114 protein-coding genes and 1 tRNA gene (1 of these 115 running past the window's edge) are annotated in these 115,343 nt (G+C 47.2%); 113 read left to right on the forward strand and 2 right to left on the reverse strand.

The features are described from left to right. Window positions 1–958 (reverse strand): helix-turn-helix domain-containing protein (locus ISALK_RS03460; RefSeq protein WP_160719072.1); only part of this gene is annotated, 958 nt, incomplete at its 3' end. 387 nt (window positions 959–1,345) lie between these two features. On the opposite strand from ISALK_RS03460, the gene rplS reads away from it, so the two are divergent. The 4 genes from rplS to ISALK_RS03480 all read left to right on the forward strand — a co-directional run bounded on the left by rplS (window position 1,346) and on the right by ISALK_RS03480 (window position 3,688). After that, window positions 1,346–1,690: a 50S ribosomal protein L19 gene (gene rplS / locus ISALK_RS03465; RefSeq protein ID WP_160719074.1), complete on the forward strand. Its 345-nt coding sequence runs from the start codon at window positions 1,346–1,348 to the stop codon at window positions 1,688–1,690. Window positions 1,691–1,753: 63 nt separating this feature from the next. Beyond that, complete coding sequence (gene ylqF / locus ISALK_RS03470) at window positions 1,754–2,626, forward strand: ribosome biogenesis GTPase YlqF (RefSeq protein WP_160719076.1); 873 nt, start codon at window positions 1,754–1,756, stop codon at window positions 2,624–2,626. 44 nt (window positions 2,627–2,670) lie between these two features. Then, window positions 2,671–3,318 (forward strand): ribonuclease HII, encoded by a 648-nt coding sequence (gene rnhB, locus ISALK_RS03475; RefSeq protein WP_160719078.1) that lies wholly within the window; start codon window positions 2,671–2,673, stop codon window positions 3,316–3,318. Continuing rightward, window positions 3,308–3,688 carry a YraN family protein gene (locus ISALK_RS03480; protein WP_160719080.1) on the forward strand — a complete coding sequence of 127 codons (381 nt, stop codon included), beginning with the start codon at window positions 3,308–3,310 and terminating at the stop codon, window positions 3,686–3,688. Before rnhB ends, ISALK_RS03480 begins: the two co-directional genes overlap by 11 nt. 81 nt (window positions 3,689–3,769) lie before the next feature. Here the strand turns inward: ISALK_RS03480 and ISALK_RS03485 are convergent, their stop codons facing one another. Then, window positions 3,770–5,311, reverse strand: a complete 1,542-nt coding sequence (locus tag ISALK_RS03485) for a YifB family Mg chelatase-like AAA ATPase (protein ID WP_236660251.1) — start codon at window positions 5,309–5,311, stop codon at window positions 3,770–3,772. Window positions 5,312–5,727: 416 nt separating this feature from the next. Between ISALK_RS03485 and eam the strand changes: the two genes are divergently transcribed. The 109 genes from eam to ISALK_RS04030 form a co-directional block, all read left to right on the forward strand. Then, window positions 5,728–7,002: a glutamate 2,3-aminomutase gene (gene eam / locus ISALK_RS03490; protein ID WP_160719084.1), complete on the forward strand. Its 1,275-nt coding sequence runs from the start codon at window positions 5,728–5,730 to the stop codon at window positions 7,000–7,002. A 115-nt stretch (window positions 7,003–7,117) separates the two neighbouring features. Next, a complete protein-coding gene (gene dprA / locus ISALK_RS03495; protein ID WP_160719086.1) occupies window positions 7,118–8,206 on the forward strand; it encodes a DNA-processing protein DprA in 1,089 nt (362 codons plus the stop codon). 45 nt (window positions 8,207–8,251) lie between these two features. After that, window positions 8,252–10,324: a type I DNA topoisomerase gene (gene topA, locus ISALK_RS03500; RefSeq protein ID WP_160719088.1), complete on the forward strand. Its 2,073-nt coding sequence runs from the start codon at window positions 8,252–8,254 to the stop codon at window positions 10,322–10,324. A gap of 198 nt (window positions 10,325–10,522) precedes the next feature. After that, window positions 10,523–11,305: a GTP-sensing pleiotropic transcriptional regulator CodY gene (gene codY, locus ISALK_RS03505; protein WP_160719090.1), complete on the forward strand. Its 783-nt coding sequence runs from the start codon at window positions 10,523–10,525 to the stop codon at window positions 11,303–11,305. A 390-nt stretch (window positions 11,306–11,695) separates the two neighbouring features. Beyond that, on the forward strand, window positions 11,696–12,091 hold the full coding sequence (gene flgB, locus ISALK_RS03510; RefSeq protein ID WP_160719092.1) for a flagellar basal body rod protein FlgB: 396 nt from the start codon (window positions 11,696–11,698) through the stop codon (window positions 12,089–12,091). A gap of 2 nt (window positions 12,092–12,093) precedes the next feature. Beyond that, window positions 12,094–12,522, forward strand: a complete 429-nt coding sequence (flgC, locus tag ISALK_RS03515) for a flagellar basal body rod protein FlgC (RefSeq protein WP_201756832.1) — start codon at window positions 12,094–12,096, stop codon at window positions 12,520–12,522. An 18-nt stretch (window positions 12,523–12,540) separates the two neighbouring features. After that, window positions 12,541–12,846 (forward strand): flagellar hook-basal body complex protein FliE, encoded by a 306-nt coding sequence (gene fliE, locus ISALK_RS03520; protein WP_160719094.1) that lies wholly within the window; start codon window positions 12,541–12,543, stop codon window positions 12,844–12,846. A gap of 28 nt (window positions 12,847–12,874) precedes the next feature. Next, a complete protein-coding gene (fliF, locus tag ISALK_RS03525; RefSeq protein WP_160719096.1) occupies window positions 12,875–14,419 on the forward strand; it encodes a flagellar basal-body MS-ring/collar protein FliF in 1,545 nt (514 codons plus the stop codon). A 10-nt stretch (window positions 14,420–14,429) separates the two neighbouring features. Next, on the forward strand, window positions 14,430–15,446 hold the full coding sequence (fliG, locus tag ISALK_RS03530; RefSeq protein ID WP_160719098.1) for a flagellar motor switch protein FliG: 1,017 nt from the start codon (window positions 14,430–14,432) through the stop codon (window positions 15,444–15,446). Next, window positions 15,430–16,236, forward strand: coding sequence for a FliH/SctL family protein (locus ISALK_RS03535; RefSeq protein WP_160719100.1), 807 nt, complete (start codon window positions 15,430–15,432; stop codon window positions 16,234–16,236). The genes fliG and ISALK_RS03535 overlap by 17 nt, the downstream gene beginning before the upstream one ends. Then, the gene (gene fliI, locus ISALK_RS03540; protein ID WP_503466079.1) at window positions 16,236–17,549 is read left to right on the forward strand and encodes a flagellar protein export ATPase FliI; all 1,314 of its coding nucleotides are present in this window, start codon (window positions 16,236–16,238) and stop codon (window positions 17,547–17,549) included. The genes ISALK_RS03535 and fliI overlap by 1 nt, the downstream gene beginning before the upstream one ends. 28 nt (window positions 17,550–17,577) lie before the next feature. Further along, window positions 17,578–18,021, forward strand: coding sequence for a flagellar export protein FliJ (gene fliJ / locus ISALK_RS03545; RefSeq protein WP_160719104.1), 444 nt, complete (start codon window positions 17,578–17,580; stop codon window positions 18,019–18,021). 11 nt (window positions 18,022–18,032) lie between these two features. Further along, on the forward strand, window positions 18,033–19,283 hold the full coding sequence (locus tag ISALK_RS03550; RefSeq protein ID WP_160719106.1) for a magnesium transporter: 1,251 nt from the start codon (window positions 18,033–18,035) through the stop codon (window positions 19,281–19,283). 48 nt (window positions 19,284–19,331) lie between these two features. Continuing rightward, window positions 19,332–20,798 (forward strand): flagellar hook-length control protein FliK, encoded by a 1,467-nt coding sequence (locus ISALK_RS03555; protein ID WP_160719108.1) that lies wholly within the window; start codon window positions 19,332–19,334, stop codon window positions 20,796–20,798. A gap of 24 nt (window positions 20,799–20,822) precedes the next feature. Continuing rightward, a complete protein-coding gene (locus ISALK_RS15655) occupies window positions 20,823–21,257 on the forward strand; it encodes a flagellar hook assembly protein FlgD (RefSeq protein ID WP_160719110.1) in 435 nt (144 codons plus the stop codon). A gap of 10 nt (window positions 21,258–21,267) precedes the next feature. Beyond that, on the forward strand, window positions 21,268–21,654 hold the full coding sequence (locus tag ISALK_RS03565) for a TIGR02530 family flagellar biosynthesis protein (protein WP_160719112.1): 387 nt from the start codon (window positions 21,268–21,270) through the stop codon (window positions 21,652–21,654). Between the two features lie 159 nt (window positions 21,655–21,813). Then, window positions 21,814–23,136 carry a flagellar hook protein FlgE gene (locus ISALK_RS03570; protein WP_160719114.1) on the forward strand — a complete coding sequence of 441 codons (1,323 nt, stop codon included), beginning with the start codon at window positions 21,814–21,816 and terminating at the stop codon, window positions 23,134–23,136. Window positions 23,137–23,245: 109 nt separating this feature from the next. Next, complete coding sequence (locus tag ISALK_RS03575) at window positions 23,246–23,443, forward strand: flagellar FlbD family protein (protein ID WP_160719116.1); 198 nt, start codon at window positions 23,246–23,248, stop codon at window positions 23,441–23,443. Between the two features lie 28 nt (window positions 23,444–23,471). After that, window positions 23,472–24,275 (forward strand): flagellar motor protein, encoded by an 804-nt coding sequence (locus ISALK_RS03580; protein WP_160719118.1) that lies wholly within the window; start codon window positions 23,472–23,474, stop codon window positions 24,273–24,275. After that, on the forward strand, window positions 24,275–25,036 hold the full coding sequence (locus ISALK_RS03585; protein ID WP_160719120.1) for an OmpA/MotB family protein: 762 nt from the start codon (window positions 24,275–24,277) through the stop codon (window positions 25,034–25,036). Before ISALK_RS03580 ends, ISALK_RS03585 begins: the two co-directional genes overlap by 1 nt. Window positions 25,037–25,064: 28 nt before the next feature. Continuing rightward, a complete protein-coding gene (locus tag ISALK_RS03590) occupies window positions 25,065–25,478 on the forward strand; it encodes a flagellar basal body-associated FliL family protein (protein ID WP_160719122.1) in 414 nt (137 codons plus the stop codon). A gap of 13 nt (window positions 25,479–25,491) precedes the next feature. Then, the gene (fliM, locus tag ISALK_RS03595) at window positions 25,492–26,490 is read left to right on the forward strand and encodes a flagellar motor switch protein FliM (protein WP_160719124.1); all 999 of its coding nucleotides are present in this window, start codon (window positions 25,492–25,494) and stop codon (window positions 26,488–26,490) included. Next, complete coding sequence (gene fliY, locus ISALK_RS03600) at window positions 26,483–27,652, forward strand: flagellar motor switch phosphatase FliY (RefSeq protein WP_160719126.1); 1,170 nt, start codon at window positions 26,483–26,485, stop codon at window positions 27,650–27,652. The genes fliM and fliY overlap by 8 nt, the downstream gene beginning before the upstream one ends. 141 nt (window positions 27,653–27,793) lie before the next feature. Then, window positions 27,794–28,156, forward strand: a complete 363-nt coding sequence (locus ISALK_RS03605; RefSeq protein ID WP_160719128.1) for a response regulator — start codon at window positions 27,794–27,796, stop codon at window positions 28,154–28,156. Window positions 28,157–28,163: 7 nt separating this feature from the next. Further along, window positions 28,164–28,559: a FliO/MopB family protein gene (locus ISALK_RS03610; protein ID WP_160719130.1), complete on the forward strand. Its 396-nt coding sequence runs from the start codon at window positions 28,164–28,166 to the stop codon at window positions 28,557–28,559. Beyond that, window positions 28,549–29,343 (forward strand): flagellar type III secretion system pore protein FliP, encoded by a 795-nt coding sequence (gene fliP / locus ISALK_RS03615; RefSeq protein WP_236660253.1) that lies wholly within the window; start codon window positions 28,549–28,551, stop codon window positions 29,341–29,343. The genes ISALK_RS03610 and fliP overlap by 11 nt, the downstream gene beginning before the upstream one ends. Window positions 29,344–29,354: 11 nt before the next feature. Continuing rightward, window positions 29,355–29,624 (forward strand): flagellar biosynthesis protein FliQ, encoded by a 270-nt coding sequence (gene fliQ / locus ISALK_RS03620; RefSeq protein WP_160719132.1) that lies wholly within the window; start codon window positions 29,355–29,357, stop codon window positions 29,622–29,624. A gap of 17 nt (window positions 29,625–29,641) precedes the next feature. Beyond that, window positions 29,642–30,433: a flagellar biosynthetic protein FliR gene (fliR, locus tag ISALK_RS03625; protein ID WP_160719134.1), complete on the forward strand. Its 792-nt coding sequence runs from the start codon at window positions 29,642–29,644 to the stop codon at window positions 30,431–30,433. Between the two features lie 7 nt (window positions 30,434–30,440). After that, entirely contained in the window at window positions 30,441–31,538 is a 1,098-nt protein-coding gene (flhB, locus tag ISALK_RS03630; protein ID WP_201756833.1) for a flagellar biosynthesis protein FlhB, read from the forward strand. After that, window positions 31,535–33,571: a flagellar biosynthesis protein FlhA gene (flhA, locus tag ISALK_RS03635; protein WP_160719136.1), complete on the forward strand. Its 2,037-nt coding sequence runs from the start codon at window positions 31,535–31,537 to the stop codon at window positions 33,569–33,571. The genes flhB and flhA overlap by 4 nt, the downstream gene beginning before the upstream one ends. Next, window positions 33,571–34,791 carry a flagellar biosynthesis GTPase FlhF gene (gene flhF, locus ISALK_RS03640; RefSeq protein ID WP_160719138.1) on the forward strand — a complete coding sequence of 407 codons (1,221 nt, stop codon included), beginning with the start codon at window positions 33,571–33,573 and terminating at the stop codon, window positions 34,789–34,791. The genes flhA and flhF overlap by 1 nt, the downstream gene beginning before the upstream one ends. After that, window positions 34,791–35,699: a MinD/ParA family protein gene (locus ISALK_RS03645; protein WP_160719140.1), complete on the forward strand. Its 909-nt coding sequence runs from the start codon at window positions 34,791–34,793 to the stop codon at window positions 35,697–35,699. The genes flhF and ISALK_RS03645 overlap by 1 nt, the downstream gene beginning before the upstream one ends. A gap of 44 nt (window positions 35,700–35,743) precedes the next feature. Further along, complete coding sequence (locus tag ISALK_RS03650; RefSeq protein WP_160719142.1) at window positions 35,744–36,400, forward strand: flagellar brake protein; 657 nt, start codon at window positions 35,744–35,746, stop codon at window positions 36,398–36,400. 1 nt (window position 36,401) lies between these two features. Continuing rightward, complete coding sequence (locus tag ISALK_RS03655) at window positions 36,402–37,508, forward strand: protein-glutamate methylesterase/protein-glutamine glutaminase (protein ID WP_160719144.1); 1,107 nt, start codon at window positions 36,402–36,404, stop codon at window positions 37,506–37,508. Next, window positions 37,508–39,592: a chemotaxis protein CheA gene (locus tag ISALK_RS03660; protein ID WP_160719146.1), complete on the forward strand. Its 2,085-nt coding sequence runs from the start codon at window positions 37,508–37,510 to the stop codon at window positions 39,590–39,592. The genes ISALK_RS03655 and ISALK_RS03660 overlap by 1 nt, the downstream gene beginning before the upstream one ends. After that, window positions 39,592–40,038: a chemotaxis protein CheW gene (locus ISALK_RS03665; RefSeq protein WP_160719148.1), complete on the forward strand. Its 447-nt coding sequence runs from the start codon at window positions 39,592–39,594 to the stop codon at window positions 40,036–40,038. Before ISALK_RS03660 ends, ISALK_RS03665 begins: the two co-directional genes overlap by 1 nt. Window positions 40,039–40,050: 12 nt before the next feature. Next, window positions 40,051–40,668, forward strand: a complete 618-nt coding sequence (locus tag ISALK_RS03670; protein ID WP_245394406.1) for a chemotaxis protein CheC — start codon at window positions 40,051–40,053, stop codon at window positions 40,666–40,668. A gap of 3 nt (window positions 40,669–40,671) precedes the next feature. Then, entirely contained in the window at window positions 40,672–41,160 is a 489-nt protein-coding gene (locus ISALK_RS03675) for a chemotaxis protein CheD (protein ID WP_160719150.1), read from the forward strand. 32 nt (window positions 41,161–41,192) lie between these two features. Further along, window positions 41,193–41,915, forward strand: a complete 723-nt coding sequence (locus ISALK_RS03680; protein WP_160719152.1) for a FliA/WhiG family RNA polymerase sigma factor — start codon at window positions 41,193–41,195, stop codon at window positions 41,913–41,915. Between the two features lie 33 nt (window positions 41,916–41,948). Further along, window positions 41,949–43,778 (forward strand): FapA family protein, encoded by a 1,830-nt coding sequence (locus ISALK_RS03685; protein ID WP_160719154.1) that lies wholly within the window; start codon window positions 41,949–41,951, stop codon window positions 43,776–43,778. 44 nt (window positions 43,779–43,822) lie between these two features. Beyond that, window positions 43,823–44,110 carry a hypothetical protein gene (locus ISALK_RS03690; protein ID WP_160719156.1) on the forward strand — a complete coding sequence of 96 codons (288 nt, stop codon included), beginning with the start codon at window positions 43,823–43,825 and terminating at the stop codon, window positions 44,108–44,110. A 24-nt stretch (window positions 44,111–44,134) separates the two neighbouring features. Further along, window positions 44,135–44,620: a DUF6115 domain-containing protein gene (locus ISALK_RS03695; RefSeq protein ID WP_160719158.1), complete on the forward strand. Its 486-nt coding sequence runs from the start codon at window positions 44,135–44,137 to the stop codon at window positions 44,618–44,620. A gap of 2 nt (window positions 44,621–44,622) precedes the next feature. Then, complete coding sequence (locus tag ISALK_RS03700) at window positions 44,623–45,021, forward strand: hypothetical protein (RefSeq protein ID WP_160719160.1); 399 nt, start codon at window positions 44,623–44,625, stop codon at window positions 45,019–45,021. A gap of 155 nt (window positions 45,022–45,176) precedes the next feature. Next, window positions 45,177–45,875 carry a 30S ribosomal protein S2 gene (gene rpsB / locus ISALK_RS03705; RefSeq protein WP_160719161.1) on the forward strand — a complete coding sequence of 233 codons (699 nt, stop codon included), beginning with the start codon at window positions 45,177–45,179 and terminating at the stop codon, window positions 45,873–45,875. 93 nt (window positions 45,876–45,968) lie between these two features. Next, window positions 45,969–46,616, forward strand: coding sequence for a translation elongation factor Ts (gene tsf / locus ISALK_RS03710; protein WP_160719163.1), 648 nt, complete (start codon window positions 45,969–45,971; stop codon window positions 46,614–46,616). A gap of 153 nt (window positions 46,617–46,769) precedes the next feature. Beyond that, window positions 46,770–47,477 carry a UMP kinase gene (gene pyrH / locus ISALK_RS03715; protein WP_160719165.1) on the forward strand — a complete coding sequence of 236 codons (708 nt, stop codon included), beginning with the start codon at window positions 46,770–46,772 and terminating at the stop codon, window positions 47,475–47,477. A 14-nt stretch (window positions 47,478–47,491) separates the two neighbouring features. Next, a complete protein-coding gene (frr, locus tag ISALK_RS03720) occupies window positions 47,492–48,049 on the forward strand; it encodes a ribosome recycling factor (RefSeq protein WP_160719167.1) in 558 nt (185 codons plus the stop codon). 60 nt (window positions 48,050–48,109) lie between these two features. Next, complete coding sequence (uppS, locus tag ISALK_RS03725) at window positions 48,110–48,811, forward strand: undecaprenyl pyrophosphate synthase (protein ID WP_160719169.1); 702 nt, start codon at window positions 48,110–48,112, stop codon at window positions 48,809–48,811. Between the two features lie 15 nt (window positions 48,812–48,826). Further along, entirely contained in the window at window positions 48,827–49,606 is a 780-nt protein-coding gene (locus ISALK_RS03730) for a phosphatidate cytidylyltransferase (protein WP_160719171.1), read from the forward strand. Window positions 49,607–49,719: 113 nt separating this feature from the next. Then, on the forward strand, window positions 49,720–50,925 hold the full coding sequence (locus ISALK_RS03735) for a 1-deoxy-D-xylulose-5-phosphate reductoisomerase (protein ID WP_160719173.1): 1,206 nt from the start codon (window positions 49,720–49,722) through the stop codon (window positions 50,923–50,925). Between the two features lie 12 nt (window positions 50,926–50,937). Further along, a complete protein-coding gene (gene rseP, locus ISALK_RS03740) occupies window positions 50,938–51,945 on the forward strand; it encodes an RIP metalloprotease RseP (RefSeq protein WP_371723477.1) in 1,008 nt (335 codons plus the stop codon). Window positions 51,946–52,033: 88 nt separating this feature from the next. Further along, window positions 52,034–53,080, forward strand: a complete 1,047-nt coding sequence (gene ispG / locus ISALK_RS03745; protein WP_160719175.1) for a flavodoxin-dependent (E)-4-hydroxy-3-methylbut-2-enyl-diphosphate synthase — start codon at window positions 52,034–52,036, stop codon at window positions 53,078–53,080. Between the two features lie 18 nt (window positions 53,081–53,098). Next, window positions 53,099–57,400, forward strand: coding sequence for a PolC-type DNA polymerase III (locus tag ISALK_RS03750; RefSeq protein WP_160719177.1), 4,302 nt, complete (start codon window positions 53,099–53,101; stop codon window positions 57,398–57,400). A gap of 306 nt (window positions 57,401–57,706) precedes the next feature. Further along, on the forward strand, window positions 57,707–58,168 hold the full coding sequence (gene rimP, locus ISALK_RS03755; RefSeq protein WP_160719179.1) for a ribosome maturation factor RimP: 462 nt from the start codon (window positions 57,707–57,709) through the stop codon (window positions 58,166–58,168). A gap of 12 nt (window positions 58,169–58,180) precedes the next feature. After that, window positions 58,181–59,428 carry a transcription termination factor NusA gene (nusA, locus tag ISALK_RS03760; protein ID WP_160719181.1) on the forward strand — a complete coding sequence of 416 codons (1,248 nt, stop codon included), beginning with the start codon at window positions 58,181–58,183 and terminating at the stop codon, window positions 59,426–59,428. An 11-nt stretch (window positions 59,429–59,439) separates the two neighbouring features. After that, entirely contained in the window at window positions 59,440–59,712 is a 273-nt protein-coding gene (gene rnpM / locus ISALK_RS03765; protein ID WP_160719183.1) for an RNase P modulator RnpM, read from the forward strand. Further along, the gene (locus ISALK_RS03770; protein ID WP_160719185.1) at window positions 59,702–60,016 is read left to right on the forward strand and encodes a L7Ae/L30e/S12e/Gadd45 family ribosomal protein; all 315 of its coding nucleotides are present in this window, start codon (window positions 59,702–59,704) and stop codon (window positions 60,014–60,016) included. The genes rnpM and ISALK_RS03770 overlap by 11 nt, the downstream gene beginning before the upstream one ends. A gap of 24 nt (window positions 60,017–60,040) precedes the next feature. Then, entirely contained in the window at window positions 60,041–62,149 is a 2,109-nt protein-coding gene (gene infB, locus ISALK_RS03775) for a translation initiation factor IF-2 (RefSeq protein WP_160719187.1), read from the forward strand. Between the two features lie 31 nt (window positions 62,150–62,180). After that, window positions 62,181–62,591 (forward strand): 30S ribosome-binding factor RbfA, encoded by a 411-nt coding sequence (gene rbfA / locus ISALK_RS03780; protein WP_160719189.1) that lies wholly within the window; start codon window positions 62,181–62,183, stop codon window positions 62,589–62,591. Continuing rightward, window positions 62,581–63,552: a DHH family phosphoesterase gene (locus ISALK_RS03785; protein WP_160719191.1), complete on the forward strand. Its 972-nt coding sequence runs from the start codon at window positions 62,581–62,583 to the stop codon at window positions 63,550–63,552. Before rbfA ends, ISALK_RS03785 begins: the two co-directional genes overlap by 11 nt. Before the next feature lie 14 nt (window positions 63,553–63,566). Beyond that, window positions 63,567–64,466, forward strand: coding sequence for a tRNA pseudouridine(55) synthase TruB (truB, locus tag ISALK_RS03790; protein WP_160719193.1), 900 nt, complete (start codon window positions 63,567–63,569; stop codon window positions 64,464–64,466). 51 nt (window positions 64,467–64,517) lie between these two features. Then, on the forward strand, window positions 64,518–65,459 hold the full coding sequence (locus tag ISALK_RS03795; RefSeq protein WP_160719195.1) for a bifunctional riboflavin kinase/FAD synthetase: 942 nt from the start codon (window positions 64,518–64,520) through the stop codon (window positions 65,457–65,459). A gap of 87 nt (window positions 65,460–65,546) precedes the next feature. Beyond that, window positions 65,547–65,810 (forward strand): 30S ribosomal protein S15, encoded by a 264-nt coding sequence (rpsO, locus tag ISALK_RS03800; protein WP_160719197.1) that lies wholly within the window; start codon window positions 65,547–65,549, stop codon window positions 65,808–65,810. Between the two features lie 223 nt (window positions 65,811–66,033). Beyond that, the gene (pnp, locus tag ISALK_RS03805) at window positions 66,034–68,127 is read left to right on the forward strand and encodes a polyribonucleotide nucleotidyltransferase (RefSeq protein WP_160719199.1); all 2,094 of its coding nucleotides are present in this window, start codon (window positions 66,034–66,036) and stop codon (window positions 68,125–68,127) included. A 109-nt stretch (window positions 68,128–68,236) separates the two neighbouring features. Next, window positions 68,237–70,798, forward strand: coding sequence for a DNA translocase FtsK (locus ISALK_RS15310; protein ID WP_306770693.1), 2,562 nt, complete (start codon window positions 68,237–68,239; stop codon window positions 70,796–70,798). Between the two features lie 94 nt (window positions 70,799–70,892). Then, complete coding sequence (gene rimO / locus ISALK_RS03815) at window positions 70,893–72,236, forward strand: 30S ribosomal protein S12 methylthiotransferase RimO (protein WP_160719201.1); 1,344 nt, start codon at window positions 70,893–70,895, stop codon at window positions 72,234–72,236. Further along, window positions 72,220–72,756, forward strand: coding sequence for a CDP-diacylglycerol--glycerol-3-phosphate 3-phosphatidyltransferase (gene pgsA, locus ISALK_RS03820; RefSeq protein ID WP_160719487.1), 537 nt, complete (start codon window positions 72,220–72,222; stop codon window positions 72,754–72,756). The genes rimO and pgsA overlap by 17 nt, the downstream gene beginning before the upstream one ends. Window positions 72,757–72,854: 98 nt before the next feature. Further along, the gene (gene recA, locus ISALK_RS03825; RefSeq protein WP_201756837.1) at window positions 72,855–73,949 is read left to right on the forward strand and encodes a recombinase RecA; all 1,095 of its coding nucleotides are present in this window, start codon (window positions 72,855–72,857) and stop codon (window positions 73,947–73,949) included. 236 nt (window positions 73,950–74,185) lie between these two features. Further along, window positions 74,186–75,724: a ribonuclease Y gene (gene rny / locus ISALK_RS03830; protein ID WP_371723516.1), complete on the forward strand. Its 1,539-nt coding sequence runs from the start codon at window positions 74,186–74,188 to the stop codon at window positions 75,722–75,724. Between the two features lie 176 nt (window positions 75,725–75,900). Further along, the gene (locus ISALK_RS03835; protein ID WP_160719205.1) at window positions 75,901–76,350 is read left to right on the forward strand and encodes an RrF2 family transcriptional regulator; all 450 of its coding nucleotides are present in this window, start codon (window positions 75,901–75,903) and stop codon (window positions 76,348–76,350) included. Window positions 76,351–76,366: 16 nt separating this feature from the next. Further along, complete coding sequence (gene nifS, locus ISALK_RS03840) at window positions 76,367–77,551, forward strand: cysteine desulfurase NifS (protein WP_160719207.1); 1,185 nt, start codon at window positions 76,367–76,369, stop codon at window positions 77,549–77,551. Continuing rightward, complete coding sequence (gene nifU / locus ISALK_RS03845) at window positions 77,551–77,979, forward strand: Fe-S cluster assembly scaffold protein NifU (protein ID WP_160719209.1); 429 nt, start codon at window positions 77,551–77,553, stop codon at window positions 77,977–77,979. Before nifS ends, nifU begins: the two co-directional genes overlap by 1 nt. Before the next feature lie 201 nt (window positions 77,980–78,180). Beyond that, a complete protein-coding gene (locus ISALK_RS03850; RefSeq protein ID WP_160719211.1) occupies window positions 78,181–79,419 on the forward strand; it encodes an AI-2E family transporter in 1,239 nt (412 codons plus the stop codon). Window positions 79,420–79,471: 52 nt separating this feature from the next. Then, window positions 79,472–82,102 (forward strand): alanine--tRNA ligase, encoded by a 2,631-nt coding sequence (gene alaS / locus ISALK_RS03855; RefSeq protein WP_160719215.1) that lies wholly within the window; start codon window positions 79,472–79,474, stop codon window positions 82,100–82,102. Window positions 82,103–82,365: 263 nt separating this feature from the next. After that, on the forward strand, window positions 82,366–82,797 hold the full coding sequence (locus ISALK_RS03860; protein ID WP_160719219.1) for a DMT family transporter: 432 nt from the start codon (window positions 82,366–82,368) through the stop codon (window positions 82,795–82,797). A gap of 98 nt (window positions 82,798–82,895) precedes the next feature. Continuing rightward, complete coding sequence (locus ISALK_RS03865; RefSeq protein WP_160719222.1) at window positions 82,896–83,147, forward strand: IreB family regulatory phosphoprotein; 252 nt, start codon at window positions 82,896–82,898, stop codon at window positions 83,145–83,147. 113 nt (window positions 83,148–83,260) lie between these two features. Next, window positions 83,261–84,223: an aldo/keto reductase gene (locus ISALK_RS03870; RefSeq protein WP_160719226.1), complete on the forward strand. Its 963-nt coding sequence runs from the start codon at window positions 83,261–83,263 to the stop codon at window positions 84,221–84,223. A gap of 26 nt (window positions 84,224–84,249) precedes the next feature. Beyond that, window positions 84,250–84,660, forward strand: a complete 411-nt coding sequence (gene ruvX / locus ISALK_RS03875) for a Holliday junction resolvase RuvX (protein ID WP_160719230.1) — start codon at window positions 84,250–84,252, stop codon at window positions 84,658–84,660. Window positions 84,661–84,821: 161 nt separating this feature from the next. Then, complete coding sequence (locus ISALK_RS03880) at window positions 84,822–85,112, forward strand: DUF1292 domain-containing protein (RefSeq protein WP_160719234.1); 291 nt, start codon at window positions 84,822–84,824, stop codon at window positions 85,110–85,112. Window positions 85,113–85,118: 6 nt separating this feature from the next. Then, the gene (sfsA, locus tag ISALK_RS03885; protein ID WP_160719237.1) at window positions 85,119–85,832 is read left to right on the forward strand and encodes a DNA/RNA nuclease SfsA; all 714 of its coding nucleotides are present in this window, start codon (window positions 85,119–85,121) and stop codon (window positions 85,830–85,832) included. Between the two features lie 108 nt (window positions 85,833–85,940). Beyond that, window positions 85,941–86,381 carry a Fur family transcriptional regulator gene (locus ISALK_RS03890; RefSeq protein WP_160719240.1) on the forward strand — a complete coding sequence of 147 codons (441 nt, stop codon included), beginning with the start codon at window positions 85,941–85,943 and terminating at the stop codon, window positions 86,379–86,381. Between the two features lie 17 nt (window positions 86,382–86,398). Further along, a complete protein-coding gene (locus ISALK_RS03895; RefSeq protein ID WP_160719243.1) occupies window positions 86,399–88,063 on the forward strand; it encodes a ribonuclease J in 1,665 nt (554 codons plus the stop codon). A 239-nt stretch (window positions 88,064–88,302) separates the two neighbouring features. After that, a complete protein-coding gene (locus ISALK_RS03900; protein WP_160719246.1) occupies window positions 88,303–88,593 on the forward strand; it encodes a LysO family transporter in 291 nt (96 codons plus the stop codon). Beyond that, the gene (locus tag ISALK_RS03905; protein ID WP_160719249.1) at window positions 88,590–89,186 is read left to right on the forward strand and encodes a LysO family transporter; all 597 of its coding nucleotides are present in this window, start codon (window positions 88,590–88,592) and stop codon (window positions 89,184–89,186) included. Before ISALK_RS03900 ends, ISALK_RS03905 begins: the two co-directional genes overlap by 4 nt. A gap of 223 nt (window positions 89,187–89,409) precedes the next feature. Further along, entirely contained in the window at window positions 89,410–90,090 is a 681-nt protein-coding gene (locus ISALK_RS03910; protein ID WP_160719252.1) for an O-methyltransferase, read from the forward strand. An 11-nt stretch (window positions 90,091–90,101) separates the two neighbouring features. Beyond that, window positions 90,102–91,343 (forward strand): peptidase U32 family protein, encoded by a 1,242-nt coding sequence (locus ISALK_RS03915; protein ID WP_160719254.1) that lies wholly within the window; start codon window positions 90,102–90,104, stop codon window positions 91,341–91,343. Next, entirely contained in the window at window positions 91,333–91,962 is a 630-nt protein-coding gene (udk, locus tag ISALK_RS03920; protein ID WP_236660254.1) for a uridine kinase, read from the forward strand. The genes ISALK_RS03915 and udk overlap by 11 nt, the downstream gene beginning before the upstream one ends. A gap of 79 nt (window positions 91,963–92,041) precedes the next feature. Beyond that, on the forward strand, window positions 92,042–92,488 hold the full coding sequence (locus ISALK_RS03925; RefSeq protein WP_160719258.1) for a CBS domain-containing protein: 447 nt from the start codon (window positions 92,042–92,044) through the stop codon (window positions 92,486–92,488). Between the two features lie 60 nt (window positions 92,489–92,548). Continuing rightward, window positions 92,549–93,592 carry a threonine aldolase family protein gene (locus tag ISALK_RS03930; protein ID WP_160719260.1) on the forward strand — a complete coding sequence of 348 codons (1,044 nt, stop codon included), beginning with the start codon at window positions 92,549–92,551 and terminating at the stop codon, window positions 93,590–93,592. Between the two features lie 60 nt (window positions 93,593–93,652). Continuing rightward, window positions 93,653–94,882 (forward strand): histidine--tRNA ligase, encoded by a 1,230-nt coding sequence (gene hisS, locus ISALK_RS03935; protein ID WP_160719264.1) that lies wholly within the window; start codon window positions 93,653–93,655, stop codon window positions 94,880–94,882. Between the two features lie 74 nt (window positions 94,883–94,956). Beyond that, window positions 94,957–96,132: a DUF418 domain-containing protein gene (locus ISALK_RS03940; protein ID WP_160719267.1), complete on the forward strand. Its 1,176-nt coding sequence runs from the start codon at window positions 94,957–94,959 to the stop codon at window positions 96,130–96,132. 209 nt (window positions 96,133–96,341) lie between these two features. Continuing rightward, complete coding sequence (locus tag ISALK_RS03945; RefSeq protein WP_160719269.1) at window positions 96,342–97,016, forward strand: response regulator transcription factor; 675 nt, start codon at window positions 96,342–96,344, stop codon at window positions 97,014–97,016. Continuing rightward, entirely contained in the window at window positions 97,010–98,314 is a 1,305-nt protein-coding gene (locus ISALK_RS03950; RefSeq protein ID WP_160719270.1) for a HAMP domain-containing sensor histidine kinase, read from the forward strand. The genes ISALK_RS03945 and ISALK_RS03950 overlap by 7 nt, the downstream gene beginning before the upstream one ends. Next, window positions 98,315–98,986, forward strand: coding sequence for a GTP pyrophosphokinase (locus ISALK_RS03955; RefSeq protein WP_160719271.1), 672 nt, complete (start codon window positions 98,315–98,317; stop codon window positions 98,984–98,986). A 195-nt stretch (window positions 98,987–99,181) separates the two neighbouring features. Next, the gene (locus ISALK_RS03960; RefSeq protein WP_160719274.1) at window positions 99,182–100,282 is read left to right on the forward strand and encodes a PIN/TRAM domain-containing protein; all 1,101 of its coding nucleotides are present in this window, start codon (window positions 99,182–99,184) and stop codon (window positions 100,280–100,282) included. A gap of 266 nt (window positions 100,283–100,548) precedes the next feature. Next, window positions 100,549–101,184, forward strand: a complete 636-nt coding sequence (locus tag ISALK_RS03965) for a TetR/AcrR family transcriptional regulator (protein ID WP_160719277.1) — start codon at window positions 100,549–100,551, stop codon at window positions 101,182–101,184. Between the two features lie 64 nt (window positions 101,185–101,248). After that, the gene (locus ISALK_RS03970; RefSeq protein WP_160719280.1) at window positions 101,249–102,109 is read left to right on the forward strand and encodes an ABC transporter ATP-binding protein; all 861 of its coding nucleotides are present in this window, start codon (window positions 101,249–101,251) and stop codon (window positions 102,107–102,109) included. Continuing rightward, entirely contained in the window at window positions 102,096–102,821 is a 726-nt protein-coding gene (locus tag ISALK_RS03975; protein WP_160719283.1) for a fluoroquinolone export ABC transporter permease subunit, read from the forward strand. Before ISALK_RS03970 ends, ISALK_RS03975 begins: the two co-directional genes overlap by 14 nt. Next, on the forward strand, window positions 102,821–103,543 hold the full coding sequence (locus ISALK_RS03980) for an Rv2686c family ABC transporter permease subunit (RefSeq protein WP_160719286.1): 723 nt from the start codon (window positions 102,821–102,823) through the stop codon (window positions 103,541–103,543). The genes ISALK_RS03975 and ISALK_RS03980 overlap by 1 nt, the downstream gene beginning before the upstream one ends. Before the next feature lie 116 nt (window positions 103,544–103,659). Further along, window positions 103,660–104,625, forward strand: coding sequence for a P1 family peptidase (locus ISALK_RS03985; RefSeq protein WP_160719491.1), 966 nt, complete (start codon window positions 103,660–103,662; stop codon window positions 104,623–104,625). Window positions 104,626–104,744: 119 nt separating this feature from the next. Beyond that, the gene (locus ISALK_RS03990) at window positions 104,745–105,593 is read left to right on the forward strand and encodes a DegV family protein (RefSeq protein ID WP_160719289.1); all 849 of its coding nucleotides are present in this window, start codon (window positions 104,745–104,747) and stop codon (window positions 105,591–105,593) included. A 240-nt stretch (window positions 105,594–105,833) separates the two neighbouring features. Continuing rightward, a complete protein-coding gene (locus tag ISALK_RS03995; protein ID WP_160719291.1) occupies window positions 105,834–109,070 on the forward strand; it encodes a GNAT family N-acetyltransferase in 3,237 nt (1,078 codons plus the stop codon). Between the two features lie 195 nt (window positions 109,071–109,265). Next, a complete protein-coding gene (locus ISALK_RS04000) occupies window positions 109,266–109,586 on the forward strand; it encodes a YbjQ family protein (RefSeq protein WP_160719293.1) in 321 nt (106 codons plus the stop codon). Window positions 109,587–109,749: 163 nt separating this feature from the next. Further along, window positions 109,750–110,268 carry a GNAT family N-acetyltransferase gene (locus ISALK_RS04005; protein ID WP_160719295.1) on the forward strand — a complete coding sequence of 173 codons (519 nt, stop codon included), beginning with the start codon at window positions 109,750–109,752 and terminating at the stop codon, window positions 110,266–110,268. Continuing rightward, on the forward strand, window positions 110,255–111,958 hold the full coding sequence (locus ISALK_RS04010; RefSeq protein WP_160719297.1) for an ABC-ATPase domain-containing protein: 1,704 nt from the start codon (window positions 110,255–110,257) through the stop codon (window positions 111,956–111,958). The genes ISALK_RS04005 and ISALK_RS04010 overlap by 14 nt, the downstream gene beginning before the upstream one ends. Window positions 111,959–112,005: 47 nt before the next feature. Beyond that, a complete protein-coding gene (gene hutG / locus ISALK_RS04015; protein ID WP_160719299.1) occupies window positions 112,006–113,025 on the forward strand; it encodes a formimidoylglutamase in 1,020 nt (339 codons plus the stop codon). A gap of 174 nt (window positions 113,026–113,199) precedes the next feature. Beyond that, the gene (locus ISALK_RS04020; RefSeq protein ID WP_160719301.1) at window positions 113,200–113,865 is read left to right on the forward strand and encodes a transporter associated domain-containing protein; all 666 of its coding nucleotides are present in this window, start codon (window positions 113,200–113,202) and stop codon (window positions 113,863–113,865) included. Between the two features lie 81 nt (window positions 113,866–113,946). Continuing rightward, window positions 113,947–114,021, forward strand: a tRNA-Thr gene (locus tag ISALK_RS04025). Window positions 114,022–114,254: 233 nt separating this feature from the next. Next, window positions 114,255–115,343, forward strand: the 5' portion of a protein-coding gene (locus ISALK_RS04030; RefSeq protein ID WP_160719303.1) for a diguanylate cyclase domain-containing protein. It continues 165 nt past the right edge of the window; 1,089 of the gene's 1,254 nt are visible here — the first part of the coding sequence; it begins with the start codon at window positions 114,255–114,257; its stop codon lies beyond the right edge, outside the window.

Raw genomic sequence — 115,343 nt, forward strand, 5'->3', positions numbered from 1 at the left:
AAAACTCGCTGCCATTGTCTGTTAAAATGACCGGGAAGAGCCTTTTATAATATTCAGATCCAGAAGCATCTACGATCATCTGAAAGCATTCCTCAACGCTCTTTGCATCATTAGCATCCCTGAGAAACATAAGCATAAAGGATACGTCCACAAAATGAATGGTAAGCAATACCTTACCGCCTTTATTGCCCTCTACAGAGTCCATTTGAACGACTGAAATATCCTTGTTTTCTTCAATAAAGGCAAGATAATCATCATACCTTCTGCCTTCAAGGCACTTCTTGTCGACCTTATATCCCCGTTGAACTTTTCTTCTAGGTCTGTATCGTACTTTCCTTGGTAAATCTATGTTTTTTACGGATAAAGCGCCGATTTCAATGTATTTATATATTGTTTTCTCACTAACCATAATTTTATCTTTATTATTGACAAGGATATGGTGCACTGATTGACCATTGTTGACCAGTGGTTTGATGAATTCGTCTAATTTCTTAATTTCTTCCGGGGAGCTTTCAATGCCAATTCTAGATTCCACAAGGAGTTCTTCGTAGCTTTTATGGGCAGTAGTAGCATCGTAGATAAACTTGGTTAGCGTACACCTCCTTCTGTCTTCACAGCCGTTGCAAACATATGGAGTCGATTGAAGTTTTTCGCAATGATCCACCCTAAAGTACTCGCAGTAATCATTGCATCTACCACAAAATTTACAATGTTTGTATTTGCGACTGCATTTTTTATCACTGCAAACACGATCCGACTCACAACTATATCTATGGATACAAGCATTATAATTTCGGCCATAACAACCTTTCTTTACTGTCCTAGACCGAATAGTTATTTCTCTAGATATGGTTGATTTATGTCTGTTGAGTTCTCTTGCAATTTCGGACAAAGAATAATTGGATTTTAGATATTTTTCAATATCCAGTCGATCATCGTAAGATAAATGCTTTGCCATCATAGCATCCTCCTAAGCAACTATCCGGGCATACCATAATAATACTACAATGTCCGCTGTTATTGATATAAGAACCTCATATCAATCTTGCCCCATGACAACTAATATTGATTCTATAACTAAGAAATTTCACAAAACAGCTGCTAATAATACTCAAAAGTATGTAAGGTTAAATTAGACCTCTGGATTTGTAAGACTAAATTAGACAGTTTTATAAATAGGGGTCTAATTTACTTTTACAATTAAACGACCGGGAAAACTTCGGGATTTTCGAAAATTATCATTGAAGAGGGCGATGCCCTATGATATAATAGCAGAGTATTAAAGGCGTTCCTCTGGGAACAGTAAAATTCTTTAAGAACGTCTGGTGAGGAAGGAGGTAATACAATGAATATTATCGACATGATTGATAAGGAACAACTAAAGTCTGAGGTACCGGAATTTGCCCCGGGAGATACGGTTCGCGTTGATGTGAAAATCAAAGAGGGAACCCGAGAAAGAATCCAGGCATTCCAGGGACTCGTAATTAAAAGACAAGGTGGAGGCATCCAAGAGACCTTTACCGTTCGAAGAATTGCTTACGGTGTAAGTATGGAAAGAACTTTTCCCGTGCATTCTCCGAAGGTTGCTGAAGTAAAGGTTATCAAACGAGGAAGTGTACGACGGGCGAGACTTTTTTACTTAAAGAACCGAATCGGGAAAGCTGCTTACCGAATCAAAGAAAAAAAATAAGCGCTCAGACAAAGGGACTGGAAACAGTCCCTTATTTTGTTTTAAATAAAAGGATGTGATGGTATGAATATAAACTGGTATCCCGGTCATATGAAAAAGACCAAGGAGTTATTAAGGGAACAATTAAAGCTGGTGGACGTGGTATGGGAGCTGTTGGATGCAAGAATCCCCAGAAGCAGTAAAAATCCGGATATCGATCCCATTGTTCACGGAAAGCCGAAAATTATTATTTTAAATAAAAAAGATTTAGCCGACCCCCGGGTGACCGAGGACTGGATCCGTTATTTTGAGGAACAGGGGATTACGGCGATTCCCATGAACTCCATGGACAGCAGCAGTGCCACCCAGCTCTTGAATGAAAGTAAAAACCTGCTCTCGGATAAACTGGAAGCTCGCCGGGCCAAGGGTATTCGCCGGGAGGTCATACGGGCCATGATCGTGGGCATTCCCAATGTGGGGAAATCCTCGATGATCAATAAATACGCGAAAAAGAAAAGTGCAAAAACCGGAAATAAACCGGGGGTAACCAAGGGCAAACAGTGGGTTCGGATTCAAAAGGATTTGGAGATGCTGGATACTCCGGGAATTCTTTGGCCGAGACTGGATGACGAAAAAGCGGCCCTGAATCTGGCCTTTGTGGGAACCATCAAGGATGAGATTATGGACCGGGAAACCCTGGGTCTGAGACTGGTGGAGAGACTTCTTGAAAATTACCCCAAGGATCTTTTTGCCCGCTACGGTCTGGAGGATATGAAGGAAGAGACCTCCCCGCTGGAGGTAATGGATACCATTGCAAAGAAAAGAGGTTGTATGTTTAAAGGCAACGAAGTGGATTATCTTCGGGTGGCCAATGTGTTGTTGGACGAATTTAGAAACGGTATGATCGGCAAATTTTCTTTAGAAACACCGAAGGATAGTAAAGCCCCCCTAAAATAAATAAAAGCTTCCCCAAAATAAATGGTTTCGAGGAGAGGATAACAGTGGACTTACTGGGTACGGAAAAAGCCCTTCACCAAAAAGGGTATCAAAAGATTGCTTGTATCGACGAAGTGGGAAGGGGTTGCCTTTGCGGACCGGTGACGGCGGCGGCGGTAATTTTGCCCGAGGGAATGCTTTTGGAGGGGGTAAGGGATTCAAAAAAACTTTCCCCGAAAAAGCGGGAGACCCTCTATAAAGTGATCGAAGAGAAAGCGCTGGCCATCGGCATCGGAGAAGTATCCCCGGAGGAAATCGATGAAATCAATATCAAAAATGCGACGAAAAAGGCCATGCTCCTTGCCATAGAGAATCTTCGGACCCCCGCCGGGGAAAAGGTGGTTCCCGATTATCTATTAATCGATGCAGAGACGTTGAACACGCCCCTTCCCCAAGAAGGCATCCTGCAAGGGGATGGAAAAGTTCAGGGAATTGCGGCGGCATCGATCATTGCAAAAGTAAGCCGGGACCGTCTGTTGGTAGAATTAGGGGAGAAATATCCGGAATACGGTCTTGAAAAACACAAGGGCTACGGAACGAAGATACACCGGGAGGCCTTAGAGAAATTCGGTCCCACGGGGATTCACCGAAAAAGCTTCTTAACAAAAATGGTGCTTCCGAAACCCGGGGTCGGTGCAAACCATGGGTCCTGAAAAATCCGCTTCCAATTCCAAAGCCTTGGGGAATCGTGGGGAGGCCTTGGCGGAGGCCTATTTAAAGGACAAAGGGTTTCGGGTTCTGTCAAGAAATTATCGGACGAAAATCGGAGAAATTGATCTGATCCTGAGCCGTGAAAACCTGTTGGTCTTCGTGGAGGTCAAAAGCAGAAAATCCACCAGCTACGGGAAAGGCTTCGAAGCGGTAAACCTCAAAAAACAGCAAACCCTCCGTCGGGTGGCGGAGCAGTATTTAGCCTATGAAAAACAGCGGCTGAAGCCGAATATGTCCATGCGCTTTGACGTGGTGGATGTTTTTGTCCATGGGGAACAAGCGAAGTTTCATCACATAGAAAATGCCTTTTAGCGTGGTTCCCACGCCATCAGGCATTTTTTTATTTCTATCAACTTTTTTGTCCCGGGAGGGGTGGAATACTCCTTGGAGCATTTAAGGGTTCAACAAACTCCCCGAGCGGTACTGCAGAGCTTCGAGAATATGCTGGGGGCTAATGGCTGAGGAGGCATCCAGGTCTGCGATGGTGCGGCTTACTTTTAGCACCTTATGATAGCCCCTTGCGGTGAGTTGAAACTTGTCAAAGGCCTCTTCTAATAAATCCTCGGCCTCCTTTGACAGGGTGAATACTTGGTTTTGCAAGGAAGCGGGCAGCAGGCCGTTGACCTTGAAGGGTTGATCCCGGTAACGGATTTCCTGGACCCTCCGGGCTTTTCCCACTTGTTTTGCCATGGTCTTGGAATCCCGGGAGGGGCCATGACTTTTTAAGTCCTGATACTCGCCCCGGGGAACCTCTATAATCATATCCACCCGGTCTAAAAGCGGACCGGAAATTTTGTGGCGGTACCGGTGGATATCCCGGGGGGAACAGCTACAGTTCTTGACCGGATCCCCGTAATAACCGCAGGGACAGGGATTCATCGCCGCCGCGAAGAGAAAGTTTGAGGGGTAGGTAAAACTTCGATGGGAACGGGAGAGGGTGATTTTTCGGTCCTCTAAGGGCTGACGAAGGATCTCCAGGGCCCCTTTATCAAATTCCGGCAGTTCATCAAGAAAGAGGATGCCGTGGTGGGCCAGGGAGATTTCTCCGGGCATGGGAATCAGGCCGCCTCCGCTTAAGGAGGCCACAGTGCTGGAACTGTGGGGACTGCGAAAAGGACGCTTTTTTATCAGACCGGCCCGGAAATCCAGCTTTCCCGAGATACTGTACAGCTTAGTAACCTCCATGGCCTCATCGTAGTTAAGGGGAGGCAGGATCGAGGGGAGCCTTTTTGCCGCCATGGATTTCCCGGAGCCGGGAGGGCCGATGAATAAAAGGTTATGGTAGCCCCCGGCGGCAATTTCCACGGCCCGTTTAAGGGATTCCTGGCCCTTAAGGTCCCGATAATCCAGGGCCTCCTGGAAAGGGGCCTCCGGGGAGGTCCCGGTTTTCTCAAGGGGCTGAGGAAAACATCGGGCCTTGGGAAGAACGCCGCTTTCCAAATAGGCAATCAGGCTTTGAAGGTCCTCAAAACCTAAGACCTCCATACCCTCTACATAAGCCCCTTCTTCCAGGTTGTCCCCGGGAATGAGAGCCCTTCGGTACCCCTGTTTTCTCATTTCCAAAAGCATGGGCAAAACCCCCCGGACCCCGTTGATTCTACCGTCCAGGGAAAGCTCTCCCAGGCAAAGGGTCTGTTCATTGTCCAGGGGCGGAATTTGACTAGAGACGGCCAGAAGTCCCAGGGCGATGGGAAGGTCGAAATGGGTCCCGTCTTTTCGGGTGTAGCCCGGGGACAGATTGATGGTTATTCTTTTCAGAGGGAAGTCGTAGCCGGTATTTTTCAGGGCGGAACGGACCCGATCTTTGGATTCTTTTACCGCAGCATTGGGAAGACCCGCAATCATTACCACAGGCAGACCGTTTTCCATATCCACTTCCACGTTTATGGGATAAACCTCCAGTCCTTCGATGCAACAACTTTGAATTATTTGCAAGAAAAATCCCTCCTTCACCAATGTTTTCATTTATTACTATATTCGCCAAAAGTAAAGAAAACCCTTTTTTTAGGGAAATAAAAAGCATATCCAAAAGAAAAACCTATGTGTGAAAAGAGAAAATGGAGGTAAAGTAAAAGAGTTCATCCTTAATCTTGCAGTTCCCATGGCTATTTGACATAATCCTGAGGGTATGCTAATATATACTTTTGAAAGAACCATAAGTGAAGATCAGCTTTTCGTAATTTTCTGCAGAGAGAGAACCTCGTTAATATATTTGCAAGAAATACAATCCCCATGCAAAATTCAAATTATTTCAAAGGGTGTTAGGATTAACTGAATAGTCGAAAAAGATAATCTGTAGAGGATTCGCTTATAAATTAATATTTAGAGAGACTAATAAAGGAGGAGTTCAATTGGATTGCAATACTAACTCAAAAAGTAGAGAAATATCCTTAGGAAGAGCAAAGGAACTTCATTCAAGAATTGAAGACTATTTAAAGGTAAAGGATCAGATCATCAAGGGTACCACAAAAAAGCAGATGATCAGTGCCAAGGCAAAAAAAGAGAAGATATTAAAAATGTTCGATGCCACGGAAGAAGACTGGAACAATTGGAAATGGCAGTTGAAAAATCGAATCTCCGACGTGGATGTATTAAAGGAGATTATTTATCTAAGCGATAAGGAATTAGAGGATATCCGACAGGTGGGAAAACAGTTTCGATGGTCTATATCCCCCTATTATGCAAGTCTGATCGATGACGATAATAAGTACTGTCCCGTAAAGCTGATGTCTATTCCCACAGGGGTGGAAATCGAAGATCTGGAAGGGGATACGGATCCCATGGGGGAAGAGTTTACCAATCCTGCAGGTTCCATTACCCGAAGATATCCTGACCGATTGATTATTAATGTGACTAATGAATGCGCCATGTACTGCCGTCATTGTCAAAGAAGAAGAAATATCGGCGGGGTGGACCGCCACCAGCCCAGGGAAGTCCTGCAGGAATCCATCGATTACATTCGGGACAATCCGGAAATTCGGGACGTACTGATCACCGGAGGGGATCCTTTAACCCTGTCCAATGATATGCTGGACTGGCTCCTAAAAGAGATAACCGCCATTGAAACCGTGGACTATGTAAGGTTGGGAAGCCGTACCCTGGTCACCATGCCCCAGCGGGTAGATGATGAGTTTTTGGAAATGATGGAAAAGTACTCTCCGATATTTATCAACACCCATTTTAATCATCCCCAGGAAATTACGCCGGAGACCATTGAAGCCTGCCGTAAACTGGCGAAAGCCGGTGTGCCCCTGGGAAATCAAGCGGTGCTTTTAAACGGTGTGAATAATGATAAGTTTGTTATGCGCTTGTTGAATCATGAATTGCTTAAGAGTAAAGTACGGCCCTATTACATCTTCCATGCCAAGCATGTAATCGGAACGACTCATTTTAATACCTCCATTGATGACGGTATTGAAATTATGGAGTATCTTCGGGGATACACTTCGGGCATGGCCATTCCCACCTATATTGTCAATGCGCCGAAGGGAAGAGGAAAAACTCCGATTCTGCCCCAGTATATGGTTTCCCGGGGCAAAGGTTTCGTGAAAATCCGTACCTGGGAAGGAAAAATGGTGGATTATCCCAATCATGAAACCCGGCCCATTGAAAGCTACTTTGAGTAACCCTGAAAAATAAATCCCGGGAAGAGGACCCTGAAAAAGGGTCTTTTTCTTTGTTTTCGTTTAGGGGAACATTCGATTGGGTATAGGGTGAAAAAATCGATGGGAGGATAATCGCTTGAAAAAAAGGGACGTTTATATATGGCTAAGCAGTATTCAGGGGGTAAGCTACGGGGCGGTCCGCAAGCTGGAAGAGTATTTCGGCGATATCGAAGAGGTTTGGGAAGCCGAGGGAAGGGATATTTACCGAGCCCTGGGAAAACGAAGCAAATCCGCTGTAAAAATTGCAAATCTTCGGTCGAAGGAATACTGGCATAAGACCCGGGAAAAACTTTCCGCCCTGCAGGTGAGTACTGTAACCATTGCAGACGGGAATTATCCCGGGAAGCTGAAAAAAATCTATGACCCTCCCTATGTCCTTTTTTACAAAGGAGAACTCCCGGGAGACCGGCCCACCATCGGTATGGTGGGAGCCCGAAATGCCACCCCCTACGGTAAGTGGGCAGCGAAAAAATTCGCAAAGGAACTGACGGATCGAGGGGTGGGGGTTATTAGCGGCCTGGCTCTGGGGATTGATACGGAAAGTCATAAAGGAGCCGTGGAAAACCGGGGTTATACCCTAGGGGTTCTCGGCTCCGGAGTGGATGTAGCCTATCCCCCGACGAATCATCAGCTGATGGAAAACATTCAGAAACAGGGCTGTATCCTCAGTGAATTTTTTCTCGGGGAAGAACCCTTAAAGCATCACTTCCCCCAGCGCAATCGCATTATCAGCGGCTTATCCGACGGCATTGTGGTGATCGAAGCCGGGGAAAAAAGCGGGTCTCTTATTACGGTGGAATATGCCTTAGAACAAGGGCGAGACGTCTTTGCCCTGCCGGGAAATATCAACTGCGAGAAAAGTCGGGGAACCAACCGCTTGATTCGGGATGGGGCGAAAGTCTTAGTGGAGGTGGAGGACATTCTAGCGGAACTGCCGGAGGGACTTAGTCTTCCCATTAAACAGCAGGAGGAGGATATTCTTCGGGATTTGAGCGACTCCGAAGTCTTGGTTTATCGGTGCCTGGAAAAAAGACCCCTGGACCTTGATGCCTTGTATTACCGAACCAAAATCGATATCCAGTCCCTAAATATTTTGTTGACTTCTTTGGAGTTAAAGGGTTATATTACCCGTATGCCGGGAAAATCATTTACAGTGAATCGATAAATTGGTATAATGTTAAAATTGAGACAGACAGTGGAGGTGTTTGAATTGGCAAAATCCCTAGTAATAGTGGAGTCACCGGCCAAGGCAAAAACGATAAAAAAATTTTTAGGAAGAAACTATACCATCGAGGCTTCAGTGGGTCATGTGATTGATCTTCCCAAAAGCAAACTCGGGGTAAATATAGAAGAGGACTTTGAACCGGAATACATTACCATCCGGGGAAAGGGTCCGGTGTTAAAGGAACTGAGAAAACAGGCAAAGAAAGCCTCAAAGGTCTTTCTCGCCACTGACCCGGATAGGGAAGGAGAGGCGATCTCCTGGCACTTAGCCCGGGCCCTCTCCAGGGAACAGAGCAACATTAAACGAATTGAATTCAACGAAATCACAAAAACCGCCGTAAAAAAGGCGATCAAGGAACCCCGGGAAATCGATGAGAACCTGGTCAATGCCCAACAGGCAAGGCGGGTCTTAGACCGGCTGGTGGGGTATAAAATCAGTCCTCTTTTATGGCAGAAGATTCGTAAAGGCCTCAGTGCCGGACGGGTACAATCCGTTGCGTCAAAAATGATCAAGGAACGGGAAGAGGAAATCAAAGCCTTTACCCCGGAAGAGTACTGGTCCATTGAAGGGGAATTTCAAAATAAGGATAAGAAAAAATTCCCGGCGAAATATGTCAAGGACCCGGAAGGAAATAAAGAATTAAAAAATGAAGCGTCGGTTACTAAAGTGCTGAAGGTTTTGGAAAAGGAGGACTTTTTAGTAAAAAGCGTAAAGAAGGGGCAAAAGCGAAGAAGTCCTCAAAAACCCTTTACCACCAGTTCTTTGCAGCAGGAAGCCTCCAACAAGATGGGCTTTTCCACGAAAAAAACCATGTCTCTGGCCCAGCAGCTTTATGAAGGAATTGACGTAAAGGGTCACGGCACCGTGGGACTGGTAACCTATATCCGTACGGATTCCACCCGGATTTCCCCGGAAGCCCAGGAAAATATTAAAAACTTTGTTCAGCAGGAATATGGAGAAAAATATCTGGAAAAAGGAAAGGCCAAGGATGCACCCCAGAAAAAAGGGGCTCAGGATGCCCATGAAGCCATTCGGCCCACGGATATCACCTTAACCCCGAGCACGGTAAAGCCCTCCCTGAAGCGGGATCAGTTCCGACTGTATAAAATGATTTGGGAGCGGGCGGTGGCAAGCTTAATGGCCAAGGCCGTATTTGATACCATCGCCGTGGAACTGGAGGCCAAGGGCTACATTTTCAAGGGTAGCGGCTCGATTCTGAACTTTGACGGTTTTATGAAGGTGTATTCCTTTTCCAGCACCTCCGAGGATACCTTCCTTCCCATTCTGGAAGAGGGGGAAACCGTGAAACTCCTGGAGCTGGATCCCAAGCAGCACTTCACCCAGCCGCCCCCGAGATATACGGAGGCCACTTTGGTAAAAACCATGGAGGAGTTGGGGATCGGACGACCCAGTACCTATTCCCCGACCATTTCCACCATCCTTGCCAGAGGTTACGTGGATAAGGACGGAAGGTACTTAGTTCCTACGGAACTGGGAGTGTTGGTAACAGAAACCCTGGATGAGTTTTTCTCCGACATCATTGATGTCAACTTTACGGCAGATATGGAACAGAAGCTGGATAAAGTGGAAGAAGGAGATGTTGAATGGAAATCCATCATTAAAGATTTCTACGAATCCTTCGAAAAGATGATGAAGGATGCGGAAGAACATATGAAAGAGATTGAAGTGGTGGAAAAAAGCGGGGAGGTCTGCGAAAAATGCGGGGGAGAAATGCTGATAAAATACGGACGCTACGGTAAGTTCTTAGCCTGTGAAAATTACCCCGATTGCAAAAACACCAAGCCCATTGTAGATAAAATCGGGGTAACCTGTCCAAAATGTAAAGAGGGAGATGTGATCAAACGTAAGTCGAAAAAAGGAAGACTCTTTTACGGCTGTGATCAATATCCTAACTGCGATTTTATCTCCTGGAACCCCCCGGCGAAGGATCCCTGTCCCAAATGCGGTGAAATCATGGTGTATAAAAAAACGAAGAAGGAAGAACGGATTGAGTGCACCAACAAAGAGTGTAAGCATAAAATTGTAACCTCGGAGTAAACAATTCAAAATATTTTCAAATAGATATTGTAAATCCTATTAAGTTGTGGTAATATGCAACCATAGTGCATATTTCCATAATGCACATTTAGGGATAGAATTAATGACTGATGATTTTGAATTTTTTGTACTTAATACAAGAAAAACCAAAAAAAACCATAAGAATATCCCCAAATATAGAATAGAGGAGGAAAATACATGTCAAGTTCATTATTAGCAAAAACCCGGCGGGTCAATAAAATCTTGCAGCAATCCGGAGAGCAAGCGGTATCCTTTAACGAATTAAGCAGAATTTTAAGCGAGGTGCTGGAGGCCAATGTATATGTGGCAAGTTCCAAGGGAAAGGTGTTAGGGGTAAGCTTAACGGACTCTTCCGATTGCCCGATCATTACCGATGAGAAGACGGGACAAAAAAGATTTCCCGAGGAGTATAATGCTCAGCTTCTGAAAATTCAGGAAACCAAGCATAACATCACCAAGGATGAGTTATTGGAAATCTTTAAGTACGACGTACAAAGTTATAACAAATTGGTAACCATTGTGCCGATCAATGGCAGCGGACAGCGAATCGGAACCTTGGTACTGGCGAAACTGGAAGACGAGTTTGAAGATGAAGACCTGGTAATGGCAGAGTACAGTGCCACCGTAGTGGGACTGGAAATTCTACGGGCAAAAACCGAAGAAATTGAAGATGAAGCCCGGAAAAAAGCAGTGGTACAAATGGCCGTGGGAACCCTTTCCTATTCGGAATTGGAAGCCGTGGAGCATATTTTCAATGAACTGGACGGAAAAGAAGGTCTCCTGGTAGCCAGTAAAATTGCGGACCGTGTAGGCATTACCCGTTCTGTAATCGTAAATGCCCTTCGAAAGTTTGAAAGCGCCGGAGTGATTGAGTCCCGTTCTTTAGGAATGAAAGGAACCCATATCAAGATCTTAAATGACTGGCTGTTGGATGAGCTTCGAAACATTCGCAACAAGTAAATAATGGAAAGCAAAGTCTTAAACAATCAGAGGTTATTCAAATGAAGTTTACAGAATGGTAGTTTGCTGCCATTCTGTTTTTTTATTTTATTTTTTTTTGTATTACCGTTCTGTTTATGATATTGAGGCGGAAAAGACCATGGTGCTAAAGGGTGGTCCGGTATAGGAAAGGGGTACTGAATCGAAGATTTGTCGGAAAAACACGAAAAAACTCGTTTTTTCCTGGAAAAACAGAAGGATTTGAGATACAATAACAATAGCTTTTCCCCATTAAATATAGGCCATAAAGACTAGTAACTATTACTAGGAATTGTGATAGAATGTTAAAATGAGATTTAATTGATAATTAAAAGCAATATTTACATAATACGAAGGAAAGGGGCAATTTCGGTGTACAAAAATATAAATCTTTACACCCGGGCCTTAAATGCGTCCTGGAAGCGAAATGAAGTGCTGGCAAACAACATTGCCAACGTAAACACCCCGGGTTACAAACGCTCCGATGTAAAATTTCAGGAAAAACTTAAGGAAAGTTTGCAGGAAACCACGGTACAAGGGGCAAAGACCCATGAAAGCCACCTGGATATCGGGGGCAAAGACTTATCGAATATTACCCATGAAGTCACCACTTCAGAGGGCTACAGTACCAGAAGAGATGAAAACAACGTGGATGTGGATGTGGAGATGGGCGAGGTAACGAAAAATAATATTTACTACGAGGCCGTATCCCGTCAGATGAGCAGCAAATTTAACAGGCTGAGAAGCTCTATTACAGGAGGTAGATAAGAATGTTTAATGCAATTGATGTCAGTGCGTCAGGGCTTACGGCGGAACGCCTTCGAATGGATGTTATTTCGAAAAACATCGCCAATGCCAACACCACAAGGACCGTAAACGGAACCCCTTATCGAAGACAGGTGGTAAACTTCGAAACCCAAGGCGAAGGCCGGAGCTTTCAAAACCATTTGAATGATCAGATGGAAAAGTTCTCCGGAGTGGAGGTTACCGGGATCAAAGAGGACCAATCTCCCTTTAAGAATGAGTATGAACCGGGACACCCCGATGCCAATGAAGAGGGATATGTATTAAAACCCAATGTGGACATCGTTACGGAAATGGCGAACATGATCTCGGCAACAAGGGCCTATGAAGCCAATGTCACGTCCATTGATGCAGCGAAAAACATGGCCCAGCGGGCACTGGAAATCGGAAGATAAAAAAGGGAGGGTAAAACCATGGAAGTACAGGGATTACAACAAATCAACCCCGGACTGGATGAAGGACAGGGACGCTTACATAATGATATTGCCCCCTCGAAGGGGCCTTCCTTTATGGACTATATGAATCATGCCGTGGATCAGGCCAATCAGCTGGACCTGGAGGCGGAAGATCTGTCAATGCAACTTGCCGCGGGAGAACTGGACAACACCCATGAAGCGGTAATCGCCGCTCAAAAAGCAGAAACTTCCTTGCAGTTTATTACGGAAATACGAAATAAGGTACTGGATGCCTACAATGAAGTTATGCGAATGCAAATATAGGGTATTTTGACGGAAAAGAGGTGTGACAATGTTCGAGTCCTTGCAAAAAATCAGAAATCAAAGCAATGAATATTTTCAAAAACTTGATAAGAAACAAAAAATCCAAATAGGAGTGGGAACGGGAATCACACTGGTGATGTTAACCGTTTTAATACTCTTTTTTTTCAGAACGGATTACGTACCGCTGTACAGCAATTTAGAGGCGCGACAATCCGGGGAAATCATGGAGACTTTGAGAGCCAGTAATATCGACGCAAAGTACGGCCGGACCAGCAGCGAAATTTTAGTGGATGAGGAGGATCTTCACGATGCGGAGGTGATCATCGCCACTGAGGGGCTGCCGAAAACCACCAGCGCCTACGACGAGCTCTTTGGAAGCTCCTTTATGATGACCAGTGAAGACCGGAAAAAACAGTACCAGATCAGTCTGCAAAACCATTTAGCACAAACCATTTCCCGTCTGGACGGAGTTCGAGGTGCGGATGTGAACATAAGCTTACCGGAACGTACGGGATACGTGTTTGCTGAAAGAGAGGAAACGGCAAAGGCAACGGTATCTTTACATAGCTTAGATCGTAGTTTAGAGCAGCAAAGTGTAGACGGAATTGCGGTGCTGGTATCCAACGCCGTGGAAGGATTAGACCCAAAAAGCGTATCGATTCACGGACCCGACGGAAGGGTTCTGAATACATCGAATCAGGGAGAAGAACATTACTCCATGGGAGATCAACAGGAGCTCCAACGGATGGTACAGCAGGACCTGGAAAACAGTATTCGGGAATTTTTAGGAACGGTGTACGGGCCGGAGAATTTATCGATTATTACCAGCGTCCAACTGAATTTTGACAGCCGGGTACGGGAAGAAGTGCGTTTTGAACCCCCCATCGAAGGAGAAACCGAAGGGATCCCCCGCAGTCTTCAGGAGTTTGAAAAGAACTCTTATGACGAGATGGTAGGCGGCGTTCCCGGCACCGATGAAAATATTGAAGCCCCTCAATACGTTGAAGGGGAAGAGGGGGCCTCCCGGTATGAGGAAGCCAGTCAAACGATTAATTATGAGATCAATGAAATCAACGAACGGATTGTGGGAGCCCAAGGACAGGTAGAAGACATCAGTGTGGCGGTTTATGTGAACTCCGGGGCCTTAGCCGACGGAGAGCTCTCCGAGGAAGAGCGCTTGGAACTGGAAGACTTGATTTCCGCCGCCGCCGGTCTGCAAACCGAGGTTGTGGAAGTTGCGGTTCGAGATTTTGTGGGAGTGGAAGGAATCGAGACCACCCCGCCGGATGAGCGGCCCTGGTGGCAAAATCCAACGATTCTTATAGGATTTATCGGCTTATTGATTCTAGGAGTGATTATCGGTCTTCTCCTGAGCCGTAAACGACGAAAAGAGGAGCAGGAGATTGAAGAGAACCTTGCCCAGCAGGACCAGGTTTCCCAAAAGGAAAGCTCCATGAACGATATCGACCTGGACATGCAGGGCTCGGAAGTCAAACAGCAAGTTGAAAAACTGGTAGACAAAAAACCCGATGCCGTGGCACAACTCCTGCGGAATTGGATCAGCGAAGAGTAGAGGTGAAATTATGGCAAGCAGAGGCAAAGGAAGCATCAGTGGAAAAGAGAAGGCCGCAGTGCTGTTAATCAGTCTGGGACCGGAATACTCCGCAGAAATATTTAAGCATCTCACCGATGAGGAAATTGAAGAACTTACCCTAAATATTGCCAATATGAACAAGGTGGATCCTGCAAAGAAAGAGGAGATTTTAGATGAGTTTTATCAAATTTGCGTGGCCCAGGAATATATTTCCGAGGGAGGCATCAATTATGCCAAAGATGTATTGGAAAAAGCCCTAGGCTCCCAAAAGGCCATGGATATTATCGGAAAGCTCACCGCCTCCCTCCAGGTAAAACCCTTCGATTTTGCCCGGAAGGCGGAACCCAGTCAGCTCCTTAATTTCATTCAAAATGAGCATCCCCAGACCATCGCTCTGATTTTATCCTATTTATCCTCGGAGCAGTCGGGACAAATCCTTTCCGCTCTGCCCCAGGGAAAGCAATCGGAGGTGGCCCAGCGAATTGCCACCATGGACCGAACCTCTCCGGAGATTATCCGGGAAGTGGAAGGGGTCTTAGAGGGAAAACTTTCCTCTTTGGTAAGTCAGGACTACACCACCGCCGGAGGCATCGAATCCATTGTGGATATTCTAAACTCCGTGGATCGGGGTACGGAAAAGAACATTATGGATACCCTGGAAATCGAAGATGCGGAACTGGCCGAGGAAATCAGAAAGCGTATGTTTGTATTTGAAGACATTATCAACCTGGACAGTACATCGATTCAACGATTTATCCGGGAAATTGATAACAATGAGTTGGCCATAGCCTTAAAAGGCGCCACCGACGAAGTAGCAGAAGTGATCTACGGCAACATGTCGAAACGTATGGCGGAAATGATCAAAGAGGATATGGAGTTTATGGGTCCTGTACGTCTACGGGATGTGGAAGAGGCCCAGCAAAAAATTGTGAATATTATCCGAAAACTGGAGGAAGCCGGGGAGATTATTATCGCCCGTGGTGGAGGAGATGAAATCATTGTATAAAGTCTATAAATCCACATACGTTGATCTCGGGGAGAAAAAGAAACTGACCTTTATTGAAAAAGACTTTAAGAATGCCCGAGAAAAACCCGATAATAGTCAAAAGGAAGAAGAAAAAAGTCCCCAAGAGGAAAAATCCTCCCCCCGGGACATCGAGAAGGACATTGAAGAAAAGCTAAAGGCTGCCGAGGAAAAGAGCCGAAGCATGGTTGAACAGGCGGAGGAAGAAGCGAAAAAGATCCGGGAGGAAGGGGAAAGTAAAAAGGAGGAAATCCTTAAAGAGGCGGAAAACCGGGGTTTTGAAAAAGGCTATCAGGAAGGCTTTCAAGCCGGGGAAGTCAAGGGCTATGAAGAGGAAAAAACCTACATTCAAGAGGCCAAGGACTTAAAGCAGCAGGCCTATCAGGAACGGGAGGACCTGGCCCGGGAGCTGGAGGAATCCCTGATTGATCTCAGCATCAAAGCCATTGAAAAGGTCATCGAGAAGGAACTGGAAAAAGATCACGAGCTGCTCTTGAAATTGATCGAAAACGGTTTGAAAAAATCCACCTACACGGAAACCTTAATCATTCGGGTAGCCCAGGGGGATTACGATCTTCTGGATGTGAACAAGAACAAAATCTATATGATGACCGAGGGGATCGATGATATTAAGATCAAGGTGGACCACTCCTTTGAGAAAAATGAAATCATCATCGAAACCCAATCGGGAATCATCAATGCGGGACTGAAAACCCAAATCGAACAAATCCATAAGGCTTTTACGGATTTACTGCAAAGCGAGGGTGCCTGATTATGAAGATTTCCCTGGATAAATACTATAAACGCTTAGAGGAAGTGGAACTGGCCCGGCAGTTAGGGACGGTATCCCAGATTATCGGACTGACCATCGAGTCCAACGGACCGGCGGTGAAAATCGGCGAGGTCTGCAACATCTATCCCCTTCGGGGAACCAAGGCGGTAAAAGCGGAAGCCGTAGGCTTTAAAGGCCAAAAGGTTTTGTTGATGCCCCTGGGAGAGATGGAGGGCATCGGCCCGGGGAGCAAGGTGGAAGCCCTGGGGGCCCCGCTGAATGTAGGGGTGAGCAATGATTTACTGGGCCGGGTCTTGGACGGCTTAGGCCAGCCCATCGACGGGAAGGGGCCCATATCCACGGAAAAGACCTACTCCGTTACGGCGGCGCCGCCGAATCCCTTAACCCGAAAGAAAATCACCGAGCCTTTGGCCCTGGGGGTCCGCTCCATTGACTCCCTTCTTACCGTGGGAAATGGTCAGCGGATCGGAATTTTCGCCGGAAGCGGGGTGGGTAAGAGTACCCTGTTGGGTATGATTGCCCGGAACACCCAGGCGGATGTGAATGTGATCGGACTCATCGGGGAGCGGGGCCGGGAGGTAAAGGAGTTTATCGAGAATGACCTTCAAAAGGAGGGCTTAGAACGATCCGTGGTGGTGGTAGCAACCTCCGATCAGCCGGCATTGATCCGGATGAAAGGCGCTCTGCTTGCCACCTCCATCGCCGAGTATTTTCGTAACCGGGGAAAAAATGTGATGCTTCTGATGGATTCCATCACCCGTTTTTCCATGGCTCAACGAGAAGTGGGACTGGCCATTGGAGAACCTCCCGTCACCAAAGGGTATACTCCGTCGGTATTTGCCACCCTGCCCAAGCTTTTAGAGCGCTCGGGGACTTCGGATAAAGGCTCCATCACCGGACTCTACACCGTACTTGTGGACGGGGACGATATGAACGAGCCCATCGCCGATGCGGTTAGGGGAATACTGGACGGCCATGTGGTCCTCTCGAGAAAACTGGCGAATAAAGGACATTATCCCGCTGTGGACGTGCTATCCAGCATCAGCCGTGTCATGCCCAATGTGGTGGATAAGGATCATATCAAGGCCGCCAATGAAATTAAAGAGGTGTTGGCGAACTACGACGAAAATGAGGATCTGATTAATATCGGCGCCTATGCCAAGGGCACCAACCCGAAGATCGATTATGCCATGTCGAAAATCACCAAGGTCAACGACTTTTTAACCCAGGATGTCCATGACCGTCTGAATTTTCAGGAGGTCATTAACCACTTAAAGACCTTATTACAATAAACAAGCACAATCATAAGGGGGGATATCGATGGAAAAATCTTTTTCCTATCGATTTGAAAACATACTGGATATTAAAGAAAAGCTGGAAAATGAACGGAAGAGTGAACTGGGAAAAGCGGTTCAGCGTCTGGAGGCGGCGGAAAAAGCCCTAAGGGAATGGATTGAAAGAAAAAAACAGGCGAAGGACGACTGGAATAAGCAGGCGAGGAGCGTTCAGAAAGTGCGATTTTTTCAGCAGTCCGGTCATAACTTTGAGTATTTTGACAAAATGATCCAGCGGGAAACCCGGCAGGTGGAGGAAAGAAAAAAAGAAGTGGCAGAGGCACGGAAAAAACTACTGAATGCGAAAAAAGATACGAAAATCTTTGAAAAACTCAAGGAAAAGGATTATGAAAGTCATCGTCTTACGGAACAACGAAAAGAAAATGAGCTGATTGATCAAATCGTTACCCATAAATCATCCCGGAAGTAGAGGTGAGACCTTTGTCGGAAAAAAAAGAAAAAATACGAGATATAGCCATTGTTCTGGGAGTGTTTTTGGCCCTACCGATTTTCACCGGAATGATCGCTTATAGCCTGAATGATCAAGTATATGATACCACAAATCGAATGCTTTCCAATCTTCCCGGAAGCATCGGCGGATTTTTCGACCGGGAAGGGGAAGAGCGGGAACGGGAAAAAATCAAAGAAGAGTTGGCGGACTATTACATAGAGTTTGACAAGGAACAATTAGCGGATAAACTGATTATGCTTCGGGGAGAGGACCGGGAACTTTACCAAGAGCTTCGGGACAAACTGGGTCGACGGGACCTGGGAAAGATCACGGAGGTGGAAGAAATCATCAACCGAAGGGATCAAAGCGAAGATATGCTGATGGAGTTGCTGATGGAAGCCCAGGAAGAAAAGGAACGACGGTTGAATGAGCTGGTATCCGGTTATTCTTCATTATCAAAATATGAACTGCTCCTGGAAGTGGATGAAAAACTGGGAAACAATGAATTAAGTTCCGAGGAACAGGGTTACATGGTCAACAACCTGGATACCGGGGATGCCGCAGCGGTTTTGAACTATTTGGATCTCAGTCCCGGGGTTCAACAGGAGATTTCCGAAGAACGACGGGAGATTATTCGAAGGTACAACCGTGAACAGGAACGGGAAGAGGAACGGCTAAAATCCCTGGCAGATGCTTATAACAACTCCAACAGCCGAAATCTCTGGAGTCGTTTAGGCCCCGATGGGCTATACGACATGGCAGAGCTGGGAGGAATTTTTTACTACTTAAACACCGATAAAGCGGGAGGCATTCTAGCCAAGATCGATGATCATAATTTCAGCCATCAACTATACCGGGAAATACAAAATTACCAAACCCTACAGCGATTACAAAGCGAATCCCCCCAGGATGCCCTTAGAAACCAGGACTTTAAAACCGCGGAAATCGAGGCGGTTAAAGAAGTGCATACCCGATGGGAACAGCGGGTGGAGGACATCATAGAAAGCTATGGGAATCTGGAAAACCCCTCCTTAGTAAACCAGGTGGATCTCATGCTTCAACGGCAAAATGAAGTGATCAAAAGAGAAGAAATCGAAGGCATCACCGTGGAATTCACCCATGAGGATGTGTTGATGAAACTGATGGAGAGCATGGATCCTCAACGAAAAGCCGTAGTCATCAACGGTCTGGAAGAGGATCAGAGTCAACGGCTGACAAGAATGTTTTTAGACGGAGAGTAAAGGGAGTCCCCTTTATGATAAACGCCATTGAAGGGAGGTGAAAAAAATATGCGAACCGTTAATACCATGTTTCAACCCAAGACCCAAAACCCGGTGAAAAATCCAAATTTTAAGCCGTCAACGGAAAACAGTTTCCGGGAGGTGTTCGGGAGTAAAATTTCTCAAAAAGAACCAAGCACCCTGAGAAATGAAGAAAATGGAAGGAAGGACCGCGACAGAAACGTTCAGTCCCATAATTCTGATGCCCGGGATCAAAAGAAGTCCGAGGAAAAGTCAGAAAAACAGCGGGCGGCGGAGAAGCTGAAAGAACTGAAAACCCTCTTGACTTCAGAAGGCATCAAAGATATGGAAAATTCGGAAGAGCTGGAAGCTTTGGGAGAGCTGGAAGAACTGCTGGAACTGCACGAACTGCTTAAAAGCTTGGCAGAACTCTCGGAAGAAGTCCAGTTGATCCTTGAAGGCCTTATGCAGCAAGAGTTGTTGGGAGAAGCCTTGACGGAAAAAATCGAAGCCTTGATGGATCTTGATATTTCCATGGAGTCCTTATCCGGGGAAGAGGCAAAGACCCTGGAAAATCTTTCGAAACTGCTGCAGGGGTTAGAGGAAATATCGGAAAAAATTGCTGTGAAGGTTCAGGATCCTAAGGAGCTGGAAAAACTTCTGAAAGTGCAAGAGGAAATGAAAGCCTTAGTGGATCAGGCAATGAAGAAAGCAGGGAGGATTGAAGCCGCGGGAGATCAAAAGTCTTCAAAAAATCCTGAAATCTCTTTGCTAAACAACCAGGACTCAGACAAAGAGGAAAAAGCGGAACAAACCTCCGGGGAGAAGGTCAAAAGCCAAGAGGAAAAAGAGGGCCGGGAAAAGGCCGTCTCAAACAGTAACAAGGAAAAAGAGTCTTCCTTAATGAAGAAATCCGCCGGGGAAGAAAAAACTTCCGGTAAGGAAGAAAAAAACCTGAAGGCTTCGGTCACCTTAGATACCAAGGAAGAGCAGCCCCTGGAGAGGAATTTTCTTTTCAGTCAGGACAAAGTGGAGAGCTTTGATAAACTGTCCTCGATAATACCAAAGAACAGCACCGGGCTTGAACAAAATCTCTCTCAAATGATTGAAGAAATGACGGAGAAGATTTCCATCATGAAAAACGGTGAAGCCAGCGAGATTAAAATGCAGTTGGTGCCCAACAATCTAGGGAAACTGGTCATTCAATTATTCACCGACGAAAACATTTTATCCGCAAGGGTGTATGCAGATACCCCTAAGGTAAAAGAGATGATTGAAAACCAATTACAGGACCTAAAAGAAGCTTTGATTGATAAAGGACTGACCGTGGAGAGCCTGGAAGTGTTTGTAGGTCAGGAGAAGGACCGAGCCCTGTATCAAAAGCACGGCCCCATGATGATGGCGGGACGAAACAAAAGCAGTCAAATTTCCTTCGGGGAGATGGAAGCCTTAGAAGAAGCGGCTCTAAACACCAATCCCTATGTGGAGAAGTACCAGTATAACCGATTGGTTTAAAAACCAGGGAAAGGAGGCAAAATAATGAATATCAATGAATTACAGCAACCCTCAAAAGTCCGGGAATTCGGAGTAAATGGAGAAAATCAGCAGAAAAGTACCATGGGAGACCTGGATAAAGACGCATTTTTACAGCTGTTAACCACTCAACTCAGCAATCAGGACCCCTTAAATCCCACGGAAGACCGGGAATTCATTGCTCAAATGGCACAGTTCAGTTCCTTAGAGCAGATGCAAAATCTAAACGACACCTTTAAGTCGGAAATCAAAGGCATCAAAGAGAGCCAGGAGTCCCTAGCGGAGCATTTAACCGCAATGAACAACAACATGGTGGGATCCCAAAGTGACGTGGTAAATCAATTAGGCCGGATCAATACCAGCTTAACAGAGCTGATTGAAGGGCTGAAAAATAACAGCAGCGATGATGAAACCTCGGAGCCGGTAGAGGAGCAGGAATAGGAGGAAGCCGATGAATCATTTTAATATCAATAATAAGGTTCAACCGGTTCAACCTAGAAAAAATCAAAAGTTGAATAATCCCGGGAGTAAGGGAAACCTACAGGGACAAAGCTTTCAAGGGGTCTTGGAAAAAACCCTGGACCAGGAAGTGAAGTTCTCCAAACACGCCAACAAACGAATCCATCAGCGGGACGTAAATGTGTCACCGAAGGATTTAAAGCGAATTGAAAGCGGCATCGACCGAGCCTCTCAAAAAGGGATTAAGGAAACCCTGATTTTAATGGATAACCGGGCCTTTATTGCCAGTGTGGATAACCGAACCATTATTACCGCAAGCGCTAAGGATGAACTGAAAGAAGCGGTGTTTACCAATATCGACGGAGCGGTTATTGTGTAAAAGTGAAATGAAGGGATTTATGAATGCTTGAAACAATAAAAGAAGAGACTAAAAGACAGGCGAGAAAAAACCAAAAGTAAAAGCTGGACCTTAACAGGAAGCTTTCCATTTCTGACTGACAGAGGAAATGGCAACCAAAATAATAGGAGGTCAATGATTATGATGAGATCAATGTTTTCCGGAGTATCCGGCCTAAGCGCCCACCAATTAAAAATGGATACCGTCGGAAATAATATTGCCAATGTCAACACCGTAGGTTACAAGGGAAGCCGAACCACCTTCCAGGAAGTCTTCACTCAAACCATTCAGGGCGCCGGTGCGCCCCAGGACGGACTGGGAGGCACCAATCCGAGGCAAGTGGGCCTAGGCATCGACGTATCCTCCATGGATACCTTTCATATTCAAGGGGCCGTGGAACGGACGGACTACGCAACGGATATGATGATCAACGGCGAAGGATTCTTTATGGTATCCGACGACCCCAACTTTGCGGATAGAAGCTACACCCGGGCGGGGAACTTTTCCCTGGACGGCACGGGAAATCTGGTTACCCCCAACGGAGAACGGGTCCTGGGTTACCTGGCCGACGAAGCAGGAAACCTAGGGAACAATATTGAAGGCATTCAAATTTCCCAGGGAGAGACCTTCCCGCCCCAGGCCACCGAAAACGTGGAGCTTACGGGGACATTGAACAGCCGGGTTGCAATCGCCTCAGCAGAAGGTGATCAACCGGAGGTACAGGATGTTATTGAGAATATCTCGGAAGAACTTACCGATGAACAACGAGCTACTATAGCTGATCGCCAAAATATCCAGGTCTTTGACAGTCTTGGGGGCATGCACAACATCGAGTTGGCTTTTATTAAAACCGGAGAAGATACCTATCAGGTAGAAGCCTTTTATCTAGATGACGATGGAAATCTAAATCATATAGAGGACATTGATGATAACGAATTAACATTTGATGGTAATGGTAGCCTAACTGACGGAGGAGCTATTCAAATAGAATTAGAAGACCTTCCAGGAGGAGCAGAGGACTTGGGATTCAATCTAGACCTTAGCAACCTGAAAATGTTCGACAACCCGTCCAACGTAAAGCTGGAGGAACGGGACGGATATTCCCAGGGAGCCCTGGAGGATTTCTCCGTATCCCAAACGGGAGAGGTGATCGGAAACTTCGATAACGGTCAGCGACGAATCCTCGGACAAATGGCCATTGCCAGCTTTACCAACCCCGGCGGTTTGGAAAAGACCGGAGGAAACAATTACCGGGAGACCGCCAACTCCGGAAACATCAATGTAGGCAATCCGGGAACCCAAGGGTTAGGGGTGATCAACTCCGGCGCTTTAGAGATGTCCAACGTGGACCTTTCTAAAGAGTTTACGGATATGATTACCACTCAACGGGGATTCCAGGCGAACTCCCGGATTATTACCACCAGTGATGAAATGCTCCAGGAAGTAGTGAATATGAAACGGTAATGCCCACTATTCAGTATATATTCAGTAAGTATAAGGAAGCACTAAGAATAAGAAAAAAAATACTTTTCCCGGGCAATGTTGCCCGGGAAAAACCAAATAGGTGATAATGATGATTGAAGTAACCAAAATGGATCGCACCGAAATTGTGTTAAATGCGGATTTAATCGAAACCGTGGAGCGTACCCCGGATACCATTATCAGACTGACCACAGGGAAGAAATTTCTGGTCCTGGAGAGCGTGGAGGAAGTCGTTCAGCGGACCATTGACTATAAAAGAAGCATTTTTACAAGATACATAAAGGAATAAGTACTCTTAAGGGAAATGAGGTGTAGATATGGATTTAGCAACGATTATCGGGATTATTGTAGGGTTTGCCTTTATTATTTTCGGAATTGTATTGGACGGTGCCATCGGGCTGTTTATCAATGTGCCCGGGGCCATGATTGTGGTGGGGGGAACCATAGCGGGTCTTTTTGTAGCCTACCCCATGGCCAGGGTTTTGGCCGCCATGAAGGTGGCTTCGAAGGCCTTCTCCGACAAACAGCTGGCCGCACCGGGGGAGATCATCCAACGGATCATTGAACTGGCCAACACCGCAAGAAAGGAAGGACTGCTGGCCTTAGAAGAGGCCGCCGATGAAATCGACGACAGCTTCCTGCAAAAAGGGGTAATGCTCATTGTGGACGGCACCGACCCGGAACTGGTAAGAAACCTTCTGGAGACGGAACTGTCCTTCATCGAAGAACGCCATAAAAACGGCCAGAGCATCTTTGAAATGCTGGGAACCTTAGCCCCGGCCTTCGGTATGATCGGTACCTTAATCGGACTGATCAGTATGCTGGATCGGCTGGATGATCCGTCGGCGGTGGGTCCGGGAATGGCGGTAGCCCTTCTGACCACCTTTTACGGGGCCTTGATTGCCAACCTGATCTTCATCCCTATGGCCAATAAGCTCAAGCTTAAAAGCCGGGAAGAAATTCTTCGAAAGGAAATTGTGGTGGAAGGACTCCTTTCCATCCAAGCGGGAGAGAACCCGCGAATCATTGAAGAAAAGTTAAAGGCATTCTTACCGCCGAAGGAGCGGGAAGCCTTGGCAGAGGAAGATAATGTAGAAGCAGCGGAAGGTGTTGAGGCGTAATGGCAAGAAGAAGGCAGCAGGAAAATGAAAAAAAAGGCTCCCCCGCATGGATGACCACCTATGCTGATATTGTGACCCTACTCTTGGCCTTCTTCGTCATCCTCTTTGCCATGTCGGAGATTGACGTTCAAAAGTTTGAAGCGGTAATCCGATCCTTTCAGGGCTCTTTAGGAGTGTTGGATGGGGGACAGATCGTGGAGGAAGGGGATTTGAATGCGGAAAACATGAATGATTATTACGAAGAGATTTATCAACACAGTATTTCCGAAGGTGACGGTGTAGACCGGGAGTTTGGGGATTTACAGGAAAGAGTGCAAAGCTTTATAGAGGATGAGGGCCTGGATGCATCGGTTTTAGTCAGTATGGAAAGCCAGGGCCTGATGCTTCGTTTTCAGGATGATGTACTCTTTGACTCCGCAGAAGCGGATTTAAAGGACGAAGCGGAGGAGGTCCTGGGCTTTATTACCGACATTCTTCAGGAGCAGGATTTGGAGGATAAATTCATCCGGGTGGAGGGACATACGGACAACCTTGCCTTGCTACCGGATTCTGACTTTGAAACCAACTGGGAACTGTCGGTGGCCCGGGCGGTAACTGCAGGAAGGCATATGATCGAGGAAGAGAATGTGGACCCTTCCAGGCTTTCCATGGCCGGTTACGGAGAGTATCATCCTATCGCGGACAATAGCACCGCTGAGGGCAGAAGTCAAAACCGGCGGGTGGATATTGTCATCCTCCGAACGGAAATTGAAATAGAATAGAGATCAGACGGGCTAGGAGGATTAAACCATGAACATGAAAAAAATGATTATTTTAGTAACTACGGGTATATTGCTATCCGTAATCTTCTTTGGGGGGATTATCTACTTTACCTTCCTTAGAAGCAGCGATGATAATGGGGAAATTGAAACCTACCAACATACTCTGGGAGAGTTTACCGCGAACCTGGGGGATACCCGGAATTATTTTCAGGGGGATATTATTGTGGAGGTAGAGGATGAAGATTTGATTGAAGCCATCGAGGAAAAAGAAATTATCATTCGGGATGAGATCCTGGGAATCCTGATCGGAAAAGGGCCCGAGGAACTGCTGGAGCCGGAAGGGCAAAAAGAGCTTAAAGGGGAGATTGTCCAGGCCATTTCTTCGATTTTAGATACGGAAGCGGTAAGCGACTTATACTTCAGCAGTTATATTATTCAATAAGGAGGTGGTGTAGTTGTCTGATATCCTTTCACAAAATGAAATTGACTCCCTCCTGAAGGCTTTGGATGATGGAGAAGTGGACGTTGATGAGATTCAAGACAGTGAAGAAGAAAAGAAAATTAAAACCTATGACTTTAAAAGCCCGAAGAAACTGGCGAAGGATCAGCTACGCACCTTGCAAATTATTCATGATAATTTTGCTCGGGTACTCAGTACCTTTTTATCCGGTTACCTGAGAAGTTTTGTTAAGGCCGATGTACTGAATGTGGAAGAACTCTCCTACTATGAGTTTAACAACTCCATTGTGAACCCGGCGGTTCTCAGTATTGTGGATTTTAATCCCTTATCGGGACAAATTGTTACGGATATATCTCCTTCCCTGGCCTATACCCTGATTGATCGGATTCTTGGAGGAAAAGGGAAAAAATACGATGAGGAGCCGAATTTTACAGAGATTGAAATCAGCCTGATTAAAAAGCTGATGAAACAGATCATCGAATTATTCATCGCCCCCTGGGAGAATGTGATTGAACTGGATCCGAAACTGGACAAAATGGAGACCAACTCCCAGTTTGCCCAAATCGTATCCCCTAATGATACCGTGGCGCTGATTACCCTGAGTTTGAAAATCGGAGAAGTGGAGGGAATGTTCAATATCTGTATCCCCCATATTGTCATCGAGCCGATTATCGATAAACTCAGTACCAAGTTCTGGTTTTCCACCGTCAGCAAAACCACTACGAAGAGTGATAAAAAAGCCATTGAAAAGCGGGTAAAGAAAAGCGATGTGGAAATTCTCGCTCAACTGGGCCATACCTACATTACCGTGGGTGATTTTTTAGAGCTGCAGGAGGGGGACGTCATCGGGCTGGACAACTCCACGAAGGATGAGTTGGAGATCTATGTGGGGAACAGTCATAAATACTATGGAATACCGGGAACGACGAAAAATAAAATGAGTGCAAAGATCACCAGGATCGACAAGAAAGGGGAGGATCAAGATGATGAATGATATGTTATCCCAGGAGGAAATCGATGCCCTGTTAAAGGGGGAGGATACTTCCAAGGATAGTAACAAGGAAGAACGAGTTGAATTCAGTGACGAGGAAAAGGATGCCATAGGGGAAATCGGTAACATCAGTATGGGAACCGCGGCCACGACCCTATCCACGCTCCTCGGCCATAAGGTCAGTATCACCACCCCTCGGGTGGAGGCCATGTCTGTGGAAGAGATTACAAAGGAATACCCCCTTCCCTTTATTGCCGTGGATGTAAAGTATAAACAGGGAATTGAAGGAACCAATCTTTTGATCCTGAAACAGCGGGATGTGAAGGTCATTACCAGCTTGATGATGGGCGGTGATGCCGGGGATGTGGAGGAGGACACGGAGCCCTTGTCCGACGTGCATTTAAGCGCTATCGGAGAGGCGATGAACCAAATGATCGGTTCCGCCTCCACTTCCCTGTCGGAGATGTTTAACCGGAAAATCGATATCAATCCTCCCAAAGCCTTTGAGCTGGATTTATCCTCGGACCGGTTTGATGAATACATCTCTGAGGATGTGAACATCTATGCGAAGATTTCCTTTTCCATGAAAATCGGGGATTTTATTGACAGTGAGATTATGCAACTGATCCCCATGAGCTTTGCAAAGGAAATGATCGAGATTTTACTCGGGGGACAGGAAAAGACGGAAGAAGAAGCGCCGAAGGCGGCGGAACCGGAACCGGAACCGAAAAAAACGGAGCCGGAAAGCCCGCAGCCTCAACAAAACCCAAGCAGCACCCGGTCCCAGGCCCAAGCGGCGGCGGCCTACAGCCAGCCGAAAGAGCGGAAACCGGAAGCTTCTCAGGAAAGGGTCAATGTACAGCCGGCCCAGTTCCAATCTTTTGATGAAGGTTCCACAAACCATGAACCGGAAAACATCTCCCTGATTCGGGACGTACCCCTAAAGGTTACCGTGGAATTGGGAAGGACGGTCAAAAAGATTCATGACGTGCTGGACTTCGGTCCCGGAACCATCATCGAACTGGATAAACTGGTGGGAGAGCCCCTGGATATTCTGGTAAACGGTCAATACGTTGCAAAGGGCGAAGTGGTTGTTATCGATGAGAACTACGGAATTCGGGTAACGGACATTGTGAAACCGGAAAAACGCATCGGAAAGCTGTAGAGTTTTTAGAAAAGAGCTTTCCCTTGGAGAAAAATTCTTGTATGATAAAGAAGTCGGATAAAACTGAAATGGAATAAGAAATCATTAAATGAAGCATAAAAGTAAAAAATAAGAAAACAAATGATTAGGAGGAATTATATTATGGCTAAAGGTATATTAGTGGTAGACGATGCGGCATTTATGCGAATGATGATTAAGGATGTACTGACGAAAAACGGATTTGAAGTGGTGGGGGAAGCGGAAAACGGAGCAAAAGCCGTGGATAACTACAAGGAATTGGATCCCGAGCTGGTGATTATGGATATTACCATGCCGGAAATGGACGGCATTCAGGCGGTAAAAGAAGTGAAAAAGTTAAACCCCGATGCGAAAATTATTATGTGTTCCGCCATGGGTCAACAGGCCATGGTTATCGAGGCGATCCAAGCGGGAGCCAAGGACTTCATTGTAAAGCCCTTTCAGGCCGATCGGGTAGTGGAAGCCGTATCAAAAGTCTTAGGATAAATGGAGTGTGGGTTTCGTGAATTTTCAGGGTTTTTTAGATTTTTTTCAGGTGATTTTTATGGTGGTTTTCGTTGTGGCCCTGGCCTATGGAACCACGTGGGTCATCGGTAAAAAATCCAAGGGTTTTATGGGCGGTAAAAACGCCAAGGTACTGCAACAGATTTCACTGAATATGAATTTTCACATTACGGTAATTCAAGTTCAGCAAAAGGTATATATCATCGGGAAAACCAATAAGTCCATCGAACTGTTGGATACCATCCCGCTGGATACCTGGAAAGAAAATGAAGCAATGATGTTGAATCAGGAGCAGGAAAATCGCAAGGAAACTCCATTAGAGCGGTTTTTTAAGATTCAAAATCCCCTGAAGGGAGAGGAAAGGGAAAAAGGTGATGGAAATTAATATGACAAAAAAGTGCTACAACATCAAAAAAATTCTCCCGGTAACCCTGGGTGTGCTGTTTTTCCTTTTTCTTTCCCTGGAAGTGTCCCACGGTCAGCCGAGCTTTCCCATTCCCAATGTGGAAATCGGCGTGGGGGAAGCCCAGTCACCGGACGAGGTGGCAAGCTCGATTCAAATTCTTTTTTTAATTACGATTCTATCCATTGCTCCCGCAATACTGATCACCATGACCAGTTTTACCCGGATCATTATTGTCCTTTCCTTTTTACGAAATGCAATCGCCACTCAGCAAACCCCTCCTAATCAGATTTTAGTGGGGTTAGCCTTGTTTTTAACCTTATTTATTATGACTCCCGTGGTGAACGAAATTAATGAAGAGGCGGTTCAACCTTTTTTGAACGAGGAAATCGGCCAGGAGGTGGCCCTGGACAATGCTCTGGACCCTTTAAGGGACTTTATGTACCGGCAAACCCGGGAGAGTGAACTGGCCCTGTTTATGGATATCGGCGAGGTGAATATGGGCATCGAAGATATCTCCCAAGTGCCGACAACGGTGTTGATTCCCGCCTTTATTATCAGTGAACTGAAAACCGCTTTTATCATGGGTTTTATACTGTTTGTACCCTTTGTGGTAATTGACATGGTTGTGGCCAGTACCCTGATGTCTATGGGAATGATGATGCTTCCCCCGGTAATGATTTCTCTGCCCTTTAAACTGTTACTCTTTATTATGGTGGATGGTTGGAATTTATTGATCGGTCAGGTAGTAACCAGTTTTAATTAGGAGGAAGTAAAATGGATGAAGCAATTGTAGTAGAAATTGCCCAACAGGCAATGATTACCACCTTACTGCTGGCGGCGCCGATGCTGGGCTTTGGACTGCTGGTAGGACTTGCGGTCAGTATTTTTCAAGCCACCACCCAGATCCAGGAGCAGACCCTGGCCATGATTCCGAAGATCGTTGCAGTCCTGGGATCCGTTGTGGTGTTTGGACCCTGGCTCTTATCAGTGATAACGGATTTTACCTTAAGACTATTTACCAATATGAACACCTTTATCCAGTAAACTAAAGTAGGGATGTCATGGATGTACTTATAGAATATTTCATATTTAATGTGGAAATTTTCTTTCTGAGCATTGTTCGAATCACCGGTATGATGGTGTTGGCTCCGGTGTTTTCCAGAAGAGAGATTCCGGTGCTGGTAAGGGTTTGGCTCGGGGTACTGCTTTCCTTTGTGCTCCTGCCCGGGAATATTATCAATCAGGTAACGGAAATTGAAGGCTTTTTATCCCTGGCCCTTTACGGGATCAACGAGTTTTTTATCGGTCTGACCATCGGTTTCATCGCCTTTACCTTCATCAGCGTAATGTACCTGGCGGGGAGAATGATCGATACCCAAATGGGCTTTGGAATGGTCAACGTGTTTGATCCCCAAACCAACCTGCAAATACCGGTGATGGGAAATTTCTACAATATGTTTTTAGTTTTGCTTTTTTTAGTCCTCAACGGTCACCATATGTTGATTAAAGCTATGGAGTTCAGTTTTGATCGGATTCCCATCGGAATGATGATCACCTTTGACGGCGTATTTATTGAACGCTTTGTACAGATTTACAGCCGGTTTTTTGTGCTGGCCTTTCAGTTTTCCGCTCCGGTGATTGCAACGATTTTTTTAGCCAACGTCCTCTTAGGAGTGCTGGCCAGGACCATGCCCCAAATGAATATTTTTGTGGTGGGGCTGCCGTTGAAAATCGGGATCGGGCTGTTAACCGTGATTATCTCTTTGCAGTTCTTTGTTCCTTTTTCCGAAAATTTATTTGATATAATGTTTGACTCAATAAGAGAAATTATTGAAATCCTGTCCAGAGGTTGATGAAATTATGGTAAGAATAGATCTTCAGTTATTCAATGAAGAAAAAACCGAGAAAGCCACCCCGAAAAAGAAACAGGACAGTCGGAAAAAAGGGCAGGTCCATCAAAGCAAAGAGGTGAACTCCGCGTTTTTACTGATCGGTGCCTTTTCGGTACTGGGCTTGTCCTCCGGGTATATCGGCTTTATGACAAGAAATTTCACCATTAATTTTTTTCAGCAGTATCTGAACGGAAGGACAATGATTACCTTTGAAAATGCCCACCGCTTTGTGATTATGGCCATGCTGCAGATGCTGATGCTGGTGGGGCCATTGTTTCTCGCCACGGTAATCATCGGGTTTTCCGCCAGCTATTTTCAGGTGGGTCCCTTATTCACCGTAAAAACCCTGGCCATAAAACTGAGCAAACTCAATCCCCTTGAGGGTTTTAAACGAATTTTCTCCCTGAAATCCCTGGTAGAGCTGTTTAAATCCTTTGTCAAAATCTTTGTGATCGGCTATATCGTCTTTCACTACACCTCCGGGGAGATCGCCCGGGTTTTTTCCACCATCACCATGGAAACCTCGGAAATTGTGGCCACCATCAGCTCCTTGACCATGAATATCGGGATTCGAGCGTCCTTAGCCCTGGTAATCCTTGCAATTATCGACTATTATTATCAGAAATACGATCATGAGAAGCAGATAAAAATGACAAAAAAGGAAGTAAAGGAAGAGCGAAAGCAAATCGACGGAAATCCCATGATCAAATCCAAAATCCGGGAAAAGCAGCGGCAAATGTCCATGCAGCGGATGATGGAGGAAATACCGAAGGCCGATGTGGTTATTACCAATCCCACCCACTTTGCGGTGGCCATTGAGTATAACGCCGAGTCCTTTGAAGCCCCCCGAGTGGTGGCTAAGGGCCAGGACATCATTGCCCAAAACATCAAAAAAAGAGCGAATGAACACAATGTCACCATTGTTGAAAATAAATATCTGGCAAGAACCCTGTATAAAATGGTAAACATCGGTGAGTTTGTACCGCCGGACTTATACCAGGGTGTGGCGGAAGTGCTGGCTTATGTGTATAAGCTGAATAAAAAAACTAAAGGGGGATTATCATGAAGTTTGGAGACATATTTGTAGTACTGGCCGTAATCGGTATCGTCATCATCATTATCATGCCCATCCCCTTAGGACTCTTGGATGTACTGCTGAGTTTTAATATTGCCCTGGGACTTTTAATACTAGTGGTTTCCATGTATATCAAAGAGGCTTTGGAGTTTTCCATTTTCCCCTCCATTCTCCTGATCGCCACCCTGTTCCGTCTGGCCTTGAATATTACCACAACCCGGTATATTCTATCCGAGGCCCAGGCCGGGGATCTGATTGAGAGTTTCGGGGACTTTGTGATCCAGGGAAATGCCATCGTAGGATTTATTGTGTTTTTGATCATCGTCATCATTCAGTTCCTGGTCATCACCAAGGGAGCCGAGCGGGTGGCGGAGGTTGCCGCACGGTTTACCCTGGACGCCATGCCCGGAAAGCAAATGGCCATTGACGCGGACCTGAACGCCGGGTTAATCGATGATTATCAAGCCAAGGAGCGAAGAGAAAAAATTCAGAGGGAAGCGGATTTTTACGGTTCCATGGATGGTGCCAGTAAGTTTGTTAAGGGAGATGCCATTGCCAGTATTGTCATTACCATGATCAATATCGGCGCCGGCTTTATTATCGGAATCGTGATGAACGACTTCACTTTTCAGGAGTCCATCCAAGTTTATACGATTCTTACCGTGGGCGACGGACTGGCCAGTCAAATTCCCGCCTTGCTGATTTCCACTTCCACCGGTATTGTGGTTACACGCTCGGCATCCAAGGGAAATCTCGGCTCCGACATGATTGAGCAGATGTTTGAACAGGCGAAAAGTATGTTGATCATCGGGGGCGTATTGATCTTTCTAGCCATGACCCCCTTGCCCACCATTCCCTTTTTGCTGATTTCCGCCGCCTTTATTACCGCGGGGATTATGAAATATCAGTCCAGGAAAAAAGAAGCGGTACAAGCGGAAGAAAAGGAAGTGGAAGCCACCGAGGAAGAGGCCCAGGAAAAACGGAAACCGGAAAACGTGATGCCCCTCCTCAGTGTGGATCCTATCGAATTGGAATTCGGCTATGGGATTCTCCCCTTAGCGGATCAGGAACAGGGGGGAGACCTGTTTGACCGACTGGTCATGATCCGGCGGCAATGCGCCTTGGAGCTGGGAATGATTGTCCCCATGATCCGGCTTCGGGACAATATTCAGTTAGAGCCCAATCAATACATTATTAAAATCAAAGGGGTGGAAATCACCGCGGGGAATATCATGTTCGACCATTACATGGCCATGAACCCCGGCTCCGTAGACGGAGACATTGAAGGGGTGGAAACCGTGGAGCCCGCCTTCGGCCTGCCGGCAAAATGGATTAAAGAAGAGGTTCGGGAGGATGCGGAAATGCTGGGATACACCGTGGTGGATCCTCCGTCGATTATTGCCACCCACCTGACGGAAGTGATCAAAAAGCACGCCCATGAACTACTGGGACGACAGGACGTCCAAAAGCTGGTGGACAACGTCAAAGAATCCCACCCGGCCTTGGTGGATGAACTGCTACCGAGCCAGATGAGTCTGGGAGAAATTCAAAAAGTGCTGGCCAACCTGTTAAAGGAAGGGGTCTCCATTCGAAACTTTGTTACGATCCTTGAGACCCTGGCGGACCATATTAACATCACCCGGGACACGGATATGTTAACGGAGTATGTGCGACAAGGCCTTGGTAGGGCGATTTCCAAGCAGTTTATCACCAATCAGCCGGCGAAGGTCATTACCTTGGACAAGGGGCTGGAACAGACCATTATGGACTCCCTGCAGCAGACCGAGAGCGGAACCTACATTTCCATGGATCCCAATATTGTCCAATCGGTACTGAATAATTTGGCAAAACAGATTCAGCGGCTGATGTCTTTAGGGGAACAACCCATCGTGGTCACAGCCCCTATTGCCAGGCTCTATTTTAAACGGTTGACAGAACAGCTCAGTCAAGACTTAATAGTGCTTTCCTATAATGAACTGGACCCAAGTCTTGAAATCGAATCCATCGGGGTGGTGAACCAATAATGAAAGTTAAAAAGTTTTACGGAGAGACAACAGAAGAGGCTGTGGAAAAAGTAAAGCAGGAACTGGGGGCCAATGCCATCATCCTTCATGAAAAGGAAGTGCTTCCCCGGGGAATCTGGCGTTTTTTCAAAAGCCCCTCGGTGGAAATCGTTGCCGCCCGGGAAGAGCAGGTAAAAAGTAAGCGGCCGGAACCGATGAAAAGCAAGGGATCGGTGCCGGTAAAAACCAAAGTAGCAAAAGCGATGCAAAACCCTGAAGAGGAAGGGGAGGAAAACCCGGCGGTTTACAAAAGGCCTTCGGCGGCGAGAAAAACCTCCTCAGAAGGGGAGGATTACCAGGAGCTTTCCAAAGAGCTGCAGGATATGAAAAAACTGTTGAACACTCTGGTTCAGGAAAAGCCTGTGGGAAATTTCCCTGCAGTTTTACAGGGGGTGCATCAAAAACCGGTGCTGGATTTATATAAACAGCTGAAACTCCAGGATGTTCAGGAAGAAATCATCATCGATCTGATCCGGCAGCTAAAAGAGGTCATCACCGACGAGGATACTGAGGAAGAGCAAAACCAAAAGATTCGACAGGTGTTAAAGCATAAACTGGAAGAAAAAGTGATTATGAAAAACTTCAAACCCCAAAGCAAAAACGTGGTATTTGTGGGACCCACCGGGGTGGGAAAAACCACAACCATCGCCAAACTGGCCGCCCGTTACGCCCTGGAAGAAGGAAAAAAACTGGGACTGGTTAGTGCGGATACCTACCGGATTGCAGCGGTGGAGCAACTGAAAACCTACAGTGAGATCCTCAATATTCCCATAAAAATTGTCTATGAAGCCAAAGAAATCACCGAAACCCTGGAAGGCTTTTCCGACCGGGACCTGGTGTTGATCGACACGGCGGGACGAAGCCATCGGAATGAAGATCAGATTAAGGAACTGGAGGATTTGCTTTTTGCTATGGAGGATAAGGATATTTATCTGGTGCTCAGTGCCACCTCCAGTACTAAGGATCTAAGGGAGATCACCAAACACTACGAATTTCTTGACAACTATAAAATTATTTTCACAAAAACCGATGAAGCCACAACCTATGGAGGGATTTTAAACTCCTCTATTGAAAATGACAAACCCGTGCTATACTTAACCAACGGGCAAAGTGTTCCCGATGATATTGAAAACGCCAGTGTGGAAAAATTGATTCATCTGTTTACCAGGGAGGTTGACTGATGGGGGATCAAGCACAGAAGCTTCGAGAGATGATTAAGCTTCGGAAAAATTTTCCGAAGGAAGCTAAGGAAAAAGATGAGGAAAAAAGTCCAACACCGGCTCCCGGGATCGATTCCCGCGTGGTTGCGGTAACCAGCGGAAAAGGGGGCGTGGGAAAGACGAATTTCACCATTAACCTGGGCATCACCCTGGCAAAGGCGGGAAAAAAGGTTGTCATATTTGATGCGGACCTGGGACTTGCGAACATTGACGTGATTCTGGGAAGCATACCGAAATATACCTTAGTGGATCTAATGGAGAGGGATCTTCCTATTGAGAAGGTCATGTCCGAAGGTCCCGAAGGCATAGGGATCATTTCGGGAGCATCGGGTATTGAGGGGCTGATGGACATGTCCCCGGAAAAGGTGGAGGGGTTAACCCGACGGTTTTCCGAGATCAGCCGATATGCGGACTTTATTCTAATTGATACCGGGGCGGGGATTTCCAAGTCGGTACTGTCCTTTGTACTGGCTGCCCAGGAGGTTTTAGTCATCAGCACCCCGGAGCCCACATCCATAACCGATGCCTATGCGGTAATTAAAGCCATCGGAAATCAGGACCGGGATAAATCGATTCAGTTATTGATCAATAAGGTAAAGGATTCAAAAGAGGGCCGGGAAGTTTACCACAAGCTTCAAAGAGTGGGCAAAGAATTTTTGCAAATGGAAATCGGACTGTTAGGCTTTGTTCGAGAGGATCCCTCAGTGGTCAAGGCGGTATACAGTCAAAATCCCTTTGCGGTTCAGTTTCCCGCCTGTCATGCAGCCAAGGACATCGAAGCGGCGGCCCGAAAGTTAGTGTCTAAAGAGGCCGATGAAATCAAAGAGGACCAGGGTTTTTTCCAAAAGGTCATCGGACTGTTTAAGTAATGAGCAGGATAAATTTTTAAATTTGGATATAATGAGGTGATGGAATGGCCATATTGGATACCATAGGTATCGGTGATAAACTAGAGGTGGGGAAAATCCGGGGGAACGCCAAGGACCTGGAAGAGAAGTCCACGGGCATCACAAGTCAGGTGATGGATATCCAAGGGGATATTGTACATATTTCCAAACCGATGAAATATGGAAAAAATTACGCGTTAGAAATCAATGAACAAATTCATATTTATTTTTTTACCAAGGATAAAGGAATATTAAAGGTTCGTGGAGAAGTATTATTAAGTAAGGATGAACCGATATTGATCTACGGTATTAAACTCCGGGGAAAAGCGAAGAAAATCCAGCGAAGGTTTTACTTTCGACTGGATATTACCATGGATATCGCAGTGACGGATATTCAAAACAACCGCAAGATCCCCTGCGTTACCAAGGATATCAGCGGCGGCGGTTTGAAATGCATTACCCGGGAGGCATTTCAGTCCCGGGATCCCGTTGAAGTAAATATGGTCATCGATCAAGCCCCCATCAGTGTCCTGGGAGAGATTGTCCGGTGTATCAAAGATCCCGTGGAGAATAACCATGAAGTGGGGATTCAGTTTACCAGTATATCCGACAAAGACCGAAACACCATTGTAAGCTATATTTTTCAAAAACAGCGGGAACTACGAAAAAAAGGATTGATATAACATGGAAAATACAATTAAAGTGTTGATTGTGGATGATTCCGCCTTTATTCGCCAAATTATTCGGGACATATTAAGCCGGGACCCGATTTTCGAAGTGGTGGATTATGCAAGGAACGGAAAGGACGCCATTGAAAAAGTTCAGCGTCACCGTCCGGATGTAGTCACCATGGATGTGGAAATGCCCATACTGAATGGTATCGAAGCCTTGGAAATTATTATGGAAAAGCATCCGGCCCCCGTGGTGATGTTTAGCAGCCTTACCGCCCAGGGAACCGAGGCCACAATGAAAGCCCTGGAATACGGGGCTGTGGACGTTGCCAAAAAACCTTCCCATCAGGATTTAAAGGATCTCTCAGAGCTGAGTCAGGAAATTATCCAAAAACTGAAAACCGCAGCCGGGGTGAAAAACATTCAAAAGCCCCAGCGGGTACAAAGTGAAAAGGATTTAAAAATCATTCGGAAAAGTTTAGTGGATATCAGCCAAAGCCCCAAGGAAAAAGGCTTCTTGGATCCCCGTTCAGAGACACCGAGGATTGTAGCTATAGGAACATCCACCGGTGGCCCCAGAGCCCTTCAACGAGTGATTCCCCTGATCCCGAAAAACACCAAGGCCAGTTTTGTGATTGTACAGCACATGCCTCCGGGTTTCACCAAATCCCTGGCGGAACGACTGAACACCCTATCGGAAATCACCGTGAAGGAAGCCGTCCAGGGGGAAGTTTTGCAACCGGGACATGGATACATCGCCAAAGGTGGGGCCCATCTTCGGCTTAAAAAAAATTCCCGAGGACAGCTGTTTTTAGACCTGGGAGAGGATCCCCCCATAGCAGGCCATCGTCCTTCGGTAAATGCCTTATTTCAGTCCCTTCGTCAGGAAAACATTCAAGACGTGATCTCTGTGATTATGACGGGCATGGGTTCCGACGGGGCCAAAGGAATACAGGAATTGAAAAAGGCCACGAAGAATCATGTAATTGCCCAAAATGAAGAATCCTCTGTGGTTTACGGTATGCCCAAGACCGTGGTGGAACAAGGGGATGCCGACGAAGTGGCGGACCTGGATGAAATTACGAAAAAAGTTTTAAAACACTTGGAGGTGCAAAAGTAATGGACATGAATCAGTATTTAGACATTTTTATTGAAGAGACCAAAGAGCATTTGCAAAGCATGAATGAAATCCTGTTAAAGCTGGAGAGTTTTACATATGATAAGGATTTATTGAATGAGATGTTTCGTATTGCCCATACCATCAAAGGGATGTCCGGGACCATGGGTTATCAAAACATTGCAGGACTCACCCATGAAATGGAGAATGTTCTGGATTTAATCCGAAACGATGAACTGAAAACCACAGAGGAAATCGTGGATATTCTATTTGAATGCTTTGATCAATTAGAGGGCTATATCAACAACATCGAGCAGGAAGGCAGGGAAGGGGAAAATCGGTCCGAGGACCTGATCCGGAGTTTGGAAAACATCAAACTGGGAAAAACAGCAGAAAAAACCCCTCCGGCAGCCCCAGGATCTAAGCAGGAACCGGATTCCTCTTCCCCGGATCCCTTAGGAAATATCGCTTTGCCGGAGCATGTAGCCCAGGCGGCGGAGAAATCCAGGAAAGAAGGTCTTTCTTCTTATTTTATTAAGACCACTCTGGATGAAAAATGCATGCTGAAATCCGCAAGAGCCTATATTTTCATCAACCGTCTGGAGCGGGTGGGTGAGATTGTTTATTCCAACCCTTCCATTGAAGATATTGAAGATGAAAACTTTGATCTGTCCTTTGAAGTCCTGCTGATTTCCAAGGAAGAACAGGATTTCTTAGAAAAAGAAGTGGATGATATTTCGGAAATCAAAAGCATTGATTTCACCGAGTTGCGAGGTCAAAAGGGAGGCGTTGACGCCGAGGAGAAACCGGAGACCGAAGGAGAAGATTTGCCGGTTGCATCTCCAAAAACCCCTGAGAACCCTGCCGTGGAGAAAACCCCTGCTTCCAAGGAGAAACAGGAAAACGGGAATAAAGGTAAAACCGGTAAAACCGTTCGGGTGGATATTGATCGACTGGATAATTTGATGAACTTAGTCAGCGAGCTGATTATTATTAAAACCCGCCTGGAAGATGCCGACGGAAAACAGGATGCGGCAAAGGTCAATGAAACCACGGAATATTTAGAGCGGATCACCACCAGTCTTCACGATGCGGTGATGAAGGTGCGCATGGTTCCCATTGAGCGGGTATTCAACCGTTTTCCCCGAATGGTTCGGGACCTTTCTAAGGATCTGAGTAAAGATATTCAACTGGATATGGCCGGTAAAGAAACGGAAGTGGACCGTACCGTCATCGACGAAATCGGAGATCCCTTAATTCATTTAATTCGAAACTCCATTGACCATGGGATTGAAGGACCGGAGGTTCGCCGGGAAAGCGGGAAGGAAGCTAAGGGTACCGTAAGGCTGGAAGCCTATCCCGACGGCAATACCGTGGTGATTGAGGTGGAAGACGACGGAAAAGGCATCGATGTGGAAAAGGTTAAGGAAAAAGCCTTTAATAAAGGGCTGATTACAACCCAGCAAAAAGAGCAGATGGAAGACAGCGATGCGGTGGATCTTTTATTCACCCCCGGGTTTTCAACGGCAGACCAGGTCTCGGACCTATCCGGAAGAGGGGTCGGCCTAGACGTAGTAAAAACCAAGATCGAATCCTTAGGGGGAGACATTGAGGTCACCTCAAAGCCGGGAATAGGAAGCAAGTCCGTTATTCGCCTACCCCTGACCCTGGCCATTATCCAGGCCTTACTGGTCAAAGTGGAGGCGGAAAAATATGCCATTCCCTTAAACACCATCAAGGAAATCACCACCATCCATAAAGATAAGATTCGGGACATTCAAGGGAACAAAGTAGCCCTTTACCGGGACGCCACCCTGCCGATCTTAAAACTTGCGGAACTCTTAAGGGTGCCGCCGGTGGAAAAGGAATTTGAAGATCCGGAACATACCGTGGTGATTATTCGAAAAGGAGACAAGACCGCAGGAATCATTGTGGACGATTTAATCGGACAGCAGGAGATTGTCATTAAATCCCTCGGGAAGTTCTTAAACAATATCGAGGGCATTGCGGGGGCCACGATTCTCGGCAACGGTACCGTAGCCTTAATTGTGGATACCAACTCGTTTTTCAGAAAGGAGGGTAAATAATGTCACAGACCCAACAATACGTAATTTTCAAACTGGAGGGGGAGAGCTACGGCATCCCTATTGAATATGTAAAAACCATTGAAAAGATGACGGAAATGACCCGGGTACCCAACGCTCCCGACTACCTGGAAGGGGTGATCAACCTCCGGGGGGAAGTGGTTCCCATTATTAATATGCGAAAACGCTTTGATCTTTCCGAGCTTGATGAGGCCGAAGATACCCGAACCATTATTCTGGAACTGGAGGAAATCAGCGTAGGTATGATCGTGGACAGTTCCTCCGAAGTGCTGAGTATTAATAACAGCGCCATCGATCAAACCATCAGCTTAGACGCGGCGGTACAGGACGAACACATCCGGGGCATCGGAAAAATTGACGAGCGGATGATTATTCTTTTAAATCTTTATAAGGTGCTTCAAATCCAAGACAGTGAGACGCTGTCCTAAAGGAGGGGTTTTATGGCTTCCATGTCTATTGAAAGCTTAAACCAACAGCATATTGATGTATTAAAGGAAATCGGAAATATCGGTGCCGGCAATGCGGCCACGGCCCTGGCGGGCATGCTGGGCAAAAAAATCGATATGGACGTGCCCAAGGTGAAAATCCTCGACATCCAGGAGGTAGCCGAGGTCCTGGGCGGGGAAGAGAACATTGTGGCGGGAATTTACTTTAATGTTCATGGAGACATCCAGGGAAACATCATGTTTTTACTGGATCTGGATTCATCCAAATTACTGACGAACATGTTAATGGGAAAGAGCAGTGAAAATGGTGAATTGGACGAGATGGACCGCTCCGCTCTTCGGGAAGTGGGAAACATTTTATCCGGGGCCTATATCGCCTCCTTGGTTTCCTTGACGAATTTCAACATACACCATTCCGTACCTTCCTTAGCCGTGGATATGGCGGGAGCAGTGATGAGTGTGCCGGCGATCCAGTTCAGCCATATCAGCGATAAAGTGCTTTTTATTGAAACGGAATTAAAAGAGGGAAAGGACTTGGTAGAGGCACGATTTTTCTTAATTCCCGATGAGCCTTCCTTTGAAAAGATCTTAAACAGTCTGGGAGTGTATTAGCCTATGGGAAATATTATTAAAGTGGGGATGGCGGATTTGCAGACCACGGATAAGCAAGGAGTACTCACCACCTTAGGCCTGGGATCCTGCGTCGGCATCACCCTGTATGATCCGGTGAAAAAAATCGCCGGGATGGCTCATATCATGCTTCCCGACAGCCGACAGATTAAAAACAATGCCAACAAAGCCAAATTTGCCGACACCGCCATTGATGTCTTAATTGAGGCGATGAGGGAAAGGGGGGGGCAGCCCAAGAATTTCCGGGCGAAGCTCGCCGGAGGGGCCCAGATGTTTACCTTCGGCAACGGGGGCAATGACATTATGAAAATCGGACACCGTAATGCCCTGGCCGCGGAAGAAAAACTGGGGGCTTTAAAAATCCCCGTCATCGCCAAGGATGTAGGGGGAAGTTATGGAAGAACCATCGAGCTCTACGGCGACGACGGCCGGTTGTTTATTAAAACCATCGGCCATGGAAGTCAAACCATTTAAAAAAACAGATTGAGGCTAGGAGGCTTAGATCTATGGAACATAAAGGCCTTTGGAAGGATTACAAGGAAAAAAAAGATCCGAAAGCCCGGGAAAAGCTGATTGAACATCATGTGGACATTGTAAAAATCGTGGCGGGTCGACTGAGTATCCAATACGGCGGTCATGTGGAGTATGATGATTTGGTCAGCTACGGGATTTTCGGGCTCATTGATGCCATTGAAAAATTCGACTTGGAAAAGGAAGTGAAATTTCGAACCTATGCTCAAATTCGGGTAAGGGGAGCGGTGATCGATCAGCTAAGAAATCTGGACTGGATTCCCCGTTCCATTCGACAAAAGGCCAAAAAACTGGAAAGGGCCTATCAGGAACTGGAGGAAAAACACAAAAGACATGCCACGGAGGAGGAAATTTGTCAACACATGGAAATTTCCAAAGCGGAACTCCAGGATCTTTTAACCCAGATTAACAGCTTTAACTTAGTATCCCTGGAAGAAAAACTGGAAGAGGGAACCACTTTTGATCTTCCCAAAAAAGAAGAAGAAGTTCCGGAAAACATCTACATAGAAGGGGAAACCTACGAAATCCTCCGCAATCGCATTGAAGGATTGCCGGAGCGGGAAAAACAGGTGATTTCCCTGTATTATTATGAAGAACTGACCTATAAAGAGATCGGAGAAATCATCGGGATTTCCGAATCCAGGGTTTCTCAAATTCATTCAAAGGCAATCATTCGTTTGAAAAATCAACTGGACTGAGGGATTAGGATTCTTAAATAAAGGAGTGGTGTAATGAAGGCATCGGTAACGATCACAGAAAATCACTACGACATGGCCCTAGAAAAAGCCTTAACAGAGTTACAGGCAAGCAAAGAGGAAGTGGACATTGAACTGCTGGAGGAAAAGAAAGGGCTTTTTACTAAAAAGACGGTCACCATTAAAGTAAGCAAGAAAAACGAACCGATTGAAAAAAACCTGGAACGTTCAAAAGAACTGCAGGAAAAAGGGATGGAAAAAATCAACGGCGGGACACCGGATGAAACCACGGGGTTTGTCCTCTCCTATGAGGAGGATGGGGTATACGCCACCCTGAAAAACCGGGAAACCCTGGGTAGTGATAAAAAAGAGCTGATCACCTATCTTTCCCAAAAGAAGGTACAGGATGTGGATAGTAAGACCCTGTTTGAAATAGACGAAACGACCCTGGGGGAACCGGTGAAAATTGCCCCGGCCCAGGAGGAAGTATTGATTGACAGTGAAGTAGAGATTACCCTCCGGAATGAAGGTCTCGAAGCCAATATCACCCTGACAAAGCCCTATGGAGGAAAAGTTCCAACGGTAGAAGAGGTCATGGATAAGCTGCATCAGGAAAAAATTGTCTACGGCATTGACCGGGAACAAATTGAAAAAATTCTGGCCCACCGGGTATTCGATAAACCTTTTCAAATTGCCGGGGGAGATCGGCCGAAGAAAGGGAAGGACGGAGAAATCCGTTACCTGGTGGACGTGGAGGCCAAAGCGAAACCGAAGATTTCCGACAGCGGAACCATCAACTTCAAGGAGTTAAACATCATCAACAATGTGGAAGTCGGTACGGCCCTAGCGGAGTTGATTCCTCCCGGGGAAGGAAGGCCGGGGAAAAACATCTTCGGGGAAGAAATCCCGCCGGAAAAGGGCCGGGAAGCAAGGCTACCCAAGGGGAAAAACACGGAAATCTCTGAAGACGAAAGGTTTTTACACGCCTCCCAGGCCGGTCAGGTACAATTGATCGACGGAAAAGTGGAAGTGAAAAAGGTCTATGAAGTTCCCGCAAACGTGGATAACTCCACGGGAAACATTGCTTTTAAAGGAAAAGTACTGGTCCGGGGAAATGTGAAAGCGGGCTTCAATATTGATGCGGAGGAGGACATTGAAGTTCAAGGGGTGGTGGAAGGCTCGGAACTAAAGGCCGGGGGAGATATCATCCTCAACCGGGGGGTTCAGGGAAACAATCAGGCGGTGTTAACAGGGGAGAATATCATCGCCAAGTACATTGAAAACGCCACGCTGAAAGCCAAGGGGAACATCGAGGCGGAAGCCATCCTTCACAGTATCGTTCAGGCCAAGGGCTCAATAACCGTAGGGGGAAAAAAGGGCCTGATCGTGGGAGGCAGCATCAAAGCTCAAAAAGAGATCCGGGCAAAGGTTATGGGATCTCATATGGGAACCATTACCAATGTGGAAGTGGGCCTTGATCCCGAGGATAAAGAGTACTTCGATGCCCTGGAAAAAACCCTTGAGGAAATCGATAAAAACATTTTAAATCTGAACAAAACCATTGAACTCCTGAAGAAGTTGGAAGGCATGGGAAAGCTTACCGAGGACAAAGAGACGATGCTGATCAAATCTTTAAAAACCATGGAGTTTTTAAACAATAAAAAAGTGAACAGTGAAAAGGAAATTGAAAGTCTCAGATTCAAAATCGCCAATGCAAATATGGGTAAGGTCAGTGTTTCCTCGACGATTTATCCCGGAGTAAAAGTCCGGATCCTCAACGGTGTACGACACATTTACGAGGAAATGTCCAATGCCACCCTTTACCGAAAAGAGGGGGATGTGGTCATCGGACCCTATGAAAAATAAGCTTCGGAAGCAGGTACCCGGATTGAAGGTCAAGGAGGGATTCTATGTCGGTTAAACCTATTGATAAGCAGCTGATGTATCAAAACTCTATACATGAGGCGAAGAATAAACAGAACCAACAGAACAAGCCCATGAATACCAATCAGATGCTGGAAAATGAAGAGGCTAAAAAGCAGAAGGAAGAGGAAAGCCGGATCCAAAAAGGGGAAGGAACCAAGGGGCAAAAGATCAAGCGGGAGAAGAAAAATCCCCGGGACAGTGAACAAAAAGAATCCCGTAAAAAGGAAGCAAAGAATAAAAAACGGGGTAACAAACTGGATGTACGAATCTAAGGAAGAATGAATGAGGTGTAGGATGTGGGAAACGGAAATGAAAGTATGTTGACGGTGCAAATCCTGATGATGGGTCTAATTCTGATATTAATTGCCCTGGCCCTGATCCTTCTGTTTAAAAAAGGGAAAGAGGACAGGGAGATCAGGTCGGAACGGGGACAGGAAATCCTAAAAACCGAAGAACAGGGAAGGGAAGCCCTGAATGCCAAAAAGATATACCGTATGGCCCGGGAATTGGAAGATATTCAGGAAGAGATGATTCAACTGAAAAAAGAACAAAAACAGCTCCATCACCGGATAGACTCCTATAGGAAACGGCAAGAGCCCGGGAAAGAGCAGCCCTTTGACCAGGTATTAAACCAGAGCCTCTTCCAACAAAAGAATGAAGATGTGCTTCAGCGCTATGAAGAGGGAATGGAGCCCGGAGAAATTGCCCGTAGCCTGGGAAAAAGCCTTCGGGAAGTGGAAATGGTAATAAAACTGGGGAAACAGGAAAATAGAGGTGACTAAATATGGGAAGAAAAGTCTGGTCCGGTCTTCTAATCGGCATGGCCCTGGGGATCTTCATAAGCGGAAGTCTTTGGTCCTTGCTGCTACAGGATGGAGCCTCCCGGGAGACCGGGGAAGTAGTTCAAGACCCCGGTGAAGGGATCGTCGGAGAAGAAGAACCTTCGGAAGGGGAATCCGGTGAGAAAGAAGAAAGGGAAGCTGTGGTGGCCTTCGAGATTTCGGAGGATGCCTCCATTGAGGAATTTCTTTACGACTTAATGGTCGAAGGGGTGATCACCTCGAAACAGCAGAAGCAGGAAATTTACGAGGTGCTTACCTATCAGGGGTTGGATGCCGGGGTTCGGGAAATCCCTCTTTATGCCTCCACGGAAGAGATCCTTGAGGCGATTGGGAACCGGTAATTAATCAAAGAAAATTATTGCTTAAATCCCCGATGTATGATAATATATTTTAGTGATAAAAACACACACTTTAGGATTTTCCAAGGAGTGCTTAAAACCTTTTAAGTCCTTGGAAAAGATGAATAAAGTGGAGGAAAAACTAAGGAGGTGCAGCTATGTCTGTAATATCAATGAAACAATTATTGGAAGCCGGTGTGCATTTTGGACACCAAACCCGAAGATGGAACCCGAAAATGGCGGAGTACATTTTCACGGAAAGAAACGGAATTTACATTATCGACCTGCAAAAAACCGTAAAACTGGTGGAAGAGGCTTATAATGTAGTACGGGACCTTTCTGCCGAGGGAAAGAAGATTCTTTTTGTCGGAACCAAGAAGCAGGCCCAGGAAGCCATCGCCAAGGAAGCCGAGCGATGCGAAATGTTCTATGTGAATCAACGGTGGTTAGGTGGAATGATGACCAACTACAAAACCATCAAAAAGCGAATTGACCGACTTCATGAACTGGAAAAAATGAGTGAAGACGGAACCTTCGACGTACTGCCGAAGAAAGAGGTTACCCAACTTCGAAATGAAATGGAACGATTGGAAAAATTCCTAGGGGGAATTAAGGGCATCAACGGAGTACCGGATGCCATCTTTGTAATCGACCCTCGGAAAGAGCGAAACGCCATTAAGGAAGCCCACAAACTGGGAATCCCTGTAATCGGTGTGGTAGACACCAATTGTGACCCCGATGACATCGATTATGTTATTCCAGGTAACGACGATGCCATCCGAGCCGTAAAACTTCTCACCGCCACCATGGCCAACGCCGTATTGGAAGGTAAGCAGGGAGAACAAATCGAAGAGTAAATCAAATAAAATAGCTTCGAACTCTAAAGGTAAGGGTATAAGGGAACTTCCCTTTGACCCTTACCTTAAATACTATAAGGGAGGTTTTTTATAATGAGTATCAGTGCTAAAATGGTAAAAGAACTGCGGGAAAAAACCGCTGCGGGAATGATGGATTGTAAAAAAGCATTAACGGAAACCAATGGAGATATGGATAAAGCGGTGGAGTACTTACGGGAGAAGGGTCTTTCCAAGGCGGCGAAAAAGTCCGGACGAATCGCTTCGGAAGGTTTAGTGGAATCCTACATCCACGGAGGAAGAATCGGCGTATTAGTGGAAGTAAACTCCGAGACCGACTTCGTTGCGAAAAACGAAGAGTTCCAAACCTTTGTAAAGGATATTGCCATGCATATTGCGGCGGAAAATCCGCTGTATGTTAAAAAGGATGAGGTACCGGAAGAGGTTGTGGAAAAGGAAAAAGACTTCTTGACCAAGCAGGCCCTGGCGGAAGGAAAGCCGGAAAAAATCGTTGAAAAAATGGTTGAGGGAAGAATCAGCAAGTACTACAACGAAATTTGTCTACTGGAGCAGCCCTTTGTCAAGGATCCGGACAAAACCGTGGGAGAACTGCTGAACGAAAAGGTTGCAAAGATCGGTGAGAACCTGAGCATCCGTAGATTTGCACGGTTTGAAGTAGGGGAAGGTTTAGAAAAGAAGGAAGAAAACTTTGCCGAAGAGGTAGCCAACCAGATCAAAAAATAATTCCATAGTGATTAATTTCGAGGGAACACGAAAGTGTTCTCTTGATTTATGTTTGAGACTAAGATATAATTTTTTTGAATTGTTATAGAAAAATATCAGATTTTAAAGGAATTTTCATGGGTGATATCGAAATAAATAGAATGGGGGAGTTTGATGAGTAAGCCAGTGTACAAGCGGGTGTTATTAAAACTGAGTGGTGAGGCCCTGGCCGGGGAAAAGGGTTTCGGAATAGACACCGATACCTTAGAGCGAATTGCCAAGGAGGTCAAAGAAGTTGGAGACATGGGCGTGGAAATCGCCGTAGTCGTGGGCGCCGGAAATTTCTGGAGAGGCCGAAGCGGCAAGGGCATGGACCGGGCCACCGCCGACTATATGGGGATGACCGCCACCGTAATCAATGCCTTGGCCCTGCAGGACGCTCTGGAAAACCTGGGAGCCATATGCCGGGTGCAAACCGCCATTGAAATGCGGCAAATTGCAGAACCCTATATTCGACGAAAGGCCATCCGCCATCTTGAGAAACAGCGGATTGTGATTTTCGCCGCCGGTACGGGAAATCCCTACTTTACCACGGACACCACGGCAGCCCTTCGGGCCGCCGAGATTGAAGCGGAAGTCATTCTGCTGGCGAAAAACGTGGATGCGGTCTACGATAAGGATCCGAATACGGATGCCGATGCTGTGAAATTTGACACCTTAAGTTACTTGGAGATCCTGAATCTTGAACTGAAGGTGATGGACACCACGGCAACATCCCTATGTATGGACAACAGCATTCCCATTAAAGTGTTTGGCCTTGAGGCACCGAACAGTATTAAGCGGGTCATCCTAGGAGAAAAGATCGGTACCTACATTTATTAAGGGAGGAAAGAAAAATGGAACTGAAAGTACACAAGGAAATGAAACAAAGCATGGAAAAGACCTTAAACGTGTTCAAAGAAGACTTAAACACCGTACGGGCAGGGCGGGCGAATCCTTCAATGCTGGACAAAGTGAAAGTGGATTATTACGGAGCCATGACTCCGCTAAACCAACTGGCATCTGTAACCGCACCGGAGCCACGGCTGATCAATGTTCAGCCCTATGATGCCACGGCTCTGCAGGCCATTGAAAAAGCCATCATCAGCGCGGATCTGGGACTGAATCCCAGCAATGACGGAAAAATCATTCGAATCAACATCCCCCAATTAACGGAAGAACGCCGAAAAGATTTGGTGAAAATGGTAAAGAAAATGGCGGAAGAGGCCAAGGTCGCCATTCGAAACGAAAGAAGAAATGCCAATGATGAACTGAAGAAGATGGAAAAAAACAAAGACATCACCGAAGATGATCTAAAAGACGGATTGGAAACCGTTCAGGAAATAACCGACGAGTACATTGAAAAAATTGATGAACTGATCAAACATAAAGAAGCGGAAATTTTAGAAGTATAATATTCGCGGGATAATGATTAAACCCCCTAACGGGGGTTTAAAACAGTAAGGTGGGAAATTATGAAGGAAATGCCAAAACACATTGCCATCATTATGGATGGGAACGGCCGTTGGGCGGAAAAACAAAACAAAATGCGGGCAACCGGACATCGTCAAGGGGTGGAAGCCCTGCGGGCGGTGCTGGAAAAGGCGGATGAAATCGGAATTAAACATTTAACGGTATACGCTTTTTCTACAGAGAACTGGGCTCGACCTAAAGCTGAAATCAAAGCACTGATGTTGCTTTTATTGGAATACATCAAAAGTGAATCCAAGGCGCTTCATAAAAAAAACGTACGGATCACCACCATCGGGAATCTTCAATCCTTTGATGAAAAAATTCAAAAAGAAATCGCAAAGGCCAAGGAGCTCACCGGGAATAACACGGGGTTGAACTTCAATATCGCCTTGAATTACGGCGCCCGGGATGAAATCCGCCGGGCGGTGGAGGAAATTGTTCAACAGGACCGGCGGGGGAACCGGGAAGGCCTTTCGGTTACCGAGGAAGAGATCGAAAAACATCTGGACACCGGGGATATGCCGGACCCGGATCTTTTAATCCGCACCAGCGGAGAAATGCGGCTGAGTAACTATTTATTATGGCAGCTGGCCTATACGGAACTGGTATTTACCGAAACCCTATGGCCGGATTTTACCGGTGAGGATTTAAAAGAAGCTGTGAAGGAATACCAAAATCGGGATCGGCGATTTGGTAAAATATAATTTTGGGGGAACTTTATGATTACTCGGATAATTAGTGCAGTTATTGGAATACCCATACTCATTGGGATAATAACCCTGGGAGGCGCTCCGTTGATGGCGGCCCTGGGCCTGGTGATGATTTTAGGACTTCGGGAGTTTTATCAGGCCCTTTCTAAAAAAGGCTTTCAGCCCGTGGACGGAATCGGTTATGCCTTTACCGTTTTTTTGGTGTTCAGTTTGTTCCTTGGACAGGATTGGGCCACCCAGGGAATTTACGGTGCCTTCCTTCTGACGGCCTTAACATTGCTGTTGAACGAAAAGTATACGGTACAGGACGGGATGTTGACCCTGTACGGCATTCTTTATATTCCAATACTGATGAGCTATATTATTCGGGTGGATCTTTTGGAAAGTCCCGCCCATATCATCTGGCTGGTATTTATTATTGCCTTTGCCACGGACACTTTCGCTTATTTTACCGGCCGATTCCTGGGAAAACATAAACTCTGTCCCCGGGTAAGTCCGAAAAAAACCATTGAGGGCTCCATCGGAGGACTTGTGGGAACCGTGGCGGCCTGCGGGGTATTCGCCTATTTTATTTTCCCTCAGGGGATTTTCTCTTTCATGATCCTGGGCGCCTTGGGATCGGCGGTGGCCCAGATGGGAGACCTCAGCGCTTCTATGGTAAAGCGGTGGACAGGAATAAAGGATTTCGGGAAGATTATGCCCGGCCACGGCGGGGTGCTGGACCGCTTTGACAGTATTATCTTTGCCGCCCCCCTGGTTTATTATTACATAACCATGGTTGTAGGATAGGGCTGCAGCAGTAAAAAAAGTTTTTATATAAATGGTATAATAGAAAGTAAGGGATGGGGACGGAAGGAATAATAATTCAAAAAAATAAGTCCCCTATGGAAAGGATGGAGGAAATGAAAAACCTAGGTATTTTAGGGTCTACAGGATCCATCGGCGAACAAACCCTGGAAGTGGTTCGAAAAAACCCCGGGGATTACCGTGTATCGGCCCTGGCGGTTATGGGAAATATCAGCCGTTTAAAGGAACAGATTCAGGAATTTCAGCCGAAGTTGGTGGCCGTCTTTGACCCGGATAGAGGGAAGTTGTTAAAAGAGGAGATTATTAAGCTGAAGGCCCGGGGGCCGAGAACGAAAACACCGGAGGACAATCCGAATTATCCTCTTTTCCGTGTGAAAGTCTTAGTGGGCCTCGAAGGCCTCGTTGCCATTGCCACCTCGGGAGAAGTGGATTTACTGGTAAACTCTGTGGTGGGCAGTGCAGGTCTGGTACCTACCGTAAAAGCCATCGACGCCGGAAAAAACATTGCCCTGGCCAATAAGGAAACCCTGGTGGTAGCCGGGGAACTGGTGATGCAAAAAGCCAGAGAAAAAGGGATTCAAATCACTCCCATCGACAGTGAGCACTCCGCAGTATTCCAGTGTTTACAGGGAGAGAAAAAAGAAAGTTTGGAAAAGATCATTCTAACCGCTTCCGGAGGCCCCTTTCGCACCTGGAAGAAGGAAGAAATTGAAAAAGCCACCTATCGTCAGGCGCTGAAGCATCCTAACTGGGCTATGGGACGAAAGATTTCCATCGATTCCGCAACCATGATGAATAAAGGCTTGGAAGTCATTGAAGCCCGCTGGCTTTTCGATGTGCCCCAAGAAAAAATCGAAACCTTGGTGCATCCCGAAAGCATTATCCATTCCATGGTGGAATATGTGGACAGTTCCGTGATTGCGGAGCTGGGGGTGCCGGATATGAAGGTGCCGATCCAGTATGCCCTTTCCTACCCGGAAAGAATCAAAGGGGACTATGAAAAACTAAGTCTCAGCAAAATTAGAAACCTCTCCTTTGAAGAACCGGATACCCGGCGTTTTCCCTGCCTGAAACTGGCCTATGAGGCCCTGGAAGCGGGAGGCACCATGCCGGCGGTACTGAATGGTGCCAACGAGGTATTGGTAGAGGCCTATTTACAGGAAAAAATCACCTTTTATGATATACCGAAATATATTAAGATGGCCATGGAGGCTCATACGCCCTTTGAGTACACCACTTTGGAGGAAATCCTGGAAGTGGACCGTTGGGTACGTGATTACGTAAGCAACACCCTATTGTAAGGAGGAGTAACTGTGATATTTACACTAATTTCCGCCGCCATTGTTCTTGGGTTACTGGTAATTGTCCATGAACTGGGACACTTTACCGTGGCCAAGGCTGTCGGCATCAAAGTGCAAGAGTTTTCCGTGGGAATGGGACCGAAGATTTTCCAAAAGAGAAAGGGAGAGACCGACTACTCCCTGCGAGGGGTTCCCATCGGCGGATACGTGAAAATGGAGGGAGAGGACGAATCCTCCGAGGACGAAAGAAGCTTCAGCAATAAACCGATACTCAGCCGTATTGCCGTGCTGATTGCAGGATCCTTTATGAATTTTTTACTGGCGATTATTATTTTAACCGGGATTTTTTATACCATCGGCGTGGTCACCACGGATATTGCCGGGGTTTCCGATGATGCTCCCGCCTATGAAGCCGGGATTGAAGCCGGGGATAAAATCATCGCCATCGACGGGGAAACCGCCAGAACCCCCAGCGCGGTGCAAAACTATATCAATCTTTCCGAAGAGGACCAGATACAGGTTACGGTAGAACGGGGAGAGGAAACCCTGGAAAAGACCGTGGGCGTTCGAGTGGATGAAGAACTGAACCGCCGGATCATCGGTGTGGAGTTTGATGTGGAGCAGTCCCTGGGCGCTGCGGTGGCGGGAAGTTTTCGAGAAACCCGAACCATCGTTGTAGAGATTTTTAATTTCTTCACCCGAATATTTACCGGAGAAGCGGATGTGTCCCAGGAAGTGGCAGGCCCCGTGGGGATTGTCAGTCTGGTGGGAGACGCCACGAGAGCCGGATTTATTAATGTGGCCCTACTGACGGCCTTTATCAGTATCAATCTCGGGATCATGAATCTGTTACCGATCCCCGCCCTCGACGGCAGTCGAATACTGTTTTTATTGTTAGAGGCGGTTCGGGGTAAACCCATCGATCCGGAAAAAGAAGGGATGGTTCATTTAGTAGGCTTCGGTCTATTGATATTTATCATGCTGATGGTGACCTATCAGGACATTCTTAGACTGTTTTAGCAATCCCCCTTGAAAGGATAGATTAAGAAAGAAGGCAGGAAGAATCCGAGGATTCCTTGGAGAAATATTTTAGGAAATAGGTGAGACAATGAGACGACAAACGAAAAAGGTTCAATGCGGGCATCTTCATATCGGTGGAGATGCCCCGATTTCCATACAATCCATGACCACCACCGATACCCGGGATGTAAGAGCCACCGTGGCCCAGATCCATGCCTTAGAGGAAGTAGGCTGTGACATCGTTCGGGTGGCGGTACCGGATATGGCGGCGGCCAAGGCCCTGGGGGCCATAAAAGAAGAAATTCATATTCCCCTGGTGGCGGACATTCACTTTGATTACCGCCTGGCCTTAGAGGCCATGGAACAAGGGGTGGACAAACTGCGGCTGAACCCGGGAAATATCGGGGACAAAAGCCGGGTACAGCAGGTGGTACAAAAAGCCAAGGAGAAAAACATTCCCATTCGCATCGGCGTCAATGCCGGATCCATCAGTGAGAAAATCATCGAAAAGCACGGCGGCATTACGGCGGAAGCCATGGTGGACAGCGCCGTGGAACACATAAAAATCTTAGAGGCCATGGATTTTAGGGACATTGTCATCTCCCTAAAGGCCCACGACGTGGCCCTGACTCTGGAAGCTTATGAAAAGATCAGCGAAGTGGTGGATTATCCCCTGCACCTGGGTATTACCGAGGCGGGAACCCGATGGGCGGGGACGATAAAATCCTCCCTGGGGATCGGCGCCATGCTCTTAAAAGGTCTTGGAGACACCCTTCGGGTATCCCTTACGGGAGAGCCCACGGAGGAAGTGGAAGTGGGCAAGGAAATTTTAAAGGCCGCGGGGATACGGAAAACCGGATTGACCTTGATATCCTGTCCCACCTGCGGACGGTGCAATATTGATTTAATTAATCTCGCCACCCGGGTAGAAAAAGCCCTGAAAAATGTGGAAAAACCCATTGAAGTAGCGATTATGGGCTGCGCGGTGAACGGTCCCGGAGAAGCCAAGGGAGCGGATATCGGTATTGCAGGAGGCCAGGGCAGCGCCCTGCTTTTTCGAAAAGGGGAAATTATTCGGAAAATCCCCGAATCGGAAATTGAAGAGCAGTTATTAGCGGAGATTGAAAAGCTTTAGAGAACCGGGAGGGGAAATATGGAGACCTACACACTACAAGACTTCTTTGAAAAATTTCAGATCACCGGGGAGGCGTCCTTTGCTAACTACCGGGTTCAAAAAGTGGTGATGCATCGAAAACAGGGGAAGATGGATCTTCATTTGCGAAGTGAAAAAATCGGACTGGAGGACAGTTTGTTTTTATATCTGCATCAACTGAAGGAAAAGCTGGCCCTGAAAAAGGATATCGAACTCCAGCTGGAATATGACGGAGGAGAACAGGATTTCGAGAAAATCCTGGAGGAGAACCGGGAGAATTTATTTTTCATCCTACGACGAAATCTTCCCTTCTGTAAGGATTTTTTAAAACGGGAGGACTTGTCTTATCAACTGACGGGAGAACAACTGAGTATCAAAATTAACGAAGGGCTGATCGCTGACAAGGCTCGGCAGCGGAAGGTGAACAAAAAAATTGAAGCTTTTTTTCTGGAAACCTTTCGTAAAAAGATCACCTGTGAGATATTAGCGCCCAATGTGGAGTTTAACCTGAACGAGTATCATCAGACCCTGAAGGTGGAAGAGGAGAGCCTGGCCAAGGAACTGGATGCCCAGGAACCTTCAAAACCAGCAAAAGCCAACGGTAGCTCGGGGAAAGCCAAGGGCCCCGCAGGCAAGGGAGGCAATGTGATTCTTGGGAAATCCATTCCCTTAAACACGGAAATCACCAAACTTTCCGACTTGGAAGAACACCATGATAAGGTCACCGTGGATGTGGAAGTCTTTGATTTTGAATACAAGGAACTGCGAAGCGGGAAGAAGGTCTACATCCTACAGACCACGGACTATTCCAACTCCATTACCGTAAAATTCTTTGAAGGAAAGAAAATGTCCGTGGTACCGGAAGAGGTCATCAACAAAGGGGATACCTTCTGGATTCGGGGAGACATCGTCTTTGATAAATTTCTGAAGGAAAATATTTTAATGGCCTGGGATATCAACACGGTTAAAAAAATCGTCAAGGGAGACGAGTCCAAGGAAAAGCGGGTGGAACTCCACCTTCATACCCAGATGTCCTCCATGGACGGCATGACCAATATCTCCAGAATGGTTAAGCGGGCCAAGGAATGGGGCCATAAAGCCATTGCCGTAACCGACCACGGAGTTTTGCAGGCCTTTCCCGAAGCTATGGGGGCCGCAAAAGAGCACGATATGAAAGTGATTTACGGACTGGAGGGCTACGTGGTCAATGACAGTGAGCCCTTAGTTACGGGAGAGATGAGCCATCATTTTGACCAGGACTTTGTGGTGTTTGACTTGGAGACCACGGGACTTTCCAGCAACAATGACGGGATTACGGAAATTGCCGGAGTGAAAATCCGTGGGGGCGAAATCATCGACACCTTTTCCAGCCTGGTCAATCCCGAAAAAAACATTTCTCCGAAGATTACGGAAATTACGGGGATTACCAATGAAATGGTTCGGCATGAACGAACCGTCGACCAGGTACTGCCCGAGTTTTTAAAGTTTGCCCAGGGCAGCTGCCTGGTGGCTCACAACGCGGACTTTGATATGGGATTTGTCCGGGGGAAGGCCAAAAAACTCGGTTTAACCGTGGAAAATTCCGTAGCCGACACCCTGACTTTGTCCAGAGTCCTATTAAAGGACTTAAAACGGCATAAATTGAATTTAGTGGCCAAGCACCTGGACGTGCCCCTGGAAAATCATCACCGGGCCCTGGACGATGCCGAGGCCACGGGGAAAATATTTATTAAGCTGATGAATCGAATGAAGGAACAGGGAATTGAGACCCTGGGGGCTATCAACGACCAACTGGGGAAAAGAGTGGATTTTAAAAAGAGCCGCTCCTACCATATTGTCATTCTTGCAAAGAATTTACAGGGGCTGAAAAACCTGTATCAACTGGTTTCCGCCTCCCATATTGACTATTTTTATAAAAAGCCCCGGATTCCCAAAAGTCTGATTCGTAAACATCGGGAGGGACTGATTTTAGGGACCGCCTGCGAGGCCGGAGAGCTCTACCAAAGCATTCTCAAAAACGATCCCCCGGAAAAAGTGGCGGCAATTGCCAAGGAATACGACTTTTTAGAGGTCCAGCCCCTGGAGAACAATCGTTTTTTAGTGGATAAAGGATTTTTACGATCCACGGGAGAGCTGGAGAATATCAACAAGCGCATCATCGCCTTGGGAGACAAGCATGATAAACCGGTGGTGGCCACGGGAGACGTGCACTTTTTAAACAAAGAGGACGAGGTCTACCGAAGGGTACTGATGACCGGGCAGGGCTTTGACGACGCCGATAAACAGCCTCCTCTGCATTTTAAAACCACGGAGGAAATGCTTAGAGACTTTTCCTATCTTCCCGGGGAAAAGGCGAAGGAAATTGTCATTGAAAATCCGTCAATGATTGCGGATTCCGTGGAAGCCATCAAACCCATACCGGAAGGAACCTTTCCTCCGGAGATTGAAGGCTCCGAGGAAAACCTGAGGGAAATGTGTTATAACAAAGCCAAACGGATTTACGGGGATCCCGTGCCGGAGCTGGTGATCAACCGACTGGACCAGGAGTTGAATTCGATTATTTCCAACGGTTATGCCGTACTCTATGTAATTTCCCAGAAACTGGTGACCAAATCCCTGGAGGACGGTTACCTAGTAGGGTCCCGGGGGTCCGTAGGGTCGTCTTTTGCCGCCACCATGAGCGATATCACCGAGGTCAATCCCCTGCCTCCCCATTACGTCTGCGACCGTTGTCAGCACTCGGAGTTTTTCACCGACGGCTCCTACGCCTCGGGCTTTGACCTGCCGGATAAGCAGTGTCCGAAGTGCGAACACGAGCTGACCAAGGAAGGCCATGATATTCCCTTTGAAGTCTTCCTCGGTTTTGAGGGAGACAAGGAGCCGGATATTGATTTGAACTTCGCCGGAGAATACCAAAGCGTGGCCCATCAATACACCGAGGACCTCTTCGGTAAGGGCAAGGTTTTTCGGGCGGGGACCATCGGCACCATCGCCGACAAAACCGCCTACGGATTTATTCGTAAATATTTAGACGAAAAGGAGATCATCTCCAACCGTGCGGAGATCAACCGCCTGGTAAGCGGCTGCACCGGGGTAAAACGCACCTCGGGACAGCACCCCGGCGGGGTTATGATTGTCCCTAGGGATAAGGACATTCATGATTTCTGTCCCATACAGTATCCCGCCAATGATTCCAAATCCGGGATCATTACCACTCATTTTGATTACAACGCCATCAGCGGCCGGCTGTTAAAGCTGGATATACTAGGCCATGACGGACCCACGGTAATTAAAATGCTGGAAGATTTAACCGGCACCGACGCCCTGAAATGGCCCCTGGATGAGGCCAAGGTTCTGAGCCTTTTTACCGGCACCAAGGAAATCGGTGTGGATCCCAAGGAGCTGGGGTGCCCTGTAGGGACCTTAGGGATTCCCGAGTTCGGAACGAAATTCGTACGGCAGATGCTGGTGGATACTCAGCCCACCACCTTCGGAGAACTGGTCCGGATCAGTGGACTGTCCCACGGGACCGACGTATGGCTCAATAACGCCCAGGATCTGGTTCGTAAGGAAGTGGTGGAACTGAAGGATGTAATCTCCACCCGGGATGACATTATGAACTATCTGATCCTGAAGGGACTGCCTTCAAAGCTTTCCTTTAAGATTATGGAAAAGGTCCGTAAGGGCAAAGGAATTACCGAGGAGGAAGAGGCTACCATGGTGGAAAATCAGGTACCCGACTGGTACATCGACTCCTGTAAAAAGATCAAGTACATGTTTCCGAAGGCCCATGCGGCGGCCTATGTGATGATGTCCTTTCGAATTGCCTGCTATAAGGTGTACCATCCTGAAGCCTTCTACGCCACCTACTTTACCACGAAAGCCGAGGATTTTGATGCAGGGCTGGTGGTCAAAGGGGTGGAGGCCATGAAGGAACGGATCAAGGAAATTGAAAGTATGGGCAACGACGCCACGGCCAAGGAGAAAAACCTGCTCACCGTACTGGAGGTTTCCCTGGAGATGTACCTTCGGGGAATCGAGCTACTGCCTGTGGATCTTTACAAGTCCGATTCCGATCGATTTCAGGTCCTTGAGGGCAAACTCCTGCCGCCCCTGAAATCCCTGCAGGGAGTCGGGGAGAACGCCGCGAAAAATATTGTGGCGGGAAGAAAGCAGGGAGAGTTTTTATCCGTCCAGGATCTGGTGCAAAAGACCAAGGTTTCCAAAACCGTGATTGAAGCCTTAAAGGAAAACCGCTGCATACTGGATCTCCCTGAAACCAATCAATTATCCCTGTTTTAGTCATCCCTATTTTAGCTTGTGCAAAATAGGGGATTATGATATACTATTTGTAATCAGAGGACTTTACCGTCGAAGAGTGGGAGAAACATACCCACTCTTTGCTATTTATATAAGTAGATAGCCGAAATTTTTAATTTCGTGGTAGATACTTAGTTTTACTACCCATAAGCAGATATCCCAAATCTGTGATTTGGTGATAGTCGCTTACATTGTTCTCAGTAAGTAGGTATCCCAAATTTCATATTTGGTGATAGTGGCATAATAACAATTAAAATAGATAGGAAAGTATAAAGGAGGCACGGAAATTTGAAAAGAAAAGAAGTGGAACAGCGGGTGGAATCCTTGGTGCTCTCAGCCGTGGATGAAGTCTTCGAATTAGTGGATGTGGAATATGTGAAAGAAGGGCCCCATCGATACCTTAGGATCTATATGGACAAAGAGGGGGGCATCACCCTGGAAGACTGTCAAACCATCAGTGAAAGTGTCAGCGAGCCTTTGGACAAAGAGAATTTTATCGACGAAGCCTACTTTTTGGAGATTTCCTCTCCCGGTCTGGACCGGCCCTTAAAGAAAGACGAGGATTATCACCGTTTTACCGGAGAGAATATTGAAGTGAAACTGTATGAATCCATCAACGGAGAAAAGGTCTACGAAGGAGAACTACTGGGACTGAATCATAACACCGTAGAGATTTCCCTAGACAAGGGAGACATTGTCAAAATACCAAAAGAGAAGATTGCCGGTGCAAAACTTGCAGTGAAATTATAAGGGGGTAGAAGGATGAAGTTGGAATTTATCAACGCCCTTGAAGAAATTCAACGGGAAAAAGGGGTTTCTAAGGAGATATTGTTAGAAGCCATCGAAGCAGCATTAATATCCAGTTACAAAAGAAATTTCGGTTCTTCGCAGAATGTCCGTGTAAACATTGAAGAGGAAACCGGAGAAATCCAGGTGTATTCTCAAAAAGAGGTGGTGGAAGTAGTAGAGGACGACACCCAGGAAATCTCTTTAGAAGAAGCCAAAACGAAACATCCCAATTATGAAATCGGGGATGTGGTGGAAGAGGAAGTAACCCCGAGGAACTTCGGACGGATTGCCGCCCAAACCGCAAAACAGGTGGTGGTACAGCGTATTCGGGAAGCGGAGCGGGGTGTGGTATACGAAGAGTATGTCAACCGGGCTTCCGATATTATTACCGGAACCATTTCAAGAGTATCCAAAGGGATGGTGTTTGTGGACCTGGGAAAAACTGAAGGAATCTTAGAGCCCAACGAACAGGTACCCACGGAGGAGTATATTCATAACCAACGGATCAAAGCCTACATTCTGGAAGTGAAAAGAACCACCAAAGGCCCTCAAATTCTTCTTTCAAGAAGCCATCCCGGTTTAGTGAAGCGGTTATTTGAGTTGGAAGTACCGGAAATTCATGACGGTGTGGTGGAAGTTTTGGGGATTTCCCGGGAAGCGGGTTACCGTTCCAAACTGGCGGTAAACACCATGGATGAAAACGTGGACCCGGTAGGAGCCTGTGTAGGTCATAAAGGTAGCCGTGTACAGCGGATTGTGGAAGAACTCAACGGAGAAAAAATGGACATTATAAAATACAGTGAAGATCCCAAGGAATTCATCACCGCGGCCCTCAGTCCTTCAAAGGTTGTAAAGGTCATGACCAGTGAAAAGGACAAAGCCGCAAGAGTCATTGTTCCCGATTATCAACTGTCCCTGGCCATCGGTAAGGAAGGGCAAAATGCCCGGCTTGCTGCTAAGCTTACGGGATGGAAGATTGATATAAAGTCCGAATCTCAGCATAAAGAAGCGGGATCTCCCTTCTTTGGAGAAGAGGAAAGCCTGGAGATCGGTGAAGAGGTGGAAGCCTCGGAAACCGCAGTTGCGGAAGAAAACCTGATCGAAGAAGAAAACCTGGTAACCGAAGACGTGGGAATTGAAGAGGACCTGGGAGATTTACCCGGGGAATCCACGGAGACCGACGAAGAAACAGCGGAGCAAGACCCGGAAGAAAAAGAATAAGAGGTGATTCCATGAAGAATCGAAAAACTCCCCTTAGAAAATGTATCGGATGCGGAGAATTAAAGGACAAGCGAGAGCTTGTGCGGGTGGTTCGAAACAAAGAGGGAGAAATCTCCCTGGATACCACAGGAAGAGCCCACGGAAGAGGGGCCTACATCTGTTCGAAAAAAGCCTGTTTGGAAAAGGCTATCGAAAACCGGGGGCTGAACCGTTCCTTTAAGTGCCAGGTACCCAAGGAAGTATACAATAAGCTGTTAGAGGAGATCCCTGCCGATGAAACATAACCCAAAAGTACTGGGGCTTTTAGGCCTGGCCATGCGGGCCGGGCAAGTGGTCTCGGGAGAAGAAGGGGTCCTTGCCGCCATTAAAAGTCAAAAAGTGCAGCTGGTCCTTATCGCGGAAGATGCTTCCCAGGGGACGAAAAAGAAATTCACGGATAAAAGCAGTTATCGAGACATTCCCCATCGAATCCTCTTTGAAAAAGAGGTTTTGGGGCATGCCATCGGGAAAAAAACTAGGGCTGTTATAGGGATTGTAGATCCCAATTTTGCAAAGAAAATGCTGGAGATGATCGATTGCAGTCACTAGCCTAAAATATAGGGGGTGTTTGATTTGTCAAAGATCAGAGTGTACGAATTAGCAAAAAAATTGGATATGAGTTCCAAGGAGCTCATCTCAAAATTAGAAGAGCTTTCCATTGAGGTTAACTCCCATATGAGCAGTTTGGAAGAAGAGGAAGTTAACATCATTGAAGAGCTTTTTGCCAAGCCCGAGGAAACTCCGAAAAAGGAAGAGGAAAAAAAGCCGGAGGAACCGAAAAAAACCAATAAGAAGGCGAAGAAGAAAAAGCTTTCCAAAAAAGAACAAAAGAAACAACGACATCAGGAAACCCAACAGAAAAAAGAGAAGACCGAAGACAAAAGCGAAGGAAAGAATGAGGTGGATGACATAATAGAATTAGAAGAGAAGATCATCGTAAAGGATTTAGCAGAGAAACTGGACAAAAACCCTAATGAAATCATCGGAAAACTGGTACAGTTAGGAATCATGGCGGCCATCAATCAGGAGATTGATTTTGAAACCGCAGAGTTAATCGCCGAGGAATACGGCATAGAAGTAAGCTTAAAGGAAAGCGAAGAAGAAAAAGTGGAAGATCCGGAAGAACTGTTGGATTTTGAAATCGAAGAGGATGATCCTAAGGACCTGGAATTCCGATCTCCCGTAATCAGCGTTATGGGCCATGTAGACCATGGAAAAACCACCTTGCTCGACGCCATTCGAAAGACCAAGCATGTGGATACGGAAGCCGGAGGGATTACCCAGCATATCGGTGCTTCCGAGATTGCCATTAACGATCAAAAAATCGTTTTCCTGGATACGCCGGGACATGAAGCCTTTACCTCCATGCGGGCTAGAGGGGCCAAGGCGACGGATATCGCCATATTAGTTGTGGCCGCCGATGACGGGGTTATGCCTCAAACCATTGAAGCGATTAACCACGCAAGAGCTGCGGAAATTCCAATGATCGTTGCTATTAATAAAATTGATAAACCGGGAGCTAACGCCGATCGGGTAAAGCAGGAACTGACGGAACATAATGTAGTTATAGAGGATTGGGGCGGCGATGTGATTGCCGTAGAAGTTTCCGCTATTGAAGGGTCGGGAATCGACCAGCTCTTAGAGACGATTTTACTGGTTGCGGAGATGGAAGAGCTAAAAGCGAATCCCAACCGAAAAGCCTTAGGCATTGTTGTTGAAGCCAACCTGGATAAAGGACGGGGGGCCGTGGCCACCGTACTGGTGAAAAATGGGACCTTGAATATCGGCGACAATGTGGTTGTAGGCCTGGCTTCAGGAAAAGTACGAGCCATGATCAACGATTCCGGGAAACGTCTGAAAAAAGCGGGCCCTGCCACAGCAGTGGAAATCACCGGCCTGTCGGAAGTACCCAAGGCCGGCGATAAGCTGATCGTGGTGGACGACGAGAAAATGGCTCGAAACATCGCAGCAAAACGGCAAAGCAAGGTGAAATTAGATAAAGTGAAATCCGATAAGCGGGTATCCTTAGAAGACTTATACGATCGGATGAAAGAAGGGGAACTGAAGGAATTAAACATCATTGTGAAAGCCGATGTACAGGGATCCGTTGAGGCGGTGAAACAATCCTTAAGCAAGCTGACCAATGAAGAAGTGGTCATTAAGCCGATCCACGGCGGCGTGGGAGCCATTACGGAAACCGACGTAATGTTGGCCTCCGCCTCCAATGCCATCATCATCGGATTCAATGTTCGGCCTACCTCCTCGGCGACAGCCATCGCGAAAAAAGAGGAAGTGGATCTGAGAACCTACCGAATTATTTACCAGGCCATTGAGGATATCGAAAATGCCATGGAAGGAATGCTGGATCCGGAATTCAAAGAAGTGGACCTTGGGAAAGTGGAAGTACGGGCTACCTTTAAAGTTCCCAATGCCGGTATGATTGCCGGTTGCTATGTACTGGAAGGGAAAATTACCCGGAATGCCAAAATCCGACTGGTTCGTGACGGTATTGTGGTTCATGAAGGGGAAATCGACTCCTTAAAACGATTCAAGGACGATGCCAAAGAAGTGGTCAAAGGCTTTGAATGTGGAGTGGGCATTGAGAACTTCAACGATGTCAAAGAAGGGGACATCATCGAAGCCTATGAGATCCAGGAAGTGGAGCGAAAGTTAAAGAAGTAAAGGAAAAGCCGAAGCAGAGAGGAAGATGAAAATGGCTTATTCAAGAGAACAACGGCTCAGTGAAGAGATTAAAAAAATCACCAGTAAAGTTATCCGGGATGAACTGCGGGATCCCAGAATAGCACCGATCACTTCCGTTACGGAAGTGGACGTCACCGGAGATCTTCGGTACGCCACACTGTTTATCAGTGTCCTGGGAACGGAAGAGGAGAAAAAAGGCACCATCGAAGCCTTAAATCATGCCAAAGGGCTTCTTAGAAAAGAAGTGGGAAAAAGAATCAGCTCCCACTTTACTCCGGAGATCCTGATAAAAATGGATGAATCCATTGAGCAGGGGGTTAAAATGCATCAAAAGATCAATGAGGTACGGGAGAAGGAAGAAGCGCGAAACACGGAGAATCCTTCCGAAGAAGCATCCCCGGGAGAACCCCATGATCAGTAACATTCAACGAGAGATTCAACAGGCCATAGAAAAGGCAAAGACCATCGCCCTGATTTCCCATAAAAGTCCGGACGGAGACAGTCTCGGTTCCGTAGCCGGGCTGGGGCAGGCCTTGATGGAAACCGGCAAAGAGGTAACCCTGTTTATCAATGATAAAATCCCTGAACGATATGAATTTCTGGCGGAGAAAAACCCTTACCGGATGTATAAAAAAGGAATGGGAGAGGGAATGGACCTGGTATTTGTCCTGGACTGCGGTCAAGCCTCAAGGCTGGATTACAGCGAAGGGATTCTTAACGAGGGAAAGGTCATCATCAACATGGACCACCATATGAAAAACCCCGACTTTGGTCATATCAACTGGGTGAATACCGAGATTTCCTCCACCTGTGAACTGGTGCTGGAATTGATCCGCAAACTGAAACTTCCCCTGAATCACTCGGTGGCCACGGCGCTTTATACGGGCATCGTAACGGATACTGGGAGTTTTATGTACGACAACACCGCCCCGGGAACCCTTCGGGCCTGTGCGGAGCTTTTGGAAGCCGGCGTGGACAAGGACCGGATTTACCGGGAGGTGTTCCAAAGCCGAAACCTTCGGGAGGTTAAACTTCTAGGGGAAGTGTTAAAGGATCTGACCCCTCTTTTTGAGGGCCGGGTAACCCTTTCCAGCCTAAGTCAACAAACCCTGAAAAACCACGATCTGGACATTCAAAGCCTGGATGAGCTCATTGATTTTACCCGGGATATTGCCGGGGTGGAAATCTCCGTGGTCTTAAAGGAAATGGAAAACGGCGGTACCAAAATCGGTTTTCGCTCTAAGGGAGAATACCGGGTAGACAGCCTGGCCAGGTCCTTCGGGGGCGGCGGCCATGAAAAAGCCGCCGGGGCCACGGTGAAAACCGATTTAGAGGAAACGGAAACATCTGTGAAAAAAGCCTTGGAAGAATTACTGAAGTAAAGGGAGGAAGTCCGATGAACGGCATATTGAATATCATAAAACCCACGGGGATGACCTCCCATGATGTGGTATATAAAGTTCGAAAAAAACTGGGGATCAAAAAAGTGGGACATACAGGAACCTTGGATCCCAATGCTTCGGGAGTTCTTCCGATTTGCGTCGGTCAGGCTACGAAAATCTCCCGGTTTCTTTTGGAAAAGGAAAAAGCCTACCGCACCACCTGTCGCCTGGGGATGGTAACCGACACCCAGGATCTCGACGGGAAGGTGCTGGCAGAGAAACCCGTAAGGGTAACAAAAGAGGACGTTGAAAAGGCCCTTACACATTTTTCGCCGGGGTATGATCAGCTGCCGCCGATGTACTCCGCCTTAAAGGTTGGAGGGAAAAAACTCTATGAATATGCCCGGGAAGGCATTGAGGTCCCCCGGGATAAGCGTCCGGTGGAGTTAAAAAAACTGGAACTTCTTGATTTCGGGGAGCGGGATTTTTCCCTGGAGGTGGTCTGCTCCAAGGGTACCTATATTCGCACCCTATGCCATGACATTGGAGAAAAACTGAAAACCGGCGGGGTAATGGCGGCCCTGGAAAGAACCGTATCCGGGCCCTTTACCATAGAACAGGGGATTTTATTAGAGGATCTTTTACAAATGGAAAAGGAAGAAATCAAGGAGCGGTTATTTCCTGTGGATTATCCTTTAAAGGATTATCCGAAATACCAAGTGGAAAAAGGCCGGGAGAAATTGGCTTTGAATGGAAACAAAATGCCCCTGGACCCTGAAAAGTTTCCCGAACCCCGGGACTGCCGGGAAAAACCCCAGTACCGGATCTACCTGGATCAACGGTTTATCGGTATCGGAGAGATTATCCGGGAAGAAAGCTCCTTGAAAATGAAGTTTGTAAAGGTGATTCTTTAACCCTCGGGGCTTTCACCCAAAAGAGTATGGTAAAGAAAATGAGGGATTCTTATGAATATATTAAAATTAGATAAATCCTATCAATCCCAAGCCTATCGGGGCATCGCTCTGGGAAACTTTGACGGGGTCCATTTAGGACATCAGCAGCTGCTGAAGGCGGTTCGGAGGGAATCTCAAAAGCGGGAGCTTTGTCCCAGTGTCTATACCTTTTTAAATCATCCCCGAAGACATCAGGGGGAGGCCACCCTGAAAGAGATTACCAGCCTTCAGAAAAAAGCGGAGCTTTTTGCCGCGGAAGGGATCAAAGAGTTGATTCTCAGTCCCTTTAACGATGAAATAAAAAACATGGAGCCCGAGGTTTTTATCACCGAGGTGCTGGTAAAACAGCTGAAAAGCAAATTGATTGTGGTGGGCTTTGATTACCGCTTCGGGAAAAAAGCCCGGGGGAATCCTGAAATGCTGAAAACCTTGGGAAAAATTCATGGTTTTGAGGTGTGTACTATTCATCCTTATAACTTTGAAGAGGAAAAAATCAGCAGTTCGAAAATCCGCGGGTTAATTGAAAAGGGAGAAGTGGCGGTAATGGAAAAATATTTAGGAAGATACTACGCCATTCGAGGACCGGTAATCCGAGGCAAGGGGCTGGGCACCACCTTAGGTTTTCCCACGGCGAATATTAAAATCGACAGCAATCAGATTTTACCGAAAAGCGGGGTGTACGCCACCTTCTCCAGGGTGGATGACAAAATCTATCCCAGCGTGACCTCGGTTGGGCATCAGCCGAAGTTCAATGACCGGTCCGCGGAAGTCGAGTCTTTTTTTATGGATTATGAAGGGAATCTTTATTCCCGCACCGTGGAGACGATTTTTGTAAAGTATATTCGGGGACAGATTTCCTATGAAACCCCCGAGGCTCTCCGTCGTCAAATCGAAAAAGATGCAAAAGAGGCAAAACAACATTTACATTCCAAGATTGATATGATAAACTATTAAATGAATCAATACAACCCGTTCTCGGTAACTCGACAACTCCGGCGACTACTTAGATTGGGGGGTAAAAAACTAGGAGGTATAGTAAACATGGATAAAGAGCAAAAAAACAACATCATTGACAGCTATAAGGTACACGAAAGTGACACCGGTTCTTCAGAGGTGCAAATCGCACTATTGACCGAAAGAATCAATCACTTAAACGAACACCTTAAAACTCACAAAAAAGACCATCACTCAAGAAGAGGGCTTTTAAAAATGGTAGGTAAGAGAAGAAATCTTTTAAACTACTTACGAAAGCAAGATATCGAGAAGTATCGAGATATCATCAAAAAACTGAACTTAAGAAAATAATAAAAGAGCGGGTATCCACCCGCTCTATTATTGAATATAGGAAAGTTTTTTTAAATGGAATATAATCAGCCTTTATTATATCGAGTGTTCTTTTCCCGGTGCAAAAGTCTTAAAAAAAGAGAATATTCGTGATATAATCAATAATAGAGTATAAGAAAGTTGCAAGAAGAAAAAGGAAGAGAAGAAGAGAAGAAGAGAGAAGAGAGAGGAGCACGATAATTTTATGGAAATTTTTGAAATGGAACTTGGAGGGAAACCCCTAGTTATTGAAACCGGAAGAATTGCACAGCTAGCCAACGGATCCTGCTTAGTAAAATATGGAGAGACTTCGGTGCTGGTAACTGCAACAGCTTCAAAGGAACCCCGGGAGGGAATGGATTTTTTCCCCTTAAGCGTGGACTATGAAGAGCGACTGTATGCCGTGGGTAAAATCCCCGGAGGATTTATTAAAAGAGAAGGACGACCGACGGAAAATGCGGTTTTAACCTGTCGTCTAATTGACCGGCCGATCCGCCCCTTATTCCCCGACGGCTACAGAAACAGTGTGCAAGTGGTGGCAACGGTTATGTCCGTGGACCAGGAATGCTCACCGGAAATTGCCGCGATGATCGGTACTTCCGTGGCCCTATCCACTTCCGATATTCCCTTTGACGGCCCCATCGGCGGTGTGAAACTGGGAATGATCGACGGAGAATACGTGGTAAACCCCAGTGAAATCCAATTGGAAGAGAGTCTGATCGACCTTACGGTGGCGGGAACCCGGGATGCGGTGTTAATGCTGGAAGCCGGAGCCAAGGAAGCCCCGGAAGATACCATGCTGGACGCCATCCTCTATGCCCATGAAGAGATCAAAAAAATCGTAAGCTTTGTGGATGGAATCGTGGAAAAAATCGGCAAGGAGAAAATGGTACCAAAGGTTCCCCAAATTGACGATGAACTGCGAAAAGCCGTAGAAGCCTTCGGTGGAGAAAAGATCAAAAACGCCATTAAAACCTTCGATAAGCAGGAGCGAATGGATAAAATCAGTGAAGCGAAGGAAGAAATCATCGCCCACTTTGAAGAGCAGTACAAAGAGGACGAAAACCTGAAGCAGATCAAAAAAGACGTCGGCGGCATCTGTAAAGAGATCGAAAAGCACCATCTTCGACAGATGATCGTTCATGAAAACACCCGTCCCGATGACCGGAAAACCGATGAAATTCGACCGATTACCAGTGATGTAGGGGTTCTTCCCAAGACCCACGGTTCCGGCCTCTTTACAAGAGGACAGACCCAGGTGCTGACCACAGCTACCCTCGGTGCCGTAGGAGAAGTACAAATCATTGACGGACTGGGACTGGAAGAATCGAGACGATACATGCACCACTACAATTTCCCTCCTTACAGTGTGGGTGAGACCGGATTTATGCGAGGACCGGGACGACGGGAAATCGGTCACGGTGCCTTGGCCAGTCGGGCTCTTGAGCCCATGATTCCTTCCAAAGAGGAATTCCCCTATACCCTTCGACTGGTATCGGAAGTTGTGGCCTCTAACGGTTCCACATCTCAGGCCAGTGTTTGCGGAAGCACCCTGTCCTTACTGGACGCCGGTGTGCCTCTTAAGAAAATGGTGGCGGGAATCGCCATGGGAGCCATGCGGGAAGACGATAAAATTGCCATCCTTTCCGATATTCAAGGAATGGAAGACTTCCTTGGGGATATGGACTTTAAAGTTGCAGGAACCGATGACGGAATCACCGCCATGCAAATGGATATGAAAATTGCGGGCATCAGTAAAGAAGTCCTGCAAGAAGCCTTGGAACAGGCAAGAATCGGTCGACTGCATATCCTAGGTGAGATGCGTAAAGTTATCTCCGAACCTCGACCGGAATTATCGCCCTATGCCCCAAGAATTCTGCAAATGAAGATCCATCCCGATAAAATCCGGGAGGTCATTGGAGCCGGTGGTAAAGTCATCAATAAAATTATTGACGATACCGGTGTAAAGATTGACATCGAAGATGACGGAAGCATTTTCATTGCCGCAGAGGACGGAGAATCCGGTAAAGAAGCGATGCAAATCATCGAAAACATCATTAAAGATCCGGAAATCGGAGAGACCTATCAGGGTAAAGTCGTAAAGATTACCAATTTCGGCGCCTTTATGGAAATTCTTCCCGGCAAGGAAGGACTGCTGCACGTATCCAATATTGCCCATGAACGGGTTAATAAAGTGGAGGACGTCTTAAAAGAAGGCCAGGAGATGGAAGTAAAAGTGATTGATATTGATAAAGGCGGGAAAGTTAGTTTATCCCGAAAAGCCCTACTGAAAAAATAACAAGCAGTTAAAAATTACGCAAAACTAAAGCACACAAGAATAAAGCATAAACCCTGTGGTTTATGTTTTTTTCTCGTACATAAGCGAAGATGAAGATGAGGTGAAGAAAATGGCGGGTAAAGGAAAAAAACGAAAAAGTTCATCAAAACAGCGTTATTATAATGAAATATTGGGAATTGCTTTTATCGCCGCAGGCCTTCTGCTCTTAGTGGCCATCATGGATTTAGGAGGCGGGGCCGTGGGAAACGGGATAAATTTTTGCCTTCGGGGGCTTCTCGGGGGAACCGCCCGGATTCTCCCCTTCCTGTTTATTGCCCTGGGCTTTATATCCATCGCTAAGGAAGAGCTGCTGAAGGAAGGTCGGAATCTATGGTTTTTCGGTGGGGTTGTGGTGGCGATGTTGATTTTTAGCTCCTTACTGGAGCAGAGTCTGCTGTTGGATTATTCCCTGCGCTATCCGGATCATAATACTTTTGACCGTTTCAGTAATTATTTTACCCTGGGAGCGGAAGGGGAAGGCAGTGGTTTTTTAGGCATGGTGATCACTTACTACCTCGTGAGTCTCTTTGGGTATTGGGGAACGTTTATTATCACCCTCAGCGGGGTGTTGATCGGATTCATTGTATATACGAAAATATCCATTTATCAATACCTGAAAAAATGGTTTGACCAACTGCAAAAGTTTATTAAAGAACAGTGGGAATCCCAAAAGGTGCGATCGAAGAATCGAAGGCATTTGAAGGAGGAAAAGAAAAAAAAGGCCATGGAAGCGAAGGCCCTGGCAGCCAAAGAAGGGGAAGAAAAAGCCTCGAAAAAAAAGCAGCCTTCCTTTAAGAATCCTTCTGAGGCCGTGGGCATATCCCCGGAGGATCAACATGAAACCGGGGAAGTTGAAACCGGGGAACCAGGGAACCCCTCGGAACAAAAAGACCCCTTGGAAGAAAGGGACCCCTCGGAACAAAAGGTGCAAAAAGGGCTTCCTCCGGAAGCCTTCAGCCCGGAATACTATCAGTCCCATGGGAAAAATTCCGGAGAAGCTTCCCCGGGGGACCGAACCGTCCCGGGAGATGGAACCTCCCCCGGGGGAAATGCCCAGGACCCCTTGCCGGGACAGCTTTCCATCGATCCCAAGCCCCCGGTGAATACCGGAGAAAAACAGGGGATGGAGGCGTTTGAAAACATTGATTTTACCTCCGAGGAAAAGCCCTATCAATTCCCGGGAACCGACCTCTTAACCCGTCGGGCAAAAAAGGAAAGAAATTCCGACCGCAAGCATATGCATGAAAAAGCCAAGGTTTTAGAGGATACCCTGAAGAATTTCGGGGTTAGCGCCAAGGTGGTGCACTTCAGCAAGGGTCCTTCCATCACCCGGTATGAACTCCAACCGGAGACCGGGGTGAAGGTATCGAAGGTGGTAAATTTAAGTGACGATATTGCGTTGAATATGGCGGCCTCCGCCATTCGGATCGAAGCCCCGATTCCCGGAAAAGCCGCCATCGGCATCGAAATCCCCAACGAGGAAACCTCCATGGTGGATCTTCGAGAACTCTTGGAATCCGATGCTTTTCGAAGGGGAAAGGAAAAAATCCCCTTTGCCCTGGGGAAAAATGTGTCCGGCGCTCCCATCATGGGAGACATCTCGAAAATGCCCCATTTACTGATTGCCGGCGCTACGGGCTCGGGAAAGAGTGTGTGCATCAATACCTTGATTTTAAGTATTCTCTACGGGGCCAAGCCCGAGGAAGTGAAGCTGATTTTAGTGGATCCCAAGGTGGTAGAGCTCAATCAATACAACGGGATTCCCCACCTGCTGATCCCCGTGGTGACCGACCCGAAAAAGGCCACCACCGCCCTTAGCTGGGCTGTGGATGAAATGACCAAACGCTATGAGCAGTTTGCGGAAAACGGAGTGAAGGACATTGCCGGCTACAATGAAAAGTTCCCTCAGGATAAACTGCCCTATATCGTGATTATTATTGACGAACTGGCGGACCTAATGCTGGTGGCCCCGGGGGAAGTGGAGGATAAGATCTGTCGAATTGCCCAGATGGCCAGAGCCGCGGGAATTCATTTAATCATCGCCACCCAGCGCCCCTCCGTCAATGTTATTACCGGAGTGATTAAGGCCAACATTCCCTCGAGAATTGCCTTCTCGGTAGCCTCCCAGGTGGATTCCAGAACCATTATCGACACCGGAGGGGCGGAAAAGCTGCTGGGGAAAGGGGATATGCTCTTTCAGCCCATCGGTGCTAATAAGCCCCAGCGACTGCAAGGATCCTTTGTAGAAGAAAATGAAGTGGAAAAAGTGGTCTCCTTTTTGAAAGGGAAAACCGACGAGGAGCCGGAGTATCAACTGTCCCTTCTGGAGGAAATCGAAGTGGAGGAAACGCCCAAGGAAGAACCGGAAGATGCCCTGTACCGTGACGCCCGGGAGTTGGTTATTGAACGGGAACAGGCCTCGGTTTCCATGCTCCAGCGAAAGTTTAAAATCGGTTACAATCGCGCCGCAAGGTTGATCGACGCCTTAGAAGAAGGGGGCGTGGTGGGTCCCCATGAAGGGTCCAAACCTCGGCGGGTGATGGTCTCCAAGGAAGCGGAGCAACTCCAGGAAGCCAATCAGGAAGAGAAGGCGGAGGACTCCCCCCAAGAGGAGCAAAAGAAACCGGAATAATTTCATACTTTTTATCACAAAAAGATTAAAATATGATAAACTGAATTTTAGTTAGGGAAAGAAAGTAGTTAGGGAAAGAAAGGAAGTAGATGAAATGGCTTTAAAGGTTTATATAGAATCCCTGGGTTGTTCGAAGAACTTAATTGATTCGGAATTAATGCTGGGAATCCTACAGAAAAACGGATATGAAATTACCATGGATCAAAAGAGTGCCCAGGCTATTGTGGTAAACACCTGTGGATTTATTGAAGCCGCCAAAGAGGAATCCATCAATCAAATTTTGAAGATGGGGGCCCTGAAGGCAAACGGGTTGAAAACCCTGATTGTGGCAGGATGCCTGGGAGAACGTTATGCCAAGGATTTATTAGAAGAGCTCCCCGAGGTGAACGCCATTGTGGGTACCGGGGATTATGAACGTATTGTAGAGGTTATGAACGAAACCTTAGAGGGCAAACGACTGTACTACGTAGGCAACGTGGACAAAACCTTTGAGGAAGAACATAAACGGGTGCTGACCACCCCGAATCATACCGCCTATTTAAAGATCTCCGACGGCTGTGATAACCTGTGCACCTATTGTATTATTCCCAAGCTCCGGGGAAAATACCGCAGTCGGAAAATGGAGGATATCCTGGAGGAAGCTCAGGATTTAGCGGACCAGGGAGTAAAGGAAGTGATCCTGATTGCCCAGGACACCACCCGGTACGGCATTGATTTATACGACGAATTTCGTCTGCCAAAGCTTTTGGATGAACTCCAAAAGATTGAAGGGATTCAGTGGATTCGAATGCTCTATTCCTATCCCGAGATGATCACCAAGGAATTAATCGAAAGCATGAAAAACAACGCCAAGGTATGCAACTATCTGGATATTCCCATACAGCACGCCAGTGACTCCGTATTGAAACGGATGAACCGAAGGACCGGTCATCAACAGTTAAGGGACCTGATTAAAAATCTACGGGAGGAAATTCCGGAAATTGTGCTGAGAACCTCCTTAATAGTAGGCTTTCCCGGAGAGACGGAGGAAGACTTTGAGATTTTGAAGGACTTTGTTAAAACCCAAAAGTTTGACCGTTTAGGGGCCTTTACCTATTCCATGGAGGAAGACACCCCGGCCTTTAACTTACCCGACCACCTCAGTGAAGACCTGAAAGAGCAGCGGCAAAAAGAAATCATGGAACTGCAGCAGGGTATTTCCCTGGAAAAGAATCAAAACAAGGTGGGCAGAGAAATGCAGGTGCTGATTGAAGAGGATTTAGATCAGGGCGAGTACCTTGGCAGAAGTCAAGGGGATGCTCCGGAAATTGACGGAGGGGTGTATGTGACCAGTGAGTCCCCCCATAAGCCGGGAGACATTGTAAGGGTAAAAATTACCGGAGCAATGGAATATGATTTGATGGGAGAGAGCGTCGATGAAAATGAACTTAGCGAATAAACTGACAATACTTCGAATATTTATGGTGCCGGTTTTCATGGTGTTTTTGTTGCATCAAATCCCCTACGGAGATTACATCGCTGCCTTTGTATTCATCCTTGCCGCCATCACCGACTCCCTGGACGGTTATATTGCCAGGAGTCGAAACCAGATTACCAACTTCGGAAAGTTTATGGACCCCTTAGCGGATAAACTGCTGGTTTCCGCCGCCTTGATATCCCTGGCCTCCATGGGGGAGATCTCCGCCTGGGTAGTGGTGATCATTATTGCCCGGGAATTTACCATCAGCGTCCTTCGGGCTGTGGCCGCAGCCGAGGGCCACGTAATTGCCGCCAGTGTTTGGGGAAAAGTAAAGACGATTTCTCAGATCGTGGCCATATCTTTGATTTTGTTGGATAATTTTCCCTTCCGGTATATTAACGTTCCCGTGGACACCATTGTGCTATGGATCGCGGTGATCTTTACGGTGATTTCCGGAGTGGATTACATCCGGAAGAATAAAAAAATTCTGGACAGTTAAAAAACCTTTGATTTTTTTCGGGAACTACAGTATAATGAAATTAGAACATTCGTTCGAAATATATAATGATAAAGGTGGTGACCAGTTTAACTGGGATTATGGAAAAGAAAAAAGCATTAGACATGGCCATTGGTCAAATTGAAAAGCAGTTCGGAAAAGGTTCCATCATGCAACTGGGAGGAGACGCAATACTGAACATTGATGTGATTCCCACAGGCTCCATCGGCCTGGACGTAGCCTTAGGCGTAGGGGGGGTTCCAAGAGGAAGAATCATAGAAATCTACGGGCCGGAATCTTCGGGTAAGACAACCATATCCCTACATATGATTGCCGAAGCCCAAAAAAATGGAGGGACCGCAGCCTTTATCGATGCGGAGCATGCCCTGGACCCAGCTTATGCCCGAAACCTGGGAGTAAAAGTGGACGAGTTGATTGTCTCTCAACCGGATACCGGAGAGCAGGCCTTGGAAATTACGGAAGCCCTGGTAAGAAGCGGCGCCGTGGATATTGTTACCGTAGACTCCGTGGCGGCTTTAGTGCCTAAGGCGGAAATTGAAGGGGAAATGGGAGACGCCCATGTGGGCCTTCAGGCAAGACTGATGTCCCAGGCCCTTCGTAAACTCTCAGGAGCCATCAGCAAATCCCATACCACGGTGATTTTTATCAATCAGCTTCGGGAGAAGGTCGGAGTCATGTTTGGAAATCCCGAGACCACATCGGGAGGCCGGGCCCTGAAGTTTTACTCCTCGGTGCGGATGGATATTCGAAAAATTGACATCATTAAGCAAGGAAACGACATTCTCGGAAATCGGACCCGGGTAAAGGTCGTGAAAAATAAAGTAGCCCCTCCTTTCAAAAAGGCGGAGTTTGATATTATGTACGGAAAAGGGATTTCCGCATCGGGAGATATTCTCGATCTTGCCAGTGAACTGGACATTGTGGATAAAGCCGGTGCCTGGTACAGCTACGAAGGTACCCGCCTGGGTCAGGGCCGGGAAAATTCCAAAACCTATCTGGAAGAAAATCCCCAGGTGCTGAAGGAGCTGGAACGAAAAATCCGCGTCCATCATCAATTGGTCGAAGACGACAGCACCCCTTCGGAAACCCCGGACAAAGGGGAAACCCCCGGGAATGAAGGCGAAAAGCCTGCAAAAGAAGGAAAAGCTCCTAAAAAAGGAAAGAAAGCGGAATAAGCGGAAAGTTTTCGGTTTAACCTCCGGTAAAGGAAGGGAGGAAAACCCAAAACACAGTAGAAGAACAGCCCCGGGAGAGGTATTTCCGGGGCTTTTCCTATTCTTTCCATGGCTTATCATTGATACCTTGACACTCCTTGGAAAAAAGGATAAAATGAAAAGGTGTACTAATGTAATATTCCTAGGAGAAATGTGTAATAAGGGATTGAAAAAATTTAATAAAGGAGGTGTCCAATATCGAACCAACAATGATACTATGGCTAATCGTAGCTGCAATTGTAGGATGCCTTGCTGGATATTTTATTCGTAAAAATATTGCAGAGGGAAAAATAAATAATGCAGAAAAATTAGCTGACAAAATTGAAAAAGAAGCAATAAAAGATGCAGAAACCAAGAAAAAAGAACTATTGTTAGAAGCGAAGGAAGAAGTGCATCGACTGAGAAATGACTTTGAAAGAGAAAGTCGGGATCGAAGAAACGAGCAGCAAAAGATTGAAAAACGATTGCTTCAAAAAGAAGAAAGTTTAGATCGAAAAGCGGAGGGCATAGAAGCCAAAGAGAACAAGTACAACAAAAAGCTGAAGGATCTTGAGGACAAAGAAGGAAAAATTGAGGGGCTGATCGAAGAACAAAAGATCAAGCTCGAAGAAGTTTCCGGTCTTACTCAGGAGGAAGCAAAACGAATTTTAATGAACGATGTAGAAAAAGAAGCCAAGCATGAAGCAGCGATGATGGTAAAGGAAATTGAAAGCCAGGCGAAGGAAGACGCAGACAAAAAAGCCCGGGAAATTATTGCCTACTCCATCCAAAAATGCGCGGCGGACCATGTAGCGGAAACCACCGTTACCGTGGTGGAATTACCCAACGATGAAATGAAGGGACGGATTATCGGTCGGGAAGGTCGAAATATTCGAACATTAGAAACCTTAACCGGTATTGATCTGATCATTGATGATACCCCTGAGGCCGTAATTTTATCAGGGTTTGATCCTATTAGAAGAGAAGTTGCACGAATTGCTCTGGAACGATTGATTGTGGATGGAAGAATCCATCCCGCAAGAATCGAAGAAATGGTGGAAAAAGCGAAAAAAGATGTGGAAGAGATCATCAAAGAAACCGGAGAGCAGGCAACCTTTGACACCGGTGTATACGGACTGCATCCTGAGCTTATGAGGCTTCTGGGACGACTGAAGTACCGAAAAAGCTACGGACAAAACGTATTAAAGCATGCCATTGAAGTTTCCCACTTAGCGGGAATTATGGCCACGGAACTGGGACAGGATCCCAAGGTGGCAAAACGGGCAGGACTGCTGCATGATATCGGAAAAGCTGTGGACCACGAAGTGGAAGGTCCCCATGTGGAAATCGGTATGAATTTACTGAAAAAGTATAAAGAATCCAAAGCCGTGATCCACGCCATGAGTACCCACCATGGAGACTACGAACCGGAAAGTCTGGAAGCGATTTTAATCACTGCTGCCGATGCGGTTTCCGCCGCAAGACCGGGAGCAAGACGAGAAACTCTGGAGTCTTACATTAAAAGACTGGAAAAACTCGAAGAAATTGCCAACAAATATGAAGGCGTAGAAAAATCCTTTGCCATTCAGGCGGGACGGGAAATTCGAATCGTGATCAAACCGGAAAGCTATAATGATGAACAGATGGTTATGCTGGCCCGGGACATTACAAAGAACGTGGAATCGGAACTGGAATATCCGGGACAGATTAAAGTCAATGTCATTCGGGAAACCAGAGCCATTGAGTACGCAAAATAAGCGCTTAGGACCACTCAATCCCTAAGCTCAAAATCCATAGGGAAACAAGGGGAAGGATGGAAAACATCCTTCCTTTTTTAATGTTGACAAAAAGAGTCGGGTATACTATAATGGTTTTATTGAATTCCAAGTATTTCAGTCGGGAATATTCTGACGATTTGATAAGGAGGGTGGATATGAAATTTTCCACAAAGGGTCGCTATGGTCTAAAGGCCATGTTCGATCTGGCCATGAACTACGGCGACGGACCCATAACATTGAAAAACATCGCCCAACGGCAGGACATCTCGGAACACTATTTAGAACAGTTGATCGCTACACTTCGAAGAGCAAAGCTGGTAAAAAGTGTACGGGGAGCCCAAGGGGGATACATGCTAAATCATCCTCCGGAAGAAATTACCGTAGGGGCGATTATACGGTCCCTGGAAGGTCCTGTAGGGCCGGCGGATTGTGTAATGGATGCGGATTCCGAGGAATGCCGAAATCAGGAATCCTGTGTAACTCGGCTGGTCTGGGCAAGAATCCAGGAAAGTGTAAACGATGTGATCGATACCACTACCCTGGCCCATATGCTGGAGGATCAGGAGAAGATCAACAACAAGAAAAATTACATGTTTTATATATAAGAAAAGGGGTGTAATAATGAAAAAAAGAGTGTACATGGACTATTCAGCAACGGCACCGATGAGAGAAAAAGTTCTAGAGGAAATGATGGACTTTATGAAAACGGAATACGGCAATCCCTCCAGTCTTCATAGTTTTGGAAGAGAGAGCAAAAATGCCGTGGATACCGCAAGGGATCGTATTGCGAAAACCTTAAACGCCAAGTCACGGGAAATATATTTCACCGGCGGCGGCTCTGAATCCGACAACTGGGCGATTAAAGGGTATGCCTTCGCCAACAGGAACAAAGGAAATCATATTATCACCACGAAAATTGAACACCACGCGGTGCTTTACGCCGTGGAATATTTGGAAAAAGAGCACGGCTTTACTGCAACCTATCTCGACGTGGACGAAGACGGTTTAATCGATTTGGAAGAACTCAAAAATGCCATTACCGACGAAACCATTTTGATCACGGTCATGTTTGCCAACAACGAAATCGGTACCATCCAGCCCATTAAAGAGATCGGTGCCATTGCCAGGGAACGAAAAGTGGCCTTTCACACCGACGGCGTACAAATCTACGGCAACGGAAAAGTGGATGTGGAGGAGTTAAACATTGATATGCTCAGTCTCTCCGCCCATAAGATCCACGGTCCCAAGGGGATCGGTGCCTTGTATATTCGTCCCGGCATCCGGCTGCATAACTTGATTCACGGCGGCGCTCAGGAGCGAAAGAAACGGGCGGGCACCGAGAACGTACCGGGTATTGTGGGTTTTGGAAAGGCTGCGGAGTTGGCCCATGAAAACCTGGAAGAACGGATTCAGGAAAAAACCCGACTGCGGGATAAATTGATTGACGGGATTTTAGAAACGATTCCCCACACTCTGTTAAACGGGCACCGTACCAAAAGATTGCCCAACAATACCAATATTTCCTTTCGCTATATTGAAGGGGAATCCCTGCTTCTCAGCCTGGATATGGTAGGTATTGCCGCCTCCAGCGGTTCCGCCTGCACCTCCGGATCTTTGGATCCCTCCCATGTGCTCCTCTCTTTGGGACTGACCCATGAAGTGGCCCACGGCTCCCTCAGACTGACCATCGGAGTCTATAATACCGAAGAGGAAGTAGATTATGTATTAGAACAGTTGCCTCCCATTGTGGAGAGGTTGCGACAGATGTCCCCACTATATGAAGAAATCCAAGGAGGTAATCAATAATGTATACAGAAACTGTTATGGAACACTTTACCAACCCCAGAAATGTAGGCGAGATTAAGGATGCCGACGGCGTAGGCCAGGTAGGAAACCCGAAATGCGGGGATATTATGAAGATGTACTTTAAAATCGATGATCAGGAAGTCATCACCGATGTGAAATTCAAGACCTTCGGATGCGGATCGGCGATTGCCAGCTCCTCCATCGCCACGGAACTGATCAAGGGAAAAACCGTAAAGGAAGCCTTAAACATCAGCAATAAAAAAGTGGTGGAAGAACTGGGAGGACTGCCCTCGGCCAAAATCCACTGTTCCGTATTAGCAGAGCAGGCCATTAAATCCGGAATTTATGACTATGCATCGAAAAACAATAAGCATTATGAAGAATTGGAAGGCTTTGATCCCGAGGCTGCCCAGGAAGACCATCATTAATAATAATTTCCCCGCCGGTAAACTCTCGGGGATCCAATCGAAATAACCAAAGAAAATACAGTGAGATGCTGTGTTTTCTTTTTTTTAAATAGATTTATCCTATAATATTTGCTAAAATGAAAGGTGAAGGAAAAGATTCTGAAAATCTGAAGGAAAGGCTTTCGGAATAGGGAGGGGATTTTCGTGTGGAGGGCATCATGGATGAGTTTTACAACGGCCTTACTGAATGCAGGGAATAACGAAGTATCCCGGTTCGCGGATAGAGGGTACATTATGAACTTTTTATCCTTCCTGATATTGCTGGGGGTACTCCTGCTGATTGGTTTTAGTATTTATTACTTAATACATATCGGGAATAATTTTTTATATCGGGATCGACGGATTCATATTGGAAAAAAACAGATTTTTTACTTCCTGCTGTTCTTTTTTGTGGTACTGATTCTCATCGGCCTTTATACCATTCAGGGGTTTTTACTCCAGCTGGTCGCCCCCTTCCTCGCCGCCTTTGCCATCGCCTATATCCTGAACCCCGCGGTGACCCTGATGGATCGAAAGGGGATCAAAAGACCCTATGGCATTCTTTTGATCTATGCCGGGATCATTGGGGTCCTGGTCATCCTGTCCATAAGTTTTTTCCCCAGGATTACCGGGGAGATGCGCCGGTTGATGGAGGTCCTTCCCCAATACGTGGAAAACATTTACGGTAACTTTCAGGCCTTTTATGAAAGGAATTTTCACCGTATCGGCTTTTTACCGGAAAACCTGGAAAACATCGGGGAGATGTTTGATATCAACCTGGAGCGTTTCCAGGAGATGTTTGCGGGAACCTTCGGATCCATTACCCGCACCTTTCAGGGCTTTTTCACCCGGGTAATCAATGTGATTTTAACCCCGATTATTACCTTTTACTTTTTAAAAGACCGGGAAAGATTCAAAAAAAATATCCTCCGGCTGATCCCACCCTGGGGCCGTCAGCAGGCCCTGCACATCGGCCACGATTTGAACAAAGCCCTGGGAGGCTTTGTCAGAGGACAGCTGTTGGTGGCCCTGTTTGTGGGAACCATGACCACGGTGGCCCTGTTGATCCTTCGGGTGGAATTTGCGGTACTGGTGGGAATGATTGCAGGAATATTCAATATCATACCCTATTTAGGCCCCTTTATCGGCATTATCCCCGCGGTGTTTTTCGCCCTCTTGGACGGGCCCATGAAAGCGCTTTGGGTCATCGCCGTATTTACAGCGATTCAACAGATTGAAAGTGGCATTGTCACTCCCCGGGTGGTGGGCAAGCGGGTAGGATTTCATCCTGTATTCGTGATGCTGTCGTTAATGATCGGGGGCCGGATGTTCGGTCTTCTCGGCATGCTTATTGCCGTCCCCACGGCGGTGACCATCCATGTTTTGGGAAAACACTTTATTGCCTTGGTTAAACGGATGTAAAATGATATAATTTTGAAAAGCACCACACTGAAATAAAAGAGGAGGAACATCAATGAAAGCAATGGGAGCAAACGAAATTCGAAGAGCCTTTTTAAAGTTCTTTGAAGAAAAGGACCACTACATTCAAAAAAGTTACCCTCTTGTGCCCTTGGAGGACAAGAGTTTACTGTTGATCAATGCGGGAATGGCCCCCTTAAAGCCTTACTTTTCAGGAACCAAGGAGCCGCCGAAGAACCGCATGGCCACCTGTCAAAAATGCATTCGTACCGATGACATCGAAAACGTGGGACGAACCGCAAGACATGCCACGTTTTTTGAAATGCTGGGGAACTTCTCCTTCGGGGACTATTTCAAAAAAGAAGCCATTGAATGGTCCTGGGAGTTTGTCCTGGAGGTCCTGGAGATGCCCCGGGAAAACGTCTGGGCCTCGATTTACCAGGAGGACGACGAAGCCTTCGATCTGTGGCATGACCACATCGGCCTGGAAAAAGAGAAGATTGTACGCCTGGGCAAGGAGGACAATTTCTGGGAAATCGGCACCGGCCCCTGCGGCCCCTGCTCCGAGCTCTACTACGACCGGGGAGCGGCCTACGGCTGCGAGGATCCCGATTGTAAGCCGGGCTGCGACTGTGACCGGTTTGTGGAATTTTGGAACCTGGTGTTTACCCAGTTCAACAAAGACGAAGAGGGGAATTATACCAAACTTCCCAGTCCCAATATCGATACCGGTATGGGTCTTGAGCGGGTAGCGGCGATTATGCAGGATGTAAACTCCATTTATGAAATCGACGTTGCGAAACGGATTTATGACCGGGTGATCGCCATGAAAAACTCTCCGGAAAAGGAAGAGGAAAGCACCTCCATTAAAGTCATTACCGACCATGTGAAGGCGGTTACCTTTATGATCGGCGACGGAATCGTCCCCAGCAATGAAGGCCGGGGATACGTCCTACGACGCCTCCTACGCCGGGGGGCCCGTCACGGAAGAATGCTGGGGATACGCCACAGCTTTTTAAAGGATCTGATGGATACCGTGGTGGAAATTTTCGGCGAGGACTATCCGGAGCTGAAAGAGAAACAAGACTATATTCGAAAGATCATCACCGTGGAGGAGGAAAAATTCCAGGAGACCATCGGACAGGGAATGGAAATCCTCGACGGCTATATCGAAACCCTGGAACAAAAGGGGGAAAAGGTCCTTTCCGGGGCCGACGCCTTTAAGCTCTACGACACCTATGGTTTTCCTCTGGACTTGACCCTGGAGATCCTGGCGGAAAAGAATTTTACCGTGGACGAAGAGGCCTTTGAAGCCGCCATGGAAAAACAGCGAAACCTTGCCAGAAGCTCCCGGCAAAAGCAGGGTACCGAAGGCTGGGCAGAGGATCCCTTAAAATCCGTGGATCCCAAGCTGAAAACCTTATTTACGGGGTACACTTCCTTTAAGGAGACGGCGAAGGTTATGGCCCTGGTATCCCGGGGAGAGGCCTTGGAAGAAGCCGTCGAGGGGACGGAAGTCCTCTTGATTACGGATAAAACCCCCTTTTACGGAGAAAGTGGGGGACAGGTGGGGGATCAGGGCCGAGTCTACCATGACCACTTTGAAGGAAAAGTCCTGGATACCCAAAACGATAAAAACGGCAGAACCTATAAACTGGTAAAAGTCCTTTCCGGGACAGTGAAAAAAGGGGAGGACGTGACCCTGCACATCGATGAAAAACGGCGCTTTGCCACGATGAAAAATCATACGGGAACCCATTTACTCCATCAGGCACTGAAGGATGTGGTGGGGGACCATGTGAACCAGGCGGGGTCCTACGTCAGCGATGAACGAATGCGATTTGACTTTAACCATTTTGAGGGACTGACCCAAGAGGAAATGGAAAAAATCGAAGAGCAGGTCAACGCCGTGATCTTTAATGGACAGCGGGTCAACGCCGCCACCATGTCCTTAGCCGAAGCCAAGGAAAAAGGGGCCGCGGCCCTGTTTACGGAAAAATACGATGAGCATGTCCGGGTAATTGAAGTGGAAAATTACTCCAATGAACTGTGCGGCGGCAGCCACGTGGATAATACCAGCAAAATCGGCATGTTTAAAATTCTGCACGAAGCCAGTGTCGCCTCCGGGGTCCGACGGATTGAAGCGGTAACCGGGGAAGGGGTGTATCGTCAGATGAAGGAGCAAGAGGCTCTGATTCAGCAGGCGGCACAAACCTTAAAAGTAAAGGAAAACAATATCCTTCGCCGTATTGAAGAGGTCTTAGTGGAACAAAAAGATCAGCTTAAAACCATCGAATCCCTTAAAAGCAAGCTGGCGGGAGACGTTGTGGGAGATTTGCTTAAGACCGCTGTGGAGGTAAAAGGCGTACCGATGATTTTGGAAAACCTGGGAGAAAAGGAAATGGACGAAATCCGAAAAATCGGTGACGGTCTGAAGGAAAAAGTGGAAAGCGGCATCATCGTTCTTGGGGCGAAGAATAAAGGCAAGGCAAGCTTCATTGCCATGGTCACCAAGGATCTGGTTCAACAAGGCATCAAAGCGGGAGACATCGTCAAGGTGGGCGCCAAAGTCGCCGGCGGCGGTGGTGGCGGTCGACCGGATATGGCTCAGGCCGGAGGCAAGAATCCCGAAAAAATAGACGAAGCCTTAGCGGCTGTTAAATCCTACGTGGAGGAAACCCTGTAGGTCATTGTAATTCTCAAGCGTCTCCCCGAAGGGCAAGCGGCCCTTGGGGACAGGAGGAATCAATGAGTCAAACCCTTCTATAAACCCTAGGTTGATTTGGGTATTATAGAAGGGTTTTTACTGGCATTACTGACTTTACTGGTTGACTGGCTTGATTGGTTGACTGGCTTGATTGGTTGACTGGCTTAACAAGGGAGTAGTAAATAGTCGTTATCTATCATAAACCGTCGTGATCCATCACTAGAAAAAAAGGAGTGGAAAATATGTTATACGGAATGCTGTTTTCAGTTTTGGCAGGGATCATGGTATCCATGCAGGGGATTTTCAACGCCCGCCTCAGTGACAAAATCGGGTTTTGGCATACCAATACCTTTGTTCACGGCAGTGGATTTTTGGTGGCCTTTATTATTATGTTGATGTTTGAAAATCTGAATTTCAGCCCCATCAAAGAGGTACAGCCCTATTATCTCTTAGGAGGGGTCATGGGGGTGGTGATCATTTTCAGTGTGATCAACGGCATCTCCTCCATCGGGGCCAGTTATACCATTACCCTGATGATCGTAACCCAAATTGTGTTTACCGCGGGGATCAACTACTTCGGCTATTTTGGGGAACCGATTATTCTTCTGTCCCTCAGAAAAGCCGTGGGATTGGTGCTGATGATCAGCGGCCTGGTGATGTATCAGATGAACTAACCCCCGGAAAAGAAAAGTCGCCCTGTGGTTTCAAACTTTCAAAATCTATGGTAAAATAGTAGGAAGCAAAGGAACGATAAAATTAAGGAGGCGATATCATGTACGATGATCAATCCACCATGAAGTTTAACATAGACCAGGAAAAGCAGGAGGAAGCAAGAAGCATCATAGAAAGCGTATACCAGGCCCTAGAGGAAAAGGGATACAATCCCGTAAATCAATTCATCGGATACATGTTATCCGGGGATCCCACCTATATTACCAGCCATAATAACGCCAGAAGTATGATTTCCAAGATCGAACGGGATGAATTACTGGAAGAACTCCTACGATCTTACTTATCCAAATAATACCAGGGAAGTAAGGGGGCGGCCTCTTACTTTTTTTATGGAAAGGTTTCCTATTTTGAAATCATCTATGTTATAATTAATATTTATATGGTAGGATTTTAAGGAGGATAACCTTGGAGTACAATCGATTAGGCAAAAGCGAACTGAAGGTATCGAAACTCTGTTTCGGATCCCTGACCATGAGCCCCCTGCAGCGAAACCTTTCTCCAAAAGAAGGAGAAGCCCTGTTGCTTCATGCCTTTGATCATGGGGTGAACTTCATTGATACCGCCTCTCTTTACGGAAATTATCATCAGATCAAAGGGGCGTTAAAACAGTGGGGACGGCATAAAATAAACATTGCCACCAAATCCTATGCCTATTCCGAGGATACCGCAAAGGATAGTTTGGAAGAGGCCCTTACGGGGCTTGAAACCGACTATATCGATCTGTTTATGCTTCATGAACAGGAAAGCGAGCACACCCTTCGGGGGCACGGGGAGGCCATCGACTTTTTTCTTCGAAAGAAAAAGGAAGGGGTCATCAAAAGTTTCGGCATTTCCACCCATTTTGTTTCCGGGGTGCAGGCCGCCGCAGAGCACGGGGCCGTAGATGTGGTCCATCCCATCGTAAATTACCAGGGACTGGGCATCGTGGACGGAGACATCCGGGAAATGCTCCAGGCGATACATAGGGCCAAGGAAAAGGATATCGGCATTTTCGCGATGAAACCCTTGGGCGGGGGACATCTTCTTTCGGATTTTCAAAAGGGTTTTGACTACGTGTTAAACCTGCCGGACATAGACGCCGTGGCCGTAGGTATGCAGACAAAAGAAGAAGTGGAAGTAAATGCGGGGATTTTTTCCAACAGGGAAATTTCCCGGGATACTATAAAAAAAATCAAGGCCCAAACCCGCACCCTGCAAATCGCAGATTGGTGTCGGGGCTGCGGTCTTTGCGTACAACGATGCAATATGAAGGCCCTCAGTCTTCAGGAAAAAGCCGGGGCGAAGGTGGCCGTGGTGGATCCGGAGCGCTGTGTGCTTTGCGGATACTGCGGGAAGGTTTGTCCGGACTTTTGTATTAAAGTAATTTAACTGCAAACCGGCCATAAGGAGGATGTATGGAAAAGATTTTAGGACTGGATGTGGGGGACCGCACCATCGGTGTGGCGGTCAGCGATGCCTTGGGATTTACTGCCCAGGGTGTAGAGACCATTTTTCGAAAAAGCAAAAAGGAAGATTTTCAGCGCCTGGAAGAGCTGATCAAGGCCTACGGAATTAACACCGTGGTGGCGGGACTGCCGAAAAACATGAACGGCAGCTTGGGCCCCCAAGGGGAGAAGACCAAGGCCTTTTGCGAGAAGCTGAAGAATAAATTCGATGTAAAGGTCATCTACTGGGATGAACGGCTGAGTACGAAAGCCGCCCGACGAACCTTAATTGAGGCGGATGTCAGTCGAAAAAAACGAAAAGGAGTCATCGATAAGATGGCGGCGGTGCATATCCTGCAAGGATATCTGGACAGTTTATAATGCTCTGGACAGTTTATTTTGCTCTGGACAGTTTATAATGCTCTGGACAGTTTATAATACTCTGATAAGCGTAACCCTAATAAGATTAAGATGTAAGAAAGCATATAATTAACGAATCATTACATTAAAAAAGCAAGAAAAATCAAAGGAGGTTTTTGACCATGGAAGAAAAAGAAAACATTATTACCCTGATTGACGAGAACGATGAGGAAAAGGATTTTGAGATTATTATGACCTTGGAGCTGGAAGGCAAAGAGTATACGATCTTAATGCCTTTGGAAGAGGAAGAAGAGGAAGAAGCCTACGTTTTCAGAATCGAAAACGAAGGGGTGGCCGAGGACGATTTTGTCTTAGTAGCCATTGAAGATGACGAGGAATATCAAAAAGTCGTGGATGCCTATGAAACCATAGTAGAAGAGGATCATGACCATAGCGAAGAAGAAGAAGAGTAAAAACCCATGGGTTTTATAGAAATTCCCGGCGAGAAGGTCCCGGGCCTGTTTCAACGAAGGGTGAACCGTTTTATCGGGGAGGTCTTCGTTGAAGGGAGCCTGGAGCGGGTACACATAGCCAATACCGGACGGATGAAGGAACTTCTGGTAAAGGACGCGGCGGTAATCCTTCGAAAAGTAGATCAGCCCCATCGAAAAACCAAGTTTGATCTATTAATGGTTTATCATGGGGATACTTTAGTATCCATTGATTCGAAACTGCCCAATCAATTGCTGGAAAAGGCTTTTAAAGAGGGAAGTATTCCCGGTTTTGAAGGATTCACAACGGTGAAGCGGGAAGTGACCTTCGGAAAAAGCCGTTTTGACCTGAGCTTATTGAATCCGAAAACCAAAAAATTGGCATTGATCGAGGCGAAATGCGTAACCCTGGTGAAAAACGAAGGGTTGTCCACCTTCCCCGATGCCCCCACCCTCCGAGGGGTCAAGCATGTCTTAGAGCTGATGGAAGGCTTAAAGGCCGGGTACCGGGGAGAAGTGTTTTTTGTGGTGCAGCGAAAAGACGGACGGTTCTTTCGCCCCAACGGGGCCATGGACGCCGAGTTTTCCAAAGCCGTCACCCTGGCAAAAAAAGCCGGTGTAAATTTCCGAGCCTATAACTGCGAAGTAACACCAAAAGGAATTCAGCTCTTAGAAGAGATCCCCGTGGAGATCGAAGGCTAATTGTTTCAGGGGATTATCAGTTGGCAAAAAGAAGTTTGACAGCTGAAGGAAAATCCAGTATACTGAGTTGTGAAAACAATTATTAATTGAGAAGCGAGGGCGAAAAATATGTTGGAAACCATGGATACTTTAAAGGGCCGATTAAAAGAAAAAGGAAGTAAATTAACCCCCCAACGACGGGCGACGTTAAATGTAATTATAGAAAACAAGGGAGAACACCTGAACACGGAAGAGATTTACGAACTGGTTCGAAAGGACTGTCCGGAAATCGGTCTGGCTACGGTGTATCGAACCCTGCAATTGTTGGAGGAAATGGATATTATCTCCCGGATCAACTTAGACGACGGATGTTCACGATACGAGATCAAAACCGACGACGAGGATCATCAGCACCATCATTTAATCTGTCAGGAATGCAGCAAAATTATTGAAGTAAAAATTGATCTATTGGATCATTTGGAAAAAGAAATTGAAAAAGAATATGATTTCGACATAAAGGACCATAAATTAAAATTCTTTGGTCTATGTACGGATTGTAAACAGAAATAGTAGAAGGAGTGACAAATTTGGCAAGTAAAAAAGACAAGTTAAAAATTATCCCGCTAGGAGGACTAGGGGAGATCGGAAAGAACATGACCGCCATCGAATATGAGGACGAGATTCTAATCATCGACTGCGGCCTGAGTTTTCCTGAAGAAGAAATGTTAGGGGTGGATATCGTAATTCCGGATATCACCTATTTATTGAAGAACAAGGATAAGGTAAAGGGAATTGTTATTACCCACGGACACGAAGACCACATCGGAGCCCTGCCCTATGTCTTGAAAAAAATCAACGTCCCGGTATACGGAAGCCGACTGACCGTAGGATTGATCGAGAACAAATTAAAGGGCTTTAAAATGAAAAATGCCCACGTTGAGCGGGTAAAGCCTCGACAAAAGATTCAACTAGGCGCTTTTAAAGTGGAGTTCATCAGCACCTCCCACAGTATTCCCGATGCTTTTGCCTTATCGGTGGAAACCCCGGCGGGCATCGTATTCCATACGGGAGACTTTCGAATTGATTATACCCCCATTGACGATCAGATCATCGATTTGGATAAAATCGCGGAAATCGGTCGAAAAGGGGTACTGGTAATGCTGGCGGACAGTACCAATGCCGAGCGTCCGGGAACCACCCGTTCGGAAAAAAGCGTGGGAGATACCTTCGATGAGATTTTCAGCAGCAGAAAAAGTCGTATTATTATTGCGACCTTTGCCTCCCATGTGCACCGAATTCAGCAGATTGTAAATTCCTGTGTAAAGTACAACCGTAAGGTGGTCTTTGCGGGAAGAAGTATGCTGACCGTCGGCGCCGTAGCCCAGGACTTAGGGGTATTGAATATCCCCGAGGGAATTACCATTACGGAAAAGGAAATGGACGATTATCCTGATGAAGAAGTGGTGGTTGTGGTTACCGGTTCTCAGGGAGAGCCTATGGCGGCCCTTCCAAGAATGGCCAGTGACGAACACCGTACCCTGGATGTTCGAAGTGGAGATACCGTGGTATTTTCTTCCACACCGATTCCCGGGAATGAAAAACTGGTTGGAAAAGTAATGAATCTATTATATGATCGCGGCGCGGAAGTCATTTACGATAAATTATATGATGTGCACACCTCCGGACATGCCTGCCAGGAAGAATTAAAACTGATGCACCGACTGGTGAAGCCTCAGTACTTTATTCCCGTACACGGGGAAGTACGACATCTTCGTCAGCACGGACTCTTAGCGGAAGAGCTGGGCATGCCCAAGGAAAATATTTTCGTCGGAGAGACGGGAGACATTATGGAATTCTCCAAGGAATCCGCCAAGGTGATCGGAAAAATCACTTCCGGACAGGTTCTTGTGGACGGTCTGGGTGTAGGAGATGTCGGAAACATCGTTCTACGGGATCGTAAGCACTTAGCGGAAGACGGACTGATGATCGTCGTGGTCACCATCAAACGGGAAAACCGAAAGGTAATGGCCGGACCGGATATCATCTCTCGAGGTTTTGTCTACGTTCGAGAATCCGAGTCTCTGATGTCGGAAGCCAAAGACGTGGTATCCAAAGCCTTGGTAAGTTGCGAGAAGCAAAACACCAAAGAATGGTCCGTAATCAAAGGGGCCATTCGGGATCAGCTAAAAGGCTTCCTCTATGAAAAAACCAAGCGGCGTCCAATGATTCTGCCTATAATTATGGAAGTTTAAATAAAAGTATATTATAATAAAATAGGACATTAAATATGGAACTCTAACGGTGGATGTTAGAGTTTCATTTTTGCGTAGTTTTAAAAAGATGACCGGGATGACAGGAGATCAGCGGGACGAGATGACAGCGGGACGGAGTTATTGTCATCTTTAGATGACAATAACTCCGTCCCGCTGTCATCCGCCCCGCTGTCATCCGCCGTCCTGTCATCCCAATACATAGGGAAAGAGGTGTGAAGATGAATATTTTACTTTATATCGCAATTATGATCTTTGGAGCGTTTTTAGGAAATCGGAAACTGATTCCGAAGCCCTTGATGAAAAAAATCGATACCATCCAGTTTTTATGCCTGTTATTGCTGCTTTTTATTATGGGGGTGTCCATCGGCTTGGATGAGGAAGTGATTCAGTCCTTTGGCACCATAGGGGTGCAGGGGATCATCTTCGCGGTGGCCTCCATCCTCTTTAGTATCCTCGGGGTCCGCCTGATTGCCTCGAAGGTCCTTGTAAAAGGTGGTGAGGATCAGTGAGTATCACAATTTTACTAACTGTGGCCCTGGGGGTCCTGAGCGGAATATTTCTCTTTCCCGAAAGTCTGCAGGAGTCCATGGGTTTTTGGATCAGTTTCGGCTTAGGCCTATTGCTGTTTTTCGTAGGCATCGACATCGGCTCTAACCGGGGGATCCTGGGAAGAATCCGGAGAATCGGATTCAAAGTCTTTCTGGTTCCCTTAATGGTGGCGGTGGGAAGCATCCTGGGCACAACCTTGGCGGGGATTGTAATGGGTATGAATTTGGCGGAATCCGCCGCCATTGGCGCCGGTTTCGGCTGGTACTCCCTATCCGCCATTGAGCTTTCCAAGCACAGTGCCTACCTGGGAACCCTGGCCTTTGTGACCAACATCTCCCGGGAAGTCATCGCCCTGGTGTCCATTCCCTTCATCGCCAAGTATATCGGAAAACTCGAGGCCATTGCTCCCGCGGGAGCCACCGCCATGGATACGGTGCTTCCGGTGATCTCCAGGTCCACCAATGCCCATATCGCCATTATCTCCTTTATCACCGGCGTAGTGCTTTCCAGTATGGTACCGATCCTGGTTCCGCTGCTTATGCTGTTTTCCTAGGTGTGGTCTCGATAAGAGTCGAAGGAAAGAAGCGAGCCGAAGGAACGAAAAGGGTTGAAGGAAAGAAAAGAGTCGAAGGAAAGAAAAGGGCTGAAGGAACGAAAAGGAGCCGGGAGGATAAAGAGGGGCCGCCGGGAAAGAGGAAAGCTCCGAAAGCCCGGGGTAGTTAGGGATACCCTGAAGAACAGGGAAAACAGACACGAAGAAAGAAGTGAGGATTGCAATGAATAATAAGAATCATCAGCCATCGATTGAAGAGGAAGAAATTGTGCAACAGCATGTAAAGGACTATATAAAAGAGCTGCTTCCCCAACATCAGGGCCTCTTAAAAGAGCTGGAGGACTACGCGGCGGCTCATCATGTGCCCATTATCCAGGGGGAGGTGGCAGCACTGATCCAGGTCCTGGTAAAAACCTCAAAAGCCGAAAAGATTTTGGAAATCGGCACCGCCATCGGTTACTCCGCCATGATCATGGCCGAGGCCATGGAAGAAGAGGGGCGCATCGTTACCCTGGAGCGAAATGAGAAAATGGTGGCCCTGGCCGGGGAGAATATCCGCCGGGGGGGCTATGAAAACCAAATTCAAATCATCCCGGGAGACGCTTTGGAAACTCTACATTTTTTACCGGGGGACTACGACCTGATATTCATGGACGGGGGAAAGGGACATTACCGGGAAATGCTGGATCTTGCCATATCCCTACTAAAGCCCGGTGGACTGTTGATCTCCGATAATATATTATATAAGGGAATGGTCTCCAGCGAAGAGCTGGTACAACGACGGAAACGCACCATCGTCCATCGAATGCGGGAATACCTGGAATACATCACCCACCATCGGGAGTTGACCACCAGCATTATCCCCATCGGCGACGGCGTAGCTTTGTCATATAAGAAAAACTAGGAGGAACATTCATGGAAAAAGTGGAACTACTGGCCCCGGCGGGGGATTTAGAGCGCCTGAAAATGGCGGTGCTCTACGGCGCCGACGGGGTCTATCTCGGCGGACAGATTTTCGGTATGCGTGCCGCCGCAAAAAACTTCAGCATAGAGCAAATCGAAGAAGGGGTGGCCTTTGCCCATCAACGGGGGGTTAAGGTGTATTTGACCCTGAACATCATTCCCCATAATGAGGATTTTGAAGGATTGGAAGAGTATTTACTACAGGTGGAAAAAACCGGCATTGATGCCATGATTGTTTCCGACCCGGGAACCTTTGAGCTGGTGCAGGAGACCCTGCCGGATATGGATATTCATATCAGCACCCAGGCCAACACCACCAATCACCGGACCATCAACTTCTGGCATAAAATGGGGGCGGAGCGGGTGGTTCTTGCCCGGGAGCTGAGCTTTCCGGAAATCCACGAAATTCGGGAAAAGATTCACCCCGAGGTGGAACTGGAAGCCTTTGTCCACGGCGCTATGTGCATCTCCTATTCGGGACGGTGCCTGCTCAGCAACTACATGGCCAACCGGGACGCCAACCGCGGCGCTTGCGCCCAGCCCTGCCGCTGGAACTACTACTTAGTGGAGGAACAACGGCCGGGAGAGTACATGCCCATCTACGAAGATGAAAAGGGCACCTATTTTATGAACTCCAAGGACCTGTCCATGATCGGCCATATTCCCGAGATGATCGAATCCGGGATCAAAAGCCTGAAGATTGAGGGGCGGATGAAGACCATCTATTACGTGGCCACCATCGTTCGAGCCTACCGTATGGCCATCGACGCCTACTATGAGGATCCGGAAAATTGGACCTTTAAGCCGGAGTGGATGCAGGAAATCAAAAAGGTCAGTCACCGGGAATTCACCACGGGTTTTTACTTTGACAAGCCCGACGAAAAGGAACACATCTACGCCGACAAAACCTATCACCGGGACTATACCTTTATCGGTCTGGTAAAATCCTACGATGAGGAAACCGGCACCGCCGTGATTGAGCAGCGAAACCGTTTCTTTAAAGGGGACACCGTGGAAATTGTGGGCCCGGAAAAGGAGACCCAGACCTTCGTGATCACGGAGATGATCAATGAGGAAGGGGAGCCCATCGATGTAGCCCCCCACCCGAAACAACAGGTTCGAATCCCGGTAAACCGGCCGGTCAAACCCTATGACATGCTTCGAAAAGAAAGGATGGATCATGATGAATCATAAACCTATTTTAATCGGAATCACCGGAGGCACCGGTTCCGGAAAGAGCACCGTGGCCCAGGCGATTTACGACAGTTTGTCGGAGAAAAACATTGCCATTATTGAACAGGACGCCTATTACAAGGACCAGTCTCATTTAACCTTTGAGGAGCGGACCAAGACCAACTACGACCACCCCCTGGCCTTTGACATGGATCTCTTGATCGAACATTTGGAAAAGCTCTCCAATAAGCAGTGCATCGAAAAGCCCGCCTATGATTTTGAAAACCATAATCGAAAGAAAGAAACCACCACCTTTTATCCCAAGGACATTATTATCTTAGAAGGCATCCTGCTGTTGGACGAACCGAAGCTTCGGGACATGCTGGATATTAAAATCTTTGTGGATACGGACTCCGACGTTCGAATCATCCGGCGGATCCTTCGGGATATCGAGGACCGGGGACGAAGTCTGGAGTCGGTGATCGATCAATATTTAAGCACGGTGCGTCCCGCCCATCTTCAGTTTGTGGAACCGAATAAAAAGTACGCCGATATCATCATTCCCGAAGGAGGCTTTAACCAGGTGGCCATCGATATTATGATTGCCAAGGTAAAGTCCATCGTTCAGGAAAGGGTTTAATTTTTCACAAAATAAATCCGTCCTATTATACAAAAATGATTTTTCTTGTTATAATGGAGAATAAGGGGGAGATTTAAAAATGAATATTGCATTTTTTATTACACCGAAACATGAGAGTGTTTGCCTCGAGAAGGACGCCACCATGCGTCAAGCCTTGGAGAAAATGGAGTATCACCGTTATACCGCCATACCCATCGTAGATAAACAGGGGAGATATGTGGGAACTTTGACGGAAGGGGATCTGCTTTGGAAGATGAAAAACACACCGAATTTAACCTTTGAGGGAACCAATAAAATTTCTCTTAAAAAGGTTCCGAAAAATATGAGCAATCATCCTGTCTCTATCAATGCGGAGATCGAGGAAGTTGTGGATTTGATTATGAAACAAAACTTTGTCCCTGTCGTGGATGATCAGGAGATTTTTGTGGGCATCATTACCCGAAAGTCGGTAATGAGTTACTTACGCAACATCGCAGCAGAGGAAATCGGAAACACGGACAACTTACGTTCCGTATCGAGCATGTAATCCTCCCGAGGGAAGGGGTAATACCAATGTTTCCAAGGGAAAGAAAAGCGGGTGAGAAAAATGGAATTCAATGAAGAGAATAAAGGTTTTTTTATCAATGATTACAGTGAAGGGGCCCATACCGAAATACTAAAGCGCCTTCAGGAAACCAATGAACAAGCCCAGGAAGGCTACGGAGAGGACCTCCACACCAAACAGGCCAAGGAAGAAATTAAGCGGCTCTTGGGAGAGAACCACTCCTCGGAAGTTCATCTGGTCTCCGGGGGTACCCAGGCGAATTTAACCACCCTAGGGGCCATGCTTCGGCCCTTCGAGTCGGTGATTGCGCCGGAAAGCGCCCATATTGCCGTGCACGAAACCGGCGCCATTGAAGCCACCGGCCATAAGATCAATACCATCCCCACAGAGGACGGAAAAATCACTCCCGCCGATATTTTAGAGGTGTTAGAGGAACATGAGGACGAGCACATGGTCCTGCCCCGAGTGATTTACATCTCCAACACCACGGAGGTGGGAACCTGTTATACGAAAAAGGAATTACAGGAACTTCGGGCCTTTGCCGATGAGCAGGGGCTGAAAATATACCTGGACGGCGCCCGAATCGGCTCCGCCTTGATGACGAAAAGCAACGATTTGACCCTTAAGGATTTGGCCGCGCTGACCGACGCTTTTTACATCGGCGGCACGAAAAACGGCGCCCTGTTAGGGGAGGCCATCGTCCTGAACAGCCCTGAGCTTCAGAAAAACTTCCGCTATGCCATCAAACAGCGGGGAGGGCTTATGGCCAAGGGAAGAATTCTCGGAATACAGTTCACCACCCTTTTTGAAGGGGATCTGTTCTTCCAACTGGCGGGCCACGGCAATGAAATGGCGGACCGCCTGCGGGAGGGGATTCGTGAGGAGGGCTATAAGTTTTTGGCGGAGACCGAAAGCAATCAGCTATTCCCCATCCTTCCCGAGCGATTGATCGAAGAGCTGGAGAAAAAGTACGTGTTTTATCGTTGGAAAAAAATCGATAATCATCACACCGCCCTGCGCCTGGTGACTTCCTGGGCAACGAAAAAAGAAAAGGTGGATGCTTTTTTAGAGGATCTGAAAGCCTAAGGAAAAGGGAAACAGGGCACAGGGATCGATCCGAAAGACAGAACCAAAGGAGATGGAAATATGAAATTTTCAACGTTACCGCCGAAGGGGACCTTTGATGTAACCCCGGAGGAAATGGAACTTCGAAGCTGGATGCAGGATACCATAAAAAATACTTATAAGGAACACGGATTTACCCAGATTGAAACCCCCAGCATCGAAAATCTGGAGCTACTGACCAACAGCGAAGGGGGAGAAAATCTCCAGATGCTGTTTAAAATTCTTAAACGGGGAGAGAAATTCAGTCCCCAAGAGATTACGGAAAGCACCACGGAGAATGACCTTTGCGATTTAGGGCTGCGTTTCGACTTGACCCTGCCCTTGAGCCGTTTTTACGCCAACAACCGTAACGATTTAATGAATCCTTTCAAAGCCTTTCAAATGGGCTATGTGTGGCGGGCGGAAAAACCTCAAAAAGGACGGTTCCGTCAATTTACCCAATGCGATATCGATATTTTAGGGGACGACTCCATTTATGCGGAAATCGACCTGATTTTAACCGTAACCAAAGCCTTAAAGCGTCTGGGCTTTGATGATTGTACGGTGAAGGTCAATGACCGCAGACTCCTTCGGGAAATGGTGGAGCGCTCAGGCCTTCCCGCGGAAGGCTTCGATACCCTTTGCATTACCCTGGATAAAGCGGACAAAATCGGAGACGACGGGGTGCTTCGGGAACTGCTGGAAAAAGGCTTTGAGGAAGAGTCTGCCAGAAAACTGCTGGCACTCTTAAAGACCATCGAGGAAGAGGGCCTTACAGCCTTTGAAAGCGAAGAGGCGACGGACCTTCAGCGGCTGATCGACAATGTGAAGGATTACTATCCCATCGAATTTGAGCCCACCTTGGTACGGGGGATGGGCTACTATACCGGTCCGATTTTCGAAATCGAAAGCGGGGATTTTAAAAGTTCCATCGCCGGCGGCGGACGCTACGACGACCTATTATCAAAGTTTCAAAAGGAATCCATGCCGGGCGTGGGAGTATCCATCGGTTTTGAGCGGATCTTTGCCATTCTTCAGTCTAAGGACTTTGTGATTCCTGAAAAGCCGAAGAAACGGGCCTTGATTTACACCACCGAGGAGGACCTGCAAAAAACCGTGGCCTTCGCGGAAGCCCTTCGGGATCGGGGACAGATTGTATCCATGATCCGATCCTTTAATAAAGTGGGAAAAAAAGCGAAACAGGTGGAAAATGCGGGCTACGATGATGTGGTTGTGATCCGGGAAGATACGGTACTGGATGATTTACTGTAGAAAATAAGCACACAAACTTGGAAGACAAAGGACCGGTGGATTCGGCTTCTTTGTCTTTTTTTTAGGAGGCGACCATGGAAGCGAGAAAAAAACGAATTGAAGCCTTGGACATCCTGCGGGGGTTTGCCCTGTTCGGGGTGCTCTTGGTCAATCTTACGATGATGCATACCAGCCGGACGGGCTTTAGTGTTTCGAGAATGGGCCTGGAGGGCATCAATCACCTCTCCGCCCTGGGCATCGAAGTGTTTTTTCAGGGAAAATTTTATACGATCTTTTCCATCCTTTTCGGCCTGGGGTTTTTTCTTTTCATGAACCGGAAGGGAAAGGATATCCAATCCCCCGAGGCCCTGAAGCCCTTTTTCATCCGGCGAATGCTGGCCCTCCTTTTCTTCGGCCTCCTACATATGGTGTTCGTCTGGCATGGGGATATTCTTCACGTATATGCCTTAATAGGCCTGGTGCTTTTGTGGCGGAAGGAGAAAACCGAGGAAGACCTTCTTCGGGGAGTCCTGATCTGGCTTTTGATTGCCGCGTTTATCACCGGGGTGTTAAACGCCCTGATCGAAGTGCCCATTCTGTTTCATGCCATGGTCACCTCGGAGATGAGTCCCTACGCCGACAGCGTCTACAGCGGAGGCTCCTATTGGGAGCTTCTTCGCTTCCGCCTGGTTCATGAAGTCCAAAATGCCCCGGTGGATCTTGTTTTCATTTTGCCGAAAATCCTCGGGCTTTTTTACCTGGGCTTTTATCTGGGACGGAAAAAACTCTTTGAAAACCTGAAGGACCACCGGGGGACTTTGTTGAAAACCCTTCGATACAGTGCGGCCATCTCGTTGATCATGATCCTGGGGCTGCTGTTTTTCAGACCTTACACCGGAGGGGAGAATCCCTATTACACCTTCGCTTTTCTGGAGGGGATTTTCAGGGAAACCCTTACCCTCTCCGGCAGCGCCTTTTATATATCGGGACTGTTACTGCTTCTGGGAAAGACGCCCTGGAAAAAAATCCTGAATCCCCTGAAATATCTGGGGAAAACCGCCCTGAGTAATTATCTGATCCAGACTCTCTTTTGGAGCTGGGTCTTTAACGGCTACGGACTGGGTTTTTACGGCAGGCTGCCCTACTGGAGCTTCTTTCCCTTAGCCACGGCTTTTTTCATCCTGCAGATCCTCCTCAGCAAATGGTGGCTCAGCCGTTGGAAGACGGGGCCCATGGAGGCCCTGTGGCGAAGGTTTACCTATGGAACTTAAAGCTTGGAAAGAACGTCTAAGGAGAAGATTTCTTTTGGAAAAGTCCCAAAAGTTCATAATAAGTTCATATAACCGTGATAAGATGACCTTAGGATCATAAGAAGGCTTAGATAAGAAAACTTAGAATAAGGAAACCAGAAATAAGAAAGCAGAGATAAGAAAGCAGAGAAAAAGAAAGTCCTGAAAAATTACTACAGGAGGGGGATACCATGTTCAACATACTGATTACCGAGGATGATAAAAATTTGCAACGCCTGATGGAAGCCGTACTGAAACGGGAGGGTTACCGGGTGTTAAAGGCCGTGGACGGAGAGGAAGCCCTAAGGATTTTGGATAAGGAGCATGTGGATTTACTGATCACCGATATTATGATGCCCCGCCTGGACGGCTACCGCCTGACCGATGCCCTCCGGGGATCGAAGTTCGAACTGCCCATCCTGATGATTACCGCCAAGGAATCCCTGGGGGACAAGAAAAAGGGCTTTACCCTGGGGGCGGATGACTACATGGTCAAGCCCGTGGATATGGACGAAATGCTCCTTCGGGTCAAGGCCCTGCTTCGCCGCTCTAAAATTCAAAGCGAGCGGAGACTGAATTTCGGAAGGGTTGAGTTGGACTGGGACCGCTTAACCGTGGAAGGGGAGGAAGATACCGTGGACCTGCCGAAAAAGGAGTTTCATTTACTCTTTAAGCTCTTAAGCTATCCGGGAAAAATCTTTACCCGGCAACAACTGATGGATGAAATCTGGGGGCTGGAAGCGGAGTCCGACGAGCGAACCATCGATGTCCATATTAAACGACTCCGAAATCGTTTCAGCCATATGAAAGAGTTTGAAATACTTACGGTTCGGGGCCTGGGCTATAAGGCGGAGAAAAAATGTTAAGAAAAATCGGCGTCAAACTGGCTCTGATGTTCATTGCTATTATAATTCTCTCCTCAGGGCTTTCTTTTTTAGCCTCCACCGTGGTTTCCCCCAACGTTCCCGGAGAACTTCGGCGTAATCACGGAGAAATTGCCAATGCCCTGAGGGAACTGGAGGATAAAACCGCTCTGACCACGGAAGAGATGATCGAGATCACCTCCACCTCCATGCACCAGGTCCGCCCCCGGGAAATCGGCGAACTTTCCCTAGGGGAAGAAGCGCGGGAAACTCTGGAAAGGGGAGAGACCATCTACCGAAGAGACGGAAAGATCTTCGGATTGAAAGCCTACACCCTGATCCGGGGAGAGGTGCTGGAAATCGGACTGCAACCCGACAGCTCCCTGTTCACCTTTACCGCCCTTCGGGTCTGGGACGCCTTGGTGTTTTACATCGCCATCGGGATCATTCTCACCATGGTACTGACCCGACGGGTAGTGCGGCCGATCCTTCGTCTGACGGAAGCCACCCGCAGTGTGGCCCAGGGAAATTTCGACACCCAATTGGAGGTTCGAAGCAGGGATGAAATCGGTCTGTTGACGAAAAACTTCAATCGTATGGTCCGGGAGCTTCAAAACATGGAGGTTCTCCGAAAGGACTTTATCAATAATGTATCCCATGAATTCAAAACACCCATGGCCTCCATCAAAGGCTTCGCCAACCTCTTGAAGGATCCGGAGATGACCGAGGAGGAGCGCCGGGACTACCTGGACATCATCGTCTACGAAACCGATCGCCTGGCCCATTTATCCTCGAATCTGCTGAAGCTTTCCAAACTGGAGAACCAGGAGATTCCCGAAATAGCGGAAACCTTCTCCCTGGACGAACAGATTCGAAGAGCGGTCCTGCTGTTGGAAGAACGATGGCAGGAAAAAGATTTGAGTTTTCAGATCGATATGGAGAAAATGACTTTTCGGGGCAGTGAAGAGCTGATGCAGCAGGTATGGCTGAATCTCCTGGGAAATGCTATTAAATTCTCGAAACCGGACACCGAAGTAACGATTCGGGGAGAGGTGCGGGACAACCGATTCATCATTGAAATTCGAGACCAGGGCTACGGTATGACGGAAGATACGGCGAATAGACTTTTTGAAAAATTCTACCAGGGAAGCACCGACCACAGTAGCGAAGGCAGCGGCCTGGGACTTCCCCTAGTGAAGCGGATCATCGAAATTCACAGCGGGAAAATCACCGTGGACAGCAAAATCGGGGAAGGCAGTACCTTTATCATTGATATTCCAAAAGAGCAGGAGGAGAATTAAATGGAGAATCTGGAAGCACAAAAGACTTTTTTTCTGGGAACCGACGTCTGTGACAATGAGGGGAAAAAGCTCTTAAAGCTATACGAATTTGCCCTGTATCAAATGAAAACCCGGGTGCAAACTCTCCAGGAGGAGCTCGCCGGGGGAAACAGTTACAACCCGATAGAACATGTGAAAAGCCGTTTGAAAACCTGGCAAAGCGTGATCGACAAATGTGAGCGTAAAGGAGTGGCCCTGAACCGGGAAAACATTCACCGCTACGTCCAGGATGTGGCCGGAGTTCGCCTGATCTGCTCCTTTCGGTCGGATATTTACCGGCTGGCGGGGATGCTGATGCAGCATCCGGACCTGGAGGTTATCGAATACAAGGATTATATCGAAAATCCCAAACCCAACGGCTACCAAAGCTTTCATCTGGTTCTGCAGGTTCCCGTATTCCTTACGGACCGTATCGAGCGGATCCCTGTAGAGGTGCAAATTCGTACCGTGGCCATGGACTTTTGGGCCAGCCTGGAGCATAAAATCTACTACAAGCAAAATCTCAGAAACGTACCGGAGTCCCTGACCAAGGATCTACAGGAGGCGGCGGAGCAGATTACCGCCCTGGACGAAAAAATGGAAAATATCTTTAAGAATATGCAGGATTTAAAGATTTTAAACTTTGATGACTGAATCCGGGATGATGACACAGTTTCTACACAATTTTAGCGTATAATATATTGTGCGGGGAAATTAGGTAATTAAGGGTATAAATAAATGAAGGCGTAAATAGTATGAACAAAAAGCTGAAAAACAGGGAAATACAACAATACATCCATTGAAGGACACAATTTTTCAAATAGAAAAAACGAAAGAGGTGAGGACATTATGTTCAGTAAAATTGCACGTTGGATCATTACGGTTCTGGGGGGAGTTACGGGACTTATAATTTTTTATTATAGCAGAAGATACTTTGATCAAAATTTTGAAGGACTTCAAAGCGGCATTCTGGCAAGTTTGATCGCATTCATTCTAAGCGCACTTATTATCTATGCCCTGGCTCCGAAAATCATCGCCCTGGGAAGAAAGCTGATACGAAAAATCGAAGGGGAATTTTCCAAAATTCCCACGGTGGATATTGTTCTTGGTACCGTCGGGCTTTTGGCAGGCCTAACGGTGACCTATTTTATCAGCCGCCTGCTCCTGAATATCCCCTTCCCGCTGTTGGGGGAAGGACTGACACTGATTGCCGCCATATTTCTCGGCTACCTGGGCATCCGCCTGGCCACTCAGCGGGGCCAGGATCTCTTAACCATCGGCAGGACGGAAAAGCAGGAGCCGGAAGAAAAGGTGGTCAAAAAACCGGAAGTTCCCACCGGTGGGGCGACGCCGAAAATTTTGGATACCTCGGTGATTATCGACGGAAGGATTTATGACATTGCCAAAACCCAATTTTTAGAAGGCCCCATTGTGGTGCCGGAGTTTGTACTCAAGGAACTTCGCCATGTGGCGGATTCTTCGGATTCTCTGAAACGAAACCGGGGAAGACGGGGACTGGATGTGCTGAACACCATGCAAAAAGAACCGGGAATTGAAGTGCAGATTCTGGATCATGATTTTGAAAACGATTACGAAGAAGCCTTAGAGGTGGATGTGAAGCTGTTAAAGCTTGCCAAGCAGCTTTCGGGAAAAGTCATCACCAATGATTACAACCTCAATAAGGTGGCGGAATTTCAAGGGGTTCCCGTCCTCAACATCAATGAGCTGGCCAATGCGGTCAAACCCGTGGTCATTCCCGGGGAAGACATGAAAGTGGAAGTGATCGCCGACGGAAAAGAGGCCAATCAGGGCCTTGCCTATTTAGACGACGGAACCATGATCGTGGTGGAAAACGGAAAAGCCTACAAGGGCCAGGATATCGAAGTGTCTGTCACCAGCGTCCTCCAAACCGCCGCCGGGAAAATGATTTTCGCCAAACCCCGGCTATAAGACCACCGGGACATCAGCCATAGTTCGGGGAATATTTTTAAAATTCAAAAAAAGATTTGACAATGTGACACCTATGTCATATAATGAAAGCATAAATGACATAGGTGTCACATATATTTTTTGACTAAGGGTGACAGGGTTGTCACATTAAAGATTGGAAGATCGAGGATGACAGCGAGATGACAGGGGGACGGAGTTTTTGTCATCTTTTGATGACAAAAACTCCGTCCCCCTGTCATCTCTGATACCGAAAGGAGGGGAGACCATTGCCAAACGCGACGTTTTTTAATATCGACGAAGAAAAACAGGAAAAAATCATATCCGCCGCCATGAAGGAGTTCTCCGCTGAGACCTACAGCAACGCCAGCATTGCCAGGATCATTAAGAAGGCGGGCATTCCAAGGGGCAGTTTTTATCAGTACTTCGAGGGAATCGAAGATCTGTACCGCTATGTGCTGCAAATCATCGCTGATGAAAAAATGGCTTATTTGAACCCGGTACTTACCCTGATGGAGGAGGGGGAAACCTTTGAGATTTTAAAGGGGCTGTACCGGGCGGGGATCCAGTTTGCCAAGGATCATCCGAAGTACGCCGGCATCGGCAATCAGCTGTTTAAGGAAAAAAAGGCCGTCCGGGATCAGGTCACCGAAGGGCTGACGGAAAAAAGTATCGCCTTTTATGAAATGATCTTTCAACGGGGCCGGGACCGGGGAGACATCGATCCGAAGGCGGACATCCAAACCGCCGCCTATATGGCCCATATTTTAAATCTGAATCTGGCGGACAGCGTATTGGAAGGAAAGGAAAATCAAAATTTGATGGACCATGTGGAGGAGTATTATGAACGGGTGGAAAAAATGCTCTATATTTTTCAAGAGGGTTTGCAAAATAAAAAAGCTTAAGGAAAGTGAAAGAAAAGCATGAACAAAGTATGAGAAAAATCCCATAATCAAAGGAGGAAAAGCCATGTTTAAAGTGGAAAATTTACATTTCACCTATCCGAAGAACAAGGAGGAGACCATCAAGGGCCTGGATTTTGAGATTCAGCAGGGGGAGATTTTCGGCCTTTTAGGTCCCAGCGGCGTGGGGAAAAGTACCACCCAAAAGATTTTAATCAAAATCCTTCGGGACTTTGACGGCAGCATTACCTATAAGGGAAAAAACCTGAAGGACTACGGCCGGGATTTTTATGAGGAGATCGGCGTGGGCTTTGAGGTGCCCGTTCATTTCTCCAAGCTCACCGCCATGGAAAACCTGGAGTTTTTCATGAAGCTCTATAAAAACCATGAAGCTCCGGAGGAACTGCTGAAAAAGCTGGGGCTCTATGAGGACCGGAACAAAAAAATCGCGGAATTCTCCAGAGGGATGAAGATTCGCATGAACTTCGTCAAAGCCCTGCTCAACAAGCCGAAGATGCTGTTTTTGGATGAGCCCACCGCGGGACTGGATCCGAAAAATGCACGGATTATTAAAAATTTGATCCGGGAGTACCGGGAGCAGGGCGGCACCGTAATTCTTACCACCCATCTGATGAATGATGTGGAGGAGCTTTGTGACCGGGTGGCCTTCATGGCCGAGGGAAAAATCGTGGAAATCAACTCCCCGAAAAATTTGAAACTCCAGCACGGAGAACGTCAGGTGGAGGTGGAATATGAAAAGGAAGGGAAAATGGAAAACCGGGTTTTCTCCCTGGACGGACTCCATGAGGATGAGGAATTCTTCCAGGTGGTGAAAAATCACCGGATCATCACCATGCACTCCAAAGAAACCACTTTGGATGATATTTTCATTGAAATAACCGGGGGTGAGCACCGTGAGAAATCTTAAGACCCTATTAATAGGAGAGCTTCAGCGACTGCAGCGTTACCATATCATGGCAGCCAGTTTGGTGGTGACGGTGATCTGGATCGGGGTTTTACAGTTTACCGATGTAGACGATGTAACCAACATTTTTCCCCTGCTGTTGTTTCTTGATGCCACCGCCATGTCCATTACCTTAATCGGCGTCAGCATGTTTTTTGAACGGGAGGAACACACCCTAAAGGGTCTGTTCGTTGCCCCGATCACCAAGGAAGAATACATGATTTCAAAGATTATCGGAAACATTGTCTCCAATCTTCAGACTTTGGTAATTCTTTATCTTTATGCATGGATCTTTAAGGAAATCAATCTGAATATTTTTCTATTGGTGCTTTATGTGATCATTATCAGTATTTTTCACTCCATGATCGGGTTCCTTCTGGCTTACCGTTCCAAGAGTTTTACGGAGCTGTTAACCGGGGTGATTAAGTATATGTTCATCTTTTTAATTCCCGTGGTATTAGAGCAGGTAGGGGTGATTACCGGGGATCTTATGACCAATCTGCTGTACGTCCTGCCTACTAAGGCCTCCCTGCTGCTACTAAATTCCACTACCAACGGGGTGGAAACTTGGGAAGTCTTTTACGGCATATTTTACCTGATCGCGCTGTCCCTACTGCTGGCAGTGGTTATTCGTAAAGGCTTTGAAACCTTCGTTGCAAAGGAGAGTGGTATCTGATGTTTACAACCTTTATTGGAAGCGAGTTTAAAAAGTGGACCCGGGATTCCCTGACGATGTTTATGGTGGTCTATCCCATTGTTTTCGCATTGATCGGGCGGTATTTATTGCCCTGGGCCGATGAAAACACCGCTTTTTCCTTGGTTCTCTTCGGCGACTTTGCCATGGCGGCCCTGGCCCTGCTGACGCCCATGATCTTCGGGGCGCTGATGGGCTTTTCCATCCTGGATGATCGGGACGACGGAATTCTCTCTGCCATTCGGGTCTCTCCCTTAAGCCTGGGCGGTTTTTTGGCCTTTCGGGTGGTCCTGGTTACTTTACTGGCCTTTATGGCGGGATTTTTGGTGATGTTTGTGGCGGACTTCGGCCCCTTGACCGTGGGGGAGACGGTGATCATTGCCGCGGTGAATTCTCTTAGCGCACCGATCACCGGATTTTTGATCAATGCTTTTGCCGGTAATAAAATTGAGGGATTTGCGGTGATGAAGGGTACCGGAACCCTTATGATCTTCCCGGTGATCGCACTGATCTTTACCGACGCCAAGGAGTTTATATTCTCCTTCGTTCCCGGATTCTGGCCGGCAAAGGCGATCAGCGTCCTGTTTCGGGGGGAAGGGGTGCTGAATCTTTCCTACGAAATGTACCTTATCATCGGGCTTTTTTATGTGCTGGTATTAAATTTTGTGGTCTATCGTATTTTTGTGAGAAGAACCCGCCTGTAATGGGTATAAGAAAGGCTAAGGACAAAATATGAATGGAACAGCGAAAACCTTGAGGAGGGGAAGCAATGAACAGAGAAAGGAAAGAAGAAAGAAAAGAATCAAACCTGGGCAAGGGGATGAAGGAAATTTCCTTAGGGGAAATGGAAGGGATCAAAATCGGTCATAGCCAAAGCAAAGAGGGGGGCACCGGCTGTACCGTGGCCTTGTTTGAAAAGGGGGCCGTGGCCGGGGTGGATGTTCGGGGCGGAGCTCCGGGAACCCGGGAAACGGATCTGTTAAAATCCGAAAACCTGGTGGATACCCTCCACGGAATCCTCCTTTCCGGGGGGAGCGCCTACGGCCTGGACGCCGCCGCGGGAGTGATGGCCTATCTGGAGGAGCAAAACATCGGTTTTGACGTGGGGGTGGGGAAAGTCCCCATCGTCCCCGGGGCGGTGCTCTTTGATCTGCCCCTGGGAAGTCCCAAGGTGCGACCGGACAAAGCCATGGGCTACGCCGCGGCTACCGTTGCGGCACAAAACGCTGGAAAAACCATACCCCAAGGCACCGTGGGGGCGGGCACCGGAGCTGCCGTAGGAAAGATCCTGGGCATGGACTATGCTATGAAGGGAGGCATCGGCACCTACGCCGTGGAAGTCGCCGGTGTGAAAGTCGGAGCCCTTGTGGCGGTCAACGGTTTCGGCGATGTGGTGGAGAACGGAGAAATCCTGGCAGGGGTCTATGATCGAAAGAATCAGGTGTTTCTCCGGACGGAAGGGGTGATGGTTCAGGGGATGTACGACAAACCCTTTAACGGCAATACCACCATCGGTCTTGTGGTCACCAACGGAAAGTTTTCCAAACCCCTAATGAATAAAATCGCCTCCATGGCCCACAACGGGTATGCCAGGGCCCTTTCTCCCAGTCATACCATGGTGGACGGGGACACCATCTTTGCCGCCGCCACGGGAGCCGTGGAAGCGGACCCCAGCCTGGTAGGTCACCTGGCAGCCCTGGCCATGGAACGGGCGATTCATCGGGGGATCAAAGCCGCCACATCCCTGCATGGGGTACCGGCCTATGGGGATCTGAATCGTTTCTGAAGATTATTCAATAACAAACAGCGGTAAAGAAAATAAATATCAAAAAAAGAAAAAAAGTACCCGAAAAAGAAATCATCAGTAATTTTTCAGTAAAAAACAGGGAATAGGAGGAATAAACCATGGTTTCGATTATTACCGACAGTTCTTGTGATTTACCGAAGGAAGTATTAAAGGCATACAACATTCAGGTGGTACCCTTAAAAATTATCATCGACGGCGTGGAGTACGTGGAGCTTCAAGACATCACCGCTAAGGAGTTCGGGGAAAAGATGACGGCCTCGGGGACCCTTCCCAAGACCTCCCAGCCCTCTCCCGAGCGCTTTCGGGACGCCTTTGAGAGCGCCCTGGAGAAAAAGTCGGAAAAAGACGCTCCGGAAATTCTTTGCCTGACCATTTCCTCACAGCTCAGCGGCACCTATCAATCCGCCTGCTTGGGAAAGGATCTGGTAAAAGACAATGGGAACATTACAGTGTTCGACACCCTGGGGGGCTCCATCGGCCACGGACTGCAGGTGGTAAAGGCGGCGGAGATGGCCGCGACGGGGGTGTCCTTGGAAGAGATCATCGACGCCCTGGAAAGACACCGGGAGGAAATGAACATTTTCATCTTGCTGGACACCCTGGAAAACATCGTAAAAGGGGGGCGACTGGGACGAGTGCAGGGCGCCGTGGCGGGAATGTTGAATATTAAAATCCTTTTGGAGGGTGTCGAGGGAAGAGTGGAGCTGTTGGAAAAAAGGCGGGGCCGGAAAAAAATTACCGAGCGGCTCTTTGAAATCGTCGATGACCGGCGAGGGGATTTTTCCCAGAAGGTCTTTGGAATCACCCATGTCAACAATGAAAAGGATGCCCTGGTACTGAAAGAGGAAATCATCCGCCGCTTCGAACCCCAGGACGTGATCATTTATGAAATGGGCGGCACCATGGGGACCTATGCGGGAGAGGGGGGCATGATCATCTCCTTTTAGCCTTAGGACTGCCGTAGTTCCATGTTCCAAGAGCTCTTCCGCGGATACTCAGGCTTCCCCCGGGTTTTGCTAAAGCCCTCGGTCTTAAGGCGGAGAAGGGAAAAGTCTCCAGGCGGTTATCATCGGCGGAGGTTTTCGATAGAATGGAATGGGTAAACCGTGACGGATCAAAAGCCCAAAGTCAGGGCCTACATAACCTTAATATCCGTCAAAGTCCAATGAATTAAGGAGTTGAACATTATGAAGCAAAGCGGAAAGGAAACATCCCGAAAGGAAAACCCTGCCGACAAGGAGGAAAGGCCGGACCGGGAAATTGAAATTGTGGAGTTCGAAGAACACCACGCCTCCTCCCTGGCGGATATGTGGAATGCCAGCAAAGAGGAATGGGGAGGCCAGGACGGTAACCGTACGGCAGCACAGGTGAAAAGCAGCATTCGAAACGAAGGAAATATCAAGGATTTTGTAGCCCTTTCGGGGGATACCGTGGTGGGGTACTGCAGTTTCAAAGAGTACGAAGACGATGAAGGGGCAAGCTATATTCCCCTGCTCAACGTACGTCCCGAATATCACGGAAAGAAAATCGGAAAAAAACTGCTCTTAAAGGCCCTGGAGGTGGCGGTCGAGCAGGGATGGCCCCGGATGGACCTGTATACCTGGTCCTCCAATTTAAAAGCGGTACCTCTGTATAAAAAATGCGGATTTTTCTGGGAGAAGGACAATCCCCATATCCACCTGATGAATTTTATGCCCACGGTGCTGAATACCGAGGCCATCACCGAATACTTTACGGATCTTCACTGGTACGACCATGTGGCCCGGGAACTTTCCGTGGAGCCCGACGGTCGGGTGGAAAAGGGCTTTCATTTTTATGAGTACCTGTGGAAAAACCAAGAGGAAACCCTACGGGCGGAGTTCTGCCGACGGGGCAGGGGGCTACGCCTGATCGAGACCAAGGACTATAAAGTAGCGTGTTATACCGAGCAGAATGAATTTCCCTTTAAAAAAAGCTACCCGGTTTATTATCGAATCATCAACAAGACCTCTGAGCCCTTAAGGGTTGGAATCAAGGGACGAAGTGATAAGAATATCCGGTATTCCTATAAGGAAACCGTGGATGTACAAAAAGAGAAAACCCTTGAAGCCTCTTTTTATGTGGAGGCGATCGAAGAACTTGTTCCCGAGAACCTGACCCACCCCGCCATTACTGCAGACCTTGAAATCAACGGGAAAAAGGCGGAGTTTCGGCTAGGGATTGTACCGAAGTTTCCCCTGAATCTGAAATTTTCCATACCGGAAAAGGAATGCTTTCCGGGAAAAAGAACAAAGGGATTTATCGATTTGGAAAACGGTTTTGAGGAAGCCGTCGAGGTACGCTTTTCCTTAGTGGACCGGGAAGAAATCCAGTGGGAGGACCGGGAAGTGGACCTTCGTCTTCAGGGAAAGGAGAAAAAATCACTGCCCGTATTTTTCCAAGTGAAAAAGCCGGGATTTTATCAAGGATTTACCGATATTGAAGTTTCCCTGGGAAAGGAAAAGCTGACCTTTCAAAAAGAAATAAAAGGGTTTTTACGGGGTAGAGGCGGGAAGTTTTACGGAGCCACGGAAAAAGGATGGAGTGTGGTAAACGGAGCCTATAAGCTGACCCTGGTGAAATATGAGAACCATATAACCCTGGAGGATTTGGACCGGCCAAGTCGGGATGAAATCGGTTATCCGAAACTGGGACGGCCCTTCGGAACGGACTTTTCCAACAAGCTTCCCGATGAGGTGACCTATGAGTCGGAAGAAGACCGGATTCGTCTACGGGCGGTGTATACCTCCGAAAACTTTCCCGGTCTTAAACTTCATTCTCTGTCGGAGCTCTTTGCGGATGGAAGGCTAAGACAGTTTTATGAAGTGGAAAATACCGGGGGAGAAGATTTGCAACGGGCGTTATGGGTGAGCAGCACCCTGTGGCATAAAATTTCAAACGCCACCTTCTCTTATCATGATGAAATTATTGGTTTAAAAGGGATGGAGGAATCCCGGCTGAGTTACTTTGACGCCCGGGGTTTCACGGAAAACTGGAGCTATGCCAGAGAAGGGGAAAACTCCTGGGGCGTGGTATGGCCCAAGGACATCATACCGGAACAGGAGGGGCCCTTTATAAAGATCAATGAAAATCTGGGAAAAATCCCCAAGGGGGAGAAAAGAAACACCCGGCCCGTATTTATGCTGTATAATACCATGAAGAACTGGCGGGAACTTCGTCGCTTTGCCCTGGAGGAAGAGCCTGCTGTAAAAGACGCCGAAGAACCGGGAAAAACCTTTGAAGTTCGGGTCAATGAAAAAAACCCCTTCCTAAGGGGCCGGACGGCCATTGAATTTTTAGAGCGTAAGTCTACGAATCTCAGTGGAAAGATCACCATGGAATCCGAGCGGGGAGTCCTTGGACCCCTGGAAAAAAACTACCGGGAGGAAGAAGGCCTTTCGGAGGATGTTTGGGAAGTTGATCTTCAAAGCGCCGTAGAAAAGCCTTTGGCCGGAGAAAAGCCCCTGGGGGGCAAAGGCTCCATGGACACCCTCAGAATTACGGCGGATTTGAAAAAAACCCGGCGGGTGTATCACCGGCAAGTATTTTTAACGGGGGAGACCTCGATAAAAAAGGTTGCGGAGGCCTCTAAACTTGAAAAAGAAAACCTCCGTAGCAATCAGGTCACTTCTGGGGGAACACGCTATCACGTAAGCAACGGTCTGCTCGGTTTTTCTGCGGATCCGGATTTCAGCAATGGGCTGTGTTCCTTGACCGTCAACGGTAAAGAGGTCCTGGACAGCAGTTACCCGGAATACGTTTCAAAATTCCCGTGGAATCCCTGGGCCGGCGGGGCCTACGCTGTACCGGAGCATTATGAATTGGAAACCATGCTGCAACAAAAGCGCCGGGGAGAATTCATGGTAAAGACGGATAATAGAGGAAACAGCTGGGAAGGCCTTAAGGTGATCACGGAAATCCAAGGCATAGACCGTTATAAGGGATTGGAAATTCATCAATACTACCTAACCCTGCCGGAGATTCCCGTGGTATGTAATTTTTTTGAAATTCACCAGAAAACCGGGAGATATGTAGAGGAGCTGGTTTTGGAAAACTTCTTCTTTTTCCGGATGGACGAAAATCTGGGCAACACCTATTTCGCCGAGGGAAAAGAAACCGGAAGGAAAGTGGAGTATAAAGCGGGGGAATACATGGTGGTTCACAATGCCCTGGAAAAGATATTGGAGGCGGGAAGTCGAACAGCACCGCAAAAGGCCTTGGTCTATGGGCCCAAGGCGAAGAATGTGGTGGGCTTTGCTAATAAAGAGATGTTGGTGATCTCCACCCACCATCAATACGCCGGGGAACATCAAAGCTGTAAGACCTTGGATCCGGTATTTCTGATCTTTTCTGAAGATCCGGTGGAAATCAAGGGCCTGGAGGATTTAAACCGGATTCGTTTTTAACGGGGAACAAAGGAAAAAAAGGCCGGCGGATGAAGGTTGAAAACCCTCCGCAGGTAAGAAATAGCCGCCGAAGCTAGTATTTCCAAAAAGGTGAAAAGACTGTAAAAAGACTGTAAAAAGACTGTAAAAAGACTGTAAAAAGACTGTAAAAAGGCTGTAAAAAGAATTCAAAATAAGAAAAGGACGGTGGAAAAAATGATTGTAACCAACACGGATTTAGTACCGAATAAGGAAATTGTAGAGGTTTTAAACATTGTCAAGGGCAACACCATTCGAGCCAAGCATTTGGGTAAGGACATTATGTCCAGTTTTAAGCATTTGGTCGGAGGAGAACTGAATCAGTATACCGAGATGATTGATGAAGCCCGGGATGTGGCCTATGATAAGATGGTGATGGAAGCCAAAGAGATGGGAGCCGACGCCATTGTATCCGTTCGGTTTTCCACCTCCGCCATCGCCCAGGGAGCCGCAGAAGTACTTTGTTACGGCACGGCGGTAAAACTGGTGGATAAGTAACAACCGCCAGCATCCGGCCTTCGGTTCGATTTTGAACCGGAGGTTTTTTTATGTTATCCTGAGTGTAAAACATTCTAAAGTGGGAATATAGTAAGTAGTGAGAGGAAATGAAAGCCCTAAGTAATAAATAGAGGGTTATGAAATTTAAATGGAGGGATGATGAATGAATATTATGGTCATTGAAGAAAACTGGGTACTGAAAGAAACCCGGGAACAGGACCTGGACCGGGTTCTAGAGATTGAAGGAAAAGAGGAGAATCTGGCCTACGTCTACAACTGGTCTCGAAGCCAGCACTTGGATACCATGAACAACCGGGACCAAAAGCATTTATGTTTATGGGATCCCACGGAGGAGCGGATCATGGGATATATGATTCTTGCAGGCATGCAGTCTCCCCATGAATCTTTGGAGCTGATGCGGATCACCATTGATGAAAAGGGCGAGGGCTATGGAAAAGAGGCCATCCGGTGGGTGAAGAATTTCTGTTTCGACACCTTAGGCTATCATCGGTTATGGCTTGACGTCTTTACGAACAACCATAAAGCCATCAGCATCTATCGGCAGCTGGGCTTTACCGAGGAAGGCATCCTTCGGGACTGTAAGAAGTACGGGGACAGCTATCGGTCCATGATGCTATTTTCAATACTGGAAGGAGAATACAAAGAACATGCGAACAGCTAAGGAACTGGAAAACACATTACAACGAATTGACGGAAAGGGCTACAAGGCCTATAAGGACCTTCAGGGAAGCTATGCCCTGGAGGGCTTTCACCTGGCCATCGATTATGTCCAGGGAGACCCCTTCGCCTCCCCCTCAAGAATTCGGGGAATTGTCCCGATGAAGGAGGCGGCCTTTCCCAAGGAAAGCTTCGACACCCCCTGGAAAAAACAGGCCTTGAAAGACTATTTGACCCGGGAATTTGATCGAACCTTACAAAAAGAATATACCGGTGCCAAGGGCACGGGAAAAAGCGGAATGATCAGCATTGACGCCCCGGGCCAGGAAATCCTGGACAGAACCTCCTTTTATATTGACTCGGAAAAGGTGGAAGTGCGCCTGGAAGTGGGCCTTCCCGCTGCGGGTAGAAAGGTTCTCGGCCGGGTATGTAAGAAAATGCTGTTGGAGACCCTGCCCCCCTTTATCAAGAAGAACCTGTACTACGAAAACTTAGACCAACCGGCCCTCTGGAGGCATATCCGTCTTCGGGAGGATCAGGAAGCCCTGTGGAACATCATGAAGGAAAAGGGCTGGATCGCCTTTGTAAAAAACGGCAGTATTTTACCCAGGGAAAGCGGCATTTCCCAAAAACCCTTGAAAAAAGCGGCGATCCCTTTTCAGAGCCCGGATTCCATGGAAGTCCGGGTTACCCTGCCCTACGCCGGGGAGATTAGCGGTATGGCCTTAAAACAGGGGGTAAACCTGATTGTAGGCGGAGGCTATCACGGAAAGTCCACGTTGCTCCAGGCCATTGAGCTGGGGGTGTATTCCCATATTCAAGGAGACGGCCGGGAGTTTGTATTATCGGACCCCGAGGCGATGAAAATTCGTGCCGAGGACGGCCGGGGCGTGGAGAAGGTGAACATCTCCCCCTTTATCAATAATCTGCCCCATAAAACCGACACCAAGGCCTTTTCCACGGACAACGGCAGCGGATCCACCTCCCAGGCCACCAACATCATTGAAGCCTTAGAAGGAGGGGCCAGCACTCTCCTCATTGACGAGGACACCTCCGCCACCAACTTTATGATCCGGGATGACCGGATGAAACGCCTGGTCCACAAAGACAAGGAACCCATCTCCCCCTTTATCGATAAAGTGAGGAGTCTGTACCGGGACCAAGGGGTATCTACGGTGCTGGTCATCGGCGGTTCCGGAGATTACTTCGACGCCGCGGATCAAGTAATCATGATGGATGAATACATTCCCCGGGACGTTACCCAAGAGGCGAAAACCATTGCCGAGGAATATCCCCGGTCCGTAAAGGAGGACGGAAAAGCGTTTCCCAAATTAGAGGGAAGGGTTCCCCTTAAGGCTTCCTTCCCCAAGGACCGTAAAGGGATCAAACTGAAAACACGAGGCACCAAAACCCTGCAGTACAATCGCCTGAATGTGGAGCTCTACGGATTGGAACAGCTGATCAGCCACAGTCAGACCAACAGCATCGGCGAGGTGTTTAAGTTTTTGATCAATAAAAAAGTGGACGAGAAGAAGGATCTGAACACTTTGCTAGAGGAGACCTATCAAATCATCGACAAAGAAGGTCTCGAGGGCATTGCCACCTTTAAGGGACATCCCGGAAATTTAGCCAGGCCCAGAAAGCTGGAAGTGCTGGGAGCTTTGAACCGTTACCGGAATTTAAAAATAAAATAATCGGGGCGATCCTGAAGCCTTATGGAAAAGAAGGAGGAGAAAAAATCATGAATCCTAAATATTATCAACCCATGGACACCAATAACTGGCAGGGAAGAATCGACAGCCGGGAAAACTTTGAAGCCTTTCGTTGGCATCAATGGATCCGGGCCCTGGATCTTCGAAACACGGAGTTAACCCCTTTTACCGGCACCGCCTTTGCTTTTTTGGGATTTCAAAGCGATGAGGGGATTCGAAGAAACAAAGGACGCCTGGGAGCAAGGAAGGGTCCCGAAAGCATTCGAAGACAGCTGTCCAACCTGCCCTGCTATTTTAAAAAGGAGGTACAGCTCTTGGACGCCGGCGATGTGGTATGCGTCGACGGGGACCTGGAAAAAAGTCAGCAGGTCCTGGCTCAGGCGGTGGAACGTCTCCTCACCTTAAACCTGTTTCCCATTGTCCTCGGGGGTGGTCATGAAGTGGCCTTCGGTCATTATATGGGGATTGAACGCTACTTTCGAACCATCGGAAAAAAGAATCCCGGAATATTTAATATCGATGCCCATTTTGATATCCGTCCCTATCCCGAAGGGGGAAGTTCCGGTTCCATGTTTCGACAAATCGCCGACTATTGTAAAGAGACGGATCAGGAATTTCCCTACTTTGTGGCGGGGATCCAAAAGCAAAGCAACACCATCGATCTCTTTAAAAAGGCCGAGGAGTTAAACATCCGCCACATCCTGGGCAAGGATCTGATCGAGAGCAAGCAGGAAAAGACGAAACAACAAATCGATGACTTTATTCGGGAACAAAACCATATTTACCTTACCCTGTGCGCCGACGCTTTTTCCACCGCCTTTGCCCCGGGGGTCAGTGCCGCTCAGCCCCTGGGTGTGGACCCGGAAATTGCGATCAAAATCATCAAACAGCTGATCCGGTCGAAAAAAGTGATCAGCTTTGACATTGGAGAAGTCTCTCCCCGCTATGACTCTGACGACATTACCGCAAGCCTGGCAAAAACCCTGATTTTCACCGTGGTGAATATGCACTGTTTAAACGAGGATCTGCTAATCGATATCGATGTATAAGCGTAAGGGCCCTTTACACAAGGGCCCTTTAAAATCGCTGAAATAGTGGATGTATTCTGAATAAATCAACCTTTCCTTTCGTATGGTATTTCTAAGGGAACTATGTTAGAATTCAAAGTGATGGAAACCGCAATTATATTATTAATTACGAATATTTAAGAAAGAAGGGACGAAATGGACAAGTTTAGACATTTGTTGGTCAGAGGTGCAAATCATGTGGAGATCATTTTAGCGTTTTTGCTCACCATCGGTATGATTGTGGGGCTATTTACTGTGGTTCGCTACATCGTCACGATTCCTACATTGGATATGAATAATACCTATGATTTTGTACAGCAGTTTTTAAGTATGGCCTTATTATTAGTTATCGGCATTGAGCTGGTATTGATGCTCCTATCCCACTCCTCCGTGGCGGTATTGGATTTGATTTTGTTTGCCACGGCGCGAAAGATGCTGGTTTACAGTGACACCATGATCGATATTTTACTGGCCACCGCAGCCATTGCCATTGTTTTTGCCATCAAAAAATATCTGGTCAGCTCGAAGTACATGCTCCGGGATGGAAAAATTTTATCCGCAGCATCGCCGATTAAAAACATCAACTTTGATATTGATACCAATATTCCCGAGAACAAAGCGAATACCATCGGCGGTCTTTTATGCCGGCTGTCCGAGGATGAGTGCAAGCCCATCGAACCCGGTGCGGAGTTTACCATCGGAGATATTAAGCTGAAGATCGTGACCATGAAGGACGGTTTGATTGAGGACGTAGAGATCCAGGAAATCAGCAATCAGAAGAAAAAAAACACGAAGGCACTCTACGGACATAAAGCTCAATAAAAAAGTTATCTAAAAAAATAAAGAAAAACGGTTTACAAGCATCGGTTTCTGTTGTATAATAAATTTTGTTGTCAGCAACGGGCTGATGTGGCTCAGAGGTAGAGCACCTCCTTGGTAAGGAGGAGGTCGGCGGTTCGATTCCGCTCATCAGCTCCATTAATTAAAATTCAACGCAGGGCATTTAAGTTACTGTTATACTTGGATGTCTTGCTTTTTCTTTGCCCTAAAATAAATGTGAAAATTCTGTTTATTACCCCTCGCCGCCGGGTATTTTATGAATAGTAAAAGTGTATAAGAATCTGTGAAAGACAAAAACTTAGGGGACCTAAACAGCAAGGTTTTCTAAGTTTTTCATCTGTAAACACGAAAAATCCCCGGGAGGTGATGATATGAAGGAACGTTTACTGGTTGTGGAGGATGATGCGATCAATCGCGATTTACTGAAACATATATTACAATCCTGGGGATATGAGATACTGATCGCGGTCTGTGGTCGGGAAGCCCTGGAAATTGCCGGAAAAAGCCGGCCGAACTTGATTCTTCTAGACATTCGGTTGCCGGATATCAGCGGATTTGATGTTTTTCGGCAGTTAAAGTCCCAAAGAGAAACCCGACACATTCCCGTAATCTTTACAACGGCAGTGACGGAAAGGAAAAGTCGAATCGAGGGATTATCCCTGGGCGCCGCGGACTTTATTTCCAAACCCTTTTACAAAGAGGAGATCCTACTGCGTATCAAAAACCAGCTGAAGCTCAAGGCCGCAGAAAAAGAGTTGAAAGATACCATCGAAAGTCAACGGCTGTTGCTGGATCATATCGAACCGATGGTATGGTATATGAAAGATCCCGTGACCCTGGAGAAAGTGAACCGAAGTTTTGCGGATTTTTTCCAGCGAAGCAAAGAAGTCTTTGAACATACCTCCCTGGAGAAATTTTTGTCCCCGGAAGAACTGGCCGAGTGCAAAGAAAAAAATAAAAAGGTCTTTGACGGGAAAGTCAAAGCCCGGCATCGGCACATATACACCGACGGATTCGGTGAAAAGCGGCTGTTAGCCGTTACTAAAGTCCCGAAGGTCAATGACCGGGGAGAGGTGGAGTTTCTTATCTGCTCGGCGGAGGACATTACGGAGCGGAACCGAAAAGAGGAGCGCATCCGGTATCTTACCTTTCATGATCCCTTGACGGGCCTCTATAATCGAACCTACTATGAAGAAGAGTTGAATCGATTGGATGTAAAAAGGAACCTTCCCTTTAGTATGATCTCCTGTGATGTGAACGGTCTTAAACACGTAAATGATGAACGGGGTCATCAAACCGGGGATCGGCTGTTAGTGGAGGTGGCCAATATTTTACGGGAGGCTACCCGAGAGGTGGATATTGTGGCCCGCTGGGGGGGAGATGAGTTTGTAATTCTCCTGCCGAATACCACAAAGGAGGATGTCGTCCAAATTCGGGCTCGGATCGAAACCCTGATGAAG

The sequence above is a fragment of the Isachenkonia alkalipeptolytica genome (assembly GCF_009910325.1).
Taxonomy (GTDB): Bacteria; Bacillota; Clostridia; order Peptostreptococcales; family T1SED10-28; genus Isachenkonia; species Isachenkonia alkalipeptolytica.

What these genes read in the sequence shown, in the direction of transcription:
- recA (WP_201756837.1), top strand. Translation starts at nt 72,855, where the DNA reads ATGGAAAAGAAAAAAGCATTAGACATGGCCATTGGTCAAATTGAAAAG.
- ISALK_RS03955 (WP_160719271.1), top strand. Translation starts at nt 98,315, where the DNA reads ATGGAGAATCTGGAAGCACAAAAGACTTTTTTTCTGGGAACCGACGTC.
- ISALK_RS03950 (WP_160719270.1), top strand. Translation starts at nt 97,010, where the DNA reads ATGTTAAGAAAAATCGGCGTCAAACTGGCTCTGATGTTCATTGCTATT.
- ISALK_RS04010 (WP_160719297.1), top strand. Translation starts at nt 110,255, where the DNA reads ATGCGAACAGCTAAGGAACTGGAAAACACATTACAACGAATTGACGGA.
- hisS (WP_160719264.1), top strand. Translation starts at nt 93,653, where the DNA reads ATGAAATTTTCAACGTTACCGCCGAAGGGGACCTTTGATGTAACCCCG.
- truB (WP_160719193.1), top strand. Translation starts at nt 63,567, where the DNA reads ATGAACGGCATATTGAATATCATAAAACCCACGGGGATGACCTCCCAT.
- ISALK_RS03770 (WP_160719185.1), top strand. Translation starts at nt 59,702, where the DNA reads ATGAAACATAACCCAAAAGTACTGGGGCTTTTAGGCCTGGCCATGCGG.
- uppS (WP_160719169.1), top strand. Translation starts at nt 48,110, where the DNA reads ATGAAGGAAATGCCAAAACACATTGCCATCATTATGGATGGGAACGGC.
- ISALK_RS03585 (WP_160719120.1), top strand. Translation starts at nt 24,275, where the DNA reads ATGGCAAGAAGAAGGCAGCAGGAAAATGAAAAAAAAGGCTCCCCCGCA.
- rpsB (WP_160719161.1), top strand. Translation starts at nt 45,177, where the DNA reads ATGTCTGTAATATCAATGAAACAATTATTGGAAGCCGGTGTGCATTTT.
- ISALK_RS03750 (WP_160719177.1), top strand. Translation starts at nt 53,099, where the DNA reads ATGGAGACCTACACACTACAAGACTTCTTTGAAAAATTTCAGATCACC.
- ISALK_RS03980 (WP_160719286.1), top strand. Translation starts at nt 102,821, where the DNA reads ATGTTTACAACCTTTATTGGAAGCGAGTTTAAAAAGTGGACCCGGGAT.
- fliF (WP_160719096.1), top strand. Translation starts at nt 12,875, where the DNA reads ATGTTCGAGTCCTTGCAAAAAATCAGAAATCAAAGCAATGAATATTTT.
- pyrH (WP_160719165.1), top strand. Translation starts at nt 46,770, where the DNA reads ATGAGTAAGCCAGTGTACAAGCGGGTGTTATTAAAACTGAGTGGTGAG.
- flhF (WP_160719138.1), top strand. Translation starts at nt 33,571, where the DNA reads ATGAAAGTTAAAAAGTTTTACGGAGAGACAACAGAAGAGGCTGTGGAA.
- flhA (WP_160719136.1), top strand. Translation starts at nt 31,535, where the DNA reads ATGAAGTTTGGAGACATATTTGTAGTACTGGCCGTAATCGGTATCGTC.
- fliR (WP_160719134.1), top strand. Translation starts at nt 29,642, where the DNA reads ATGGATGTACTTATAGAATATTTCATATTTAATGTGGAAATTTTCTTT.
- nusA (WP_160719181.1), top strand. Translation starts at nt 58,181, where the DNA reads ATGAAGTTGGAATTTATCAACGCCCTTGAAGAAATTCAACGGGAAAAA.
- ISALK_RS03480 (WP_160719080.1), top strand. Translation starts at nt 3,308, where the DNA reads ATGGGTCCTGAAAAATCCGCTTCCAATTCCAAAGCCTTGGGGAATCGT.
- pnp (WP_160719199.1), top strand. Translation starts at nt 66,034, where the DNA reads ATGGAAATTTTTGAAATGGAACTTGGAGGGAAACCCCTAGTTATTGAA.
- flhB (WP_201756833.1), top strand. Translation starts at nt 30,441, where the DNA reads ATGGTAAGAATAGATCTTCAGTTATTCAATGAAGAAAAAACCGAGAAA.
- ISALK_RS03650 (WP_160719142.1), top strand. Translation starts at nt 35,744, where the DNA reads ATGGCCATATTGGATACCATAGGTATCGGTGATAAACTAGAGGTGGGG.
- ISALK_RS03590 (WP_160719122.1), top strand. Translation starts at nt 25,065, where the DNA reads ATGAACATGAAAAAAATGATTATTTTAGTAACTACGGGTATATTGCTA.
- ISALK_RS03915 (WP_160719254.1), top strand. Translation starts at nt 90,102, where the DNA reads ATGGAAAAAGTGGAACTACTGGCCCCGGCGGGGGATTTAGAGCGCCTG.
- ISALK_RS03565 (WP_160719112.1), top strand. Translation starts at nt 21,268, where the DNA reads ATGAATCATTTTAATATCAATAATAAGGTTCAACCGGTTCAACCTAGA.
- nifS (WP_160719207.1), top strand. Translation starts at nt 76,367, where the DNA reads ATGAAAAAAAGAGTGTACATGGACTATTCAGCAACGGCACCGATGAGA.
- ISALK_RS03690 (WP_160719156.1), top strand. Translation starts at nt 43,823, where the DNA reads ATGTCGGTTAAACCTATTGATAAGCAGCTGATGTATCAAAACTCTATA.
- ISALK_RS03880 (WP_160719234.1), top strand. Translation starts at nt 84,822, where the DNA reads ATGGAAGAAAAAGAAAACATTATTACCCTGATTGACGAGAACGATGAG.
- ISALK_RS03925 (WP_160719258.1), top strand. Translation starts at nt 92,042, where the DNA reads ATGAATATTGCATTTTTTATTACACCGAAACATGAGAGTGTTTGCCTC.
- rplS (WP_160719074.1), top strand. Translation starts at nt 1,346, where the DNA reads ATGAATATTATCGACATGATTGATAAGGAACAACTAAAGTCTGAGGTA.
- rpsO (WP_160719197.1), top strand. Translation starts at nt 65,547, where the DNA reads ATGGATAAAGAGCAAAAAAACAACATCATTGACAGCTATAAGGTACAC.
- pgsA (WP_160719487.1), top strand. Translation starts at nt 72,220, where the DNA reads ATGAACTTAGCGAATAAACTGACAATACTTCGAATATTTATGGTGCCG.
- ISALK_RS03910 (WP_160719252.1), top strand. Translation starts at nt 89,410, where the DNA reads ATGAATAATAAGAATCATCAGCCATCGATTGAAGAGGAAGAAATTGTG.
- ISALK_RS03645 (WP_160719140.1), top strand. Translation starts at nt 34,791, where the DNA reads ATGGGGGATCAAGCACAGAAGCTTCGAGAGATGATTAAGCTTCGGAAA.
- ISALK_RS03995 (WP_160719291.1), top strand. Translation starts at nt 105,834, where the DNA reads ATGAAGCAAAGCGGAAAGGAAACATCCCGAAAGGAAAACCCTGCCGAC.
- fliG (WP_160719098.1), top strand. Translation starts at nt 14,430, where the DNA reads ATGGCAAGCAGAGGCAAAGGAAGCATCAGTGGAAAAGAGAAGGCCGCA.
- nifU (WP_160719209.1), top strand. Translation starts at nt 77,551, where the DNA reads ATGTATACAGAAACTGTTATGGAACACTTTACCAACCCCAGAAATGTA.
- ISALK_RS03835 (WP_160719205.1), top strand. Translation starts at nt 75,901, where the DNA reads ATGAAATTTTCCACAAAGGGTCGCTATGGTCTAAAGGCCATGTTCGAT.
- ISALK_RS03535 (WP_160719100.1), top strand. Translation starts at nt 15,430, where the DNA reads ATGAAATCATTGTATAAAGTCTATAAATCCACATACGTTGATCTCGGG.
- ISALK_RS03605 (WP_160719128.1), top strand. Translation starts at nt 27,794, where the DNA reads ATGGCTAAAGGTATATTAGTGGTAGACGATGCGGCATTTATGCGAATG.
- ISALK_RS03890 (WP_160719240.1), top strand. Translation starts at nt 85,941, where the DNA reads ATGTTGGAAACCATGGATACTTTAAAGGGCCGATTAAAAGAAAAAGGA.
- frr (WP_160719167.1), top strand. Translation starts at nt 47,492, where the DNA reads ATGGAACTGAAAGTACACAAGGAAATGAAACAAAGCATGGAAAAGACC.
- ISALK_RS03940 (WP_160719267.1), top strand. Translation starts at nt 94,957, where the DNA reads ATGGAAGCGAGAAAAAAACGAATTGAAGCCTTGGACATCCTGCGGGGG.
- ISALK_RS03555 (WP_160719108.1), top strand. Translation starts at nt 19,332, where the DNA reads ATGCGAACCGTTAATACCATGTTTCAACCCAAGACCCAAAACCCGGTG.
- ISALK_RS15310 (WP_306770693.1), top strand. Translation starts at nt 68,237, where the DNA reads ATGGCGGGTAAAGGAAAAAAACGAAAAAGTTCATCAAAACAGCGTTAT.
- ispG (WP_160719175.1), top strand. Translation starts at nt 52,034, where the DNA reads ATGAGACGACAAACGAAAAAGGTTCAATGCGGGCATCTTCATATCGGT.
- codY (WP_160719090.1), top strand. Translation starts at nt 10,523, where the DNA reads ATGTCAAGTTCATTATTAGCAAAAACCCGGCGGGTCAATAAAATCTTG.
- rimO (WP_160719201.1), top strand. Translation starts at nt 70,893, where the DNA reads ATGGCTTTAAAGGTTTATATAGAATCCCTGGGTTGTTCGAAGAACTTA.
- ISALK_RS03985 (WP_160719491.1), top strand. Translation starts at nt 103,660, where the DNA reads ATGAAGGAAATTTCCTTAGGGGAAATGGAAGGGATCAAAATCGGTCAT.
- ISALK_RS03700 (WP_160719160.1), top strand. Translation starts at nt 44,623, where the DNA reads ATGGGAAGAAAAGTCTGGTCCGGTCTTCTAATCGGCATGGCCCTGGGG.
- ISALK_RS03660 (WP_160719146.1), top strand. Translation starts at nt 37,508, where the DNA reads ATGGACATGAATCAGTATTTAGACATTTTTATTGAAGAGACCAAAGAG.
- hutG (WP_160719299.1), top strand. Translation starts at nt 112,006, where the DNA reads ATGAATCCTAAATATTATCAACCCATGGACACCAATAACTGGCAGGGA.
- ISALK_RS03655 (WP_160719144.1), top strand. Translation starts at nt 36,402, where the DNA reads ATGGAAAATACAATTAAAGTGTTGATTGTGGATGATTCCGCCTTTATT.
- ISALK_RS03730 (WP_160719171.1), top strand. Translation starts at nt 48,827, where the DNA reads ATGATTACTCGGATAATTAGTGCAGTTATTGGAATACCCATACTCATT.
- ISALK_RS04020 (WP_160719301.1), top strand. Translation starts at nt 113,200, where the DNA reads ATGGACAAGTTTAGACATTTGTTGGTCAGAGGTGCAAATCATGTGGAG.
- ISALK_RS03785 (WP_160719191.1), top strand. Translation starts at nt 62,581, where the DNA reads ATGATCAGTAACATTCAACGAGAGATTCAACAGGCCATAGAAAAGGCA.
- ISALK_RS03945 (WP_160719269.1), top strand. Translation starts at nt 96,342, where the DNA reads ATGTTCAACATACTGATTACCGAGGATGATAAAAATTTGCAACGCCTG.
- tsf (WP_160719163.1), top strand. Translation starts at nt 45,969, where the DNA reads ATGAGTATCAGTGCTAAAATGGTAAAAGAACTGCGGGAAAAAACCGCT.
- flgC (WP_201756832.1), top strand. Translation starts at nt 12,094, where the DNA reads ATGTTTAATGCAATTGATGTCAGTGCGTCAGGGCTTACGGCGGAACGC.
- ISALK_RS03930 (WP_160719260.1), top strand. Translation starts at nt 92,549, where the DNA reads ATGGAATTCAATGAAGAGAATAAAGGTTTTTTTATCAATGATTACAGT.
- ISALK_RS03795 (WP_160719195.1), top strand. Translation starts at nt 64,518, where the DNA reads ATGAATATATTAAAATTAGATAAATCCTATCAATCCCAAGCCTATCGG.
- ylqF (WP_160719076.1), top strand. Translation starts at nt 1,754, where the DNA reads ATGAATATAAACTGGTATCCCGGTCATATGAAAAAGACCAAGGAGTTA.
- fliJ (WP_160719104.1), top strand. Translation starts at nt 17,578, where the DNA reads ATGGAAAAATCTTTTTCCTATCGATTTGAAAACATACTGGATATTAAA.
- ISALK_RS03580 (WP_160719118.1), top strand. Translation starts at nt 23,472, where the DNA reads ATGGATTTAGCAACGATTATCGGGATTATTGTAGGGTTTGCCTTTATT.
- ISALK_RS03685 (WP_160719154.1), top strand. Translation starts at nt 41,949, where the DNA reads ATGAAGGCATCGGTAACGATCACAGAAAATCACTACGACATGGCCCTA.
- fliP (WP_236660253.1), top strand. Translation starts at nt 28,549, where the DNA reads ATGGAAATTAATATGACAAAAAAGTGCTACAACATCAAAAAAATTCTC.
- fliY (WP_160719126.1), top strand. Translation starts at nt 26,483, where the DNA reads ATGAATGATATGTTATCCCAGGAGGAAATCGATGCCCTGTTAAAGGGG.
- ISALK_RS03735 (WP_160719173.1), top strand. Translation starts at nt 49,720, where the DNA reads ATGAAAAACCTAGGTATTTTAGGGTCTACAGGATCCATCGGCGAACAA.
- ISALK_RS03850 (WP_160719211.1), top strand. Translation starts at nt 78,181, where the DNA reads ATGAGTTTTACAACGGCCTTACTGAATGCAGGGAATAACGAAGTATCC.
- ISALK_RS03570 (WP_160719114.1), top strand. Translation starts at nt 21,814, where the DNA reads ATGATGAGATCAATGTTTTCCGGAGTATCCGGCCTAAGCGCCCACCAA.
- ISALK_RS03990 (WP_160719289.1), top strand. Translation starts at nt 104,745, where the DNA reads ATGGTTTCGATTATTACCGACAGTTCTTGTGATTTACCGAAGGAAGTA.
- ISALK_RS03670 (WP_245394406.1), top strand. Translation starts at nt 40,051, where the DNA reads ATGGCTTCCATGTCTATTGAAAGCTTAAACCAACAGCATATTGATGTA.
- rnpM (WP_160719183.1), top strand. Translation starts at nt 59,440, where the DNA reads ATGAAGAATCGAAAAACTCCCCTTAGAAAATGTATCGGATGCGGAGAA.
- ISALK_RS03675 (WP_160719150.1), top strand. Translation starts at nt 40,672, where the DNA reads ATGGGAAATATTATTAAAGTGGGGATGGCGGATTTGCAGACCACGGAT.
- ISALK_RS03575 (WP_160719116.1), top strand. Translation starts at nt 23,246, where the DNA reads ATGATTGAAGTAACCAAAATGGATCGCACCGAAATTGTGTTAAATGCG.
- rbfA (WP_160719189.1), top strand. Translation starts at nt 62,181, where the DNA reads ATGGCTTATTCAAGAGAACAACGGCTCAGTGAAGAGATTAAAAAAATC.
- ISALK_RS03960 (WP_160719274.1), top strand. Translation starts at nt 99,182, where the DNA reads ATGTTCAGTAAAATTGCACGTTGGATCATTACGGTTCTGGGGGGAGTT.
- ISALK_RS03900 (WP_160719246.1), top strand. Translation starts at nt 88,303, where the DNA reads ATGAATATTTTACTTTATATCGCAATTATGATCTTTGGAGCGTTTTTA.
- sfsA (WP_160719237.1), top strand. Translation starts at nt 85,119, where the DNA reads ATGGGTTTTATAGAAATTCCCGGCGAGAAGGTCCCGGGCCTGTTTCAA.
- ISALK_RS15655 (WP_160719110.1), top strand. Translation starts at nt 20,823, where the DNA reads ATGAATATCAATGAATTACAGCAACCCTCAAAAGTCCGGGAATTCGGA.
- alaS (WP_160719215.1), top strand. Translation starts at nt 79,472, where the DNA reads ATGAAAGCAATGGGAGCAAACGAAATTCGAAGAGCCTTTTTAAAGTTC.
- ISALK_RS03970 (WP_160719280.1), top strand. Translation starts at nt 101,249, where the DNA reads ATGTTTAAAGTGGAAAATTTACATTTCACCTATCCGAAGAACAAGGAG.
- ruvX (WP_160719230.1), top strand. Translation starts at nt 84,250, where the DNA reads ATGGAAAAGATTTTAGGACTGGATGTGGGGGACCGCACCATCGGTGTG.
- ISALK_RS03665 (WP_160719148.1), top strand. Translation starts at nt 39,592, where the DNA reads ATGTCACAGACCCAACAATACGTAATTTTCAAACTGGAGGGGGAGAGC.
- ISALK_RS04000 (WP_160719293.1), top strand. Translation starts at nt 109,266, where the DNA reads ATGATTGTAACCAACACGGATTTAGTACCGAATAAGGAAATTGTAGAG.
- ISALK_RS04005 (WP_160719295.1), top strand. Translation starts at nt 109,750, where the DNA reads ATGAATATTATGGTCATTGAAGAAAACTGGGTACTGAAAGAAACCCGG.
- ISALK_RS03860 (WP_160719219.1), top strand. Translation starts at nt 82,366, where the DNA reads ATGTTATACGGAATGCTGTTTTCAGTTTTGGCAGGGATCATGGTATCC.
- fliQ (WP_160719132.1), top strand. Translation starts at nt 29,355, where the DNA reads ATGGATGAAGCAATTGTAGTAGAAATTGCCCAACAGGCAATGATTACC.
- udk (WP_236660254.1), top strand. Translation starts at nt 91,333, where the DNA reads ATGAATCATAAACCTATTTTAATCGGAATCACCGGAGGCACCGGTTCC.
- ISALK_RS03680 (WP_160719152.1), top strand. Translation starts at nt 41,193, where the DNA reads ATGGAACATAAAGGCCTTTGGAAGGATTACAAGGAAAAAAAAGATCCG.
- fliE (WP_160719094.1), top strand. Translation starts at nt 12,541, where the DNA reads ATGGAAGTACAGGGATTACAACAAATCAACCCCGGACTGGATGAAGGA.
- ISALK_RS03865 (WP_160719222.1), top strand. Translation starts at nt 82,896, where the DNA reads ATGTACGATGATCAATCCACCATGAAGTTTAACATAGACCAGGAAAAG.